The sequence below is a fragment of the Clostridium sp. MF28 genome (assembly GCF_002969175.1).
GTDB classification, from domain to species: Bacteria; Bacillota; Clostridia; order Clostridiales; family Clostridiaceae; genus Clostridium; species Clostridium beijerinckii.
The window spans coordinates 6064425-6148198 of the sequence record NZ_CP014331.1 but is presented as its reverse complement, the minus strand read 5'-3'; the positions used below and the strand labels follow the sequence as shown (position 1 = coordinate 6148198).

Genomic DNA, 83774 nt, shown 5'->3' with positions numbered 1-83774 from the left:
TAAGTTATTAGTTGTGCTAATTAAGTTCCATGCTGCGCTTCGAATTCATTTCAAACTGAAATAATCTTAGCTATCCTTCATTATCTTTTCAAAAGGTGCCTATTTTACCACATCTTTTGAAATTGTTTTATGTTTTCATTTATAAATTCTTAAATTCCTATATTCTTAAATTCTTACTTCTTATATTCTTATATTCTTAAGAATATATATTTTTACCATTTAAATATAACTAAAACAGAAATGATGGTCATGCTTTTGCGAAAGCGTTATATCAAAATATTTATCCATAAACATTTATGCCTTCCTAATTTCAGAATCTAGCCATCATATCTCTAAATTACTCTTCCATTTTCGAAATATGTCTGCACTAGAAATAAGTAACATATTTGTGGAGTGTTCATTAGAAATTGTGTTTATGCTTTTGATTATAAGTTATTCAAATGTGCTTGTTCAAAAAGTGAGAGTCCAAATTTTATTTGGGTTCTCGAACTTTCTCTGTGAGCGCTTACCTTTGAGGCCAAGCATTTTGGGCACAACTTAAATCTTAGAAGCACTCACAAAATTTCTTAGGAACCGGAACCAAAATATGTTTCTTATTTCGGCAATCTATTTTCCAAATGCTGCTGCCCAGTCTGCTTTAAATCTTTCTAATCCTTGATCTGTTAATGGGTGTTTTACATTTGCATTACTAAACTATAAGGCACTGTTGATATATCTGCGCCTGCTTTTGCTGCTTCTATTACATGAATTGGATTTCTTACGCTTGCTGCTATTATTTCTGTTTCTATTCCATGAACTGCAAATATTTCTGCTATATCTCTAACTAAATCCATACCTATCATTGAGATGTCATCTACTCTTCCAAGGAATGGGCTTACATATGTTGCTCCTGCATTTGCTGCAAGTAAGCTTGTGTTGCTGAGAATATTAATGTTACATTTGTTTTAATTCCTTCACTAGCTAATACTTTAGTTGCCTTTAAACCTTCAGCTGTCATTGGAATCTTTACTATCATATTCTTATGAATTGCTGCAATTTCTCTTCCTTCTTTTATCATTCCTTCAGCATCTTCACTTACAACTTCTCCACTTATTGGTCCATCAACTATTTCTGTAATTTCTTTTATTACTTCATTGAAGTCTCTTCCTTCTTTTGCTATTAATGATGGATTTGTTGTTACACCACATATTACTCCCATTTCATTTGCTTCTTTAATGTGTTCCACATTTGCTGTGTCTAAGAAAAATCTCATTTTATTAACATCTCCTCTTTGTTTAATTAAAAATCATTTAATATATAAGGTTATCTCAAATAAGAAATTTTAATTTCTTACTTAAGACTCACCTTTATGTAAAAATTTATTTAATAACACATAAGAAATTTGCTCTTAATTCGGAGTTCCAATCAAAAATCAAGAACATAAATCTAATATGAAATAAATAGATATTTAGTTTTATATAAAAGGCTTGTTAATCTGGAGTTCCAATCAAAGATTAAGACTCCCCTTAATATAGCTATGCTTACATAACTTTAAAAATATATTTTAAAAATTTATTTAATAAGTTTTTAAATTAATAGAGCAGCTTTCACCACTCCATTATTTAATTTCTAAGAATTCTTCTATAGGCATCATAGCAGCTCCTAGTAGATAAGATTCTTTAAAACTTGCAATACTTATACTGCAATTATTTTCATTTGTAAATAAGTTATCTTTATAAACCTCTTTTTTAGCATATCTATCTTATCATTAAGTAAATTATTTATATCTCCACCTATTACTATGCTGCTAGGATCAAATATCATAACCAAATTCGATAGACCTAAAGACAATGTTTTTAAATAATCATTTAATACATCATGAGCATCTTTGTCATTTTGATTATATCTTTCTTCAAATTCATCAATATCACTAATATTTGAACTATTAGCTTCATTATAACTATCAATCAGAGAATTCATAGATGTGTATGCTTCTAAACAGCCTCTAGCTCCACACTTACATTTTTTTCCATCAATTGCTATCTTAGTATGACCTAATTCTCCTGATGAGTTATTGTCACCTCTGTAAATTTTTCCATTTATTATTATACCGAGGCCTAAACCTTCTGTTATTGATACATATAATAGATTTCTTAGTATATCTCTTTTATTTAAAAAACTCGTAGTAAGCAGATAAATTTGCTTCATTATCTACATATACTGGAATGTCTAAGTATTCGAACTTTTCCTTTAAATTAAAATCTTTGGCGCCTAACAAATATGAATACTTTATTATGCCTTCTTTAAAATCTACGGTTCCAGGTAATGAAATCCCTATTCCTAATAAATTTGCAGAGCATAAATTATATTTCTTCATTAACAAATCTATATTTTCATTAAGTAAATTTATTATGTTCTCTATTCCATCACTATTATGTCTAACTCGCATACTTTCAATAACTTTTTTCTTTATATTTACTAATGATATCTTTATATGATTCGGTGTTAGTGCTTACTCCAATTGAATATCTACAGTTTTCATTCAATTTAATAGCAATTGCTTTTCTTCCTCCTGTAGATTCCAACGATCTTACATCTTCTACAATACCTTCGCTTTTCAATTCTGTAATATTTGTAGAAACTGTTGTTATACTTATATCTAATATTCTAGATATATCTAATTTGGTGATCTCATTTTTCTTTAATAATAATGCTATTATCTTTTTTCTGTTAGTTTCTTTTATTTTACTGTGATTTACTTCTATCAAACTTTAAAATACTCCTCTCGACTATTATCAGTAATAGTAGCTTTTTCTTAAATAATATCACTATTATTATTTTTGTTAAAGTATTTAAAAAACTATATGATTTTTTTGCTAAAATTCGATTACTACTACACACCCTTAATTAATTATACAATTACTTAACTAAGATGATTGATTTATATCTTTAATATATTTAAATATCTTTTATTCTTGGATAAGCTGAATTATATGTTTCATATACTTTTGAGTATACTTCTTTTAATTCTTCATTTGGAGAAACTTTCTTGTTTTCCTTTTACGATTCTATCACAAGCATCTTCTACAGAATCATAGATTCCTGCTCCAACCCCTGCTAGTATTGCAACTCCAAGCGCACCACCTTCAGATGCTTTAACTGTAGTTAATGAATATTGGAAAATATCAGCTAATATTTGTCTCCATACAGCACTTTCTGCTCCACCGCCACTTACTCTTATTTCATCAATGTTTACATTCATGTCTTCGATTAAATCAAGGCAGTTTTTCAAACTAAAGCTAACACCTTCTAATATACTACGTACAAAATCATCATGGTTATTTATTAGTGATACTCCTAAAAATGCACCTTTTACATTAGGGTCTATATGAGGTGTTCTTTCTCCCATAAGATATGGTAAGTAAACAATTCCATTAGAACCAGGTTTTGATTTTGCTGCTTTTTCAGTTAATAAATCATAGATATCTCTTCCTAATTTCTCGCTTTCTTCAACTTCTTTAGCGCAGAATGTTCTTTTAAACCAGTTCAATGATAGACCAGCTCCTTGAGTAACACCCATTATATGCCACTTACCTGGTACTGCATGACACAAAGTATGAACTCTTCCTTCTTTATCAAATCTAGGTGTATCAGTTGCCGCAAATACTACTCCTGAAGTACCTATTGTTGTTGATATTATTCCTTCTCTTACTATTCCATTTCCTATTGCTCCTGCTGCTTGGTCTCCAGCACCGCCAACAACTGGTGTATCTACTGCTAAGTTTGTTAATTTTGCAACTTCCTCTGTAACTTTTCCACTAACAACTACTGATTCATAAACATCTGCTAATATGTTTTTATCTATATTTAACTCATTAAGTAATTCTTCGCTCCAGTTTCTAGTATTTATATCTAACATTTGCATACCACTAGCATCTGAAACTTCTGTTGCAAAAACATTAGTCAATTTAAGTCTAATATAATCTTTTGGAAGAAGTATTTTGTAAATTTTATTATAGTTTTCTGGTTCATTATTTCTAACCCACAATAATTTTGAAAGAGTAAATCCAGTTAATGCAGGATTACCAGTGATCTTAATTAGTCTTTCTTTTCCGATTACTTCTGTCATGTAATCACATTCTTTTTCTGTTCTTTGATCACACCAGATTATAGAATTTCTAATTACATTAAGATCTTTATCTACCATAACAAGCCCATGCATTTGGCCACTTAATCCAATACCTTTAATATCAGAAGCTTGTACACCACTTTTTTCAATAACATCTTTTATTCCCTTTACACATGCCTGCCACCAATCTTCTGGATCTTGTTCTGCCCATCCTACCTGTGGTTGGAATAAATCATATCCATAAGTTGCAGTTTTTATTGTAGTTCCATTTTCATCAAAAAGAGCTGTCTTTGTTCCTGATGTTCCAATATCCAATCCTAATAAATATCTCATTAATAAACCTCCTAAGTTATATATCTTTTCTAAATTAACATAATTACAAACTTTTTACTCATTTTTTTAAATAACTTTTTAAATGTATTTTAATAAGTTTATTATACTTCCCTTTTTCATCGCGGTCAATAGTTTTTTGAATACATTTTCATTTTTTATTTTACTAGTTATTTTTGTATTTAGAAAGTTACACTTATTATAAAATATCTAGTCAAATAGAGTCTCAAATAAAAAGGAACTTCTTGCAATAATAATACTAAAAAATATTACAAGAAGTTCTTTTAACTATAAATTTACAAGTTAGAAGTTTTTTCAAATGTATTTACATAGAGCTTACCTTTAAGGCTAGCCTTTGGATACAACTTCTAATCTTAGAATCATCCATAAAATCCCGTACAAGTCGGAATAAAAGCATGCTTCTTATTTTGGTGAGATGAATAAATCTATATGATATATTATTTATTTATGATCCTCAAATATATATTGATTAACTATAGATTCTAACAACTCTTGTCTTCCAGATTTATTTATTATAGGGTTATTGTTTAACGCATATGCTTCTAATTCTTTAAAGCCAACTTTTCCTTCAACAATTTCTTTACCTATTCCTTGTGTAAAGCTTGAATATTTTTCTTTTATAAAGTCTTCCAAATCACCATTTTCTAAAAGTTTATAAGCAACTCTCAATCCTTTAGCAAATGTATCCATTCCTGCTATATAAGCTAAGAATAAATCTTCTTTTTCAAATGATGCCCTTCTAACTTTAGAATCAAAGTTAACACCACCTGGTGCAATCCCTCCATTTTTAAGGATTTCATACATAGCTAATGTAGCATCATATATATTTGTTGGGAACTGATCTGTATCCCATCCAAGTAACGGATCTCCTTGATTAGCATCTATGCTGCCTAAGAAATTATTGATTCTTGCAAAATGAAGTTCATGTTGGAATGTGTGTTGTGCCAAAGTAGCATGATTTGCTTCAATGTTAACTTTAAAATACTTATCAAGGTTATAATTTTTAAGGAATCCTAAAACTGTTGCTGTATCAAAATCATATTGGTGCTTTGTTGGTTCCTTTGGCTTTGGCTCTATTAAAAATTGTCCTGTAAATCCTATTTCTTTAGCATAATCAACAGCCATTTGAAGTAATCTAGCAAAGTTATCTAATTCTAAGCCCATATCTGTATTTAATAGAGTTTCATATCCTTCACGTCCACCCCAAAAAACATAGTTTTCTCCATCTAGCTCCTTTGTTATTTCAATTGCTTTTTTAATTTGTGCTGCTGCATAAGCAAATACATCCGCATTACAGCTAGTACCTGCACCATGAACATACCTTGGATTAGTAAAACAGTTAGCTGTTCCCCATAAAAGTTTTTTATTATACTTTTTCATTAAACTTTTACACAACGCAACTATTTCATCTAAATTTTTATTAGTTTCTTGTAATGTTTTTCCTTCTGGTGCTATATCTCTATCATGGAAGCAGAAATATTCTATGTTTAGCTTATCCATTAATTCAAATGCTGCTTCCATTCTTGCTTTAGCTAAATCCATTTCATTAGTTTCGCTGTCCCATGGACGAATCATAGTCCCAACACCAAACGGATCTGCTCCTGTAGCTGTTAATGTGTGCCAATAAGATAAGGCAAATCTTAAATGTTCTTTCATTGCTTTATCCCCAATAATTTCGTCTGGATTATAATATTTAAATGAATATGGATTTTTAGAATTTGCCCCCTCGTAATTTATTTTCGAAACATTTTCAAAGTATTCTCTCATATGATACCCTCCTCATTTTTACTATATTAAATATAAATTTTTTCTAGTAAATAGCGTAATAACTTATTAAGCCATTTATCTATCTATTTATAAAAGCCAACGTTAGTAATAACTAGCCCTTATATATAAATCAAATTTGTTTGATTTTAATGAATATTCTGAATTTTATTTTGTATAACAAGCTTTAATCAAAATAATTATTAAAGTAAGTCAAAGTACTTATTCTTTTGATATTCACTACTTAAAATATATTTTGAAATAACTTTTTAAATGTTGTTTTATAAGCTTATAATACTTTCTTTTTTTTATATAGTCAATAGTTTTCTGAGTACATTTTCATGTTATTTTTTAATAAAATAATTCATTATAATTATGTCCGTTTCATACCTTTTTATGTTAAACAAAATATAGAATTAATATACCATATATACAGATAACAGCAGACAATATTAATTATAGCCTGCTGTTATTCAAATGATTTTTCGTCACTAATTTATATAAAGTTTTAATTAAGATTATATAATCATTTTCAAAGAATTATTTCTTGTTTTTAGATGATATATCCATCCATACTGCTATTAGTAATATTAAACCTTTAACGATGTATTGCCAGAATGTTGGAGTATTCATCATACTCATACCGTTATCTATACTAGCCATTACAAGTGCACCAACTAATGCTCCAGCAACTGTACCACTACCACCTGCTAAACTTGCTCCTCCGATAACACATGATGCAATTGCATCCATTTCTGCATTTTGACCAGCTGAAACTGATCCTGCATTTAATCTTGATGTAAGTAATATTCCAGCAACTGCGCAAAGTAATCCAAGTACTGAATATATAACAATAATATGTTTTTTTACGTTTATACCAGATAATCTTGCTGCATCTCTATTTCCACCAATTCCATATATTCTTCTACCAAATATAGTCTTTGTTCCTACAAATGCTAATATTAAAGCTAAAAGTAACATAATGAAAACTGGTATAGGAAATCCTTGATAGTCATTAAGAATTAACACTAGAACTAATGATATAACTCCAATTCCTACTATTGTAAGTACATCTAAAGCCATTGGTCTAACTTCAATATTATATTTAATCTTATTCTTTCTATTTCCTAATATTAAATATGCTGAACCTACAATTGCTAGCACTACTAATATATAACCTACAACTGTTGGTAAATACGCTTGTCCTATAGCTTTGAAATCTGCTGTTAATGGTGCAACAGTATTACCACCTGTAATTCCTATTAATACACCTCTAAAAACAAGCATACTTGCTAAAGTAACTATAAATGATGGCACATTTCTAAAGGCTATCCAATATCCATTCCAAGCTCCCATAATAACTCCAAGTATTAATGTTATTACCACTGTTGGGATAGCTGAAAAACCAAACCAAACATTTAATATTGCTGCAATTCCTCCAAGTAAACCTAAAGTTGATCCTGCTGAAAGATCTATTTCACCTAAAATGATTACAAAAACCATGCCTATTGCAAGTACACCAGTAATTGACATTTGTCTAAATAAATTTGATAAATTTCTTGTTGTCAAAAAATTTCCATCTGTTAAAAACGTGAACAAAACCCATATTGCTGCTGTTGCTATTAATATTGCTGCCATCTTAGATTTAAATATAACCCCTAAACCTAATTTCTTTTCTTTTTCTGAACTTGTACTTTTACTTAATTGCATCTTATATTCCTCCTACAGAAGTTTTAGTTTCTTCGCTATAACTCTCACTAACTTCTTCATTTTTCTTTCCTACAGAATAATTCATGATCATCTCCTGAGTTAACCCATTATTCTCAAGACTTGCCTTTATTTCCCCTTCATTCATTACTAGAACCCTATCACTAATTCCAAGTACTTCTGGAAGTTCTGATGAAACCATTATTATAGATATTCCTTGTTTAGCTAGCTTAAATATTAACTTATAAATTTCATACTTAGCTCCAACATCAATTCCTCTAGTAGGTTCATCTAATATTAATATTTTAGGTTCAGCAAGAAGATTTTTTGCTAGTATTACTTTTTGTTGATTTCCACCACTTAGATTTTTTATTGCTAATTCAGTTGATGCAGTCTTTATTTTTATTTCATCAATAAATTTTAAAACATCCATCATTTCCTTATCTTTATCTATTACGTTTAATGGCCTTTTATATTTCACTAAATTACTCATTGTCATATTTTTAGCTACACTCATACCCGCAATTATTCCATCTTTTTTTCTATCTTCTGGAACCATAGCTATTCCTTTGCTTAAAGCATCATTTGGATTTTTTATGTCAATTTTTTTACCCTCAAAATATACTTCACCGCTCTTTTGACCTTGGAAACTTCCATATATGCTTGCCACCATTTCTGTTCTACCTGAACCTACTAAGCCTGAAATTCCAAGTATCTCCCCACGTCTTAAGGTAAAACTCGCATTTTTTACTCTTTTTATGTTCTTATTAAATGGATCTAAAACGTTAAAATTCTTTATCTCAAAAAATTCTTCACCTATTTTATGTTCTTCTCTAGGGAATAGATTTTTCATTTCTCTTCCAACCATCATTTGTACTAGCTTATCTTGATCTATCTCACTAATAGGAACTTGTCCTATTGTTGAGCCATCTCTAATTACAGTAACATTGTCACATATTCTTGTAACCTCATTAAGTTTGTGAGAAATATAAATACATGTTACTCCATCTCTTCTTAAATCATCTAATATTCCCATTAACACTTCTACTTCACCTTCGCTTAAAGAGGCAGAAGGTTCGTCAAGAATCAATAGTTTTGCATTTTTAGATAGAGCTTTTGCAATTTCAACTAATTGCTGATGTCCAATTCCAAGATCCCCCGCTCTAGTAAGCGGATTAACATTCAGCTTAACCCTATTTAATAATTCATTTGTCTTATTTAACTGTTCACTAAAATTTACTAGTCCACGTGCGCCAATTTCATTTCCTAAAAAAATATTTTCTGCTATAGATAATTGTTTTATAAGTGCTAATTCCTGATGAATAATTGCAATACCAACACTTTCAGAATCTTTTATACTTGTTTGGCTTAATTCTTTTCCTTCAAAAATTATTTTTCCAGAGTAAGACCCAGCAGGATGCTCTCCGCTCAAAACTTTCATCAGTGTGGATTTTCCAGCTCCATTTTCACCACAAAGAGCATGGATTTCTCCTTTTTTAACTTTTAAAGTTACTCCATCTAATGCCTTTACTCCAAAGAATTCTTTGACTATATCTCTCATTTCTAAAATATACTCACTCATGAAATGCTTATCTCCTTTCTATATTGGAGTCTGACACAATATCTTCAGACTCCAATATTCTTATTTATTTGCTTGGTCTTTTGTCTTCTGGTACATTTTTATATACATCATCAAACTTTTGGAAACCATCTTTAATTACAGTATCTTTCATGTTATCTGCTGTAACTGCTATCGGAGTAAGTAATACTGAAGGTACATCTTTTTTACCATTGTTAGTTACAGTACCGCCTGTTTCAACATCTTCACCCTTAGCCATCTTTACAGCCATTTCAGCTGCTTTTGCAGCAATATCTTTTATAGGTTTGTATATTGTCATTGTTTGAGTTCCTTCAACAACTCTTTGGCAACCAGCTAAATCTGCATCTTGTCCAGAGATTGTAATTTTTCCTGCTAAGCTTTGTGCTTGTAATGCTTGAATAGCACCACCTGCTGTACTATCATTTGATGCAACTACAGCATCAAGTTTGTTATTATTTGCTGTCAAAGCATTTTCCATTATCTTTAATGCTTCCTCTGCTGACCAATCTTTTACCCATTGATCCCCTACTAGTTTTATATCGCCCTTATCTACATAAGGTTTTATTATGTTCATTTGTCCTTGTCTAAATAATTTTGCATTATTGTCTGTTGGAGATCCTCCCATCATGAAATAATTTCCTTTTGGAGTTTTATCCACGATAGCTTTAGCTTGTAATTCTCCAACCTTTACATTATCAAAAGATACATAGTAATCTAAGTCACTATTTGTAATCAATCTATCATAAGCCAATACTTTTATTTTATTTTGGTGAGCTTCTTCTACAATTGGTGCTATTGATTCACCGTTATGTGGTATTACAACTAAGACATCTACCCCTTGAGATATAAGATTCTCAGCTTGTGACATTTGTGTTGGATCATCCCCATTTGCAGATTGGAAAACAACATCTGCTCCAAGTTTCTTAGCTTCTTCTTCAAAGATTTCCTTATCATGCTGCCATCTTTCAAGTCTTAGGTCGTCCATACTTACACCAATTTTTATTTTCTTATTTCCATTGCTAGATGTTTGTGCATCTTTTTTAGCTCCACATCCTGTCAATGCTGAAAATATTAGTACCCCACTTAGTGCCAAACCTAATAATTTAATCATTTTTTTAGATTTCATCTTTTTCTCCCCTTTTTTTTAATTATAGATCTCTTTTACAGTTTTAATTATATCCGTTATAGTAAACGTTTCAAATAGACTGGTTTGCTAATTTATAATCTTATATTGCTATCTTTTTACAGCAAATTTTTACTAGTAAATAATTCAAAACATAAAGAAAATCCAGACTAATATCTAAATATAAGAAATAGTCTGGACTTTTTTATTGTTGTGATATGTTGTTAGTAATATATTGCTTTTTATAAATTAAAAAATTCCTGAATAATAAGTAACATATCTTTCGCTAATTGATTTTAAAAAATCTTTTCTTCCATATTTCCTTTAAAATTTGCAGGACTGACACCTTCATATTTCTTAAATACTTTGCTGAAATAATTAGGATCATTGTATCCTACTTTGTAGCAAACCTCTTTCACATTCATTTCTCCAGTTGAAAGTAATTCCTTTGCAACATCTATTCTGCATTTATTCACATATTCCGAAAAATTAATGCCGGTTACTTCTTTAAATGTCCTACTAAAATAATAGACACTTAATCCAAAATTGCTTGCTACCTTCTCTAGTTCTAATTCTGTTTCAATATTTTCTCTAATAAATTGTTTTACACTTTCAAATAGTTTCATCTTTATTTTATTTGAATTTTTATTTTTACCTAACTTTGTATCCCCTGATATCCCGACTGAAAAACTATCATTCATCAATTTTCCTTCTATATCATCAATATAAATAATATTTACATTGTCTGAGTTGTATACTAAACACTTCATAGCTTGTCTATAAGATTCCACAATTTGCTCTACTGAATCAAATATTTCTCCAAGACCTGCTCTTATTGAAATATTGAATCTCTTTTTTATTTCTCTTCTCAAATTAAATGCAAGGTCAATTTCTAAACTTTTAAAATCTTCAGTTTCCTCATTATCTATTTGTATAAAATACGTTAATTCTTCATAAAATACATAATTTCCTATGCATTTATATCTTCTGTTTATATATTCTTTAACATATTCTCCTATCTTAATCCTAATTTGATCTCTTTCAACCCTACTAATATCTTTATAAGCATATTTGTCTTTTATTGAAATAACCATTGCATAGCTATTCATAAAACTCATATCTAAACATTGCAGATACATTCCATAATCAACGCCTTTAAGTTTATCATTAATTATTAGATCACTTAATTGATTTTCAAGCACAGGCAATAAAGTATATATTTTCTCTTTATCTTTAATTTCACTTTTTCTTTTCTCCTGTTCTTTTTTCACCCATTTAATTCCCACAGCAATTTTTTCTATAATCTCTTCCTTAGTAAACGGTTTTAGAAGATATTCTTTCACATTTATTTTTACAGCTTCTAATGCAAAATCAAAATAATCGTATGCTGTCAAAATTATGCTATATAAATTTGGTAAAGTTGCTGTCATTTCTTTCAATGCCTGTATTCCATCAATTCCTGGCATTTTTATATCAATAATAACTATATCTGGTCTGATACTTTCAGATAGTTCAATTGCTTCTCTCCCATTTTTGGCTTCGTATATTTCTAACTCTCCTAAAAAATTCTCTTTTATTATATGTTTAACGGTCTCCCTATCATACTTTTCATCATCAGCAATTAATATTTTCATCATTATTCTCATCCCCCATTATAGGTATTTTCAAATAAACTTTAGTCCCTTTGCCTTCTTCACTTTCTACTTTAAACATATTTTTCTTGTTATATAAATATCTAAGCCTCTTTTCTACTATATTTATTCCAAGGCCTGTTGTATGCCCTGTATGTTTTGCATCATAATTATAATTATTAATCTTATCCAAAACTTCTTTAGAAATGCCAACACCATTATCTTCAATTAAAACATTACACTCACCATTTTCCTCATCAATATATATATTTATATATCCACCATCTTCTTTCCCTTCAATCCCATGTATAAATGCATTTTCTACTAATGGTTGTATTGTCATTCCAGGAACTTTAACTTTTTTCATATCCATATTTGTACTTAGATTAAATTTTACCCTATCATCAAACCTGCACTCCTGAATATAAATATAATCCTTTACAATCTTTATTTCATCTTCTAATAGTGCATTTGTACTCATACTTCTTAAAGAATATCTTAAAATATTAGATACTGATTTAATTAATTTACTTGTAGTTATCGCATTTTCCATTATTGCTGTCGCGTTTATACAATTTAGAGTATTAAATAAGAAATGTGGGTTTATTTGAGACTGTAATACCTTTAAATCAAATTCTTTTAAAGCATTCTCATATTTTAGATTTTTCATCTCCTCCTCTTTTAATTTTTTTTCTAATACGATCTTCCCATTAAGGGAGCTAATAAGATTTTTTATATCTGTAATCATGGTATTAAATGTTTTTGTTAAAATATCTAACTCATAAATGTCGGTTTTGTTACCTTCATAATATTCAAATTGACCTTTTGATACTTTGTTTGATATTTCAACCATACCCTTTAAGCCCTTAGATATATGTCTTATAAATGTTAATGCATAAACTACACATAAAGCTAAAATTAATATAAGATATGTAGCTAGTCCTATATATATTACGCTGCTATTTCTATTTAGTTCTTTATATGCTATACTATTAGCCTCTAGAAAATTTTGCATTAAAGTAGATGCATATGCATCACAATATGATGCAATATTCTTGGCTGCTACAAAATCATCATAGTAAAAAATGTATCCCTCCTTATTTTCATACGCAGATATTGTATTTTTAGAACTTTCTATATAAGAATCTACAGTATTATCTAAATCTCTCAAAATATATTGATTTACATCATCAGAATTTTTCTTAAGCTTACCAATTTTTTGTTTTGCAAGAATCACCTCATTATTATAACTTTCTTTTTTACTCGGGGTTCCATTCAATATATATTGATTAAAATTATCTAAAGAGCTATCAACATGCTGCTTAATTTCATTAGTAATGAGCATATTGTTAAGCATATTAACATACCCATCCTCGATTTTTTTGCTCATCGCTAGGGATATTATATTGCATATACATATAGGAATAATTAAGCATATAACAAACATTATAAATTTACTATTTAAACTCTTAGTTTTCAATTTTATCATCTCCTCGCTTATAGCTCCATATATTACTATTATTAATTACATTCACATCGATTAGTGATTTTGAAAACTTATTTGATTTTCCTTCAATTTTGTCCATAATAATATTAACTGCCCTATAACCCATTTCATTACTTTTCTGCACTATTGTTGCTGAAACTAGTCCATTTCTAATATTGCTTAAAGTATCATCCAAATCATCAAAACATATAATTTTTACCCTATCCTTATAATTTAAATCTTTTACTGCTCTTGCAGCGCCTATTCCGTCAAGAGCTGAGGTACAAAATAAAGCATTTATGTTATCATTTCTATTTAATATTTTTCTTGTTATGATTTCTGCCTCAAGAAGCATCGCATCCGATGAATCTGTATCTACAATTTTCAAGTTAGAATTCGATTTTATATATTCTGTAAAGCCTTCTACCCTTTCTTTCTGATTCTTTACGTTTTTTCCTCCCATTACTATTGCTACATTTCCAGACGTTCCTATTTGCTTGACCATTTCCTTTCCGGCAACTTGTCCAGCTAAAACATTATCTGTACCAACATAGGCTATTCTATTGCTATCTTCTTCATCTGAATCTATTGTAACTACTGGAATACCTTTCTCCATTGCGCTATTAATTTTCTTTTTATATTGTCCTTCTTCTTGTACATATGTTATTATACCACTCACCTTTGCTGATGTAGCCATATCAAAAAGTTTTAGCCCATCTTCAGTACTTGCAGTTGTAGGTCCTAAAAATTCAACCACTGCACCTCTTTCTTTAGCAGCTCTTTCTGCGCCAGCTTTTATATCAAGCCAATATGGATTAGTCTTTATATGAGAAATCAGCACTATCTTAGGTTTTATCGGTTCCTTTTCTACTTTCTTGTCCCTTAATAAGTTAATAAAATATAAATTACTCCCTAAAAAAAGAGCAATAAGTATAATGACCAAAACGCTCTTTAAGAATTTCATTACTAAGATCTCCTTTTTAATAAAATTAATGAAATAAATAATATTATAAAACCACTTTTAAAATGTCCTTTAATAATGTTATTCTATATTTGTTCTTTTTCTAAGTCAATATATTTTTGTATAGCTTTTCATAAGAGATAAAATAACAATATCATAAATAAACATTTATTAAAATTATAAAATAGCTTCTTTAGTAAATTTTCAAATCTTTTGCTGCTCACTTTCACATTTATAATTTTATGTAGACAATATAAGATTCTTTAAATAAAGAGACTAAAATAACTACAAATACTTAATTAGCTGAACTTTGACCATTCTATAATCCTCAAATATATAAACATTTTTGAAGGCTAAACATTTATACTTTTCTAGCTAGAAAAATAATAGGGTTAGAAGTAACAAAAAAAGCTACTTTTAACCCTAGCATCATTTATAGATATAATCTATATTCTATTTATAATATGAGTACTATGCAAAATTAAATTTTAGATAATTTCATCCATTCCATAGTACTTATTACATTACTAAATTTTAAACTTTGAGCAATTAAAGTAGCTTTATGAAGATCTTTACTACTTATAGAACCCACTTCATTATTTACATCTATAGTTCCTGTAGTATTCTCTTTTGCATAATCCATTACCTTCAATATATTATCAAAGCTATTATTAGGATAAGTTACTTTTAGTTTACCTGTAAAATATTCATTTTGCACATCAATTACTAGCAATGCTTTTTTCATTTTCATTCCACCTTTACATTTGCTGATCTACTTATATTTGTTATACTAATAGTATCTTAAATTAAGGTTGAAATGTGAAAGAGATTCGTTAGTTTCTCTTTAAAAATGAAAGGATTTTAGGCTCTATGTTTGATGAAATAGATTTGAAGATTTTAGACATACTATTGATTAATTCAAAAATACCACTTAAGGAAATTGGCGAGCATGTACACCTAACCCCTCAAGGAGTATCCAATAGAATTATACGACTTCAGGATTTAGGTATAATAACACAGTATACTGTATGCATTAATAATTCTATGCTGGGCAAAAACATTACTGCATTTATTACTATTTTCATGAAAACCACACAACATGATAAATTAACAAAATTTATTAAAGAAAATACAATTATAACTGAGGCACATAGGATTAGTGGAGATGGCTGCTATTTGCTTAAAGTCATATGCTCTAATATGGATGAAATTAATTTATTACTTGATAAAATCATGGAATATGGTACCTACAGATTAAGTTTATCTACCTCAACAATAAAGTAATAACTATTATATATGTTGTAATAGTTAATTTAAATTTAAATTTCTAATACCTAAATAACTGTTTGGAAAATAAGTCCATACATTTGTGAGCAATATATAAATTCACTAACATAATTATGAATCCCAAAACAGAATATGAAATAATAATATTTGATGTATACACTTTGGCTATACTTTTAATAATATAAATACAAATTGGCAAAAAGATAATGCTTGTAACAATTGCTGGAACATATTTTCTTATTATTAATGCTTGAAAACAATGTATTATTAAATGTGTGGTAAAAGCAATAAATAGGCCAATCCATAAATTAAACCAATTTGCTTTGTACGAAATAATAGTAATTATGATAATTAAAATAAATTCTTCAGCAACCCCAAAAGCAAAAGATGCTGTTGTAATATTATCGAAATGAGGCAATAACTTTTTTGATAACTTTGGAAACTTTTCAGATAAATAATACCTATTTTTATTTATCCATGATTGGATAAAAATTATTTCTTCAAAATCATGGATTATAAATAGCATAGGAAAAAACCATATAATTGCTTTCATATTGCTCATTTCAATCCTCCCATATATTATTTCATAAAAATTAGATTAACAGACATTAGTTATTTTTTATCTATCATTTCCTTATATATACTAATCTTTTTATCCAAGTGTATTATATTTTCTTCAATTTTTCTTTTTTCAATATTTAACCTGTCCATTTGTTCTTCAAGTAATTCTAATCTTTCCTTAATTGTATCATCGCCATCATATCTCAATTTAGAATAGTATTGTATCTGCTTAATTGGCATATTTATTTCCTTTAATCGGATTATAAATTTTAGCCACTCAATATCTTTTTCAGAATATACTCTTTTGTTAGCTTCATCTCTTTCAGGATAAATCAGACCAAGCTTTTCATAATATCTTAGTGTATCAATGCTCAAACCAATTTTTTCAGAAAACTCTCCTATATAATAATTCAAAATAATCACCTACCTCTTGACATGGAGTTAACTCCAGCATATATGATAATATTATCAAAAAGTAGGAGGTATTACAATTATGGAAAATAGATATGAAAAAGGGCTAAATAAACTTAACGAGGTTGATGGAAACGCTGGAACAGCTGTAATAGAATCACTTAAGGATATAGCTCCAGACCTTGGAAAATACATTATTGAATTTGCTTTTGGAGATATTTATACAAGGCCAACATTTGATTTAAAACAAAGGGAACTTGTTACTTTATCTGCTCTTACTACACTAGGAGGGTGCGAAAACCAATTAAAAGTTCATATTAATGGAGCATTAAACGTTGGGATCTCTAAAGAAGAAATAGTAGAAGTATTCTTACAATGCATTCCATATGTCGGCTTTCCAAAGGTATTAAATGCTGTAGCGGTTGCAAAGGAGATTTTCAATAATTAATTTTATAATTAATTAAGAGCTCAGAATTTTTATAATTTTAAGGCATATTAAAGAAAATAGCAAGTCCAAAATGTTATGATTATTTCTCATCAGGCGAGGAAGCAAATTAGTCTCATAGCAGGTCTCTATTAGGGTAATTTACTGACGCAGGATGGTAAAAAATAGGCTTGGCAGATGGACTTCTTATTTTTTGATTATGCCTAAATTCTAAAAAAATAAGTTTTATATTATTCTTTATATTGTTTTTAATATTAAATTTATCTACAGTAATAATCATCATATATAATGAATTTTTTGTTAATTGGCTTATAGCCCATCTCCATTAATGAATTTATACGTTCAGTTGCCATTGGAACTGCTTTCGTTAAGATATGCTTAACATCAAAAGATACGGGCTTCAAAAATAATCTTTCAGATTCTAAAAATTCTTTATTCACTCTAACACTCCCATCTTTTATTATTTAAACTCTTTTTCATGCATTTTGAAAAAGTCATAATATGTACGTACATTTTCCAATTCTGTCCACCGTTTTACATCAACAGGATTTTCATCGAGATCATATATTTTCGCGCCTTTCATAGCAAGTATAAATGGTGAGTGCGTTGATATAATAAACTGACATCTTAAAAACCGTGCGGAATCCTCAATAAAATTCATTAATTCCATTTGACGTTTTGGCGAAAGACTATTTTCAGGTTCATCCAATATATATAGTCCATTCTCATCAATTTTTTCAGTAAAATATATAAATGCGCTTTCTCCATTTGAATATTCTCTGAAATTATCCATTAATCTATTTCTCACAAATTTTGATTGTGTTTTACTCCTAGCAGTATTTACTTTTTTTAATTGTTCATAATCTGCCATCGACTTCATTTGGAATCGAGAATATTTAGACTCCAAATATTCTTCAAAAAGCTTTTCTCTCTTTATGTCAATTCCTTCATTTATACTACGAATATTTAGGATATAATCAAATACATCATCACTAGTAATAATCTTACTATTTTTAGGAATATCTGTTTCAACATATATATCACACATATTGACATAATCAGGAAAAAAATTAGATTTATTATAGATAGAATCACGGCTTACTCCTATTTTTTCTGCTATAACATTTAACGCTGTTGATTTTCCAGAACCATTTCCTCCATACAGAATAGTAACTGGTTCAAAATCAATTCTTTTAAGACCATGTTGTGACAATACCTTAAACGGATAAAACGAGTCATAACAGGTTCTTTTTACCTTCATGAAAAAGTCAAATTCCATATCCTCATTAGGGAATGTAAAATAATTCAAATAAACCATCTCTTTTCTCCTTCTCAGATAAATTGCAATTTATATTATATCCACTGTATAAAAGCGGTCTTATCATTTTGATTATATCCTGCTTGTTCATAGAAGTTTAGCGTACTATCTTTTTTAGAGCCAGTTAATAGCATTAATTTATAACACTTCTCTTTAAGTGCTATTTCTTTTGCGTAGTTCAAACAAGCTGTTGCTAATCCTTTATTTCTATAATGTTTATCAGTCACTACATTTTCAATAAATGCATATGGTCGTTGATTGTGTGTCAAATTTGGTATTATGACACAAACACACGAAGACACTATCTTTCCTTCTTCCTCTGCAATAATAATATGATGTTCTTTATCTTCCAAAATTCTATTCCATACTTCCATTATTTCTGGTGTTTTTCCTGGCATAGATTCACCATGAAGTTGCATATATAATTGCATTAATCCATTAAAATCTTCATTTATTATTTCCCTTATCATGTGATCATCCCCCCTGCATACATTCTAAGATGAGATAATATCTATCTAAATTGCTCCATCTTCACATTTTGACTGTTGCTATTATTAATAATCTTGGTGCCACTACTTGTTCCAATGATAATACGATCACACATATTAATAAATAATCCAGTTTCTAGTACTCCAGTTATTTTATTAACTTTATTATAAACATCATTAATGTTCATTGGCTTTCCTATATGCAAATCAACTATATAGTTACCATTATCAGTTACAAAAATCTCTTCTTCCTTCATTCTTATTTTGGGATTTAATGAATAATCCTGTAATTCTTTAATTACATGTTTGTATCCATATGGTAATATTTCAACTGGTAAAGGAAATTCTCCAATACCATCAACTAATTTACTTTCATCCATAATCCATATAACTTCATTAGCCAAACTCGCCACAATTTTTTCTCTAAATAAGGCTCCACCACCACCTTTAATAGCATTAAATTCATTATCTATTTCGTCTACGCCATCAATTGCTAAATCAATCTTATCAACTTCATCAATTGATAATAAAGGGATCTTAAGTTCTCTTGCTAAACTCTCAGTACTTTTTGATGTTGCTACAGCTTTTATCTTCATTCCATTTTTAATCAATTCTCCAACTTTTTTAATCATGTAATAAGCTGTCGAGCCTGTTCCCAATCCTAATATCATCCCATCTTTTATATATTCTGCTGATTTTTCTCCTGCAACTCTTTTTTGATCCATACTTACCTCCAAAGATTTTATAATTCTATTCCTACTTTAAATTCTCTATCTGTATAAATTTGTTTTTTCTTGAATATCATTTATATAATATTTTTCCCACTACACATTTTTCAATATTCACGACTCGTAAATATTGCCGTAAAATAGCTTTGATTCTTTTGACTTAAATATTACACATATATTCTTATCGTTTAAATCATGGTATCAGAGAATTTCATTTACCAACAAATTGTTAATCCAACCTATCATACAAATTATAATTTCGTTTCGCTTTATGTAAATTATATCATTTCCTTACAATTATTTTCATTAAATATAAATAAATTTATCACTATCTAATAATACTCGCGACTTTCATTCCACTTATATTTAATTTTTCTCCTTACTAAACCGCCCCCATATTAATGCTGTACAATAATATAATTTTTAATTATCATCTTAAAACCCTATAATTCTCTATAATCCATTAATGTATTTGTCTGTAGCTTACTACTTAATCCAATCTTATTTCCCCCCTAATTCTATTTCTAGGTATGAAAAAAGAGCCAAGATTTTACTCTCAGCTCTAGACTTCTTTTGTTAATTCCTTTTTATACATATTTCCAAGCAATATAGCTATTCCTGCAATGTTTAGAGTAAAAAAACTAATTTTTATGGGAATTGTTATGATATTGATAGAAATGATTCATTTTTTATGGTTAGTTACAAATTTTCCAAAAAATCTTGTAGCATCTCAGCTGTGATTCCCCATATATTATAAGTTTCATATTTATAAAATAAAGATCTATAATTAGCTTCTCTAAATTTATAGTTTTCCCTATTAACAATTAAATCATATGGAAATTCTTTATCTCTCTCAATATTTATTTTATTATTATATACACGAGGCTTATTATCTAAAAGATAGGATAACGGTACATAAAACACATGATCAACCTCATCTTCACTTATCTTTATTTCATCAAGATCTTTAATAATTCCTACATACGGATGAATTATTATACCATCATACCTTACTATAGTATCTAATTCATTTACTATATTAATGCTTTTTACGCCAAGTTCTTCGGATATTTCTCTAAGTGCAGCTTCCTTAGGAGATTCATTTCCATCTATCTTCCCACCCGGAAAACATATATCTCCTGGCTGACTCCTTAATTTTTTAGACCTAACTTCAAATAATACATGTACTTCATTATCAATCTCAACTAGTGGAATAATTATAGCTGACCTTCTCATTCTTTTCCAGCCATTAATATATGGTTTCTCATCTTTTAACTTATTCATAATATATTCTAAATTCATATCCTATAATCTCCTCCTATCTAGTTATGTTATAAAAATATTATATCAAAATCATTATCTTAGCGATATGAAAATTATATTCTTCTAAACATTATAAAAAAGCTGCTAAAAACAAAGTTTGAATTTCATTCTTAACAGCTTGTAATCCTTGCCTTACTAAAAGTATATTAAAAAGCTAACTTTTCATATAACTCTTTGATTGTACTAAAGCTATATGTTGGTCTAAATTCTGTATCTTTCAAATCTTCCTTTGTTGCTTCTCCAGTGAACACTACAGCTGTATCAACACCACCATTAATACCGCAGGCAATGTCTGTATATAATCTATCCCCTATAACTAAAGTTTGCTCCTTTGTAAATCCAGTTTGTTCTAGACACATTTCCACTATCGTTTTATTAGGCTTTCCAATGTATAAAGGTTGTCTTTTTACTGCATTTTCAATCATTTCACATATTGATCCACAGTCTGGTACAAAACCAAAGCTAGTCGGACAAACAAGATCTGGATTAGTAGCTATATAATCAATATCTCTTGTTGATAGTAATTCACATATATCCTCTATCTTTTTATAATTTAATTCATTATCAAATCCTACTACTGCACAAACAATATCTTCATCTTTATCTTCTGTAATATTAAGCTCAAATCTTTTTAGTTCTTTAATAAATGATTTTGTTCCAAGAACAAATATTTTTTTATCTTTATATACTTCTTTTAGATATATTGCGGTTGCATAAGATGATGTTACAAAACTTGTTTTATCAACTTTAATTCCAAAGTCATCAAACTTCATAATATAATCTTCTATACTTTTTGTTGAATTATTTGTTATAAATATATATTTACCACCTATACTTAAAACATAATCCATAAATTCTAATGTACCATCGATTAATGTTGTATCTAAAGCTATTGTACCATCAATATCTAATAAAAATAATTTTTTATCTTTTAGCATATTATCATTCTCCGTAAAATAAATTCGTTAATTCATTGCATATTCTTCTAACATATTTTCAGTTTTTGCATATTGCAAAATCGTATATCTAGGTCTGATTTCAAGGGCATGAATTACACTCCTATGAAATAATTCTTTTTCAATTCCTAACGCCTTTGGATTAGACTTAGCTCCAATAGAATTTAATAAATTTATTATTATTTCTGGCACAGGAGTCTCTATCCCAAACCTTTCTTCAATATTAAGTTTTTTATACACCCATGCCGATATTACTGTGCCAACTCCAACTGAATTGCCATGCAAAGGATGTTCTAATTTTCTTGAAAGCTTATCAATTTCCCAATAATGAGAAAGATGGTGTTCTGCTCCTGACGCTGGTCTTGAATTTCCAGAAAGAGTCATTGCTATTCCTGATAGTATAAGTGCTTCTGATATATATTCTATTGCTTTAACATCTCTCTTAACAGCTCCTTCTATATTTTCAAAACATTTATACATAGCATTCCTTACTAGCTTTTCTGTTGTATCACAAAAATATTCGTCAAGAATCGTATTAGATAGTCTCCAATCAGAAAGTGCTGTATATTTTCCTAGTATATCACCAAATCCAGCGCATATCATCTCAAATGGAGCATCTTTCATAATATTTGAATCAGCTATAATAGCATATGGATTAGTCCCTGGATATGTTACCTTTGCTCCATCAATAATTAGAGGTGATACTGTTGATGCATATCCATCCATTGATGGAGCTGTTCCCATTATAACATAAGGAATATGAATTTTTGCACTTATTATTCTACATATATCATTAATACTTCCAGATCCCACAGCAACTATAAGCTCTGTTTCATTATTTACTTCAACCAATACTCGTCCAATTGCTTTTTCATCTGGAATTAAATCTCCATCACTAACTAATATAATATTATCTACCTTATAACCTGATTCAGTAAGTTCATTTTCTACACACTTGCCAAGTGCTTTATAAGTATTATTATCACTGACCAATAAGATTTCTTTTGGTAAAATTTCTTTTGCGACATCTAGAATTCTATTATATACATTTTCTCCAACATAGATATGTTTTATGTCTATTCTATGTTTTTTGCCGCAGCCACAGTCAAATTCCATATCCGCCATTTCTTCTATTGTTTTAGTCAAAATTTCATTCAAAATTAAGTACCTCCTACGTTTATGCTTTTTGCTTTAGGTTCATTTAAAATTATATACTATATTCATCTGCATAAACAGCGTACAAGTTACTTAATTTTAAGCTTTATTGAACTAAATACATTTTCTTACCCACACTATCATTTCTCCTGGTGTTCTGTTCGCCCATAAATAATATGGAATCCATTTCAACTTCTTTTCATTAAATTCAATTTTAGAGTCATATACATATAACTTATCTTTATCACAATCTTGCTCTTTAACTACTAGTCCATCACTTTCAAGTACTATTGCGCCACCTAAGAAATCTTTGTCATATTCATAAGTAAATTTAGGATTACTATTTAAATAAACTCTGTGCAGATCAGGTCCATTGTCTTCTTCCTCTAGGCAATAAACAACTGGTCCCCTCATTACAGCAACTTTTCCCATGTCTTCCCTTACATTTATATTTGCTCTAATTATTTCTACAGGCATCTTAAATAAAATGTTAATTTTATCAGCATCTTTCCATTTTCTATTTATATACGCATACCCATCGATTATACTGAAATTTATCTTTTCTTCATTAACTTTTATTTCATAATTTCTACACCATTCAGGAATTCTTAATGCAAATTCAAATTCAGCTTCTTCCTTCATGTTTAAATTAATGTCTATACTCTCATCCCATGGATAGTTTGTTTTAATATTAAATTCTACACTCTTTCCGGAGAAATTAGCTGATATTTCTCCTCCCATGTATAAATGCATAAATATTGTATCATCTCTTAATGTATATGCATAACTTCCTATAGAAGTCAAAAGTCTTGCTAGATTTGGCGGACAGCATGCACACCCAAACCATTTTTGACGTTCAACTTTTACATGTGCTCTCAAATGATCTTTTTCAGAAGCCTCTGGAACTACCTCTAATGGATTTACATAGAAAAACTTAGTTCCATCAATTGACATTCCGCTTATAATTCCGTTGTATAAGGCTTTCTCCATTATATCTGCATATTGTGATTTAGGTTCAATTTCAAGCATTCTTCTTGCAAAAAAAACTAATCCAATAGACGCACAAGTTTCAGCATAAATAGTATCATTAGGCAAATCATAATCACAAGTAAATGCTTCTCCATATTGTGATGATCCGATTCCACCTGTTATATACATTTGCTTTTTAGTCATATTACTCCATAATCGCTTGCAAGCTTCTAGCAGCTCATCGTCATTTGTTTCTCTTGCTACATCAGCCATTCCTGAATATAAATATACAGCTCTTACAGCATGCCCTTCTGCAACTTCCTGCTCTTTTACTGGTTTACCTGCTTGATAATATTGATATTTAAAGTAACTATCTTCCCACCAGAACTTATTATTGTACTTTTTCCCCTCTTCTTCAAAATATAATGGTGATTTGCCTCTTTCATCTATAAAGTATTTTGCTAAATTTAGATATTTTTTATCTTTTTTTATTTTGTACAGTTTAATTAAAGCCAATTCAATTACTTCATGACCTGGATATCCATGCAATTTGCCATCTTCTGGTCCAAATATAGTATCCACATAGTCTACATATTTTACGATTGCATTTAATAACTTATCTTTTCCCGTTGCCTCATAATAAGCTACTGCCCCTTCAATCAAATGACCTAAACAATACAATTCATGATTATCACGTAAGTTTGTCCATCTTTTATCTAATCCGTTTATAATGTAATAAGTATCTAGGTATCCATCTGGCTGCTGTGCTGCACAGACAATATCGATTGCTCCATCTGCAATTTTTTCAAGTCCTTCATCCTTATTCCACATAAGAGAATATCCAACCGCTTCTATCCATTTTGCAAAATCACTATCTTGAAATACAAAACCTTTAAATTCACCTTCCATCATCCCAGCTGCAATCTTAAAATTTTGCATACAATAACTTGGCTCCGCACCTTCTATTCTATCATTCAATGCTTCCCATTGATAAGGAATCACATGAGTTCTTGCTAGCTCCATCATTTTCTTCCAAAAATTATCCTTTACATTTATATGATTTATTTGCAAAGGTTTACTAAAAGTATTTGAGTTCATTATTAATTCCTCCTAAATTTATTTATGGGTGGTTAATTTATTATAATTATCAAAAACTATTTTATTCATTCCTCTAAAATACAAATGCTATTATTTAAGCATATCACTAGCTTTTATACATATAACTATAGTATATTTATTATATAGAAACAACTTTCATTTTAGTATAATAGGTGGTGAAATCCTATATGTTTTATTTTATCTCTGATAATAGATATCCCCTTACTCATTGTTCTAGTGGAAAATTGATAAATAATGAAAATTTTATACATTCTAAAAGAAACCTCGATACTTTTGTTATTCTAATTGGTTGTGAGGGAACACTATACATTGCACAAGATGATAAAAGATATGAACTTACTCCAAATAAGTTTATTATATTATTTCCATTCCATACTCACTACGGTTATAAAAAATCTGAAGGAAATCTTTCTTACTATTGGTGTCATTTTAGGATTACTTCTGCTGAATATAAACTTTTAAACTCTGAACAAATTAATGATTATATATTCAATCTTGATAATGAATTAAAAAAAGCCTCTTCAGATGTTTATATTTTACCTGAATATGGTTCAATTTCTTCTGCTGCAAGAACAAGCCTTATTTTTCGTCAACTACTTGATCTATCAAACAAAAAGAGTTATTCAGAATATTTAACAAATTATGCATTAAGCCTGTTGGCAATGGAAATCTCTCAAGATTTCATGGATAATATAATTCATCAAAATGAAAAACTATCTAATACCAATTGCAAAATAAATGAAATTGCAAACTGGATAAATATAAATTATAATTCAAATTTAACTGCACATAAAATTGCCGAAACATTTAACTACAATCAGGATTATCTTTCTTCGGCATTTAAAAAATATACTGGTATATCCCTTTTGAAATACATCAATAAAACAAGAATTTCCGCTTCTAAACAACTTCTATTAAATTCATCTTTCTCAATAAAAGAAATTGCTCTTCAGGTTGGATTTAATGATGATAAGCATTTTATGAAACTTTTTAAAAAATTTGAAGACGTCACGCCAACTGAATATAAAAATGCATATTTTAGAAAAAACTTAAACAAAAAATAATTTCTTGTATTGTGACTTTATTTTAAAAATATTTAAAATGATTATTCACTTTTAATCATGTAAAGGGTATAATAGTCTTAACATATCATATTATCATTTGATAACTTTATAACGAACTATAACTTAAGTACAATTTTTCTGAAATTAATATTTCAACATTAATTTCAATTCAACTAATATTAACAACACAGAGGAGATTATTATGATTCACATTACAAATCTAAAGGAAAGTTTGCCACTTTTCAAAGCTTTAAGTTCGGATGTAAGAATGAATATATTAGAGATTTTATCACAGTATAAGCAATTAAATATGAACGAGTTATCAGAGAAACTTGATTTAACTAATGGTGCAGTTACTATGCATATAAAAAAATTAGAAGAGTGTGGATTAATAAAAACGACTAATTTAACTGGAAAGCATGGATTGCAAAAGATATGTTCTCTTCACGAGGATAAATTTGTAATTGATATTGGCAAACAAGATGTAGAAAATTCATATCATATAGATTTAAATATAGGTCACTATTCAAATTATGATATTACCCCTACATGCGGCATCGCAACCAAGGATAGTATTATAGGAGAAGTAGACAATCCAAATTACTTTGCTGATCCTGAAAGAATTAATGCAGATATTCTTTGGTTCACTAAAGGAAGTATAGAATATAGAATTCCTAACTATTTAAAACCAAGTGAAGTATTTTCTGAATTGCAAATATCTATGGAAATAAGTTCAGAAGCCCCTGGAGTATGTAGCATATGGCCATCTGATATACATTTCTATTTAAATAATGTCAATGTTGGTAGATGGACCAGTCCTGGAGATTTTGGTGATAGTAAAGGTATTTTGACTCCATCTTGGTGGAATCCTCATTGGAATCAATACGGATTATTAAAACTTTTAACCATAAATTCTTTCGGAACTTTTATTGATGGAATAAAGATTTCAGATGTCACTCTAGAAGATTTAGAATTAAATTATAAAAGTGATATCCTTCTAAAGTTAGCTGTTCCAGAAGAAACAAAACATGTTGGTGGATTAACTATTTTCGGAAAAAACTTTGGCAATTACAATCAAGGCATAAGCGTAAGACTTGTTTATAATACATTAACTCAAGAATCTTGATGTTGATCATTGTATCTAATTATATATATTAAAGTATATTGAATTATATCTGTTTTTATTATAAATAAGAAGTAATATTTATAAGGCGTAAATATTACTTCTTATTTTATTTATATACCATCTCAAATATTATCTACACAAATATATTTATGATTTCTAGTGAAGATATTAGCTCAAAGCACTAGCAATTTTGTAAATATGTTCATCTACTTAAATTGCATACATATAGATATCCAAACTAATAAATACACTTATGCATAGCATATTTATTTTTACACAAACTAGTATTAGTTAATTTTTGTAAGGAGAAATAGCTATGGGTAGAAAAGGTATTGAAGTAACATCATTATATAATTGGACAATCGAAAATCTTAAGAAAATGAGAAATTCATCTAAGGACGAATTTGCTCGTAACGTGCTAACAGCTGTAATCATGAGATATGAAGGAAATAGTACTATTGAAATATCAAAGTTTTTATTAAAAACTAAATCAACAGTTATTCATTATATAAAAAGTTGGAATTCCGTCGGTCTTAAGGCACTTAAAGATGGTCGTGGTGCTTTGACCGGAGGAACTTTTACAGCCGAAATGAAGGATGATTTAGTAAATACTGTTCTAAATACGCGTCCAAACGATTTCGGATTCATCGGAAATGTATGGACTTGCCCTCTCTTGGCAGAATATATAAACCAAAACTATGGTATTAAATATTCAGATGAATATATAAGAGTTTTATTAAAAAAACGTAGATTAAGCTATAAAAGAGCTCAACGAAAGCCTAGTAAGGCTGATAAAAAAGAACAAGAGGTCTTTAAAAAAAATGCGAACCCTTCTCCATACTGTAGAAAATTCTTCTGATACTGTTTTGTATGCCTTAGATGAGACTGGTCTTAGGACAGAATCTGATATTCGTAGGACTTGGAGTAAGGTAGGTGTATCCCCTGTTTTGGAAAGTAATAATTCTCACGAAGGACTTAATTTAATTGGTGCAACTGAGATTTCAAAAAAATTCGATACCATTATGGATGCTTATTCCGCTCAACATTCTATTAAATCACATGAGGTTGAGGTTTTTCTTGAAAGATTGCTTGACGCAAATCCGGGCAAAAAAGTATATGTTTTATTGGATAATGCAAAATTTCATACATCTAAAGAAATTCAAGATTTCGCTAACGCGCATAGCGAAGAATTGTTTTTAATAAATACTCCTAGATATTCTCCTAAGTTAAATCCTCAAGAAAATATCTGGAATAAATTAAAAAGTTGTATTTTCAGTCCTAGTGCTTTTCCTTCTATTGATGACCTTTTTTCCTCTGTATCATCAATTTATGATTGTTTCAATGATGATACAAATATGGTTAAGTCGTTAGCTTATGCTAGAAATTACTACTAATAAGTCTAATTCTAAATTTGTTTATCTATATATAGATAAGCCAATTATAAGTTAGATTTATACTATGAAATATATCCCAACTAGAAATGGGTAATATACTTTTGTGGAATGTTTCATTGGTAATTTTGATGGATGCGATTCTTTGGCTATAAGTTGTTCCAACTGTGCTAGTTCAAAGCTTGTTCTTTGAGGCTAGCACTTTGGGTACAACTTTACAGCCCTAGAATCACCCATCAAAATTACCTGGAAACTGGAATAAAAGTATATTATTCATTTCGGTGAGCTATACGCATAAGTATAGATTATAGTTGGTTTATCTATAGTTCCATATTCTTTGCCAATAAAATAGGATTTAACAACTAAAATTAATAGTGTTAAATCCTATTTAATATATATTGCTTTTTATTTATTCTTTCCTAAACGAATTACATTCCAAGACGCTTTTCCCAAAGATGAAGTTATAATTCCGTCAACCAGATTACTTCTATCTACAGATTTTGGAGTAACAGCTTCACCTGTTGGAGAATTCACTATTTTCATATTATCATGCTCTAACACAATATGTTCAATGATTTTAAATCCTTCAAAACTTCTTACATCACAAGTTAATTCAATATCTTCCTCTAAATTACGATTAACTGCAAATATTGTAACTTCTTCCTTTTCTTCATTATATACTGCTATCGATTCAACGTCTTTTACGTCAGTAAAATCTATAGTATCATGTTTTGGCGAAGAAACTACTGGTTGAAGTGCAATTCCTCTACCGTATTTAGATGCATGCAAATATGGATAGTATATAGTCTGCTTCCAAGCTGGTCCATTTTCTTCTGTCATAATTGGTGCGATAACATTAACCAATTGCGCTAAGCATGCCATTTTAACTCTATCAGAATGTTTCATTAAAACAATTAACATTAATCCAACTAAAAGTGCATCTTCAAAATTATACATATCTTCTAAAAGTGCAGGTGCCTTTTGCCATGGATGATTCTTCATTATATCATCATCTTCATTATTAGAATGGAACCATACATTCCACTCATCGAAGCTTAAGTGCATAGTCTTTTTACTACGTTTTTTTGCTTTTATATAATCACAAGTTGAAGTAACTGTTTTAATAAAGTGCTCCATATCATCACTTTGTGCTAAGAAGTTTGCAGTATCATTTAATCTATTACCATAATATTGATGGAGAGATACAAAATCTACAACATCGTAAGTATGATCAAGAGTTGATGCTTCCCATTCAGGGAAAGTAGGCATTGCTGTATTTGAACTTCCGCATGAAACTAATTCAATATCTGGATCTATTAATTTCATAGCTTTACCTGTTTCTAGAGCTAATCTTCCATACTCTTTAGAAGTTTTATGTCCTATCTGCCATGGTCCATCCATTTCATTTCCTAAACACCATGTTTTTATTTTATGTGGTTCTTTAACACCATGTTTTATTCTTAAATCACTATATTTCGTACCACCTTTATGATTACAATATTCTAAAAGATTGCAGGCATCTGCAATTCCTCTTGTTCCAAGATTTATTGCCATCATTATTTCAGATCCTACAGCATTAGTCCACTTTGAGAATTCGTTTAACCCAATTTCATTAGTTTCTAAGCTTCTCCAAGCTAATTCTAGTCTCTTGGGCCTTTCTGCTACTTCTCCAACACTATCTTCCCAAAAGAAATTTGATACAAAATTACCACCTGGGTATCTTATAATTGGAACATCTAATTCTTTTACTAATTCCATTACATCGGTGCGGAAGCCATTTTCATCAGCTGACATATGGCCTGGCTGATAAATCCCTCCATATACTGCCCTTCCTAAATGTTCAATGAAAGAACCATAAATTCTTTTATCTATTTCGGATATTTTAAAGTCTTTGTCTACCACCATTTTTGCTTTTTTTGCCATTATAATTCATCTCCTTAAGTATTTAGTTTGGACTTTCTAGTCCTTAGTGAAAATCAAATCATATTAACCCTTTACAGCTCCAGCTGTCATACCTTCTACAAAATATTTTTGGAAGCATGCAAATAAAATAAATACTGGTATTACTGAAATAAAAGAACCTACAAATAATAAATTATAGTTGTTTCCATAAGGCGTTAATAATGTATTTAATCCTATTGGTAAAGTAAATTTTGCACCATCTTTCAACACTAACATTGGCCATAATAAGTTATTCCAACTAAACATTGCATTTAATATAGCCATTGCCGCAAAAGATGGCTTCATAATCGGTAAAATTAATCTGAAGAAAATGCCATATTCCGATGCCCCATCTATCCTACCTGCCTCAACAAGGTCTCTTGGTATTCCGGAGAGGTATTGCCTAAAGAAAAATATAGTTGATGCACTTGCTATAGTCGGCAAAATTATTCCAATATAGGTATTTGTTAAATGCATATCACTTATTTGGTTATATAAAGGTAACATTAAAATCTCAAAAGGTACCATCATAACGAATAAAACACATATAAATAGAAAATTCTTTCCTTTAAAATCGTACATTGCGAAACCATATGCAACAAATGCGCTGATAAACAATTGGCAAACTACTTGCACTATAGTTAAAAATAAACTATTAAAAAACCATGTAAATAAGCTATTTTTTTCTGTGAATAGAATTATATAATTTTTAAACGACATTTTAGCAGTATCTATTGATACATCCATACCATTTGCTATTACTAATGCACCATCCTTGAACGTAGAAACAAATAATGTATAAAAGGGAATTAGTAATATTACGGCTATGACTGCAAAAAGCATAAAAATTAATATTCTTTTTGGCAAATTTTTTACATGACTTACTGCATTTTTTTGCGTATTTTTTTTATTATTCAAACTAATATTGCTTTGCATACTAATCTCCTTTCTTAAATGTTCCATTTAGTTTTAATTGCACTAAATTAATAGCCATTCCTATAATAAACAATACTAATCCTACAGCAGATGCATAACCCATGGCATTTTTTTCAATACCTTGTCTGTATAAATATCCTACAATTGTAAGACCTATATTATTAGGCGAGTTATTGCCATTAAATACCATATAACTTTCTATAAACATTGCAAGACCTGCGTAAATAGATATAGTAAGCACATAAATTGTTGTCGGTTTAAGTTGAGGTATTGTTATATATCTAAACTTTTGCAATGTATTTGCTCCATCTATATCAGCTGATTCATATAATTCCGCAGGAATGTTTTTAAGTCCTGATAAGAAATATAACATATTAACACCAGTCCATCTCCAACATGCCAATACTAGCAATACTATAAATCCTGTAGTTCCATTTTTTAGCCATTTAAATGGATCCATTCCAAATAGCGCAACAACCTGATTCATTAATGAAGTAGATTGTTCTCCAAAGGCAAATCTAAATATTATACCTGCCACAGCAACAGATGTTAAAGCCGGTAAATATAATGCAGATTTAAAGAATTCTTTTCCAACCATTAGTTTGCTGTCTATTATACATGCAAGTATCATTGGAATTGGAATAAGCAATATCAATGTCCATATCATATATTTAAAGCTGTTCCATAACGCAACTAAGAAAACCTTATCCCCTAATAGTTTTGTATAATTTTCAAACCCAACAAATTTTCTCGATCCTGGTAATACATTCTCAAAGCTCATTATTACCGTATTTACCATTGGAGATATGAAAAAAAGTAAAAATACAAGAATAAATGGTAATATAAATACATATGGTGCTGCTTTTTTATTATATATAAATCTCTTTACCATTTCTTAACTTCCTCCTCCCACGCTTAAATAATACAGAGAAGCCATCTTTGTAACTCAATATGCTTGTAAAAAGCTTCTCTGTGTGGATGTTTTTAATTATTTCAATTCATTTTCTACTTGTTGCTGTGCTTCATCTAATGCTTGTTTTATATCTTTTTTATCTTCAAATATGCTATTTAATGTAACTGTATTTAAAACGTTGTTTATACTTGGAATAGCATCATTTGATTTAATTAATTGTATTTCATTTTTGATTTCGTTTAATGTATCAAAAGGATTAGTCTTAAAGTATTTTACAAACTTATTTTCTGGATTATGAGTAATATCATTTTTAGTCCATAAATCAGTATTGCATGGATCGAAGCCTAAATCTTCCCATATTGCCTGTTCACCTTCATCTGAAAGTTTTGCATATGCTAAGAATTCTTTAAGATTTTCTTTATTCTTAGCTGTTTTAGTTACAGCTGTACCTGTACCACCTAAACCTACAGAACGTAGTTGACCTTTTTCAAATACTGGAGCCGGAGCAATTGCCCATTTACCTGCTTGATCAGGCATGTATTGTAAAAATCTTGACATATACCAAAGAGGCATAATTGCAACTGCATAGTCCCCATTATTTATCGCACCTTCAGCATCTGTTTGGTCAGGTTGTCCACCTGGAATAGTAGCTATTGCATGGGCATCTTGTAAATCTCTTAACGTAGTAAGTGCTTTAACCATTTGCGGACTATTTAATTGTGGCTTACCATCCGCATCAGTAAAATCTGATTTTTGTTCTGCTAGCATAAGACTTTCTTGCCATTGAGCACTTGTATCTGCTGTCCCAAAGTTTTTACCAGTTGCAGCATAATATTTAGCACCTGCTGCTTTAAAATCATCCCAGGTAGCTATAGATTTATAATCAATCCCCGCCTTTTCTAAGATTTCAGTATTGTAGTATGCTACACATGCACCAACGTGTGTTGGTAGTCCGTAATTATGTCCATCTTTACTGTAAAGATCTATACGAGATTTAACCAACTTATCTTTATAAGGCGAAATAACATCATCAAGATTCTCTAATTGTGGGTCTCCTTTAAGAAAATTAGGGAATTTGCCAACTTCTATATCACATGCATCAGGGGCTCCTTGTCCGGACAAGAGTGCAGATTGCAATTTATTATGCATATCATCATAAGGAAGAACTGTAAAATTAATATTTAACTTCTTATCAGGGTTTTTCTGATTCCATTTTTCTAACATCTTTTCATAAAACGTTTTATGCATCTCAATAAATGTCCACATTTCTAACTGATCTCCTGAAGAAGATGATGCTGAATCCTTTCCTCCACTCGAGCTAGTACTCGAACTACTTCCACCACATCCGATTAACATTGTTGCAGCAATGGATGTTACAGCAGCAATAGCAGCAAGTTTTTTTAATATTTTTACACTTTTCATATTTTTACCTCCCATTATTTATTTGAAGTTAATATATTTAGTGAACACCATTTCATTTTTGTTAATTAAATATATGCCTTTAAAAACAGTGATCAAAATAACTCTTATAAACAAAGCTTGTACAAATACGCGCTTTATTTTAATTAATTTTAAAGTATATCAATAAATTTGTATTCCTTCTAAATTATTTTATGTATATATTTTTTTAGTTTATTTAATCCTTTTGTTAATTTATCGATATTTTGCCACTAGTAATCCTTTTCATATGCATTATTTTTAAGTTGCAACTTATTATCATAAATTTATTATATACTTATATCTATTAAAGTCAATACTTTCAAGTTATATTTATTTAAATTATTTTAGATTTATTTAAATCATATTTTGACCTTTTTATACAAAACTTAAGATGTTTTATATTATAATGAACTTCTTAATGGCATGTAAATGTTTTTATAATCTTGAACTTTAAATTTTCAAATGATATACTATCTTTAAACTTATCTAAAATAAATATATCAATAATATTAGGTAAATTTTATTTGAGGAGATTGATTAATATGAAACTATTAACCCCAAATTTCGAACGTGAAGGTCCTGGTATAGAAAAGGACGAGCCTCCAAAGGAAGGTATACATTTATTTTTTGAATTATTTACTATGAGATTTTGGGATATAATTAAATTGAATTTTGTCTTTGTTTTATATTCCCTCCCTATTATTACAATCGGTCCAGCTTTCGGTGCTATGACTTCAATTTTAATGTCTATGATCCAAAGAAAGCATACTTATATTTTTTCAGATTTCCATGAAGCCTTTAAAAACAACTGGAAACAATCATTATTTAGTGGATTAATAATATTAATTGCATTTTCATTTTTAGGTGTTTCACTATCCTTTTATTTAAAATTAGCTCAAGAGAAATCTATTTTCTATTTTGTTTTCTATTTATGTCTTTTTATCACAGTTTTACTTGCACTTGCATCCATGTATATTTATCCGTTGCTTACTACTGTTTCTCTTCCTCTAAAAGATGTTTTTAAAAATTCTATATTACTTTGTATTGTGTGTATAAGAAATACATTGTTAGGCGAATTATCCTGTGCACTAATATTAGGAATTCATATTTTCTTTTTTCCTATATCACTTCCGCTTTTCTTGATACTAACATTTGGTATACTATCTTTCATTTCCAGCTTTACCGCTTGGATAGGCATAAAAAGATTTATTGTACAATGAGTAAAAAAACAAAGCATAACCAACTACTCAAATATAGTTATTATGCTTTGTTTTTTATCTATTATAGATTAATTGTCAACTCAACTGGACAATGATCTGATCCTGTTACTTCCATATGAATTTTTGCATCTTCTAATTTATCCTTAAGACTTTCTGAAACCAAGAAATAATCTATTCTCCATCCAGCATTATTAGCTCTGGCATTAAATCTATACGACCACCATGAATACATGCCTTCTTTGTCAGGATAGAAATATCTATATGTATCTATAAATCCTGCTTCTAATAGTTCACTTATCTTAGATCTTTCCTCATCTGTAAATCCTGCATTTTTTCTATTAGATGTAGGATTTTTTAGATCTATTTCCTTATGTGCAACATTTAAATCTCCACAAATTATTACAGGTTTGTTTTTCTCAAGTTCTTTTAAATATTTTCTAAACACATCTTCCCATACCATTCTATAATCAAGTCTTTCTAATCCTTGCTTAGAATTAGGAGTATAAACATTTACTAAGTAAAAATTACCATACTCTAAAGTAAGTACCCTTCCCTCGTTATCATGTTCTTCTATTCCAACACCTCTTTTTACGGTCAAAGGCTCCTCTTTTGTAAATACAGCAGTACCTGAATAGCCTTTCTTTTCAGCATAATTCCAGTAACTTGCATACCCATCTAGTTCTAAATCTATTTGACCTTCTTGAAGTTTACTTTCTTGTATGCAAAATATATCAGCATCTATTTCCTTAAAATATTCTAAAAAGCCTTTTTTTACGCAGGCTCTTAACCCATTTACATTCCATGAGATTAATTTTTTCAATTTCATCTCCTCCTTAAAATCTTAAATAATAATAATTATTATATAATATTTTAGAAATATTATCTATATATATATCACAATTATCTTTCTACTTTCTATTAGATTTAATTGGATACTTTGACCTCTAGATTTTTAAATATAAATTTATTATTAGAACACACGTATTATTTTATTAAATAATTTATTAACACAACAAAAAAACCACACGCTTTTTATGCCTAGTGGTTTAATCCATTTATCAAAATATTACTTTTTCGATTATACTAATTAATAATAAACAACAATAAAGTTATTATAACTATGCTTATAGGTATACATAAAGAATTTACTACCCCCGCTAAGCCTTCATCACATTTACATCTAGCCGTAAAGACTGGTGCAAGAACAGGAACTGGGCCAAATACCAAAATAACTAGTACATGCTTAATTTCCATTGAAAATGGTACACAAAAATAAATAATAACTGCAAATATTGCTGCAAACAAGTAACGTATACTTATAATAGAAGCAACTTTAACTAACTGCTCCTTGTGGAATTTGCATTCAAAAACCATGCCAATCATAAGCATGGACAAAAATGCATTTCCTGCACTTAGATTTGAAGTTATTGTATATACCACCTGCGGCAACTTAATACCTGTAATTGTCACTATAAACATAAGCATATAAGTATCAAAAGGTACAGATGAGAACATTTTTCTAAGAAATGCTCTAATGCTTTGATCATTTTCTTCCCCAACAACACCTGATGCAAGTGCATATGTACCTCCTGTACACATAATCGAATTACCTATATCAAAGAGACTTGTTATCCCAACAGCATATGCTCCCATAAAACTCTGCACATATGGGAGTGTAAAACATCCTATATTGTATCCAGCTAAATTTAACATATTAAAGGCTTTTTCTTTATTATCCTTATTCCTAGCTAAAACAAAGCCAACAAAAGACATTATAATGTTTCCCAAAAATCCAAGCAAAATAATAAAAAGCATTGATGTATCCATTTTAAAATTTGCAAATCCAGTAATAAGTGCACACGGTAAAGTAATATTCATTATAATTTTAGTTATAATTTTATAGTCTTTGGGCCCAAAAACCCCTATCCTTTTGAAACTATATCCTATCGCAATAATCAATATAAAGCTAAACGCTTTTATTAAAATATCCCCCATTTTTACCCCTTTCTCTTAATTATACCGAAATAATAAAATTCCACATCTAGCACTCTAATACGTAAATACCAAATTAGGATTAAAACGTAGAAATTTAACTTCAGCATGTATGCAAATACATGCTGAAAAATTAATAACTTATTCTTAATTTCAATATATACTATCGATTAAATTAGTAAATTGCTACAACTCATGAACTAAATATAAGATCTGACAAAAACATTTTATTATTTCATTGCAGCAATTTTACAATGCTATTTACTATTTTATCTTTTCTTAATAGTCTTCTTTTTGCCATTTGGCGAGTTTTTTTCTTTTGTTTTCTTACCTTTTTCTCTTCTATCAGAAATTCTATCGCCCTTTAATCTGTCTGAAGCCTTTTTCTTATTAATTCCTTGGCTTTCATTACCTCTGGAAACGCTAGAATTATAACCTTTGACACTTTTATTTTTGTCTTTTATAAGACATTTCGGACCATTTCCTATCAAATCAGTTCTACCAGCTTGTGTTAATGCCTTATAGACCAGTGTATAGTACTTTGGATTCTTATATTGAAGTAGAGCTCTTTGCATGGCTTTTTCATGCTTAGTCTTTGGTACATAAACTTCTTTCATTGTCATTGGGTCTAATCCGGTATAATACATTGTTGTAGCCAATGTACCTGGTGTTGGATAAAAATCTTGCACCTGTTCTGGTTGATAGTTAATATCTCTTAGATACTCAGCAAGTTCAATTGCACATTCTAAAGTACTTCCCGGATGAGATGACATTAAATATGGAATTATATATTGTTTTTTTCCAAGTTTCTTTGTTATTTTTTCAAACTTATTTACAAATTTATCATAAGTTTCGCCAGCCGGTTTACCCATATATTTTAGTACATCTTTTGAAATATGTTCAGGCGCAACTTTTAATTTTCCACTTACATGATGTTCTACTAATTCTTTAAAAAACGTATCATCTTTATCAGCCATAATATAATCATATCTAAGACCTGAGCGCACAAATGCCTTTTTAACTTTTGGTACATTCCTTATAGATCTTAACAAATCAAGGTATTCAGTATGATCTACATCCATATTTCTACAAACATCTGGAGATAAACACTCTTTATTTTTACATGCTCCAAAAGCTAACTGCTTAGAACAAGCTGGTTTTCTAAAGTTTGCAGTCGGCCCTCCTACATCATGAATATATCCCTTAAAATCCGGAAGTTTTGTAATATCTTCAACCTCTTGTAATATTGATTCTTTACTTCTACTTTGAACAACTCTTCCTTGATGGAAAGTTATAGCACAAAATTTACAATCTCCAAAACAGCCTCTTGAACTTACTGTACTAAATTTAACTTCCTCAATTGCAGCTATTCCGCCTTTCCCTTCATAAACAGGATGGTAATCTCTCATATACGGAAGTCCATATACTTCATCTAATTCCTCTCTATTTAAAGGGGCTTCTGGAATATTTTGTACCACATATTTACTTCCATGCTTTTGTACGATAATATTACCACGAACGGAATCCTGTTCTTCATATTCTACTTTGCTTGCTTCCGCATATTTATATCTATTTGTAGATACTTCCTTATACGAAGGAATTTCAATGTAATCCTGCACATCTTCTAAACTTTCTGTAGCATAGCAAGTGCCTCTAATATAAGTTATATCCTTTGCTCGAACTTTATTCTTTAAACTTTCTGCAACGGCCACTATTTGTTTTTCGCCCATACCATAAATTAACAAGTCAGCTGTACTATCAATTAATATTGATTTTCTTACTTTATCACTCCAATAATCGTAATGAGCAAATCTTCTAAGACTTGCTTCTATTCCTCCTATTACAATATCTATATCTTTGTAAGCTTCTCTTATCTTATTGCAATAAACAATCGTTGCTCTATCAGGCCTAAGTCCCATTTGTCCACCTGGAGAATATAAATCTTTTTCTCTTAATCTTTTACTTACAGTATAATGATTGACCATAGGATCCATGTTTCCACCATTAACTAGGAAAGCATATTTAGGCTTCCCAAATCTCTGAAAATCATAAATATTATCCCAATCTGGTTGTGGTATTATCCCAACTTTATATCCATTTGCTTCAAGTACTCTCGAAATAATTGCAGTACCAAAGCTATGATGATCAATGTATGCATCAGCTGTAACAATTATGAAATCTAATTGCTCCCAACCTCTTTCTCTCATATCTTTTTTGCTTATGGGCAAAAACTTTCTTTCAGTTGTCATATCTTCACCTACTTATTCTTCTTATGGTTTAATTTTCAAAAATCATACACACCTTATTTTCTCTTTGCCTATTATAACATAAAGACACCAAATTCTAAATCCGTATTATGTTATTTATTAATTTCATGTCTTTTTAAACATTATTTTCAATTATTCTAGTATTAAAATGCTTTATTTAAACTATTCTACCCCAGTATGTACACCTATAAGATCTTATTTACATAAATTTGTATAATAAAAATATGGCGGGTTATATCCTTATAGATAATTTTATTTTTAAGTTTAATATGTAACAATTTTTAATTATGTTTAATATATTATTAATATAACAAATGATATAGATTAACAAAGGAGAAATGAACTATGAGCAGATGCTGTTATAACAGATGTTGCAATAATTGCTGTGGATACAATTACGGAAACTTTTGTGGATACGGTGGTTATGGCGGATATGGTGGTGGATATGGTTTTAATAATGCTTGGGCATTATGGCCACTATTATTCTTATTATAAAACAACCAACTAATTTTATCCTGTAAGGCTATTTTTACACCTCGATATTACAAAAGAAAAGATTTCTATAATTGTTTATTTTAGAAATAATATGGAATATGAAATAAGACCTAAAGATAATTAATATCTTGTAGGTCTTATTTTTATGCTTATTAATTTTTGAATGAATGTATAGGTGCAGGAATTCTTCCACCTCTTTGAGCAAATAATTCTGATGATTTACCATTTACCTTCATTACAGGTGCTCTACCCAATAATCCACCGAACTCTACCATATCACCAATTTCACAACCTGGTGCTGGTATAATTCTAACCGCTGTAGTCTTATTATTTATTACTCCAATCGCAGCTTCATCGGCTATCATTCCTGCAATCGTAGATGCTGGAGTATCTCCAGGAATTGCAATCATATCAAGGCCAACTGAGCATACACATGTCATTCCTTCTAATTTCTCTAAATTTAATGATCCACTTATAACAGCATCAATCATACCTGCATCTTCAGATACTGGAATGAAAGCTCCACTTAAGCCTCCAACATGGCTACATGCCATAACTCCACCTTTTTTAACTGCATCGTTAAGCATAGCAAGTGCTGCAATTGTACCATGAGTTCCAACTTGTTCTAATCCTATTTCTTCTAGAATTTCTGCAACCGAGTCACCAACAGCTGGTGTTGGGGCTAAAGATAAGTCAACTATACCAAAAGGTACATCTAATCTTCTAGAAGCCTCATTAGCAACTAATTCTCCCATCCTTGTAACTTTAAATGCAGTTTGCTTAATTGTTTCAGCAACAACATCAAAAGATGCTCCTCTTACTTTCTCAAGTGCTCTCTTAACAACTCCAGGTCCGCTTACACCAACATTTATAATTCTCTCAGCTTCTCCAACTCCGTGGAAAGCTCCTGCCATAAACGGATTATCTTCTACCGCATTTGCAAATACAACTAACTTAGCGCAACCAAAACCTTTTTGATCTTTTGTAAGTTCTGCAGTTCTCTTTATAACATCTGCCATATCTCTTACAGCGTTCATGTTTATTCCTGATTTTGTACACCCTACATTAACTGACGCACAAACTTTTTTTGTTACTGCTAAAGCTTCAGGAATTGAACTTATTAAAATCTTATCACCTTTTGTACAGCCTTTTTGAACTAATGCTGAAAATCCACCTAAGAAATCTATTCCAAGAGTCTCTGCTGCTCTATCTAAAGTTCTTGCAAATTCAACATAGCTAGTTTCATTAGTAGCTCCAGCAATTATTGACATAGGAGTTATTGAAACTCTTTTATTTACTATTGGAATACCAAATTCTGTTTCTATTTGCCTTCCAACCTCTACTAAATGCTCTGCAGATTTTGTAATTTTATCATATATCTTAATTCTAGCTTTATCTCCATCTGGATCTATACAATCAAGCAAGGATATTCCCATTGTTATAGTTCTAACATCAAGTTTTTCTTCCTCAATCATTTTTATCGTTTCAAGTATATTATTAGTATTCATAAGCCCCTCCTATTATAGTGAATGCATTGACTTAAATATTTCTTCTCTTTGAATCTTTACTTCTACCCCAAGTCTTTCACCCTCTGCTGTAAGTCCTGCACGAACTTCCTCAAAAGTCGCATTCATATCTTTGCAGTCTAATACCATTATCATGGTAAAAAAACCTTGCATTATAGTTTGATTAACATCTAATATATTGATACTATATTCTAACATTTTCTGACTAACCCCTGCTATAATACCAACTTTGTCCTGCCCAATTACTGTTAATATTGCTTTCATGCTTATCTACTCCATTCATAAGTTATTTTTAAGATCCTTATTAAAAATATTATCCAATTCTAATTGAATTGGATAATATACAATAAGCATCTTTATTGCTCTCTTTATTCTATAATTTATATTATATTTTGTCAATTTTAAGAGAACGTTTTGTAAATATTTTTTCTTTTCGTTCGGATTTTTCTAAATATCACTTAAAATGAAAATTTCACATTACTTCTTTAAGTTCTTTAATACCTTTAGAATGTCTTTAGGCTTATATGTATAATCTACACATATTCTATTTAGCTCTGCAGAATTATCATCTCTGTCAGCGTATCCTCTTTCAGTAGTAAATCCCATTGAATAACCAACTTCACTAAAAGCTTTCTTAGTATCATCATTATATTTTCCTTCTGGATAAGCAATCGAAATTATAGGCTTATTAATTAAACTTTCTAACTTTTCCTTAGAATTTTTTAGTTCTTTTAATTGATCTTCATATGACATAGTCGGAAGATCAATATGAGAAACTGTGTGAGACTCTATATCAATTATTCCACTACTACTCAACTCTTTAACTTGGTCAGTAGTTAGATATCCATCTCTATCTAAATAACTTTGTATAACAAAAATTGTTGCATTCATATTAAACTCTTTTAAGATTGGAAATACATTAGTGTAATTATCTCTATATCCATCATCAAAGGTTAGAACAACACTTTTTTCTGGAATAGCCTTGTCCTTAGAAAGGTAATCATTAAGTTGAGCCATTGTTAATGTCGTATATCCATTATCTTTAATAGCTTGAAGCTGTGTTCTAAATTTATCCTTTGAAATAATAATAGGGCTTTTTACTGAAGGATCATCATTTATAGAATGAAAACAAATTACCGGCACGCCTCTATTGTCATTTATTAACGGTACTTCCCCAAACTCTTTTTTCTCATCCTCTGATGGGTTTTCGATAACATCTTTTTTATCACTATTTTGACTAGTAGCCATATTAGCAAAAGAATTTATTCCTTTATTAATCCCAATAAAAGCAATTATTCCAATCACAACTAAAAGTGATACTATTTTAACTAATTTTATAGAATTACTTCTCCTGCTATTATTAAATCTTTTTCTATTCTTTTTTTCTTTCATAATATATCTCCTTATAATATAAAGCATAAATGTATCTTAAACTTTATTTTTTATAGTTACAAATTTAATTTTATTCATATATAATTTCTTTCATATTTAGCCTATATGTATCACAAAGTTCACCCGCTTTTACTTGTAACCTTCACTATTTTCAATATACTTCACAAAAATTACAATTTATAAATAAAAATTCATATAAATTATAGCACACAAGGCAACATTTATAAAATATGTATATATTAAATCCTAAAATATATTATTTTCAAATAACTTGAACCTATAAATAATAGCTATTTCAATTATATTGCAATAATAAATTTATGCTTAATACTCTAGCATCTAAATCACTTCAATTGAGAACTCAACACAAAAATCCAATTGTTGCATATATATTTAATTACTTTTTTATAATTTAATAAAAAAATCAAGGTGAGATAGTAAATATAATTATAAAATTTACTATCTCACCTTAATTTTTATTTAGGCATATGAATGAAAATAACAAGTATAAAATACCAGTCCTATTCTTCTTTTACACGTAAGTAGATTGATCTAATAGCAAAATTACTGTGACAATCTGCTGACGCAGAATAATTGAAAATAGACTCAGCAGATGAACTTATTATTTTTTCGATTATGCCTTATCATTATTTTTAGCACTTAATTTCGTAGTACTTAAATGTTCAGCTGATATTCTCTCAGTGTTCTTAGATTTTTTATAATCATTTGAAAAATATATTATTAGACTCTCATCATTACTTTCCGCATTAACTTGATATGCTACATTTTGTACGTACCCATGGATGAAATCATCTTTGCTAAAAAACAAATTGATCTCTGTACCTACTTTGGTAATGACATTTATTATATCCTTCAAATCTTTGGATTCTTTTGTAAAAACAATATCATCACTTTCTACAAGACAAAACTCAACCTTCATAGCTTCCACCCCTTTCTGTTACTAAAATTATATAAATTAAGAATTATTATTTCAATATCTAAAATCTAGGGATTAGACTTATGAATAGCAATTAGCTTATGAAAGTAATATTATACTTACTTATCCGTTCTATAATTTAATATTTACGTATGTATATGTTGCAATTAAATTTCTACATTCTAGTTTTTAATTTAACACGTAACTTATCAGCATTTTAAATATAAATTTATTATTGCATCATATACATATCTCAAAATTTTTCTTACTAAAAATATCTTAATTTTAAGTATCAGTTAATTATACATACCCAAAATGATTTTAAACTAATGCTCTAGACATGCTAACTAATGCTTTAGTTGAATATCTTCTATTAAATTCACTTACTCTAATATTAAATCCACTATATGGCATACTTTTCTGTTCTAAGACATCATCTCTTAACATTTTAGATAATCTAAGATCAAGTTCAACTTGTCTAGTATCTTCTAAAACCCCTGTTCCAGAATTAATAATATATATATTAAGAGAGAAGCCCTCAGTTTCTGTAACTTCTTCTAATTCAACGGAATTTTTACACATATGTATAGAATATGGAACTTCTATCCATTGGTGATTACCAAACCTGAATAACATGATAATAACATTATCTTCTTTGAAATATCCGTATTTCAGATCACCCTTTATAATAGCTTGTCTAGATTTTTCTGTAAATTTCGTAGTATAAATTAATAAATTGCACCCATTTTTATTTATATCGAAACTTATTCCTTCTGGATACCTTGTAATACCATCCTTAAATGGCTTACCTACCTCAAACAATTCCACAAATTTCGCCCTCCTTTTTAATATACATTTAATTATACTTTATTTTGTCTAAAAAATCAAAAATAAGTTAACTTAATTATGCAGTTCAGAAAACTATGTTGCTTTTCATATATTAGTAGGAAAGCTAAATTCTGTTACCTTAACATATAATCTAATAAGAAGGTGAACTATAGTACCATTATTGAAACGCATGGAACGCGCATGAATAATATTGAAATAGTCTTACGCTATGAGCCAGAAAAAGGATATGATGGATTAAATATTCCAGATATTATAGAATTCATATATGAAATTCTAGGAAAAGCTTGATATTCAAAGATAACCTTAAATAAGCAAAGAAAATTGTGTATAGTGGCATTTTCTTCGCTTATTCTTCATTAGAAAATTAACCTATATCGTTTTCTTTTAAGTAATACTTTCCTTGTCTCCAAACAAGTATGTCACTATTCACCATTTGATTTAAGGCTCCAACTAAGAAAATATTTATTTTAGTTAGGGTTCCATTTTTAAAATATACCTCTGGCTGAAATTTTTCATTGGTGTGTATTTCTTCAAATGTCAACCCATCATTTTTATTTTTAAACATTGTTAATATCTCTTTTTTACCGTCTAACATAAGTCTCCCTCCTTTATATATAATTAATTATATATAATCAAAAGAAATATATAACCAATTATATAAAAAAGAGGAAATTATTTTTAGATTTCATACGTAACATATAATAAAATTATGTATATATTAATATATGTAAATTTAAATATTAAATTAAATCACCTTTAAATTCGTCACTCTTGCTAAAGTTGGAACATCATCTTCTTCTCCATCTATTACAACAACAGCGCTATGTTCTCCCATCAATTTAATTACAGTCCCTGTCTTACCTTTATTATCATTTTCTAAAAATTCAACTCTATCATTTATTTTCATTATAGTCCCTCCATATTTTTTATAATATTTTTTTCTAATATTAATTATATCATATTTCATGGTTCATATTGTTTAATTTATAAAGAATGTGATATACCCTAATTTAGTTTATACATTTTCCCTTAATTAATCCTAGTTTATTAGAATATTAGACATATGTTCATTATAGCAATATATGTTATTAACTGTTTTTAACATATAAACTAATATACATTCTTATATTAAAAAGCACTCATAATTCTATGAGTGCTCTTTTGTATAATTATTTTTTATAACCCTTGTTCGTAGCTTTCTATCATTCTTTTTACCATTTCTCCACCAACGCTACCATTTTGCCTTGAAGATAGGTTCCCTTTATCGATGTTTTCATAGTTTTGTAATCCAATTTCTGATGCAACCTCAGTTTTTAATCTGTTTAAACCTTGCTTTGCTTCAGGTACTAATGTTCTATTGCTTCCACTATTATTTGATGCCATTTGAATCTACCTCCTTTTATTTTAATTTTGTTTGGCAGTAATATATTAACCAATCACACAAAATATAATCTATAAAAATATTAACAAAAATAGTATTGATAGCTTGTATTAGTTAATATTACTGTATGTCCCTAAGTACTAAGTAAATTTACTTACATGCTATTCATTGATATATTCGCCTAAAGCAGAAATATTCTTGTATTAACGCTTTATTTACTATTATTTAATGTTTTTATTATAAACTCATTCAATATCTCATCAAATTTCTGTTCAATTTTTTTATTCCTGTCTACATGTGCCTTATAAACTCTAACTACATTAAATATTACACCTATAACTATGAATAACAAAAAGAAATTAATTAGCAGTAAAATTAATAAATTATAGTCGAATTTCATATTGCCCTCCATAACGCATCCATATATTAGTCCTATAATATTACCAGACAATATAGATGTATATGAGCAATATTTAATTATATTCGTATCTAGCATATATTTTTTGCTAATTTATTTAGCAAAAGCATAATTCTTATTTCTAGTTGGGATATATTTCATAGACAATAAAAAAGGCACCACAATAAAAAGTAGCGCCTTTCATATAATTATCAATTATTCCTAAGCTTCTTTAACATTATAAAGATTGTATTTCTCGCTGTCCCTTCTATAATAATCGCAAGAAACCTTTGCAGTGCAATAAGCTGATGTACAGATGATGATTTCTTTTATAGCTTCTCTAGTAGCCTCCATTGCCTTTCTTTTATAAAAGCAGTTCGATTCGCTTTTGCACCATGAGCAACTTTCATCATTATACTCTTTTACTAAACCTTTAAATTCATCTTTAACCATTTAAAACCTCTCCCTTATTTAGATTATTAATTTTATAAAGGCTATATTAAATTTCCTTGTTCTAGCTCTTTAAATTATCTTTTCATTTTACTTAAACACAACTTGTAGTGTTTAAATTTAAGTATATTATTCATTTCGGCGATACACACGCATAAGTCTAGATTATAGCTGATTTATCTATATATGTATCCACATTAATATATTTATGAAAATTTCTTATACTTATGTCTATATATTTTGTTTTCCACCATGCCAACCAAATATAATAAACAAACTAATACTATAAACTCTAAAGGATAGTAAGTAATATTAATATCACTTACTATCCCCCGTCAATATTACTGAACCCGTAAAAATTCCTCATAAGTTTCTATATTAGCTTTTCTATTCGTATCCTTTAACCATTTATCATACCTCAAAATGGATTTTTCTACTGTTTCCAATCTTAATTTGCCTTTATTTTTTCTTGTAAATTCTGCATAATATATGTTTATTTTAATTATATTCCCCATCCATTCTCATCCCCTCTAATATTCTATAGAATACAATTAAGTTGGTAAAATTTGTATAGCAAATTCTGAAGAAAAAATTTAAATTAAGTGTTAATTTTATAAGTATTTCACTTCTTATACTGTAAATGTTATCACAACATTCAAACTTTAAAAATGCTTTTTACTCTAAACGCACAAATCTGACTATAAAACAACAATATTTTTGCTTTAATTCTTTTTGTTGTGAAAAAATAGCATTATTTATTCACATAACAAAAAGCACCTATAAATTTAGATGCTTAAGACTTTGATATTTATGTTAGTATGTTTATATAGTATGCTTTTTATATAGCATATATGTAAACCCTCTTATTTTGAGGGTTTGTACAAATTTCTGTTTTATTCCCATTCAATAGTTAATATCTCGAGTTCTCCTTCTTTAAGAGAAACTTTATATCCATCAGTAATTAGCCATGTAGCCAAATCTGTAACCATGTTTTTTCGGAGCTCATCTCTTTTACTTATGGCAAAAACTGCTGAAACTTTATTGACCCCCGATTTTTTACCCTGCTCAATGTTTCTCAATATTATGTTCTTATTTTCGTTTAATTTTTCTTCATATTCACTCACAATATTTCCTCCCTCTAACTCGACATATATATAATTCCCAAATTATTTTCTTATAGAAACTTTCCTTGACATATATTTATACTATTACAATTCTATGATATAGACCTCCAGATTATTCTATATTTTATGTTGTAATAATAAAAACTGTTCTAAATATAAACCATGTTTATATCTAGAACAGTTATCTTTCTTAAATCTATTTATCACCAATTTCTGATGTCACATCTATTCCTCTATGTTCAACTGCTGTAGAGAACACTATTTGAGTTTCCGTATTTCCAAACTTTTGTAATTCTCCAATAAAGGCATCTAATTCTAAAGTTGTGTGATAAGCAACCTTTATTAACATGGAATACTTGCCTGTTACGCAATTGCACTCAAGTACATTTGGGCAATTTGATATAAAAGGATAAAACTCAGGTTTCTGCTTAGGCGTCATTTCTAAATTAATAAACGCCTTAATATTATATCCTAACTTTAGTGGATCAACGTGTGCAGAATATCCTGTGATAACACCTGCTTGTTCCAATTTTTCAATACGTGCTGATACTGCGGGAGTTGATAAAAACACTTCCTCTGCTAAATGCTTTAGTGGATAACGAGCATTTTCTTGTAGAAGTTCAATAATCTTAAAATCAATCTTGTCCATATACTATACCTCTGTCTCCTTATGAATTAATTATAATAGCAAAATTAAAGAATAAAAAAACATATCAAATAATCCTAATAGTTTCTGATTATTGATACGCTCCTTTGCGCTTTATTATTAAATTTTCAGCAATCTATTCTTCCTTTATACTTATTCAAATTGCCTATTTATTATATTTATATTTTAAGGTGATTATTAGAAATTTACAAGTACTTTTTGAGGTTTTGATTTAAAAAATTAACTTTATATTTTAGTATAAATTATTATACTGCTCATATATTCCAAACTTTTCCTTATTTATTCTCAATTTTTATACTATTTTATTGTCTTTATGGATTTTTCTTATTATTAAGCAAAACTTTATCTATAATTTTAGTAATATTACGAATTTATAAATATAATTTAATATTTATGTTCGCATTTTATTTGAAATTTCAGACTTAATAAAATTAAGCATTTTTATATCTACTATAATTTTATTTAAGTGTATTATGCTAATTTTTAGCTTTTATTCACAATTTTGTTTCTAATATTTACATTGATTTTAAAGCGTGATAATCTTCAGTCATAGAGATTAACAAAAAATAACGGTAGATATATCTTGATTATAAATTTATCTTTTGTTGTTAGAAATTATTTTAAGTAATCTATTATTTTAAATTTTTGAAATGATTTAAGTTATGAAAGCGAGGAATTTTTAAATGAAAACACGTATGGAATCAGACTCAATAGGAACTATGGAGGTACCAGCTAGTGCATATTACGGCATTCAATCATTAAGAGCAAAAAACAATTTTCCTATTACTGAAAGAAAATTAAATAAGGAATTTATAATTAGTCTTGCTGAAATAAAAAAAGCTGCTGCTATTACAAATAGAGATGCAAATTTCTTAACTTCAACGATTGCCAATGCTATAATAAATGCTTGCGATGAGATTATTTGCGGAAAATTACATGAAGAATTTATAGTAGATTCAATTCAAGGAGGCGCAGGAACTTCTGCTAACATGAATGCTAATGAAGTTATAGCTAATCGTGCAATTGAACTCCTTGGAGAAATTAAAGGCAGTTATAATGTTGTACACCCAAACGATCACGTAAATATGGCCCAATCTACTAATGATGTATTCCCTACAGCCGGAAAACTTACAGTTCTAAAAATGCTTCCAAAAACTATTGCAGAGCTTCAACGTTTATATAATACTCTTAAATTAAAATCGCTAGAATTTAATAATATAATTAAAATGGGACGTACTCAACTTCAAGATGCAGTTCCAATTAGACTTGGACAATCATTCAATGCTTTTGCATCGATGATAAAACGTGATATAGAACGCTTAAAAAAGGCTGAAAAAGATATGCTTGTTCTAAATATAGGGGGCACAGCTATTGGTACAGCAATAAATGTAAGCCCTGAATATTTTCATAATATAACTCCTAATTTAAGAAAAATTTGCGGTCTCAATTTAACTCAATCAAATGATTTAATTGATGCGACTCAAAATCTTGACTGTTTTGTAAGTGTATCAGGACTTCTAAAAACATGTGCAGTTAATTTGTCTAAAATGGCAAATGATTTAAGGCTTCTATCTAGCGGACCAAAAACAGGTTTTGCAGAAATTAACCTGCCTTCAATGCAAAATGGTTCTTCTATTATGCCTGGTAAAGTTAATCCTGTTATTTTAGAAGTGGTCTCACAAGTCGCATTTAACATTATAGGTAATGATTTAACAATAACTATGGCAGCAGAAGCAGGCCAATTAGAGCTTAATGCTTTTGAACCTGTTCTATTCTATAAATTATTCGAATCAATAGAAACGCTTCAAAATGCCACTACAACTTTAGTTGATAATTGTATTATAGGTATTACTGCTAATGAAGTAAGATGTAAAGAACTCTTAGACAATAGTGTTGGAATTGTAACAGCACTTTGCCCGTACATTGGATACCAAAATTCCGCTGACATTGCAAAAGAATCATTAAAATCAGGAATTTCTGTAAAAAAACTTGTTCTAGCTAAAGGTATACTAACTTCTGAGGAATTAGAACAAATTCTAGATCCAAATTTAATGACACAATTGAATTCTTCACTAACAATAGAATCAAAGGAAAAAATAAATCAAGCAATATAATTTTTAACTCTTGGTATAATTTTAAAAAATTTGGATTATACTATTATATGAACATGATTTTATGAATCGTGGTATTAACCAAAAAGAGATAGCACATCTTATATGCGCCATCTCTTTTTTATATTATTATACATAAATATGACTGATTAAATCTTACTTAAACAATATTCATTGAATATATAAGTAATTGGATACTTTTTAAGTCCATCAAAAGCATCTCTACTTCTAAAATCAGAAGATTCCAAACAAAAAGATTCGCTAGAAACACTTTCATCATCATCTTCTTCGAAATTTCTAAAACAATAAAAATCTTCTTCTTTATTTGCTTCAATAGAATATACACCCAGCATACATGAAAAATCAGATTCCATAGTATATTCTTTAGGCAGTTTTTTCTTCATTTTATATAATAATTCTTGCAAATTATATCCTTCAACAGTATAAGATTTTCCATCTAGATCAAGTGAAAGCATATTATTATAAGAATTTCTCTGTCTCTTAATGAATAATATAGATTCTCTCACACATTCCTCATCATCATATGTCATTATTAATGGAATTCTCACATCCATAGCATATTCTATTAATTCATCATCCTTTAAATAGAAAAGTTGTTTATGCTCATAAGGTCTCTTAGTATAAAAATCAAAATCAAAATGATCATCATAAAAGACGCAATCTCTTATATTAAATTGAAGTCCCCCTTTTAGAAAGTATAGTTCTGCCTGCTCACAGCCAAAATTATCAGTATATATAGCAGAATATTTTACCTTGACCATATAATATTTAATATCCCTCCCCAATTTATTTTTCTCATATCCCATTATAATTTAAAGTAAAGAATTTAAATTATAATAAAAAACCACCTTTCTATATTACCACATTTAACCACAAACAGCAAAGATTATTATCTATGTACTTTTAATTATAAATAAAATTTTTATTTTGAGGTTCATAGAAAGATAGTTCATATTTTTGAGCTAATTCCTTTATCAAATCGCTTACATGATCAGCCTTGCTAAATACACAAGACATAATAATGTGTCCTTCTGATTTATCAAAAGTTACACTCCATGGGCATAAATCTAAATCCCCAATTTCCTCTTCACTTATATCATCAATTTCAGGATGCTTAGATGTTAATTCTTCATAAAAATCTTGTATTTTTTGTGTAGGACCAATTAACGAAGTATCTCCTTCGCATAGTCGTTTATATAGAATTTCTGCATCCTCTTTATTTTTTACAATATTGCAGTGCCATACCGCACAATCCCAACTCACATTCTTCCCCCTTTGTAATAAGCTCCAATATCATTTTCACTAATTTGCTTTTATAATAATCTTCCTCATAATTATTATAATGTATATCTTTAATTTTCAAAATAATAATTTACTAATAATAAGAAATTATTTTCAAAGTCATTAAATATGGGTTTCGGAATCAATAGTAACTTGGTTTAACTCAAAATAGAACTTAATGCTCTTTTATTAAATGCTGCAATAACTAAATTACCTATTAAAAGCCCAATAACCATCGCTGCAAAAACATCTGATGGATAATGTACATATAAGTATAACCTTGAAAAGCCTATTAATGTGCTTAGAGTTAATGCAAGTATCCCAGCTCTTTTATTCATATAATTAATTATAGTTGCTGGTGCAAATGAACACATAGTATGGCCTGACGGAAAAGAAAAATCTGTTGGCAGCTTCATATGAATCATATTTAATATTGGTTCAGCATTAAAAGGACGAGTTCTGGCTACTAAAGGTTTTAAGCCTAAATTTCCTACAATAAAACATAATATCAAAGAACATATTATCATAATACCATACTTCCTATATTCTTTTCCTATTATAAGTATTAAAGCAATAAACGTCCATATAGTAATTTTACTTCCAAGAATAGTTATTAGTGGCATGATCTTATCTAAAGCGGGAGTCCTCATATGGATTTGTATAAATTCTAAAATATTATTATCTATGTTCTGAATCACTTCCATAAATTCCAATTCCTTTTCTCATTTATTTTTTCATAGTTTTTGTATTGCAATATAGATAAACCAACTATAATCTATACTTATGCATACATCTCACCGAAATGAATAATATACTTTTGTTCCAGTTTCTAGGTAATTATGATGGGTGATTCTAAGGCTATAAAGTTGCATCCAAAGTGCTAGCCTCAAAGAACAAGCGCTCACAGAGAAAGTTCTGCTTACCAAATGTAAAATTTGGAGCATCACTTTTTGAACTAGCACATTTGGAACAACTTATAGCCAAGAATCACATCCACCAAAATTACCAATGAAACATTCCACAAAAGTATATCACTCATTTCTGTTTGGAAAATATTTCATAGTCTGAGCATAGCTTATAATTGTGGTATCTCTAGCAAGTTTACGTTTAAGATATTAATAAAAAAGAGCTCAATTAATCTTAAAATGTAAAAACTTAAGTGCAATATATAGTTTATATTGATAATTGCTGTAAATTTTTCTAATACTACTGTATCATTAATTTAGCAGGATTTATATAGTTTCTTATTATATACAAATACTATTTACTCTTATTGATAGGAATTATCTTTATCCCTAATATAGAAAATTTTACAAAAGTAATATATAATTGTTTTATATGTAATTATACAATTATAAGAAAGAAGGTAACATTTAATGTATGAATTTAAAGAAGAATTTAAGACTGGAATTGATTTTATTGACGAACAGCACAAAGTTCTCTTCGAAATAGCAGACAAAGCTTACAATCTACTAAAAAATGATTTTACAACTGATAAATATGATAACATATTAGAGTTAGTAGATGAGCTACGCGACTATACATCATTCCATTTTAAAGCAGAAGAAGAATATATGAAGAAAATTAACTATAAAAGAATGTTCACTCAAAAGATAGAACATGACGCTTTTATAAAAAGAATTAATGAAGTAGATTTTAGGAGTATTGATGAAAATCAGAATGAATCGATTTCTACTCTATTACAGCTTTTAAATGATTGGTTAATTGAACATATCTTTGAAAACGATAAGTTGATAGGTCAATAAAGCTCCAATTTAGCATTTTCTAGGACAAGCTTTTTCTTTTTAGATATAAAATTATTATAAAAAAAATACTATCTCTCAATGTTTTTTACTAATACATTTTGAAATAGTATTTTTTATTTTTCCAAGTTTTCACAGATTGGTAATTTCACTTTATATCTATAGGATAATTTATTTCAACTATCTATCCTTCTTCCCATGCCCCATCTGGTCCTAAATAATAAGTTCCAATATATATGTCCTTAACCATTACTCCAGAGGAATTTAAATAATATAAATTTCCATTATATCTAAGCCACCCTGTCACCATTTCTCCAGAACTATTTAAATAATACCAATTCCCTCTATTTTGAATCCATCCACTCAGCATTTTTCCTGTAACTGTGTCCAGATAATACCACTTGCCTTCACTTTTAAGCCATCCGGTTTTTGCCATACCGTTTTCATCTAAATAATACCAATTATCTTTGTATTTATACCAACCAGTATTCTGTTCGGGACCACTATAATATCGCCAGCTATTGTTTACATACACCCATTCCCCATTTGCCTTCACATCATAAATTAATTGAAATGCAAATATAATACTTAATAAAGTTCCTAACATTAATATATATTTAAAACTAATAGTTTTTATCATTTTCTTATCCTCTCCAAATCAAAAATCTATATTTACTATTATTTTTATTAACATAATTTATAAAATAGACTTAAAATTCTGAAATAAAAAAAACGTAGGCGACTGTGGAGCCGTAGATTTTTTTTACGCATCTGCCTTTTCGAACGTATGTGAGAAAAATTTGGCAGGCGAATATATTTTCTTTTTTATTCTCTTTACAAACCGTAACCTCTGAATTGGTCTTTTCTATAACTTATACACAGATTTAACTTGAATATAAATTCCTAGAGAATAAAAAAATTCAATTACACTGCTGTATATATGGTTCAATTAAGTTTCTACACCCTACTCATAATTAATTATCTGGTCCATTAGAATCTAAAATCTAAGTCTATTATTACAATATAGATTTATAAAATTGTTTATATATTTACATAACTGGTATATTATAATATTATGTAAAAACAATGTTAAGGAGGCTTTATTATGTCAAATTTATTTAAACACTCCCTCGAAATTAAACCTAGACAATCTATGGTTGATATAACTTCTTATATAAGAGAAGATATTAAAAACAGTAATATTAGAAATGGAATCATAGTAGTTTATTGCCCTCATACTACCGCTGGAATAACTATAAATGAAAATGCAGATCCAGATGTAGTTAGCGATTTAATATATGGTTTTGAAAAAACTTATCCAACCACAGATCCTAATTATAAGCATTTTGAAGGAAATTCACATTCTCATCTAAAATCTTCAACAGTAGGTGCTTCACAAACTCTAATTTTAAATAATGGCAATCTAATTTTAGGAAGATGGCAAAACATATATTTCTGCGAGTTTGATGGTCCTAGGGATAGAATGTTTTATGTAAAAATAATAGAAGGATAATCCTTCCTGGTTAAATTTTATATTTACATAAAAACTAAAGAGGAATGTAAACCTAAATACATTCCTCTTTAGCAACAAATCTAAAAAGATATTTTCTTTTATCTAGCATCATGTCCTGTATTCTCTATACAGCTTTTAATTTCTTCTACTGTTGCAGGAGCATTATATACTACTTCAACACTTCCACGTGCAAGATCTACACAAACCTTATCTACACCTTGGATTTTTTCCAGTGCATTTTTGACTTGTGTTTTCATATTTTCATTTGCTAATCCATCAACATTATAATGTATTCTTTCCATATATACTATTCTCCTTTTTCTACAAAGTAACAAGTATAGTATGTTCAAAATCACACTATTATATCAATATTTTTTAAAGAAAATCGACTCACATTTGCTCGCTGATACTCACAGAGTAAGCGACCATAATCAAATCATAGATGCTTACAGAGAAAGTTCTTCACCTATAAATTAAACAGCTATTCTGCAATTAAGAACCCTTCACCTATAGCCAAATACAAGATTTTGATCATCACTTTTGAAATGTCTGCTTAACTGATTCACATCAAATAACAGATTCGAGTTCACTACTTATAAAATCAAATCATCCAATGTTCTTTTTGGAACATGATGTACTTGTTTGTCATCTCTCCAATACTTTACATCTCCAGATTCATTTATATTTTCTATAACTACTTCTTCTTTAGGATAACCAAGAGCTACTACCAAGGAAATTTCAAATTTTTCATCTAAATTGAGTTCTTCTCTTAGATTCTTTCTATCTATATTTCCTATAATGCATCCGCCCAAATTATTTTCAACAGCTCCAAGTAACATACTTTGTACTGCTATGCCATCATCTTGCGGCGCACCTTGGCCAAGACTCGTATCCTTTAGTACTACTATATAAGCACTTGGTTTTTCGCCTTCTTTAGGACCATCCCAATCCTTATAGTAACCTGCCCAAAATATGCATTTACTTATTTTTTCATTTTGTTCTTTTTCATTTGATAAAATATACCTTAATACTTGTTTATTAGCTCCTGATGGTGATAGCCTCGCTAAATCCACCAAGTCTCTTAAAGTATTCATATCAACGCTCTTATCCTGATAAAACCTCCTATATGACCTATTTTTCAATACAAGCTCTTTTATCATTTTAACAAACCACCTATCTTAGTTTTTCTACCTTTCTTTGTATATCCTGCATCCTCATATCTGTAGATGCTATAAGCTCCGCACATTCCTTTAAGTCTTGCGTAATATGCAGCGGTCCATCTCCAGATGTCTTATAATATAATTTATGCTCAAGACTAGCCCAAAAGTCCATAGCTATCGTTCTAATTTGAACTTCAACTCTGACTGGCTCCACATGATCCGAAAAAAATATTGGAACCTCTATAACTAAATGAAGACTTCTATAGCCATTTGGCTTAGGACTGTTTATATAATCTTTTTCTTCAATTAGTGTTATATCATCCTGTCTTATTAGCATATTGGCGATATCATATATATCACCTACAAAAGAACAGATAACTCTAATTCCCGCAATATCATTTAAATTCTTTTTAGCAGATTCAATGCTCATTTCGAACCCTTTACGTTTAAGTTTATCCATAATACTGCTTGGAGTCTTCACTCTAGATTTCATGTATTCAATCGGATTCCTCTTCCTCTTTATCTTAAGTTCATCATCTAAAATATCTAATTTAGTCTTAACTTCCTTTATTGCTGATCTATAAACAAGTAACGTTTCATTCATCTCTTCTATTCTTTCTTCAACTAATTCTGGTGATATAATGTTTTCTCTACTGTCCCAAAATATTTGATCATTTTCTTTTGATTGACCCATAAGCCTATTGTCCCCCTTAGTCTAAAAAAAGACTCTTCTTAACAAAATATATGTAATATATATTGCAATGCACATTTCACAATTCACAATTACAACTAAAATTCTTGTAATATTTTTTAGAATTATGATAAAGGACTATTTTTGCAATATATATTCTATTTTTTTCTTGCTTTATTTCCTCATACTAACATAATTTTAATTGAATATTAGAAAAACTTCAAGCTACTATTATTTTATTAAATAAACTGTAGTCTTTTTTCTTCCAAATTCCTTGACTTGCTCATGGGTTGGAAGCCACACATCTATTATATAGGTGCCATCGCTTTTAACTTTAACTGCGCCACCTCTATCTTCCGCATCAAAAATACCGTCATCTTTATAATCTTTTAAATCCGGAATATATATTTTACTTCCTAACGGAATATTTTTAGGTACAGCTATAGTTCCAACTCTAGTATGAGTCTGCATTGCAGTTTCTGAGCCCCAAGCTTCTGAGCATATAGCGCAATTACAGTAGGCTGTTAATTCTGCTTTTATCGGCACTTTAGGTGCGGCAGTTAATACTTTTTCTATGCTCTCATTGTTATTAGTAGTATTCACATTTACATCAGAGGGCTTCTTATCTTTTCTAGCTATTAAGCCGCTGTAATTTATTTCACCAAATGTTATTTTACAATAAGCTGCAAGCCCACCTAAGACAATTGCTAAACATATGTATGTTACGCATACACATTTCTCTAATTTCGACAATAAATTTATTCTCCTTTATATTAATAATATATTTTTTTATCTTATTTTTAATTTATTTACAATATATACTATTATATAATATTTTTTCTTCATTTTAAAGTTAATTGGAGTATTATGTATTTATATCCAGTATAATCAACAAAAATATAATTTTAACTTGCTAATTTACCAAAAATCACATAACAACAAAATCACAGCCGACTGTGTGGCTTGAGATTTCACTACAATATAAATTTCTAGAGAAGAAAAAAAGTGGCTGCGCAACGCGCATTCTTAATAATATTTTTACAATCCAACATCTTCTTAACCACTTATATAACTAGCTTTCAAAATTCAAAATTTTTATACTTTTCGAGACAATAAAAAAACTTGGATTCATAATCTTAGAATTCCAAGTTTTTTACTAATGCTTTATTTCAATTTTTATATATTCAATTTAAAAATCTGACTTATTAGATAAATATCCCTACAATTTTGCTAAAGCTTTAGAATCATCATCGCTAGAAATAATGAATATATTCTTAGCTTTTAAGATCAAAATATTTATAATCTAAGTAAGTTATAATATAAATCCAAGTAATATATTCTCTATTTATATATTAAATATACAACTCTTCTATTATTAACTATATAATCTATTTCACTAATATATCTGCCATTAAAGGATAATGATCAGATGGATACTTCCCCTTCACATTATATTTGATTATTTCAGCATTAACTACATCTATTTCTTCTGACACAAATATATAATCTATATGAAGCCCTTTTCCTGACCTTTTGAAATTTCCTATTGTAGATTCATTATATAGCCCCATATTTACGTCTTGTACTGGTAATAATTTTTTACTTGATATTTTCCCCTCTTTAAGACTTTTAATCAACTTACTATTAGGTCTATCATTAAAATCCCCCATTAATATAACTGGAAGTTTTTCATCTTCTATAAATTCTAAAATCTTTTTTAAACCATACATTCTTGCCTTTGGAAGCAGATTATCTAAATGAGTATTGCAAACCCTAACTCTTCTTCCATTATCCATTTGTAAAATGGCTGTTGTGCAAATTCTTGGAAGATATGAGTACCATACGCGGCTTCCTATCTTATCTGGAGTTTCAGATAGCCAGAAAGTTTTATAATCTTCAATTAAATAATTTCTAGAGATTAATAAACTATTTCTTTCTGAAGAAACTTTTTTCCCTCTTGGGGCTCCAATAATATTATATCCTTCAATATTTTCTTTAATATCATTAAGCATATTATCTTTAATTTCCTGAACCCCTATTATATCGCATTTATACTCATTTATTACGTTATAAATCAAGCTCCTTCTAGCATTCCATCTATCATTAAAATCTATAGGAACATCGCGTCTTAAATTAAAGGTCATTACTCTCATTTGAATCCTCCTTCTAATTTGCTTTTTATCTTTCAAATTAGCCTATGAATATAATTATATTATACTCACTTAAGGAAGAAATCATATATTTTTATTTCCAAATTTCTTCTGAAATTTCTCTTACTAACTTTATCTTATTCCACTGTTCTTCTTCTGTTAGAACATTTCCCTCCTCAGTAGAGGCAAAACCACATTGTGGACTTAAGCAAACTTGGTTAATATCTACGTATTTTGTTGCTTCCCTAATTCTTTCTCTAACTTCTTCTTTATTTTCTAATATTCCTGTCTTGGAACTTATTAACCCTAAAACTACTTGTTGATTTTTAATAAACCTTAATGGTGCAAAATCTCCTGCACGATCTGTATCATACTCTAGATAAAATCCATCTACATTTACAGTTCCAAAAAGAATTTCTGCTACTGGTTCATATCCACCAGATCCTGCCCATGTTGAATTATAATTTCCACGGCAAACATGCATTGTAATAACCAAATCTTCAGGATGATCTTCAATTGCTAAGTTGTTTACCTTTGCGTATAGTTTAGCAATATCATTTGTATCTACGCCTTCTTGTTGTCTAGCTTCCCAATATTTTTTATCACAAAGCATACCCCAAGTACAATCGTCAAGTTGAAGATTTCTGCAACCTTCGTTATAAAATGCTTTAATAGCTTTTTTGTAAGCATTTGCAATATCTAAAATTAACTCATCTATGTTTTTATAAATAGATTCTGTAATCTCCTTATTTTCACCACGTTGAAGTTCTGCAAGAAATTGTGCTGGTGCTGGAATAGTCTGTCTAGCGACTACATCATCTCCCGAGATACTCTTTAAAAATTTATAATGTTCAACCATCGGATGATTACTAAAATCTATTTTTCCTGTTAATGTGGCTGTTTCTGCTCTAGTTTCTAGTCCGTTAAATTTATATCCTGTTTCTAGTACACGTTTTTCTACCCCATCTAATCCCCACATAAAATCAAGATGCCACCATGAGCGCCTAAATTCTCCATCTGTTACTGCTTTAAGCCCAAGTTCCTTTTGTTTTTTCACTAATTTTATTATTTCTTCATCTTCTATTCTTTTTAATTCATTACTTGAAATCTCTTGATTTTGAAATTTAGCACGCGCCTCTTTAATAACATCAGGTCGTAAAAAACTTCCTACAATATCAGCCCTAAATGGTGCAACACTTCTTTGTTTTGCATTTTTAAATTCTATACTCATTTTTTAATCCCCCTTAATTGCCTTGCTTTATTCTTGAAATCAGTATAGCATGTTTAACCTCAAGTAAGGTAACTTCAAAAAACTATTACTGGCTATAATATTTTCCTATAACAAACAAATTCACTTTTAAAAGGCAAACTTCTAAACTAGCCCTTATGACAATCTATAACTTCCAAATTTCATTAGCTGTTTCAATAACGAGTTTAATTTTCTCCCATTGTTCTTCTTCAGTAATTATATTTCCTTCTTCTGTTGATGCAAAACCGCACTGTGGACTTAAGCAAAGTTTATTAATATCTACATATTGAGAAGCTTCTGCAATACGATTTTTTAATTGCTCTTTACTTTCAAGGCCCCCATGCTTTGTTGTTACAAGTCCCAATACAACAAACTGATCATTTATAAATCTTAGTGGCTTAAAATCTCCGCATCTTTCACTATCATATTCAAGAAAGAATCCATCCACCTTAGCATTAGAAAATAATTCTTCTGCAATAGGTTCATATCCACCTGATGCAAATCCTATTGAATGTAGATTTCCACGACAAACATGCAAAGTTATGATCATATCTTCTGGTTTTTCTTTAATGCTCTCATTTATCAATCTTACATAATTCTTTGAAAGAGCTTCTGGGTCAATTCCCTGACTTCTAAAATAACTTCTGTGTCTTTCACTACATAGGGTTCCCCATGCAGTATCATCAAGCTGCAAATAACGACAGCCTGCATCGTAAAACTCCTTTATTGCAGATTTGTAAACACTAATGATATCTTCCATCAGCTCTTCATCACTACTATATACATTATTTTTGTTGTGACTTTGAACAAAATGGAATAGAGATGGTGATGGAATAGTAAATTTAGCAATATTTTGATCTTTAACAATACTATTTAAATACTTAAAATGCTCTAACATTGGATGCTTATTAAATTTTATCTTATCAACAATTTGAAAGCTTTCAGCTTTTGTTCTAGATCCCTGAACACTACCTCCTTGATTTAATATTATTTTCTTTGTACCTTCAATTCCAACAAAAAAATCAAGATGCCACCAAGATCTCCTAAACTCTCCATCAGTAACAGCTATTAATCCTATTTCTTTTTCCTTTTCTATAAGCTTCCTTATTTCTATATCTTCAATACTTCTCAGTTCTTCAGCATTTATCTCTCCACTATTATATTGTTTCCGTGCAATCTTAATTTCATCAGTTCTAAGAAAACTTCCAACTATATCATATCGAAAAGGTGGAGTATTTCTCTTTGTACCTATAATCTCATTACTCATATTTTCCTCCATTTAAACTGCTATAACAGATAATAATTTAAGTCTAAATAATTTGTTGAAATAATTTCGTTTAGAATATCAATGTAGCGCATTGTTATTTTATTAAGCTTAATATCCTTATGGGCTATCCATCCAACTGTGAAAATTTCATCACATTCTATTGGTATTGCTTTAAGTTTGCTTTCATCAAAATCAGAGTCTATAAATCCTGTTCCAATTGTATAACTATCTGTACTGGTTAATAAAGTTGAAAGTGTTGCTCTATCAATAACTTTAATACTTTTAGGCACATTAGCCATATTCATCATTTCTTCTGAAAAATTAAATGAATTGTTAATTCCCTGTTCAAATGTTATATAAGTAAATTCTAACATCTCATTAGTAGTAACACTTTCTTTGGTAGAAAGAGGATGATTATTACTTATGATTATATGTGGGTTTGCATTAAAAAGTGGAGTGAATTTCAAATTACTATCACTAAAAATTCTATTCATGACCTTAGAGTTTACTTCGTTAATATATAAAATCCCAACATCACTACGAAGAGTTTTTACATCTTCTATTATTTCATATGTCTTTGTTTCTCTTAAATTAAACTCATACTGATTTGTTTCAATTTCTTTTAAGAGTTTTGTAAATGCATTTACAACAAAAGCATAATGCTGAGTTGACACAGAGAAATGCATAATCTTTTCTCTTCTTCCATGATAGCGGTCCTCAATAAATTCAGCTTGTTCACTTATTTGGCGAGCATACCCTAAGAATTCAATCCCATCTGAAGAAATGCTAATTCCTCTATTGGTCCTCTCAAATATTACAATTCCCAGTTCACTCTCAAGTTCTCTTATTGAATTAGATAGACTTGGCTGGGATATAAATAATTTTTTAGCTGCCTCGTTTATTGACCCGTACCTTGCAATTTCAAGAGCATATTTTAATTGTTGCAAAGTCAATGTTTTTCCCCCTTTCAGCTAAAATCCTTTATTTGATATTATAATCTAGATTTTATCATTTATAAATATCTATGATTTTCTTTACACAAAAAAAGACCGCTTAGTTTTAAGCAGCCTTTCTATTAAGTATATTATTTATTTAATTGTTCTAATAATTCTTCTAAATTTATTCCATGAACTTTAACTGCATCTTCAATTGTTTCAGCTTGTGCAGATGGGCATCCAACACATCCCATTCCGAAGCTCATTAAAATTTGTGGTGCATTTTCCTTTATACGAATTATTTCTCCTATTGTTAAATCCTTAGTTATCATGTTGACATTCTCCTCTCATATATCTTAATAAGTTATCTTTTAAGTTTTTATTGTTTATCTTTAATCTTATTATAATGTTTATTCCATATTACTTCCGTAACTGATGTTACAATAAAATTAATTTTTATATTTCTTTACTGAGTATTGAAGGTATCAACATAATTATCCTTATATAATTGATTTATAATTTTTTAAAGAAGAATATTCAATAGTTCTTCTGTATCCTTAACTATATATTCTGCTCTGGCTTGGGTTAGTTCAATAACATCTCCAAAACCATAAAGAACTCCCACTGATTTTATATTATTTTCTTTTGCGCCGATAATATCATGTTCTCTGTCACCTACCATGATAACCTTTGATAAGTCTGTAATATTAGCCTCTTGTAAAGCATATTTTATTACATCCCCTTTATTTACTCTTGTTTCTTCAAAATCTGCCCCAGCTGCAAAATCAAAATATTTATCAATTTTAAAGTATTGTAAAATTTGCCTTGCATACACTTCTGGTTTTGATGTAGCAAGTACAATTTTTTTATTATTTTTCTTAAGCACCTCTAGAAGTTCTGGTATTCCATCATATAACTTATTTTCATAGATACCTTTTTCAGCAAAATATTCTCTGTATTTTACCAATCCAAGCTGTGCTTTTTCCTCATCGAAGTTATAATATTCTTTAAACGAATCCTTTAAAGGTGGTCCAATAAATTTGTTTAATTCTTTAAGGTCATCAACTAAAATTCCAAAAGACTTTAAAGCATATTGAACTGATTTAGTTATTCCTTCGCCAGAATCAGTAAGTGTTCCATCTAAATCAAATAATATATATTCAAAATTGTTATTCAAGTAAAAATTCCTCCTTGTTTATCACTCTTAAATCACTCCAATAAATTATAACATATTTAGAAAATTATACGACACCTGAATAATTTAATTAATAAAAATTATATATTAATATTTTTGTTTTAATTGGTAATACTATTTTTAAGGTTGTTTAATACCTAAAAAATACAATAATAGTTTATGGAGGAATTTTAAATGAAAAGATTTGTTTGTACTATTTGTGGTTATATCCATGAAGGTGACACCCCACCAGACGTTTGTCCTATCTGTAAAGCAGGTGCTGACAAATTCAAAGAAATGACTGACTCATTAAATTTTGCTGATGAACATAGAATTGGTATTGCTGGCGGTCTTAATGATGAATTATTAGAAGGTTTAAGAGCTAATTTCATAGGTGAATGTACTGAAGTCGGAATGTACTTAGCAATGTCCCGTCAAGCTGACCGTGAAGGTTATCCTGAAGTAGGTGAAGCATATAAAAGAATTGCTTATGAAGAAGCAGAACATGCAGCTAAATTCGCAGAACTTTTAGGGGAAGTTGTTGTTCCTGATACTAAATCTAATTTAAGTGCTAGAGTTGAAGCTGAATATGGTGCTTGCGAAGGCAAAAAGAAACTTGCAACCTTAGCTAAGGAGCATAATTTAGATGCTATACATGATACTGTTCATGAAATGTGTAAAGATGAAGCAAGACATGGTAAAGCATTTAAAGGATTACTTGATAGATACTTTAGCAAATAATATTATAACTAGATTAAGATTTAACTTAAAGGAGTGTGTTTTTTGTGGAAAAAATTAATTGTGAAGTAAATAATTGTTCACACAACAATAGTGGAGTTTGCTATTCAAATAGAGTTGATATTGGTGGAATGTCTGCAAGTAGTGAAAGAGGAACTTGCTGTGGTTCATTTTTACAAGAATCTCATTATAGTGACTTAACTAATAATACTAATTCTCAAGGAAAATGCGATGCTCTAACTTGCAACGTTGAAACATGTAATCATAACACTAACAAACTTTGTAGCCTAGATTCTATACAAGTAGCAGGTAATGGAGCCCAATTATATACTGAAACTAAATGTGCTAGTTACGATTCTAGAGAATAATTAGAATATATGATTAAGTGTTCTATATTCTAATATTCCTAACAATAGATATTCTGAAGAATATTTAAATATCTATTCTTCAGAATACCCATATATAATTTTAGACAGTTTATTTACATATAAAAACCAGTTCGATGATATTATATATTTTTTAGATTTCCTTTCCCATCATTATCATATTCTCAAAAGTTTTGAATCCATGCTTCTTATAAAAACCTTCTGTTTCATTAGTTTTAAGAGTCAGCAAAATCACTCTATCTATCCCCTTAGCTTTTAATCTTGTTATAAATTCACTCAGCAACTTTGAACCTATACCTGAACCTTTAATTTTAGGGTCTACACAAAGTTCTTTAATTTGAAAAAGTACTGCATCATAATAATATTCAATGCTTCCAAGTATCATTCCCACTAATTTTTCCTCATCAAATGCAACCAGTCCATTAAACCCTTCGCAATTTATCATCTGAGATATGCGTTTAGATGCACTTTCAATAGTCCATTTGTCATTCCACGGTTCACAATTAAAAGCTTTTACATAAACTTCTGAAATTTCTCTAATAATTTCTCTATCTAAATTTTTATATTCTATCATTTTATTACCCCTTATTTTATATTACAGGTATAAGCTATTTAAAAATTCTGTTCCTGATTTTGTTTTAAAGTATTTATTTTTTATACTTTCAATTTGAGGAGTTTTTATTTCATCTTCATAAATATTAACTAAAAAATCAGCTTCTATTAATATTTGATAGTCAATGCCATCAATTTTGCTATATGTATGATGATGCCCAATCAAATAGCATACTCTTTCAATAAATTCTTCACTAAAATTAAATTTTGAAAGCATTTTTTTTGCAACAGGAGGCCCTTCAAGCTCCTGATAATTTCCAGCAGAAGAATTGTATTTTTCTTCACTAATTTTTATTCCTATATCATGCATTACTGCAGCTACTTCTAAAATTTCCTGAGTCTTCTTATCTACATTTTCAATTTCCCCTATAGATTTAGCAAAAGAAAATACCTTTAAAAAGTGATTAACCCTTCTCGGATCTTTTGCATAGTATTTTATCATTTCATTTATTATAGTACTAATCTTTTCATTCATAATTACATTTTAGTCTGCAGCATACTTTAATAGTATACCCAGAGCTAATCCACCTTCCTTCTTAATAATATATCTTATTTAATTATTATACTAATTCATAAGATATATTAATATAGCTTTTATATTAATTCCTATACTTATAAGACTTATCTTTTGAAAAAACCAGCCTCTTCGTTAAATATTAATATAACTAACTTTAACTTCATCTTTTCTCTCTCTATATAAACTGCGCACATAAAAGATTATAAACTCACGTATTAACACTGGAAGCCTTTATAATTTTTTTGTACAAAAAAGTAACAACCACCCATTTGCTGAACAGTTGCTACTGTAATTTCCATATATTATATAATTCTAAAGTTCCTAATTTTCTATTGATAACACACTCGTAAACTATACTTAGACTATGAAATATCTTTTAACTAGAAATGAGTAATATACTTTTGTGGAATGTTTCATTGGTAATTTTGATAGATGTGATTCTTTGGCTATAAGTTGTTCCAAATGTGCTAGTTCAAAGCTTGTTCTTTGAAGCTAGCACTTTGGGTGCAACTTTATAGCCTTAGAATCACCTATCAGAATTACCTAGAAACTGGAACAAAAGTATGTTATTCATTTCGGTGAGTTATAAGCATAAGTATATATTATAGTTGGGTTATCTATATATGATATACAATTGATTCAAATGGTCTTAAATTTAACTCTTTATTTAATACACTACTATCTTTATAATTCGATATTAATATTTCACTCTTAGCACTTTTATTTGCATATTCATCAGGAATCTCTACTTTTGTACTTTCTCCATAAAAATTATTTATGACAAGTACTGTAGCGTCGCCTAAATTTCTTACATATGAAAGTACTTTATTATTTTCTTCAAGAATAAACTTTATACTTCCATTTGAAATCACTTCATAATCTTTTCTCAACCTTATTAGCTTTTGATAATGATAGAAAATCGAATCTTCATCCTTTAATGCTTGTTCAACATTTATTCTTTTATATTCACTGCTAACAGGTATCCATGGTTCACCTTTAGTAAATCCAGCATTTTCACTATCATCCCATTGTACTGGGGTTCTAGAATTATCACGAGATTTTGCTTTTAAAATCTGTAATATCTCTTCTTCAGATTTTCCTTGCTCTTTTAAAATATTATAATAATTTATAGATTCTACATCTCTATACTTCTCTATGCTATCGAAATAAGGGTTTGTCATTCCAATCTCTTCACCTTGATACACATATGGAGTCCCCCTCATCATGTGTATTGTAGTTGCCAGCATTTTAGCACTTTCTTTTAAATATTCTTTATCATTTCCAAACCTAGAAACTATTCTAGGCTGATCATGATTACACCAAAACAGAGCATTCCACCCATTTTGAATTTCTTCTTGCCAAGTTTTAAATAACGCCTTCAACTTCATAAAGTCAAAATCCATAACAGTCCATTTATCGCCTTTATAGTAATCAACTTTTAAATGATGAAAATTAAATACCATTGATAATTCTTTTTCTTCTGGATTAGAATATCTTATACAATTCTCAAGAGAAGTTGATGACATTTCTCCTACAGTTACAATATTTTCATATTTTCCATAGGTATTTTCATTAAGCTCGTGGAGATAGTCATGAATTTTAGGACCATCTGTATAGAATCTTCTTCCATCACCTTCTGAATCACTTTCAAACTTTTCTGGTTTTGAAATTAAATTTATAACATCAAATCTTAATCCTTTGACACCTTTTTTAAGCCAAAAGTTAACAACGCCATAAATCTCATTTCTAACTTCTTCATTATCCCAATTCAAATCAGCCTGAGTTCTATCAAAAAGATGTAGGTAATATTCATCAAACTTTTCTACATATTCCCATGCATTCCCACCAAATTTAGATTCCCAATTTGTAGGTGGTTTATCTTTTTCTGATTCTTTAAATATATAGAACTCTTTATATTTTCTATCTCCGCTTATAGCTTTTTTGAACCATTCATGTTCTGTTGATGTATGATTAAGTACCATATCAAGCATTACATATATATCTCTTTTTTCTGCTTCTTGTACTAATTTTTCAAAGTCTTCTAATGTACCAAAGCTTGGGTCAATATTATAGTAATCAGAGATATCATATCCGTTATCTACTTGAGGGGAAGGATAAAAAGGAGTAAGCCATATATAATCTATACCTAAATTTTTCAAATAATCTAATTTTTCTATTACTCCGTTTAAATCTCCAATTCCATCACCGTTTGTATCATAAAATGATTTAGGATATATTTGATAAATAGTACTTTTCTTAAAATCCTTCATAATTTCTTCCTTCCAATCCTAGCTTATTGCTTTCTTTTTCCCTACAATTACTGTAAGAACAAATGGTACTACTACTGCTACAAGCATTGCTAATGCAAATATCATCATGAATGCTGGTTTTATTGATAATATACCTGGAAGTCCTCCAACACCTATTGAGTTTGCCATTACGCCACTTCCAACTGAAATTATTGCTGCTATTGCTGATCCTGCCATTCCACAGAAGAATGGGAATCCATGTTTTAAGTTAACACCAAACATTGCTGGTTCAGTAACTCCAAGGTAAGCTGAAATGCAAGCTGGTACATTAACTTCTTGAGCTTCTTGATTCTTTCTTTGTAAATATATCATAGCTAAAACTGCTGAACCTTGTGCAATATTAGATAATGCTATCATTGGCCAAAGTGATGTTCCTCCAAATTGTGCCATTAATTGAAGATCTATTGCATTTGTCATGTGATGAAGTCCTGTAATAACAAGTGGTGCATAAAGGAATCCAAAGATTGCTGCAAAAATCATACCAAATGAAGATGTAAGTCCACCATATACTACTTTTGAAATAGCTGCACCAATTGCCCAGCCTATAGGTCCTATAACAATATGAGCTATCAAAACAGCTGGTACTAAAGCAAAGAATGGTACAACTATCATTGATATTGATGCTGGACTTATCTTTCTTGCACCTCTTTCAAGAAAGACTAATGCAAAACCTGCAAGTATAGCTGGTATAACTTGTGCTTGATATCCAATCATGTTTACATGTGCAAATCCAAAATCCCAGAAAGGTATTTTATCAGCTGGTGTACTTGCCACTGCATATGCATTTAAAAGTTGTGGTGAAACTAATGTAATACCTAAAACTATACCAAGAATTTGGGTTGTCCCCATTTTCTTTGTAATTGACCATGTAATACCTACTGGTAGGAAGTGGAATATAGCTTCTCCAATTAACCATAAGAAACTGTTTGTCCCAGCCCAGAACTGAGATACTTCAACTAAAGATTTTGTTCCGCCTTCTAATAATTTCATATCTCCGATAACATTTCTAAATCCTAAAATCAAACCTCCAACAATGATTGCTGGAATAAGTGGTGAAAATATTTCTGCTATATTTGCCATAAGCTTTTGTATAAAAGTCATATTGTTTTTAGCAACATCTTTTACCGCATCTTTGCTTACTCCATCTATTCCTGAAACTGCTATAAAGTCATTATAAAATGTTGATACTTCATTCCCAATTATAACTTGGAACTGTCCTGCTTGTGTAAATGTCCCTTTAACACTTTTTAATTTTTCAATTTCACTTACGCTAGCTTTACTTGGATCGTTTAATACAAATCTCATTCTAGTAACACAATGTGTAACTGCTGAGATGTTTTCTTTTCCACCAACTAGCTTTAATAGTTCTTTTGCATCATTTTGAAATTTCCCCATTATTAAAACCTCCAATTTGATTTTTATTACTTTAAAGAATAAGTTCATGAATATTAATACAATTTTGTTTTGTATTAGTCCAATTGAACAATTAATTAATAAATTTTATATTAAACCTAACATTTAAATGTTTACAATATCATAATAATCTATTTTAAACATATAGTCAATAATATTTTTAATATTTGTTTAAACAAATTTCTTGAAAATGTTTAGTATCTAGTATTTAAGCCATCTTACGAAGTAAAACAAATTCAAAATATGTTTAAACATATTTTAAATTTGTTCAAATAGCCTATTCAAATTTTAGTTTTTTCACCACTTTACTAACTCATCAAATCAAGTTTAAATTTACAAATCTACTAAAGGTTCAAATTCATATCTTTACTAGAAATCATAAATATTTTGATTCCGAAAAGCTATGAAAATATCGCTGGAGGTTCTAAGCAACTTTGTAAATATGTTCATCTAATAAGTCTAATTTTCAAGTTGTTTGTCTATATAGTGCAAATTATCTAGGTATTGAAGTACCTGACATTATCTTATAGTAATAAATTACACCAAGTAATTTATCACCTTATTATTTTAATTATTTAGTTAACTTATTAAAAAAAATAAAGTATAATATATTCATTAAAACCTATAGATAACACAATCATAAATTATAATTAGACTATGGAATACCTCACAACCAGAAATGAGTAATAAACTTTTGTAACCGCAAGGGTCATAATATGGAATGTTTCATTTCGGCGAGGTATACGCATAAGTATAGATTATGGTTGAGTTACCTATAGTACAAATATTTTATATATGCTCCAATGATAAATTTACATTTAAGATTCTAGTTGGATAAACGCTCAATTAAGTATAAGATGTAGAAATCCAATTGCAGCATATATACCCCAAGATAACTTAAGGGAGTGTTAACTTTGCCTAATGTAAAATTCAAAGATATATATCACATATTAAAAAGCAATATAGATAGTGGTAAGTACGATAATTCTATGATGCTTCCCACCGAAATGGAGCTAGTTGATAAATTTGAATGTAGTAGAAATACTGTTAGAAGAGCAATTAGTGAATTGAGTAAAGATGGATATGTTAAAAGCGTTAAAGGTAAGGGCGTAATCATACTAGAAAGCAGAGAATCAATAGAACTTCCTATTGGAAATCTACTCGGCTTGCAAGAATTACATACAAAAAAGAAATTCACTACTAGTGTTGTTCATTTCTCAAAAATAACTATAGATGAATCCTTATCAAGAATAACTGCTTTAAAATTAGATACTGAAGTATATCACCTTCATAGAATAAGATTCTATGATAATGAACCAATTATCCTTGATGTAAATTATTTTAGTGCTGATGTAGCAAAAGATTTGACTATAGAAATTGCTCAAAATTCCGTGTATGAATATATTGAAAAAGATTTAAATACAAAAATTCTTGCTTCAAAAAAGATTATTGTTGTTGAACATGCAACAGAATTAGATAAAAGATTTTTAGATTTAGGTACATATGATTGTGTTGCTGTCGTAAAAACATATGCTTATACTGATTCAGGTAAACTTTTTGAGTATACAGAATCTCGTCATAGACCAGATAAATTTGTATTTGTTGAATCATCATCTTTAAGAAAAAATATTTAATCATAGTAAATGACATTTTTTATTCTTTTATAGTATTTAACTCTAGTAAAATACTATAAAAGTTATCCGCTGATTTAATTACATTATATTTTCCTAAATACCAAAAAAACTTACTAAATAAATTTTTAGTAAGTTTTTTTTAATATAGATATTTCGTTAATGAAAATGAATTTATATTATTCTATAAAATTGCAAAGGTATGTATATTGCTTATTTAATTCTTTTTGATACCATTCTGTTTTTATTAAGCTTATATATGCATCAACTATCTTTTTTACTTGGCTTTCTTTTGTAATCTGCATGAATAATGCAAGAATAAAAAAAACTATAATTCCTATTGTAATGGCATTTTTTACATTATTAGTAAAATTGAATATAATTAATAATACTGCACCAATAGCTCCTGTAGCTATTGAATAATATGTTACGTAATCTATTCTATCTTTAGTTTTTACTATTTTCGCTTTTAATGTATCAACGATATGTACATCCTTAAATAACAAATCCAACTTATCTCTATATAAATCCATGAATTTAGACAACATATAGTTATATCTTTCAACATTACTACTTTCTAAGATTCTCATGCACATAATTAATGGATAAGGGTACTCAGCCACACTTTTATATACATATTCATTTCTTCTTTCAAGACTAGGAATCTTTACGCTTAATTCTCTATTTTCATCAAGAGTCAATTCATAATTGTCATTTACTAAACTTGTATAATTGTCTTTAATAATTTCTAATGACTTAGCCATTAATGTATTATTCCCATTCATTTTATTTAGCATGTCCAAAATCGTCATATTCTCTTCTCCCCTACTTTTTAAAATAAATGCTTCATCAGCTATATTATAGCATACTTTCCCAACGCATGAACATCAAGGATTTATTTTAGAACTTATTCCAATGTGTTTTTAAGTACCCCTATAGCTAATGTCATACCTTCATGCTTTATTTTGCTTATAATAACCTCTGCGCCTGCAAGATCAACAGAAGGCTCACAGACCCCAGTTATTCCAAGTGTTTTAAATACAAATTCACTTTTATCATATTTATCTTGAACGGTTTTTATTTCATCTTTGCTAAAAGTTTTGAATGGACAATTAATTCTTTCCGCTAATTTTATAATACCTTCTTCATTAGCTTTAATATCTACAGAAACAATTCTTGACACTGCTCTTATATCCAAATTATATTTTATTAAATTCGCATTTACAAAGTCATATAATTTTTCATAAGTTGTGCCTTTCCTACAACCGATACCCAAAACTATATCTTTCTTTATAAGTCTAAGTATCTTAGAATAATCAGTTCTTTCAATATCTTCATTGTTACTACTTTTTAAACAATGAGTTATCCAAATACAATCCTTTCTTAAGTACTGTATCTTTTCGTATCCATTACTGATTTTTATTATATTATAATCATCTTTAATTCCAATTATTTTTTTATCAATTAAAAGCGCCGCCATATATTTAGCCTTTTTTAAATCTTCAATAATCAAATTATTTTCTTTAGCTAAAATATCTGGGGCAATCAGCCCTAAATTATCACTTGCAGTGGTTATAATAGGCATAGAATTTAATATTTCTGATACCTTATAAGTAAGCTCATTGCCTCCCCCTAAATGTCCACTTAATATATTTATTGCATATTTACCTGATAGATCAACTACTACAATTCCCGGATCCTTATCCTTGCCTTCAAGAAATGGAGCTATTGCTCTTACTGCAATTCCTGTTGAAGATATAAATATAATACCTTCTGAATTATTCATAGCTTCTTTTGTAATAGTCTTTAAACTGAAATCTTCACCATATGCAAAAGTGTTTATTTCTGACTTCCAATTATTAATCTGATCTTGTGATGGATTATTTTCTTTTATATATAATCTTCCATTAAAGCTTTCTTTAAGCTTCAATGCTATATCTTTTCCCTTAGGCGATGGACAAATTATACTTATATTTTTACTAAGTGAATTTATTGCCTCACTTTGGGACTTTTTAGATAGTTCTTCATTATTTAGATTCATTACTTGTATCCTCAGCGTCTCTGAACATATGAGAAAAGCTCTTATCATATAACAAGCTTTTTTCAAAATCGCTATCAATAAAATCTCCAACTAATATTTGTGCACATTTAGTAATATTATTTTCCTTAACTTTTTCTGCTATATCATCAAGAGTTCCCATAATTACTCTTTGATCAGGCCATGTAGCTCTTTCAACTACAGCTATTGAAACATTCTTTTTATACCCTTTTCTAAGTTTCTCAACAACTTTGTCTATCATTGAAATAGATAAAAATATAGCCATTGATGCTCCAATAGATGCCAATGTTTCAAGATCCTCATTTGCTGGAACAGGAGTTCTTCCCTCAATCCTAGTTAAAATTACAGTTTGTGATACTCCTGGTAAAGTAAATTCTCTATTTATAGCAGCTGCTGCACCTGTAAATGAACTTACACCTGGAACAACTTCATAAGGTATACTAACCCTGTCAAGCTCAACCATTTGCTCTCTTATAGCTCCGTAAATTGATGGATCACCTGTATGTAGCCTTACAACTAACTTTCCCATTTGTTCTTCCATGGTCATTATTTCCATTACATCTTCTAAAGTCATATTAGCAGAATTATAGATTTGAACGTCTGGTCTACAATATTCTAAATGTTCTTTTGAAACTAAAGAACCAGCATATATTACTACATCTGCTCTTTCTAATAAATCACGACCTCTAACTGTTATTAAATCAGCTGCTCCAGGACCTGCCCCTATAAAATAAATCATGCTTAAAACACTCCTTTTTTAATATTAATTTAACTAATATTTTATTATATTTATTCCCTGTTTGCTATTATTAAAGACATATAATCTCTAAGTTTTAGTATTTCTTCTCTTTCAGTTAAAACAGTCTCGCCCTCTCTACCAACTCGACTTGCATAAACATAATCAAAGCCTTTTTCTTCTAATGTATTTATAACTTCTTCTTCATGCTTGTATACTTTCATTATTACAACAAACTTTTCATCTGTTATTTCCTTCACTTTAGTAGCTGGCATAACCACTAGCTTCTCGTCACCTACAACTAAAGTCCTATTAACTAGGCTCGCAGCCGCACAAAAAGATGTTATTCCAGGAATTGTTTGAACATCAAATCCACAATCTCTAACATGCTTTAACATATGACTATATGTACTGTAAATATACGGATCTCCAATAGTTAAAAATGCAACATCCTTTCCTTCTTTAAGCCTCGCTTCTATAAATTCATAAGCCTCCAATGCTTTTATTACTCTATCTTTCTTCCCCATTGGAAAATGCTTTACAATAACTTCAGTACCTGGTTTTATATATTCCCTAGCTGTTTCAAGCGCAATGCTTTCCCCACCTTCAGTAGCCGATGGTGCAACTACAACTTGACACCTTTCTATTGTTCTTACTGCCTTTACAGTTAAAAGTTCAGTATCTCCAGGTCCTACACCTATTCCGTATAATGTTGCCATTTTATAATTCCTCTCTTCCTAAGTAACTACATATGTATATATTATTATTTTAATTCTAGTTACCGATATCATATTATCTTTATTTATACACTTTTATTTATAACAACTATGTATTATTTTATCTTAAAAATCTTTATTAAATTATACTTAATTCCTTATACATTGAATTATATATATTGGATTATTAGCTATCATCATTAAAGTATCTTCACGGTTTTTACTTATATTAACTAACGAAATTTCAATTTTATAATCTAGTTTCTTCATGACCTCAATTGCTCTGTATGCATTGTCTAAGGTAATAAAATTCATAACTATCGTGCCTTTTTTTACTACGATTGCATTTACCTTAAGTAATATCTCCTCTAAATGCCCGCTGCTTCCTCCAATGAATATAGAATCGAATTTTAAACCTTGAAAAATCAAAGTATCCAAAACTCTACTTGCTTCTTTATTTAAAATCTTTACATTATCACATTCAAACTTTTCCACATTAGTTTCTGTAATTTCATATGCTTCATAATTTTTTTCTATTGCAAGCACCTTACCGTTTTTTGAGATTTTAGCAGCTTGAACTGTAATACTCCCTGTACCACTTCCAACATCTAGTACTAAAGAATTATCTGTTAAGTTCATTTTCGCAATTGAAAGTATTCTTATATCTTCCTTTGTCATTGGGCAGTTTCCTCTAATAAACTCTTCATCTTTTATAAAAACCATGAAAATTTCCTCCTCTATTTCAGGTATTAATCAAACGTCAACGTCACACAAAAATCATTATAAGTTCTATCGACTTGTTCTATCTACTATAAACACACTCAGTGAATCATATTTTTTATTCATAAATTCCTCTGGAGTTCCATTAGTTATAATCTCATCTTCATAGGATAGATTTTCTCCTATTGCAACTTTACATCTAACTTTTTCTTTATGCAAAATTTCACATAAAATAGCAGGATTATTCTCTTTATCTGTAAGCCAAATGCTTAAGTCGTGATTATTAACCAAAGTCAAAAACTCTTCTTTTCTTCCATGCAAACTTCCTAGGTACGCATTATTCCAGGACATATTTAATTTACATGTCAGATATTGAAAAGAGCTTATCCCTGGTATTACTTGAAATTCTAAAGTTGCTTTACTTTTTATATAATTTGTTATCCCATAAAAAGTTGGATCACCAGATGCAACAATTGAAATAATCATACTTCTATTTTTCTCATCACATATATATTCGTTAATATCACTTAGCTTATTTATATATATTTTTTTATTATCTACAAACTCTAAGGAATCCAATGCTCTTTTAAAGCCTATTATTATATTAGATTTTTTTAATATTTCCAAGGCCTTAGGCATAATATAATCTCTGTGTCCAGGACCAAGCCCTACAATATAAATCATTTTTGTGTCCCCCTATGAAAGCTTAATTAACTTTTTAATATTAATCCCTAAAATATTTTACATAATCCATAAACTAATGAATTATTCTAAAATTTATATTGAACTTTATTATTAATTATCCTTAATGGACTTCCATAATAAAATCGGATTTGATGCGCCATAATACATTACAGCGTCAACTTCTAGCTCTCCATAAACATGCTCTTTGATTTTTTGAACTATTTTATTTCCAATGTTCTCATAGAGTTTGTCATATCCATCTCCAAGCATTTTAACTGCACCTTCACATGTCTTTTCCTCAAGCACTCTTTTTACAAGTGACATATCATATCCAAGAAGTGCAAGTTCTAATGCAATAACTTCAAGCCTCACTCCATTGACCTTACTGTGGGTATTAAAGCATCCATAAGCTATTTTACTCATCTTTCCTATGTGTCCAACTATTATAATAGACTTAACTTTACATGAAACACAAGTCTCTAATGCAAATCCTATAAAATTTGAACATGTTACCACTTCTTCCTGTTTAAACCCAAGTTCCTTACAATAATTATCGCCTAAATTTCCAAAAGTTAAAACTAATCTTTCATTATTTATTGCTTTTTGGGTAATTTCTATCTTTATGGAGGCTTTAAGTGCATCTTCTGACATAGGATATACAATTCCTGTTGTCCCAAGAATAGAAATCCCACCTTCAATCCCAAGCCTAGGATTAAAAGTCTTTTTTGCTACTTTTTCTCCTTGAGGCACTGAAATTATCACTTCAACTCTTTCTCCCGGAGGTAACACTTTCAATACTTCTTCTTTTATCATCTTTCTAGGAACAGGGTTAATAGCCGCTTGTCCTTTAGGAATAAAAAGCCCATCCTTAGTGACAATTCCAACTCCTGTTCCGCCTTTAAGCACTACTCTTTCTAACTCATCTTCTTTTTCTGCTCTGCTATCTTCAACTAAAACACTATCAAACTTTTGCAAGTCTTCATTTTGAAATATTTTATTATCTATTGGTTTGATCTTTTTAACCATGGCCTTTATTTCTATTCCATGAGTGTTATCAGGGTCATCTCCACCATCTTTTAAAATAGTACACTCAACATAATCATCAAATTTTTCTATTAATTCTATAGGCATTGTTACATCAATTCCTTTAGGAGTTGCAATCTCTATAGAATTAAGATTTTTCTCTTTATTAAATAAGATAATTGTTGCTGCTTTTGCTGCTCCAGCACTACAAGAACCTGTCGTATATCCACATCTTAACCTTTTTCCATCTACATCAACGTACATTTCAAACATAAAAATCACCTCCTGACATCATTAACTTTTTAACTATCTTTAATCTAATAAATTTAATTATCTTGAAACCACCATGTACATAAGGGCATTAACTATTGCTGCTGCAACAGTGCTTCCACCTTTTCTTCCTTTAATTCTTATGTAAGGTATATTAAGCTCATCCATATTTTCCTTACTTTCTGCAGCTCCAACAAAACCTACTGGCGCAGCTATTATAAGCTTTGGTTTTGCCTTTCCTTCTTTTATTAACTCTTTAAGCCTAAAAAGAGCTGTTGGTGCATTACCAAAAACGAATATATCTACATTATCCATGCAAGCTTTTTCGACCGCTGCCATGCTTCTAGTAATGTTTTTTTCCTTTGCTTCTTTATGAACTATTTCTTCATTCACATAACAGATGACTTCACTATTAGTTTTAGCTAAGGCCATTTTATTAATTCCGTTTAAAGCCATATTAGTATCCGTATAGATCTTTGCACCTTGTTTAAAAATACCTTTTGCAGTTTCAATTGCTGTTTCACTTATTTCTACCAAATCTTTATATTCAAAGTCTGCAGTAGTGTGAATAGTTCTTTTAACTATAAGCAGTTCTTCTTCACTAAATGAATGCACCCCCATTTCGTTACCAATAATCTCAAAACTTTTTTCTTCAATTCCCATAGGATTTTTTAAATATTCCATATATTTTTAGCGAGGGGTTTAACAAACACCTCACAAAGCTCACCTCTTTCCAAGTTTAATAAATTGATTAATAGTTAACCAACGCTTTTAATAATTCTTCATTTCCAAGAAAGTTTATATGGGCATATCCTCCTAATGTATTATTTTTAAAGTATCCGCATTTCCACTTTAATACTTCCCCATTATATAAAGTTTTTTCTACATCATATACATTGTCCTCATCTAAATCTACCTTTGACTTATGAAATTCATGAGCATTAACTTCAACTTCATTATCTTCTAAGCTCATATTATTAAAGCATTTGTTATCTATCTTAACCTTACAGTAACCAAAATTCTGAAGCTTGTTAGTCATTGTGCTATCCCCGTTAAAAAAACCAACCATTTCTGATCCATCAATTGATTCTGTAAGATACATAAGTCCACCGCATTCTGCATAACATCTCAAGCCGCCATCTAAGGCTTCTTTAATGCTTTTTCGCATAGAATAATTGTTTTCCAATTCCTTTTTAAAGACTTCTGGATATCCTCCACCTATATATAAAAAATCTAAGTTTTGTGGCAATTCTTTATCATTGATTGGACTAAAATAAACTACCTCACCCAAGTTTTCTAAAGCTTCCAAATTATCTTTATAATAGAAACTAAACGCCTTATCTAAAGCTACTCCTATTTTAAAATTTCTATTTTTAGATTCTTCTTTTAAACTTTCAAAACTTTTTTGTTTATCATCTACTTTAAATGAATTGTTAAAATTACCATCTGTATTTATTTTATACTCCTGAGTTGCATTTATAATTTCATCTATATCTACATACTTTTCCATTAAATTTGCACATATATCTAATTTTTCTTCAAGATTAAGAATTTCCATACTCTGAACAAGCCCTAAATGCCTGCTGCTTAATGCTATTTCTGGCGTTTTAGGAATATATCCAAAAACTTTTATATTACAATTCTTTTCTATTGAATACTTTAATAAATTATAATATTTTTCACTTACAGAATTTAATACGACCCCAACAATATTAGCATCCTTATAATTTTTAAAACCGCTAATTTCAGCGCATATACTTGCACTTTGCCCCTTAGGAGACAACACTAGAACTATCGGCATATTTCCTAAAAGTTTTGAGACATGATAAGTAGAACCTTTTTCACTTGCTCCAATTCCGTCATATAATCCCATAACACCTTCTATTATACCAATATTTCCAGAACCTTTTTGAAAACTTTTTTTCACACCTTCTTCACCCAGTAAGAAAGTATCAAGATTTCTTGAAGCTATCCCTGTGACTGCTTTATGAAATGCTGTATCTATATAATCCGGTCCTACCTTATAACCTTGTACATGAAAATTTCTACTTTTAAGTACTTTCATAAGCCCAAGAGTAAAAGTAGTTTTTCCTCCTCCGCTGCAATTGGAAGATATAATTATAGACCTCATATTATTTTCCTTTCTGTACTAACAAGACTTTTAAACTCTGCCTAAATACCTGCAAAGAATTTTGCAACTATAGAAATTGAACTATCTAAGTTTTTTAGTCCTTCCAGCATTTATATATTTATTCTCAATTGAGTCATAAATTCTATTTATATAAAGTCCATCAAATTTATCAAGCTCTCCAAGTCCGTGCATATGTAACTTCACTTCAATTCCTTCTTTTTGAAGCCTAGTCTTTAAAGAATGATCTTCATCTGATGCCATATCATTCTTTACGTGATCACCTGCCACAAGTAATAAAGGAACAAGTTTTGTCTTATTTATTCCTTTTTTCTTTAACTTCTTTACTACATTTTCAACTGTTGGATACCCTTCTACAGTTGCCACAAAAACATTCTCATAATCTTCATCTACCAAAACAGTTTGCAGCATTCCATAGACCGCATTAGATGGATGCTCTGTACCGTGGCCAAATAATATTACACTTTCTTCACCTTTGAAAACATCTTTAATACTTTCAATAAATAAAGAATAATCTTCTGGTAATCCATTCATTCCTTGATAAAAAAATATTGGTCTTCCAAGCTTAAGATCTTTAAAATCATTTTTCCTTTGCTCCACAACACCTTTGATGTAATCAAATTCTTCTCCTGGAATTATATGAAGCGGCTGCACTATAACTTCTTCAAATCCTCTAGATTTTAAATCTTCTAGTGCTTCTTCTGGTGTTAATATATCCAAATTATCCTTTGCCTTTAATTTCTTTATTATAAAATGAGCTGTAAAAGCTCTAAAAACTTCATAATCTTTAAATTCCTCTTTGATTTTATTTTCAATTTTTTCAATTGAACTCTTAAGTGCCTCTAAATGGCTTGTTCCGAAACTAACTACTAAAATAGCTTTTCTCATGTATTTTCCTCCTAAAATTGTCTTAAAAAAGACCTTAATTTAATAAATTTATAAATATTTCATAAGATTTATAATTTGGAATATATAAAAATCCCCTTTATCGTTAGATAAGGAGGAAATACATAACAAATTAAGAATGTACAATATACTCTACTACATCCCGCTATTTGCAAGTTTTCTTCCCTCCGAAGAATAGCATTTTTATAAACTCCTAGGCAGGTCTCCTGACTTTGGCCTCATCCTAATTCTCTTCCTTCCCAAGAAAATTTCTCAGTGGATTTTTTAGTATACTATTTAAAAGCAGCTAATTCTTAATTAATGAGCACTTTTATTATATACTTTAGAGATTAGTCTTCCATCACAGTAGCGGGGGCTGTAGTGGATTTTAACCACTTTCCCTTTTAATCATATACACTTAACCTTATATGAACCTAAAAATCATTTCTTATTGTATTTTAAATTATATAGGACTATTGTATTTTATTCAACTAAAAATGAGGTTTATTGTTGACAGTATCTGCTTGTCAGCAATAAACCTCAAAATAATTTTAATATAATAAGGTAACCATAAAATTGTAGTCATTAAATCTTTACTGGGAAATTAAAATCCTCATTCTTTCTTACAGCTTTGTTTTATTAGTTGATTAGTATAGACTGTAGCTCCCGTTACCAGTATGCCTTGAATTACTGATTCTACGCTAGGGCCCATGATTCCAACAGCCCCTAATATTCCTAGAAATAATAATATCATCGGAATATATTTATCGTTAATTTTTTCTGTATTTTTTATTACCATACCAACAATATATAGAGCTGGAATCAAAATCAGAGCATTTTGTGTTATATACTGTGCAAAATCCATACACTTGTCCCTCCTTTAACCAAAAAATTTCTCTAACTTAAAATAATTTTAAATATGATATAATATTCTGCTTTATTATGTTATATGCGTTATGTCAAGTTTTGTTTCTACATTAATAAAATTCTCATCAAATTTTCACTTCTCTAATTGCCATAAAAATAGAATTAATATCTGTTTTTTTGCAAGTACCCCACTAATAATTATATTTAAATAAAAGTCAACTATTCCACTTACTGAAATACTCACCACATTTAACATTTTCAAAGAAATAATTTACAACCATCAATATTACTGTATAATTTAAATATAACTTGTTAACCTAATATAAATAAAAAAAGCTAGAAGGGATTGATATAATAATGTCAGCATATATGATTACATATTTTTTAAGCGATACTCATGGCCATCATCACGAACACGGTGATGATTGTGGATGTGGAGAAGATCATTCTCATGAACATGGTGATAGCTGTGGATGCGGAGAAGATCATTCTCATGAACATGTACACAATGGCACTAATATACCAGGAAAAATTAAATCTTTAGGCTCATGGGCTCAATTTATGCCTGAAGGATTCTTTGTAAAAACAGATACATTATCTGCAAAAGAAATATTTGATGAAGTAAGCTCTGTCGCTAATGGAGGAGATATTATCTTTGTAACAAAGATTGATGGTGAAACTTCAGCATGCGCAAATCCTGCTGTATTAGAGTGGATTTCAAAATAATAGTTTCAAGTAATATACCTTAAACAGGTAATATAAATTAAAAAAGAGGATTATCAAATTTTATTTTGACAATCCTCTTTTTGCTTTTAAAATTATTAGCTAACATAAATTTCAATTGCTCTTCTACATTCTAGTATTAATTAAGCATTTGGTTTACTTAAGCTTTAAATGTAAATTTATTATAAAATATAGTAATTTATCATAAAAAATAATACCCATCAAAATTAAACTGTTCATAAACAATAAAATCTCAATGGATATCCCACAAAATATTAAAAAGGAGTCGTAATTCCGTATGATCAAAAAATCATACAAGAGGAGCGATGAGTATATTTTACAATATACACCTCTATTTAAATTACTAACTATATAATAGTTTAACAGATTTTCAGGGAAAAACAAGTATGTTTTTTAAATATTTAGAAAATTATGATTTGTATAAAATGTAACAAATCATTTTTACATTTTAAGCACTCTTCTCTAACTCTTTCCTTTTTTACGGATATATTCAAAAAAGTTGTTGACATAATAAATAAATGGGTGTAGAATAATATTTGTTGTGAGGCCCATTGGTCAAGCGGTTAAGACGCCACCCTCTCACGGTGAAATCAGGAGTTCGATTCTCCTATGGGTCACCAAGTTAGAAAACATCAAGGTTTTAAGTATTTAAAATCTTGATGTTTTTATTATTTTACACCATTTTTACACCATAAATTTTTATTGATAAATTCACATTTTTAATTTGTGTTTTTAGGTCCTATTGCGTAATTTTATTCTAGCTAGAACTAAAAAAACATCTATATTTCTATAGATGTTTTAATTCTAATTATATTAATAATGGGAATTTATATTTTATTTATGCTTGTTCTCCGCATCAAAAGCAATTTATAACTCTGCAAATTGAAATCTGTATGGTTCTTTATAAGGTAAAATCACATATGCGTAGGCGGATTTATTATGTTCCATATTTCCTTCAATAATTGATATCTCCAATTATTCTGTAAATTAAGTTTTTTACC

Annotated in this window: 83 protein-coding genes, 1 tRNA gene, 3 pseudogenes and 1 riboswitch (1 of these 88 only partly in view); of the genes and pseudogenes, 16 read left to right on the top strand and 71 right to left on the bottom strand. The window is 29.2% G+C overall.

The window, feature by feature from the left end:
- Positions 1-606: 606 nt before the first annotated feature.
- The 11 genes and pseudogenes from fsa to AXY43_RS27230 form a co-directional block, all read right to left on the bottom strand.
- A pseudogene (fsa, locus tag AXY43_RS27280) lies at positions 607-1252 on the bottom strand (fructose-6-phosphate aldolase).
- 345 nt (positions 1253-1597) lie between these two features.
- A pseudogene (locus AXY43_RS28695) lies at positions 1598-2747 on the bottom strand (ROK family transcriptional regulator).
- Between the two features lie 190 nt (positions 2748-2937).
- Positions 2938-4441 (bottom strand): annotated as a pseudogene (gene xylB, locus AXY43_RS27270) (xylulokinase).
- A 459-nt stretch (positions 4442-4900) separates the two neighbouring features.
- A complete protein-coding gene (xylA, locus tag AXY43_RS27265) occupies positions 4901-6226 on the bottom strand; it encodes a xylose isomerase (RefSeq protein ID WP_023976124.1) in 1326 nt (441 codons plus the stop codon).
- Positions 6227-6763: 537 nt separating this feature from the next.
- The gene (locus AXY43_RS27260; protein ID WP_012058598.1) at positions 6764-7933 is read right to left on the bottom strand and encodes a sugar ABC transporter permease; all 1170 of its coding nucleotides are present in this window, start codon (positions 7931-7933) and stop codon (positions 6764-6766) included.
- Position 7934: 1 nt separating this feature from the next.
- Complete coding sequence (locus tag AXY43_RS27255; protein WP_012058597.1) at positions 7935-9512, bottom strand: xylose ABC transporter ATP-binding protein; 1578 nt, start codon at positions 9510-9512, stop codon at positions 7935-7937.
- A gap of 64 nt (positions 9513-9576) precedes the next feature.
- On the bottom strand, positions 9577-10656 hold the full coding sequence (gene xylF / locus AXY43_RS27250; RefSeq protein WP_012058596.1) for a D-xylose ABC transporter substrate-binding protein: 1080 nt from the start codon (positions 10654-10656) through the stop codon (positions 9577-9579).
- 293 nt (positions 10657-10949) lie between these two features.
- Entirely contained in the window at positions 10950-12290 is a 1341-nt protein-coding gene (locus tag AXY43_RS27245; RefSeq protein WP_023976125.1) for a response regulator, read from the bottom strand.
- The gene (locus AXY43_RS27240) at positions 12268-13764 is read right to left on the bottom strand and encodes a sensor histidine kinase (protein ID WP_023976126.1); all 1497 of its coding nucleotides are present in this window, start codon (positions 13762-13764) and stop codon (positions 12268-12270) included. The genes AXY43_RS27245 and AXY43_RS27240 overlap by 23 nt, the downstream gene beginning before the upstream one ends.
- Positions 13754-14734, bottom strand: coding sequence for a substrate-binding domain-containing protein (locus AXY43_RS27235; RefSeq protein ID WP_023976127.1), 981 nt, complete (start codon positions 14732-14734; stop codon positions 13754-13756). The genes AXY43_RS27240 and AXY43_RS27235 overlap by 11 nt, the downstream gene beginning before the upstream one ends.
- A 478-nt stretch (positions 14735-15212) precedes the next feature.
- Positions 15213-15476, bottom strand: coding sequence for a hypothetical protein (locus AXY43_RS27230; protein WP_105412484.1), 264 nt, complete (start codon positions 15474-15476; stop codon positions 15213-15215).
- 125 nt (positions 15477-15601) lie between these two features.
- On the opposite strand from AXY43_RS27230, the gene AXY43_RS27225 reads away from it, so the two are divergent.
- Positions 15602-16015 carry an Lrp/AsnC family transcriptional regulator gene (locus tag AXY43_RS27225; protein WP_012058591.1) on the top strand — a complete coding sequence of 138 codons (414 nt, stop codon included), beginning with the start codon at positions 15602-15604 and terminating at the stop codon, positions 16013-16015.
- A gap of 43 nt (positions 16016-16058) precedes the next feature.
- Here the strand turns inward: AXY43_RS27225 and AXY43_RS27220 are convergent, their stop codons facing one another.
- Both AXY43_RS27220 and AXY43_RS27215 read right to left on the bottom strand, forming a co-directional pair.
- Entirely contained in the window at positions 16059-16580 is a 522-nt protein-coding gene (locus AXY43_RS27220; protein ID WP_077869507.1) for an HXXEE domain-containing protein, read from the bottom strand.
- A 50-nt stretch (positions 16581-16630) separates the two neighbouring features.
- Positions 16631-16993, bottom strand: coding sequence for a MerR family transcriptional regulator (locus tag AXY43_RS27215; protein WP_077869506.1), 363 nt, complete (start codon positions 16991-16993; stop codon positions 16631-16633).
- A 79-nt stretch (positions 16994-17072) separates the two neighbouring features.
- On the opposite strand from AXY43_RS27215, the gene AXY43_RS27210 reads away from it, so the two are divergent.
- Positions 17073-17438 (top strand): carboxymuconolactone decarboxylase family protein, encoded by a 366-nt coding sequence (locus tag AXY43_RS27210; protein WP_023976132.1) that lies wholly within the window; start codon positions 17073-17075, stop codon positions 17436-17438.
- Positions 17439-17695: 257 nt separating this feature from the next.
- Here AXY43_RS27210 and AXY43_RS27205 read toward each other — a convergent pair whose 3' ends face one another.
- From AXY43_RS27205 to AXY43_RS27170, 8 genes are all read right to left on the bottom strand, one after another.
- Entirely contained in the window at positions 17696-17875 is a 180-nt protein-coding gene (locus tag AXY43_RS27205) for a hypothetical protein (RefSeq protein WP_023976133.1), read from the bottom strand.
- 20 nt (positions 17876-17895) lie between these two features.
- The gene (locus AXY43_RS27200) at positions 17896-18753 is read right to left on the bottom strand and encodes an AAA family ATPase (protein ID WP_077869505.1); all 858 of its coding nucleotides are present in this window, start codon (positions 18751-18753) and stop codon (positions 17896-17898) included.
- Positions 18754-18788: 35 nt separating this feature from the next.
- Entirely contained in the window at positions 18789-19223 is a 435-nt protein-coding gene (locus AXY43_RS27195) for a GNAT family N-acetyltransferase (protein ID WP_077869504.1), read from the bottom strand.
- A gap of 41 nt (positions 19224-19264) precedes the next feature.
- Positions 19265-19966: a ribose-5-phosphate isomerase RpiA gene (gene rpiA, locus AXY43_RS27190; protein WP_077869503.1), complete on the bottom strand. Its 702-nt coding sequence runs from the start codon at positions 19964-19966 to the stop codon at positions 19265-19267.
- A gap of 702 nt (positions 19967-20668) precedes the next feature.
- Complete coding sequence (locus tag AXY43_RS27185) at positions 20669-21271, bottom strand: NUDIX hydrolase (protein ID WP_017209294.1); 603 nt, start codon at positions 21269-21271, stop codon at positions 20669-20671.
- Between the two features lie 167 nt (positions 21272-21438).
- Positions 21439-22230, bottom strand: coding sequence for an HAD-IIA family hydrolase (locus tag AXY43_RS27180; protein WP_017209295.1), 792 nt, complete (start codon positions 22228-22230; stop codon positions 21439-21441).
- 27 nt (positions 22231-22257) lie between these two features.
- Positions 22258-23406, bottom strand: coding sequence for a sn-glycerol-1-phosphate dehydrogenase (locus tag AXY43_RS27175; protein ID WP_243099123.1), 1149 nt, complete (start codon positions 23404-23406; stop codon positions 22258-22260).
- Between the two features lie 111 nt (positions 23407-23517).
- Positions 23518-25470, bottom strand: a complete 1953-nt coding sequence (locus AXY43_RS27170) for a glycoside hydrolase family 127 protein (protein ID WP_105412483.1) — start codon at positions 25468-25470, stop codon at positions 23518-23520.
- 188 nt (positions 25471-25658) lie between these two features.
- On the opposite strand from AXY43_RS27170, the gene AXY43_RS27165 reads away from it, so the two are divergent.
- From AXY43_RS27165 to AXY43_RS28325, 4 genes are all read left to right on the top strand, one after another.
- Positions 25659-26555, top strand: a complete 897-nt coding sequence (locus AXY43_RS27165; RefSeq protein ID WP_105412482.1) for an AraC family transcriptional regulator — start codon at positions 25659-25661, stop codon at positions 26553-26555.
- 202 nt (positions 26556-26757) lie between these two features.
- Positions 26758-27681 carry an ArsR/SmtB family transcription factor gene (locus AXY43_RS27160; RefSeq protein WP_017209299.1) on the top strand — a complete coding sequence of 308 codons (924 nt, stop codon included), beginning with the start codon at positions 26758-26760 and terminating at the stop codon, positions 27679-27681.
- Between the two features lie 316 nt (positions 27682-27997).
- The gene (locus tag AXY43_RS28330) at positions 27998-28540 is read left to right on the top strand and encodes a helix-turn-helix domain-containing protein (RefSeq protein WP_012060634.1); all 543 of its coding nucleotides are present in this window, start codon (positions 27998-28000) and stop codon (positions 28538-28540) included.
- Positions 28503-29075, top strand: coding sequence for an IS630 family transposase (locus AXY43_RS28325; RefSeq protein WP_077836851.1), 573 nt, complete (start codon positions 28503-28505; stop codon positions 29073-29075). The genes AXY43_RS28330 and AXY43_RS28325 overlap by 38 nt, the downstream gene beginning before the upstream one ends.
- 402 nt (positions 29076-29477) lie before the next feature.
- On the opposite strand, the gene AXY43_RS27150 is transcribed toward AXY43_RS28325, so the two are convergent.
- From AXY43_RS27150 to AXY43_RS27135, 4 genes are all read right to left on the bottom strand, one after another.
- Positions 29478-30995: an alpha-N-arabinofuranosidase gene (locus AXY43_RS27150; RefSeq protein WP_023976143.1), complete on the bottom strand. Its 1518-nt coding sequence runs from the start codon at positions 30993-30995 to the stop codon at positions 29478-29480.
- Between the two features lie 63 nt (positions 30996-31058).
- Positions 31059-31949 carry a carbohydrate ABC transporter permease gene (locus tag AXY43_RS27145; protein WP_012058575.1) on the bottom strand — a complete coding sequence of 297 codons (891 nt, stop codon included), beginning with the start codon at positions 31947-31949 and terminating at the stop codon, positions 31059-31061.
- A 1-nt stretch (position 31950) separates the two neighbouring features.
- A complete protein-coding gene (locus AXY43_RS27140) occupies positions 31951-32841 on the bottom strand; it encodes a carbohydrate ABC transporter permease (protein ID WP_012058574.1) in 891 nt (296 codons plus the stop codon).
- 96 nt (positions 32842-32937) lie between these two features.
- Positions 32938-34284, bottom strand: a complete 1347-nt coding sequence (locus AXY43_RS27135; protein ID WP_077869498.1) for an ABC transporter substrate-binding protein — start codon at positions 34282-34284, stop codon at positions 32938-32940.
- Between the two features lie 560 nt (positions 34285-34844).
- Here AXY43_RS27135 and AXY43_RS27130 point away from each other — a divergent pair.
- Positions 34845-35522, top strand: coding sequence for a YesL family protein (locus AXY43_RS27130; protein ID WP_105412481.1), 678 nt, complete (start codon positions 34845-34847; stop codon positions 35520-35522).
- A 61-nt stretch (positions 35523-35583) separates the two neighbouring features.
- Here AXY43_RS27130 and AXY43_RS27125 read toward each other — a convergent pair whose 3' ends face one another.
- From AXY43_RS27125 to AXY43_RS27115, 3 genes are all read right to left on the bottom strand, one after another.
- Entirely contained in the window at positions 35584-36348 is a 765-nt protein-coding gene (locus AXY43_RS27125) for an exodeoxyribonuclease III (protein ID WP_105412480.1), read from the bottom strand.
- Positions 36349-36605: 257 nt separating this feature from the next.
- On the bottom strand, positions 36606-37517 hold the full coding sequence (locus tag AXY43_RS27120; RefSeq protein ID WP_017209303.1) for an AEC family transporter: 912 nt from the start codon (positions 37515-37517) through the stop codon (positions 36606-36608).
- 266 nt (positions 37518-37783) lie between these two features.
- The gene (locus tag AXY43_RS27115; RefSeq protein WP_105412479.1) at positions 37784-39763 is read right to left on the bottom strand and encodes a YgiQ family radical SAM protein; all 1980 of its coding nucleotides are present in this window, start codon (positions 39761-39763) and stop codon (positions 37784-37786) included.
- Positions 39764-40126: 363 nt separating this feature from the next.
- On the opposite strand from AXY43_RS27115, the gene AXY43_RS28320 reads away from it, so the two are divergent.
- Positions 40127-40276, top strand: a complete 150-nt coding sequence (locus tag AXY43_RS28320) for a hypothetical protein (protein WP_017209305.1) — start codon at positions 40127-40129, stop codon at positions 40274-40276.
- 152 nt (positions 40277-40428) lie between these two features.
- On the opposite strand, the gene AXY43_RS27110 is transcribed toward AXY43_RS28320, so the two are convergent.
- The 13 genes from AXY43_RS27110 to AXY43_RS27060 all read right to left on the bottom strand — a co-directional run bounded on the left by AXY43_RS27110 (position 40429) and on the right by AXY43_RS27060 (position 48981).
- Positions 40429-41784 (bottom strand): PFL family protein, encoded by a 1356-nt coding sequence (locus tag AXY43_RS27110; RefSeq protein ID WP_012058568.1) that lies wholly within the window; start codon positions 41782-41784, stop codon positions 40429-40431.
- 12 nt (positions 41785-41796) lie between these two features.
- Complete coding sequence (locus AXY43_RS27105; protein ID WP_012058567.1) at positions 41797-42066, bottom strand: ACT domain-containing protein; 270 nt, start codon at positions 42064-42066, stop codon at positions 41797-41799.
- Between the two features lie 213 nt (positions 42067-42279).
- Positions 42280-43194, bottom strand: coding sequence for a polysaccharide deacetylase family protein (locus AXY43_RS27100; RefSeq protein ID WP_017209306.1), 915 nt, complete (start codon positions 43192-43194; stop codon positions 42280-42282).
- A gap of 634 nt (positions 43195-43828) precedes the next feature.
- Entirely contained in the window at positions 43829-44134 is a 306-nt protein-coding gene (locus AXY43_RS27095; protein WP_012058565.1) for a hypothetical protein, read from the bottom strand.
- Between the two features lie 318 nt (positions 44135-44452).
- Positions 44453-44959, bottom strand: a complete 507-nt coding sequence (locus tag AXY43_RS27090; protein ID WP_105412478.1) for a hypothetical protein — start codon at positions 44957-44959, stop codon at positions 44453-44455.
- Between the two features lie 385 nt (positions 44960-45344).
- Positions 45345-45575: a hypothetical protein gene (locus AXY43_RS27085; protein WP_012058563.1), complete on the bottom strand. Its 231-nt coding sequence runs from the start codon at positions 45573-45575 to the stop codon at positions 45345-45347.
- 150 nt (positions 45576-45725) lie between these two features.
- Complete coding sequence (locus tag AXY43_RS28315) at positions 45726-45887, bottom strand: hypothetical protein (protein WP_012058562.1); 162 nt, start codon at positions 45885-45887, stop codon at positions 45726-45728.
- A 269-nt stretch (positions 45888-46156) separates the two neighbouring features.
- Entirely contained in the window at positions 46157-46363 is a 207-nt protein-coding gene (locus AXY43_RS27080) for an alpha/beta-type small acid-soluble spore protein (protein WP_017209309.1), read from the bottom strand.
- Positions 46364-46572: 209 nt separating this feature from the next.
- On the bottom strand, positions 46573-46857 hold the full coding sequence (locus AXY43_RS27075) for a hypothetical protein (RefSeq protein WP_241413859.1): 285 nt from the start codon (positions 46855-46857) through the stop codon (positions 46573-46575).
- Between the two features lie 123 nt (positions 46858-46980).
- A complete protein-coding gene (locus AXY43_RS27070; protein WP_023976615.1) occupies positions 46981-47211 on the bottom strand; it encodes a hypothetical protein in 231 nt (76 codons plus the stop codon).
- A gap of 338 nt (positions 47212-47549) precedes the next feature.
- Positions 47550-47723, bottom strand: a complete 174-nt coding sequence (locus AXY43_RS28310; RefSeq protein ID WP_181246054.1) for a hypothetical protein — start codon at positions 47721-47723, stop codon at positions 47550-47552.
- Between the two features lie 378 nt (positions 47724-48101).
- The gene (locus tag AXY43_RS27065; protein ID WP_012058560.1) at positions 48102-48332 is read right to left on the bottom strand and encodes a hypothetical protein; all 231 of its coding nucleotides are present in this window, start codon (positions 48330-48332) and stop codon (positions 48102-48104) included.
- Between the two features lie 196 nt (positions 48333-48528).
- On the bottom strand, positions 48529-48981 hold the full coding sequence (locus AXY43_RS27060) for an Lrp/AsnC family transcriptional regulator (protein ID WP_012058559.1): 453 nt from the start codon (positions 48979-48981) through the stop codon (positions 48529-48531).
- Positions 48982-49682: 701 nt separating this feature from the next.
- Between AXY43_RS27060 and AXY43_RS27055 the strand changes: the two genes are divergently transcribed.
- Positions 49683-51113 (top strand): aspartate ammonia-lyase, encoded by a 1431-nt coding sequence (locus AXY43_RS27055; protein ID WP_105412477.1) that lies wholly within the window; start codon positions 49683-49685, stop codon positions 51111-51113.
- Positions 51114-51259: 146 nt separating this feature from the next.
- Here AXY43_RS27055 and AXY43_RS27050 read toward each other — a convergent pair whose 3' ends face one another.
- The 3 genes from AXY43_RS27050 to AXY43_RS27040 form a co-directional block, all read right to left on the bottom strand.
- Positions 51260-51892, bottom strand: a complete 633-nt coding sequence (locus AXY43_RS27050) for a DUF6304 family protein (protein WP_242986095.1) — start codon at positions 51890-51892, stop codon at positions 51260-51262.
- Positions 51893-52034: 142 nt separating this feature from the next.
- Positions 52035-52394 carry a hypothetical protein gene (locus tag AXY43_RS27045; RefSeq protein WP_012058556.1) on the bottom strand — a complete coding sequence of 120 codons (360 nt, stop codon included), beginning with the start codon at positions 52392-52394 and terminating at the stop codon, positions 52035-52037.
- 176 nt (positions 52395-52570) lie between these two features.
- The gene (locus AXY43_RS27040) at positions 52571-53116 is read right to left on the bottom strand and encodes a phosphatase PAP2 family protein (RefSeq protein ID WP_023976618.1); all 546 of its coding nucleotides are present in this window, start codon (positions 53114-53116) and stop codon (positions 52571-52573) included.
- A gap of 672 nt (positions 53117-53788) precedes the next feature.
- On the opposite strand from AXY43_RS27040, the gene AXY43_RS27035 reads away from it, so the two are divergent.
- Positions 53789-54178 (top strand): bacteriohemerythrin, encoded by a 390-nt coding sequence (locus tag AXY43_RS27035; protein WP_017209316.1) that lies wholly within the window; start codon positions 53789-53791, stop codon positions 54176-54178.
- Positions 54179-54359: 181 nt separating this feature from the next.
- On the opposite strand, the gene AXY43_RS27030 is transcribed toward AXY43_RS27035, so the two are convergent.
- Positions 54360-54815, bottom strand: coding sequence for a cell wall-binding protein (locus AXY43_RS27030; protein WP_012058553.1), 456 nt, complete (start codon positions 54813-54815; stop codon positions 54360-54362).
- 465 nt (positions 54816-55280) lie between these two features.
- Between AXY43_RS27030 and AXY43_RS27025 the strand changes: the two genes are divergently transcribed.
- Positions 55281-55688: a secondary thiamine-phosphate synthase enzyme YjbQ gene (locus AXY43_RS27025; protein ID WP_012058552.1), complete on the top strand. Its 408-nt coding sequence runs from the start codon at positions 55281-55283 to the stop codon at positions 55686-55688.
- Between the two features lie 98 nt (positions 55689-55786).
- Here the strand turns inward: AXY43_RS27025 and AXY43_RS27020 are convergent, their stop codons facing one another.
- From AXY43_RS27020 to AXY43_RS26975, 10 genes are all read right to left on the bottom strand, one after another.
- On the bottom strand, positions 55787-55990 hold the full coding sequence (locus tag AXY43_RS27020) for a heavy-metal-associated domain-containing protein (protein ID WP_012058551.1): 204 nt from the start codon (positions 55988-55990) through the stop codon (positions 55787-55789).
- A 291-nt stretch (positions 55991-56281) separates the two neighbouring features.
- Complete coding sequence (locus tag AXY43_RS27015) at positions 56282-56848, bottom strand: nitroreductase family protein (protein WP_077868841.1); 567 nt, start codon at positions 56846-56848, stop codon at positions 56282-56284.
- 13 nt (positions 56849-56861) lie between these two features.
- On the bottom strand, positions 56862-57542 hold the full coding sequence (locus AXY43_RS27010; protein WP_012058549.1) for a GTP pyrophosphokinase: 681 nt from the start codon (positions 57540-57542) through the stop codon (positions 56862-56864).
- A gap of 228 nt (positions 57543-57770) precedes the next feature.
- A complete protein-coding gene (locus AXY43_RS27005) occupies positions 57771-58292 on the bottom strand; it encodes a 3D domain-containing protein (RefSeq protein WP_105412475.1) in 522 nt (173 codons plus the stop codon).
- A gap of 635 nt (positions 58293-58927) precedes the next feature.
- A complete protein-coding gene (locus AXY43_RS27000) occupies positions 58928-59692 on the bottom strand; it encodes an endonuclease/exonuclease/phosphatase family protein (RefSeq protein ID WP_105412474.1) in 765 nt (254 codons plus the stop codon).
- 91 nt (positions 59693-59783) lie between these two features.
- Positions 59784-60920, bottom strand: coding sequence for a 5-methyltetrahydropteroyltriglutamate--homocysteine S-methyltransferase (locus AXY43_RS26995; RefSeq protein WP_105412473.1), 1137 nt, complete (start codon positions 60918-60920; stop codon positions 59784-59786).
- Positions 60921-61083: 163 nt separating this feature from the next.
- Positions 61084-62205 carry a 5-methyltetrahydropteroyltriglutamate--homocysteine S-methyltransferase gene (locus AXY43_RS26990; protein ID WP_105412472.1) on the bottom strand — a complete coding sequence of 374 codons (1122 nt, stop codon included), beginning with the start codon at positions 62203-62205 and terminating at the stop codon, positions 61084-61086.
- A 20-nt stretch (positions 62206-62225) separates the two neighbouring features.
- A complete protein-coding gene (locus AXY43_RS26985; RefSeq protein ID WP_105412471.1) occupies positions 62226-63158 on the bottom strand; it encodes a LysR family transcriptional regulator in 933 nt (310 codons plus the stop codon).
- A gap of 131 nt (positions 63159-63289) precedes the next feature.
- The gene (locus AXY43_RS26980) at positions 63290-63472 is read right to left on the bottom strand and encodes a DUF1858 domain-containing protein (RefSeq protein WP_012058543.1); all 183 of its coding nucleotides are present in this window, start codon (positions 63470-63472) and stop codon (positions 63290-63292) included.
- Positions 63473-63663: 191 nt separating this feature from the next.
- Positions 63664-64317 (bottom strand): HAD family hydrolase, encoded by a 654-nt coding sequence (locus AXY43_RS26975; RefSeq protein ID WP_012058542.1) that lies wholly within the window; start codon positions 64315-64317, stop codon positions 63664-63666.
- Between the two features lie 192 nt (positions 64318-64509).
- Between AXY43_RS26975 and AXY43_RS26970 the strand changes: the two genes are divergently transcribed.
- Together AXY43_RS26970 and AXY43_RS26965 are read left to right on the top strand one after the other, a co-directional pair.
- Positions 64510-65055 (top strand): NADH peroxidase, encoded by a 546-nt coding sequence (locus AXY43_RS26970; protein ID WP_017209325.1) that lies wholly within the window; start codon positions 64510-64512, stop codon positions 65053-65055.
- A 44-nt stretch (positions 65056-65099) separates the two neighbouring features.
- Positions 65100-65420 carry a DUF1540 domain-containing protein gene (locus AXY43_RS26965; protein ID WP_012058540.1) on the top strand — a complete coding sequence of 107 codons (321 nt, stop codon included), beginning with the start codon at positions 65100-65102 and terminating at the stop codon, positions 65418-65420.
- Positions 65421-65571: 151 nt separating this feature from the next.
- On the opposite strand, the gene AXY43_RS26960 is transcribed toward AXY43_RS26965, so the two are convergent.
- From AXY43_RS26960 to treP, 4 genes are all read right to left on the bottom strand, one after another.
- Positions 65572-66012 (bottom strand): GNAT family N-acetyltransferase, encoded by a 441-nt coding sequence (locus AXY43_RS26960; RefSeq protein WP_105412470.1) that lies wholly within the window; start codon positions 66010-66012, stop codon positions 65572-65574.
- A gap of 21 nt (positions 66013-66033) precedes the next feature.
- On the bottom strand, positions 66034-66525 hold the full coding sequence (locus tag AXY43_RS26955; RefSeq protein WP_105412469.1) for an HD domain-containing protein: 492 nt from the start codon (positions 66523-66525) through the stop codon (positions 66034-66036).
- Between the two features lie 659 nt (positions 66526-67184).
- Positions 67185-68837, bottom strand: a complete 1653-nt coding sequence (treC, locus tag AXY43_RS26950) for an alpha,alpha-phosphotrehalase (protein WP_105412468.1) — start codon at positions 68835-68837, stop codon at positions 67185-67187.
- A gap of 18 nt (positions 68838-68855) precedes the next feature.
- Complete coding sequence (gene treP, locus AXY43_RS26945) at positions 68856-70271, bottom strand: PTS system trehalose-specific EIIBC component (RefSeq protein ID WP_038457529.1); 1416 nt, start codon at positions 70269-70271, stop codon at positions 68856-68858.
- A 932-nt stretch (positions 70272-71203) separates the two neighbouring features.
- Between treP and AXY43_RS26940 the strand changes: the two genes are divergently transcribed.
- Entirely contained in the window at positions 71204-71923 is a 720-nt protein-coding gene (locus AXY43_RS26940; RefSeq protein WP_012058535.1) for a UTRA domain-containing protein, read from the top strand.
- A gap of 176 nt (positions 71924-72099) precedes the next feature.
- Here the strand turns inward: AXY43_RS26940 and AXY43_RS26935 are convergent, their stop codons facing one another.
- The 11 genes from AXY43_RS26935 to AXY43_RS26885 all read right to left on the bottom strand — a co-directional run bounded on the left by AXY43_RS26935 (position 72100) and on the right by AXY43_RS26885 (position 82027).
- Positions 72100-72732, bottom strand: a complete 633-nt coding sequence (locus AXY43_RS26935) for a hypothetical protein (RefSeq protein ID WP_012058534.1) — start codon at positions 72730-72732, stop codon at positions 72100-72102.
- 95 nt (positions 72733-72827) lie between these two features.
- Complete coding sequence (gene cbiG / locus AXY43_RS26930; RefSeq protein ID WP_105412467.1) at positions 72828-73961, bottom strand: cobalt-precorrin 5A hydrolase; 1134 nt, start codon at positions 73959-73961, stop codon at positions 72828-72830.
- Positions 73948-74718: a precorrin-4 C(11)-methyltransferase gene (gene cobM, locus AXY43_RS26925; protein ID WP_041897259.1), complete on the bottom strand. Its 771-nt coding sequence runs from the start codon at positions 74716-74718 to the stop codon at positions 73948-73950. Before cobM ends, cbiG begins: the two co-directional genes overlap by 14 nt.
- Before the next feature lie 50 nt (positions 74719-74768).
- Positions 74769-75434, bottom strand: a complete 666-nt coding sequence (locus AXY43_RS26920; RefSeq protein WP_077306626.1) for a cobalt-factor II C(20)-methyltransferase — start codon at positions 75432-75434, stop codon at positions 74769-74771.
- A 147-nt stretch (positions 75435-75581) separates the two neighbouring features.
- A complete protein-coding gene (gene cbiT / locus AXY43_RS26915) occupies positions 75582-76154 on the bottom strand; it encodes a precorrin-6Y C5,15-methyltransferase (decarboxylating) subunit CbiT (protein ID WP_105412466.1) in 573 nt (190 codons plus the stop codon).
- Between the two features lie 66 nt (positions 76155-76220).
- Positions 76221-76835, bottom strand: coding sequence for a precorrin-6y C5,15-methyltransferase (decarboxylating) subunit CbiE (gene cbiE / locus AXY43_RS26910; RefSeq protein WP_105412465.1), 615 nt, complete (start codon positions 76833-76835; stop codon positions 76221-76223).
- A 111-nt stretch (positions 76836-76946) separates the two neighbouring features.
- Positions 76947-78131, bottom strand: coding sequence for a cobalt-precorrin-5B (C(1))-methyltransferase CbiD (gene cbiD, locus AXY43_RS26905; protein ID WP_105412464.1), 1185 nt, complete (start codon positions 78129-78131; stop codon positions 76947-76949).
- A gap of 57 nt (positions 78132-78188) precedes the next feature.
- Complete coding sequence (locus tag AXY43_RS26900; protein WP_077856500.1) at positions 78189-78812, bottom strand: precorrin-8X methylmutase; 624 nt, start codon at positions 78810-78812, stop codon at positions 78189-78191.
- Between the two features lie 67 nt (positions 78813-78879).
- Positions 78880-80259 carry a cobyrinate a,c-diamide synthase gene (locus tag AXY43_RS26895; RefSeq protein WP_105412463.1) on the bottom strand — a complete coding sequence of 460 codons (1380 nt, stop codon included), beginning with the start codon at positions 80257-80259 and terminating at the stop codon, positions 78880-78882.
- A gap of 81 nt (positions 80260-80340) precedes the next feature.
- On the bottom strand, positions 80341-81165 hold the full coding sequence (locus tag AXY43_RS26890) for a sirohydrochlorin cobaltochelatase (RefSeq protein WP_105412462.1): 825 nt from the start codon (positions 81163-81165) through the stop codon (positions 80341-80343).
- Between the two features lie 197 nt (positions 81166-81362).
- Positions 81363-81615: riboswitch (cobalamin riboswitch) on the bottom strand.
- 160 nt (positions 81616-81775) lie between these two features.
- Positions 81776-82027 (bottom strand): phage holin family protein, encoded by a 252-nt coding sequence (locus AXY43_RS26885; RefSeq protein ID WP_012058524.1) that lies wholly within the window; start codon positions 82025-82027, stop codon positions 81776-81778.
- Positions 82028-82386: 359 nt separating this feature from the next.
- On the opposite strand from AXY43_RS26885, the gene AXY43_RS26880 reads away from it, so the two are divergent.
- Together AXY43_RS26880 and AXY43_RS26875 are read left to right on the top strand one after the other, a co-directional pair.
- On the top strand, positions 82387-82755 hold the full coding sequence (locus tag AXY43_RS26880; RefSeq protein ID WP_105412461.1) for a hypothetical protein: 369 nt from the start codon (positions 82387-82389) through the stop codon (positions 82753-82755).
- Positions 82756-83318: 563 nt separating this feature from the next.
- Positions 83319-83393 (top strand) — tRNA-Glu (locus AXY43_RS26875).
- A 294-nt stretch (positions 83394-83687) separates the two neighbouring features.
- Here the strand turns inward: AXY43_RS26875 and AXY43_RS26870 are convergent.
- Positions 83688-83774, bottom strand: partial view of a hypothetical protein gene (locus AXY43_RS26870; protein ID WP_105412460.1) — the 3' portion only. Its footprint extends 480 nt past the window's final position; the window shows 87 of its 567 coding nt (coding positions 481-567); its start codon lies beyond the right edge, outside the window — the gene reads right to left on this strand; it ends in the stop codon at positions 83688-83690.

What these genes read in the sequence shown, in the direction of transcription:
- AXY43_RS26970 (WP_017209325.1), top strand. Translation starts at nt 64,510, where the DNA reads ATGAAAAGATTTGTTTGTACTATTTGTGGTTATATCCATGAAGGTGAC.
- AXY43_RS26900 (WP_077856500.1), bottom strand. Translation starts at nt 78,812, where the DNA reads ATGGAATATTTAAAAAATCCTATGGGAATTGAAGAAAAAAGTTTTGAG.
- AXY43_RS28325 (WP_077836851.1), top strand. Translation starts at nt 28,503, where the DNA reads ATGCGAACCCTTCTCCATACTGTAGAAAATTCTTCTGATACTGTTTTG.
- AXY43_RS27255 (WP_012058597.1), bottom strand. Translation starts at nt 9,512, where the DNA reads ATGAGTGAGTATATTTTAGAAATGAGAGATATAGTCAAAGAATTCTTT.
- AXY43_RS27260 (WP_012058598.1), bottom strand. Translation starts at nt 7,933, where the DNA reads ATGCAATTAAGTAAAAGTACAAGTTCAGAAAAAGAAAAGAAATTAGGT.
- AXY43_RS27235 (WP_023976127.1), bottom strand. Translation starts at nt 14,734, where the DNA reads ATGAAATTCTTAAAGAGCGTTTTGGTCATTATACTTATTGCTCTTTTT.
- AXY43_RS26980 (WP_012058543.1), bottom strand. Translation starts at nt 63,472, where the DNA reads ATGATAACTAAGGATTTAACAATAGGAGAAATAATTCGTATAAAGGAA.
- AXY43_RS27125 (WP_105412480.1), bottom strand. Translation starts at nt 36,348, where the DNA reads ATGAAATTGAAAAAATTAATCTCATGGAATGTAAATGGGTTAAGAGCC.
- AXY43_RS27040 (WP_023976618.1), bottom strand. Translation starts at nt 53,116, where the DNA reads ATGGAAGTGATTCAGAACATAGATAATAATATTTTAGAATTTATACAA.
- AXY43_RS27135 (WP_077869498.1), bottom strand. Translation starts at nt 34,284, where the DNA reads ATGAAAAGTGTAAAAATATTAAAAAAACTTGCTGCTATTGCTGCTGTA.
- AXY43_RS27120 (WP_017209303.1), bottom strand. Translation starts at nt 37,517, where the DNA reads ATGGGGGATATTTTAATAAAAGCGTTTAGCTTTATATTGATTATTGCG.
- AXY43_RS27140 (WP_012058574.1), bottom strand. Translation starts at nt 32,841, where the DNA reads ATGGTAAAGAGATTTATATATAATAAAAAAGCAGCACCATATGTATTT.
- AXY43_RS27095 (WP_012058565.1), bottom strand. Translation starts at nt 44,134, where the DNA reads ATGAAGGTTGAGTTTTGTCTTGTAGAAAGTGATGATATTGTTTTTACA.
- AXY43_RS26920 (WP_077306626.1), bottom strand. Translation starts at nt 75,434, where the DNA reads ATGGCAACATTATACGGAATAGGTGTAGGACCTGGAGATACTGAACTT.
- AXY43_RS28320 (WP_017209305.1), top strand. Translation starts at nt 40,127, where the DNA reads ATGAGCAGATGCTGTTATAACAGATGTTGCAATAATTGCTGTGGATAC.
- AXY43_RS26885 (WP_012058524.1), bottom strand. Translation starts at nt 82,027, where the DNA reads ATGGATTTTGCACAGTATATAACACAAAATGCTCTGATTTTGATTCCA.
- AXY43_RS28310 (WP_181246054.1), bottom strand. Translation starts at nt 47,723, where the DNA reads ATGGGGAATATAATTAAAATAAACATATATTATGCAGAATTTACAAGA.
- AXY43_RS27195 (WP_077869504.1), bottom strand. Translation starts at nt 19,223, where the DNA reads ATGATAAGGGAAATAATAAATGAAGATTTTAATGGATTAATGCAATTA.
- AXY43_RS27165 (WP_105412482.1), top strand. Translation starts at nt 25,659, where the DNA reads ATGTTTTATTTTATCTCTGATAATAGATATCCCCTTACTCATTGTTCT.
- AXY43_RS27150 (WP_023976143.1), bottom strand. Translation starts at nt 30,995, where the DNA reads ATGGCAAAAAAAGCAAAAATGGTGGTAGACAAAGACTTTAAAATATCC.
- AXY43_RS27085 (WP_012058563.1), bottom strand. Translation starts at nt 45,575, where the DNA reads ATGTTAGACGGTAAAAAAGAGATATTAACAATGTTTAAAAATAAAAAT.
- AXY43_RS27015 (WP_077868841.1), bottom strand. Translation starts at nt 56,848, where the DNA reads ATGATAAAAGAGCTTGTATTGAAAAATAGGTCATATAGGAGGTTTTAT.
- rpiA (WP_077869503.1), bottom strand. Translation starts at nt 19,966, where the DNA reads ATGGATCAAAAAAGAGTTGCAGGAGAAAAATCAGCAGAATATATAAAA.
- AXY43_RS27025 (WP_012058552.1), top strand. Translation starts at nt 55,281, where the DNA reads ATGTCAAATTTATTTAAACACTCCCTCGAAATTAAACCTAGACAATCT.
- cbiD (WP_105412464.1), bottom strand. Translation starts at nt 78,131, where the DNA reads ATGTTTGAAATGTACGTTGATGTAGATGGAAAAAGGTTAAGATGTGGA.
- AXY43_RS27115 (WP_105412479.1), bottom strand. Translation starts at nt 39,763, where the DNA reads ATGACAACTGAAAGAAAGTTTTTGCCCATAAGCAAAAAAGATATGAGA.
- AXY43_RS27035 (WP_017209316.1), top strand. Translation starts at nt 53,789, where the DNA reads ATGTATGAATTTAAAGAAGAATTTAAGACTGGAATTGATTTTATTGAC.
- cbiE (WP_105412465.1), bottom strand. Translation starts at nt 76,835, where the DNA reads ATGATTTATATTGTAGGGCTTGGTCCTGGACACAGAGATTATATTATG.
- AXY43_RS26995 (WP_105412473.1), bottom strand. Translation starts at nt 60,920, where the DNA reads ATGAGTATAGAATTTAAAAATGCAAAACAAAGAAGTGTTGCACCATTT.
- AXY43_RS26955 (WP_105412469.1), bottom strand. Translation starts at nt 66,525, where the DNA reads ATGAATGAAAAGATTAGTACTATAATAAATGAAATGATAAAATACTAT.
- AXY43_RS27185 (WP_017209294.1), bottom strand. Translation starts at nt 21,271, where the DNA reads ATGAATTTAGAATATATTATGAATAAGTTAAAAGATGAGAAACCATAT.
- AXY43_RS27020 (WP_012058551.1), bottom strand. Translation starts at nt 55,990, where the DNA reads ATGGAAAGAATACATTATAATGTTGATGGATTAGCAAATGAAAATATG.
- AXY43_RS27010 (WP_012058549.1), bottom strand. Translation starts at nt 57,542, where the DNA reads ATGGGTCAATCAAAAGAAAATGATCAAATATTTTGGGACAGTAGAGAA.
- cobM (WP_041897259.1), bottom strand. Translation starts at nt 74,718, where the DNA reads ATGATTTATTTTATAGGGGCAGGTCCTGGAGCAGCTGATTTAATAACA.
- cbiG (WP_105412467.1), bottom strand. Translation starts at nt 73,961, where the DNA reads ATGAATCTAAATAATGAAGAACTATCTAAAAAGTCCCAAAGTGAGGCA.
- AXY43_RS27200 (WP_077869505.1), bottom strand. Translation starts at nt 18,753, where the DNA reads ATGGTTTATTTGAATTATTTTACATTCCCTAATGAGGATATGGAATTT.
- xylF (WP_012058596.1), bottom strand. Translation starts at nt 10,656, where the DNA reads ATGAAATCTAAAAAAATGATTAAATTATTAGGTTTGGCACTAAGTGGG.
- AXY43_RS27245 (WP_023976125.1), bottom strand. Translation starts at nt 12,290, where the DNA reads ATGATGAAAATATTAATTGCTGATGATGAAAAGTATGATAGGGAGACC.
- AXY43_RS27030 (WP_012058553.1), bottom strand. Translation starts at nt 54,815, where the DNA reads ATGATAAAAACTATTAGTTTTAAATATATATTAATGTTAGGAACTTTA.
- AXY43_RS26990 (WP_105412472.1), bottom strand. Translation starts at nt 62,205, where the DNA reads ATGAGTAATGAGATTATAGGTACAAAGAGAAATACTCCACCTTTTCGA.
- AXY43_RS27000 (WP_105412474.1), bottom strand. Translation starts at nt 59,692, where the DNA reads ATGAGAGTAATGACCTTTAATTTAAGACGCGATGTTCCTATAGATTTT.
- AXY43_RS27080 (WP_017209309.1), bottom strand. Translation starts at nt 46,363, where the DNA reads ATGGCATCAAATAATAGTGGAAGCAATAGAACATTAGTACCTGAAGCA.
- AXY43_RS27225 (WP_012058591.1), top strand. Translation starts at nt 15,602, where the DNA reads ATGTTTGATGAAATAGATTTGAAGATTTTAGACATACTATTGATTAAT.
- xylA (WP_023976124.1), bottom strand. Translation starts at nt 6,226, where the DNA reads ATGAGAGAATACTTTGAAAATGTTTCGAAAATAAATTACGAGGGGGCA.
- AXY43_RS27130 (WP_105412481.1), top strand. Translation starts at nt 34,845, where the DNA reads ATGAAACTATTAACCCCAAATTTCGAACGTGAAGGTCCTGGTATAGAA.
- AXY43_RS26935 (WP_012058534.1), bottom strand. Translation starts at nt 72,732, where the DNA reads ATGACGATTTTGGACATGCTAAATAAAATGAATGGGAATAATACATTA.
- AXY43_RS27210 (WP_023976132.1), top strand. Translation starts at nt 17,073, where the DNA reads ATGGAAAATAGATATGAAAAAGGGCTAAATAAACTTAACGAGGTTGAT.
- AXY43_RS27230 (WP_105412484.1), bottom strand. Translation starts at nt 15,476, where the DNA reads ATGAAAAAAGCATTGCTAGTAATTGATGTGCAAAATGAATATTTTACA.
- AXY43_RS27050 (WP_242986095.1), bottom strand. Translation starts at nt 51,892, where the DNA reads ATGGTCAAGGTAAAATATTCTGCTATATATACTGATAATTTTGGCTGT.
- AXY43_RS27055 (WP_105412477.1), top strand. Translation starts at nt 49,683, where the DNA reads ATGAAAACACGTATGGAATCAGACTCAATAGGAACTATGGAGGTACCA.
- AXY43_RS27160 (WP_017209299.1), top strand. Translation starts at nt 26,758, where the DNA reads ATGATTCACATTACAAATCTAAAGGAAAGTTTGCCACTTTTCAAAGCT.
- cbiT (WP_105412466.1), bottom strand. Translation starts at nt 76,154, where the DNA reads ATGGTTTTTATAAAAGATGAAGAGTTTATTAGAGGAAACTGCCCAATG.
- AXY43_RS26890 (WP_105412462.1), bottom strand. Translation starts at nt 81,165, where the DNA reads ATGAGAAAAGCTATTTTAGTAGTTAGTTTCGGAACAAGCCATTTAGAG.
- AXY43_RS27100 (WP_017209306.1), bottom strand. Translation starts at nt 43,194, where the DNA reads ATGAAAGAAAAAAAGAATAGAAAAAGATTTAATAATAGCAGGAGAAGT.
- AXY43_RS27070 (WP_023976615.1), bottom strand. Translation starts at nt 47,211, where the DNA reads ATGGTTAAAGATGAATTTAAAGGTTTAGTAAAAGAGTATAATGATGAA.
- treP (WP_038457529.1), bottom strand. Translation starts at nt 70,271, where the DNA reads ATGGGGAAATTTCAAAATGATGCAAAAGAACTATTAAAGCTAGTTGGT.
- AXY43_RS27060 (WP_012058559.1), bottom strand. Translation starts at nt 48,981, where the DNA reads ATGGACAAGATTGATTTTAAGATTATTGAACTTCTACAAGAAAATGCT.
- AXY43_RS26895 (WP_105412463.1), bottom strand. Translation starts at nt 80,259, where the DNA reads ATGAGGTCTATAATTATATCTTCCAATTGCAGCGGAGGAGGAAAAACT.
- AXY43_RS28330 (WP_012060634.1), top strand. Translation starts at nt 27,998, where the DNA reads ATGGGTAGAAAAGGTATTGAAGTAACATCATTATATAATTGGACAATC.
- AXY43_RS27110 (WP_012058568.1), bottom strand. Translation starts at nt 41,784, where the DNA reads ATGAATACTAATAATATACTTGAAACGATAAAAATGATTGAGGAAGAA.
- AXY43_RS26960 (WP_105412470.1), bottom strand. Translation starts at nt 66,012, where the DNA reads ATGATAGAATATAAAAATTTAGATAGAGAAATTATTAGAGAAATTTCA.
- treC (WP_105412468.1), bottom strand. Translation starts at nt 68,837, where the DNA reads ATGAAGGATTTTAAGAAAAGTACTATTTATCAAATATATCCTAAATCA.
- AXY43_RS27075 (WP_241413859.1), bottom strand. Translation starts at nt 46,857, where the DNA reads ATGCTAGATACGAATATAATTAAATATTGCTCATATACATCTATATTG.
- AXY43_RS27170 (WP_105412483.1), bottom strand. Translation starts at nt 25,470, where the DNA reads ATGAACTCAAATACTTTTAGTAAACCTTTGCAAATAAATCATATAAAT.
- AXY43_RS28315 (WP_012058562.1), bottom strand. Translation starts at nt 45,887, where the DNA reads ATGAAAATAAATGATAGAGTTGAATTTTTAGAAAATGATAATAAAGGT.
- AXY43_RS27220 (WP_077869507.1), bottom strand. Translation starts at nt 16,580, where the DNA reads ATGAGCAATATGAAAGCAATTATATGGTTTTTTCCTATGCTATTTATA.
- AXY43_RS26880 (WP_105412461.1), top strand. Translation starts at nt 82,387, where the DNA reads ATGTCAGCATATATGATTACATATTTTTTAAGCGATACTCATGGCCAT.
- AXY43_RS27105 (WP_012058567.1), bottom strand. Translation starts at nt 42,066, where the DNA reads ATGAAAGCAATATTAACAGTAATTGGGCAGGACAAAGTTGGTATTATA.
- AXY43_RS27180 (WP_017209295.1), bottom strand. Translation starts at nt 22,230, where the DNA reads ATGCTAAAAGATAAAAAATTATTTTTATTAGATATTGATGGTACAATA.
- AXY43_RS27145 (WP_012058575.1), bottom strand. Translation starts at nt 31,949, where the DNA reads ATGCAAAGCAATATTAGTTTGAATAATAAAAAAAATACGCAAAAAAAT.